This window comes from Aeromonas sp. QDB54, assembly GCF_027707385.1.
Classification (GTDB): Bacteria; Pseudomonadota; Gammaproteobacteria; order Enterobacterales; family Aeromonadaceae; genus Aeromonas; species Aeromonas hydrophila.
On the sequence record NZ_JAPCIT010000013.1, the window covers coordinates 57672 to 146797 of the forward strand.

The 89126-nt window shown below is 59.4% G+C and carries 69 protein-coding genes, 1 other RNA gene and 2 pseudogenes; 40 read left to right on the plus strand and 32 right to left on the minus strand.

The features are described from left to right. Window positions 1-123: 123 nt before the first annotated feature. The 4 genes from PG881_RS14030 to PG881_RS14045 form a co-directional block, all read right to left on the minus strand. Complete coding sequence (locus PG881_RS14030; RefSeq protein ID WP_011705855.1) at window positions 124-543, minus strand: ExbD/TolR family protein; 420 nt, start codon at window positions 541-543, stop codon at window positions 124-126. After that, complete coding sequence (locus tag PG881_RS14035) at window positions 543-1298, minus strand: MotA/TolQ/ExbB proton channel family protein (RefSeq protein ID WP_139389552.1); 756 nt, start codon at window positions 1296-1298, stop codon at window positions 543-545. Before PG881_RS14035 ends, PG881_RS14030 begins: the two co-directional genes overlap by 1 nt. A gap of 2 nt (window positions 1299-1300) precedes the next feature. Beyond that, window positions 1301-2104: an energy transducer TonB gene (locus tag PG881_RS14040; protein ID WP_270800748.1), complete on the minus strand. Its 804-nt coding sequence runs from the start codon at window positions 2102-2104 to the stop codon at window positions 1301-1303. A 251-nt stretch (window positions 2105-2355) separates the two neighbouring features. Then, window positions 2356-4224 (minus strand): potassium transporter Kup, encoded by a 1869-nt coding sequence (locus PG881_RS14045; protein ID WP_270800750.1) that lies wholly within the window; start codon window positions 4222-4224, stop codon window positions 2356-2358. Between the two features lie 464 nt (window positions 4225-4688). Between PG881_RS14045 and guaB the strand changes: the two genes are divergently transcribed. The 3 genes from guaB to PG881_RS14060 all read left to right on the plus strand — a co-directional run bounded on the left by guaB (window position 4689) and on the right by PG881_RS14060 (window position 8477). Beyond that, window positions 4689-6152 (plus strand): IMP dehydrogenase, encoded by a 1464-nt coding sequence (guaB, locus tag PG881_RS14050; protein WP_011705859.1) that lies wholly within the window; start codon window positions 4689-4691, stop codon window positions 6150-6152. An 83-nt stretch (window positions 6153-6235) separates the two neighbouring features. Continuing rightward, window positions 6236-7825 (plus strand): glutamine-hydrolyzing GMP synthase, encoded by a 1590-nt coding sequence (gene guaA, locus PG881_RS14055; RefSeq protein WP_016350936.1) that lies wholly within the window; start codon window positions 6236-6238, stop codon window positions 7823-7825. A 379-nt stretch (window positions 7826-8204) separates the two neighbouring features. Continuing rightward, complete coding sequence (locus PG881_RS14060) at window positions 8205-8477, plus strand: hypothetical protein (protein ID WP_010633780.1); 273 nt, start codon at window positions 8205-8207, stop codon at window positions 8475-8477. A gap of 157 nt (window positions 8478-8634) precedes the next feature. Here PG881_RS14060 and PG881_RS14065 read toward each other — a convergent pair whose 3' ends face one another. The 4 genes from PG881_RS14065 to PG881_RS14080 all read right to left on the minus strand — a co-directional run bounded on the left by PG881_RS14065 (window position 8635) and on the right by PG881_RS14080 (window position 14114). Then, entirely contained in the window at window positions 8635-10380 is a 1746-nt protein-coding gene (locus tag PG881_RS14065) for a hypothetical protein (protein ID WP_270800755.1), read from the minus strand. Further along, a complete protein-coding gene (locus PG881_RS14070; RefSeq protein WP_270800757.1) occupies window positions 10364-12094 on the minus strand; it encodes a hypothetical protein in 1731 nt (576 codons plus the stop codon). Before PG881_RS14070 ends, PG881_RS14065 begins: the two co-directional genes overlap by 17 nt. A 376-nt stretch (window positions 12095-12470) precedes the next feature. Beyond that, window positions 12471-13298: a bifunctional transcriptional activator/DNA repair enzyme AdaA gene (locus PG881_RS14075; RefSeq protein ID WP_270800759.1), complete on the minus strand. Its 828-nt coding sequence runs from the start codon at window positions 13296-13298 to the stop codon at window positions 12471-12473. A 51-nt stretch (window positions 13299-13349) separates the two neighbouring features. After that, entirely contained in the window at window positions 13350-14114 is a 765-nt protein-coding gene (locus PG881_RS14080) for an SDR family oxidoreductase (RefSeq protein WP_270800762.1), read from the minus strand. Between the two features lie 324 nt (window positions 14115-14438). On the opposite strand from PG881_RS14080, the gene PG881_RS14085 reads away from it, so the two are divergent. Together PG881_RS14085 and PG881_RS14090 are read left to right on the plus strand one after the other, a co-directional pair. Next, the gene (locus PG881_RS14085; protein WP_270800765.1) at window positions 14439-15788 is read left to right on the plus strand and encodes a leucine-rich repeat-containing protein kinase family protein; all 1350 of its coding nucleotides are present in this window, start codon (window positions 14439-14441) and stop codon (window positions 15786-15788) included. 215 nt (window positions 15789-16003) lie between these two features. Then, entirely contained in the window at window positions 16004-16657 is a 654-nt protein-coding gene (locus tag PG881_RS14090) for a thiopurine S-methyltransferase (protein WP_016350923.1), read from the plus strand. A gap of 308 nt (window positions 16658-16965) precedes the next feature. Here PG881_RS14090 and PG881_RS14095 read toward each other — a convergent pair whose 3' ends face one another. Next, window positions 16966-19740, minus strand: coding sequence for an insulinase family protein (locus PG881_RS14095; RefSeq protein WP_270800767.1), 2775 nt, complete (start codon window positions 19738-19740; stop codon window positions 16966-16968). A gap of 162 nt (window positions 19741-19902) precedes the next feature. On the opposite strand from PG881_RS14095, the gene sixA reads away from it, so the two are divergent. The 3 genes from sixA (at window position 19903) to PG881_RS14110 (ending at window position 21828) form a co-directional block, all read left to right on the plus strand. Then, complete coding sequence (gene sixA, locus PG881_RS14100) at window positions 19903-20370, plus strand: phosphohistidine phosphatase SixA (protein ID WP_011705868.1); 468 nt, start codon at window positions 19903-19905, stop codon at window positions 20368-20370. Between the two features lie 133 nt (window positions 20371-20503). Next, complete coding sequence (locus PG881_RS14105) at window positions 20504-20710, plus strand: DUF1107 domain-containing protein (RefSeq protein ID WP_016350921.1); 207 nt, start codon at window positions 20504-20506, stop codon at window positions 20708-20710. Between the two features lie 200 nt (window positions 20711-20910). Further along, window positions 20911-21828 carry a DMT family transporter gene (locus PG881_RS14110; protein ID WP_270800770.1) on the plus strand — a complete coding sequence of 306 codons (918 nt, stop codon included), beginning with the start codon at window positions 20911-20913 and terminating at the stop codon, window positions 21826-21828. Between the two features lie 49 nt (window positions 21829-21877). Here PG881_RS14110 and PG881_RS14115 read toward each other — a convergent pair whose 3' ends face one another. Continuing rightward, a complete protein-coding gene (locus PG881_RS14115) occupies window positions 21878-23494 on the minus strand; it encodes a peptide ABC transporter substrate-binding protein (protein WP_270800772.1) in 1617 nt (538 codons plus the stop codon). Between the two features lie 384 nt (window positions 23495-23878). Between PG881_RS14115 and fbp the strand changes: the two genes are divergently transcribed. Next, on the plus strand, window positions 23879-24913 hold the full coding sequence (gene fbp / locus PG881_RS14120) for a class 1 fructose-bisphosphatase (protein ID WP_024943968.1): 1035 nt from the start codon (window positions 23879-23881) through the stop codon (window positions 24911-24913). Window positions 24914-24998: 85 nt separating this feature from the next. Here the strand turns inward: fbp and mfd are convergent, their stop codons facing one another. Together mfd and PG881_RS14130 are read right to left on the minus strand one after the other, a co-directional pair. Beyond that, window positions 24999-28463, minus strand: a complete 3465-nt coding sequence (gene mfd / locus PG881_RS14125) for a transcription-repair coupling factor (protein ID WP_270800774.1) — start codon at window positions 28461-28463, stop codon at window positions 24999-25001. Between the two features lie 9 nt (window positions 28464-28472). Next, window positions 28473-29048 carry a hypothetical protein gene (locus PG881_RS14130; RefSeq protein ID WP_011705874.1) on the minus strand — a complete coding sequence of 192 codons (576 nt, stop codon included), beginning with the start codon at window positions 29046-29048 and terminating at the stop codon, window positions 28473-28475. 76 nt (window positions 29049-29124) lie between these two features. Here PG881_RS14130 and PG881_RS14135 point away from each other — a divergent pair, with 76 nt between their 5' ends. The 3 genes from PG881_RS14135 to lolE all read left to right on the plus strand — a co-directional run bounded on the left by PG881_RS14135 (window position 29125) and on the right by lolE (window position 32376). Beyond that, window positions 29125-30360, plus strand: coding sequence for a lipoprotein-releasing ABC transporter permease subunit (locus PG881_RS14135; RefSeq protein WP_270800776.1), 1236 nt, complete (start codon window positions 29125-29127; stop codon window positions 30358-30360). 76 nt (window positions 30361-30436) lie between these two features. Then, the gene (gene lolD / locus PG881_RS14140) at window positions 30437-31135 is read left to right on the plus strand and encodes a lipoprotein-releasing ABC transporter ATP-binding protein LolD (protein WP_020480138.1); all 699 of its coding nucleotides are present in this window, start codon (window positions 30437-30439) and stop codon (window positions 31133-31135) included. Then, the gene (gene lolE, locus PG881_RS14145) at window positions 31135-32376 is read left to right on the plus strand and encodes a lipoprotein-releasing ABC transporter permease subunit LolE (protein ID WP_270800778.1); all 1242 of its coding nucleotides are present in this window, start codon (window positions 31135-31137) and stop codon (window positions 32374-32376) included. Before lolD ends, lolE begins: the two co-directional genes overlap by 1 nt. Before the next feature lie 83 nt (window positions 32377-32459). Here the strand turns inward: lolE and yfbR are convergent, their stop codons facing one another. Both yfbR and PG881_RS14155 read right to left on the minus strand, forming a co-directional pair. Further along, window positions 32460-33050 carry a 5'-deoxynucleotidase gene (gene yfbR, locus PG881_RS14150; RefSeq protein ID WP_011705878.1) on the minus strand — a complete coding sequence of 197 codons (591 nt, stop codon included), beginning with the start codon at window positions 33048-33050 and terminating at the stop codon, window positions 32460-32462. Between the two features lie 74 nt (window positions 33051-33124). Then, window positions 33125-33559: a YccF domain-containing protein gene (locus PG881_RS14155; protein ID WP_076360631.1), complete on the minus strand. Its 435-nt coding sequence runs from the start codon at window positions 33557-33559 to the stop codon at window positions 33125-33127. Between the two features lie 428 nt (window positions 33560-33987). Here PG881_RS14155 and tig point away from each other — a divergent pair, with 428 nt between their 5' ends. The 6 genes from tig (at window position 33988) to ppiD (ending at window position 42503) form a co-directional block, all read left to right on the plus strand. Further along, the gene (gene tig, locus PG881_RS14160; RefSeq protein WP_016350912.1) at window positions 33988-35298 is read left to right on the plus strand and encodes a trigger factor; all 1311 of its coding nucleotides are present in this window, start codon (window positions 33988-33990) and stop codon (window positions 35296-35298) included. Window positions 35299-35384: 86 nt separating this feature from the next. Next, window positions 35385-36008, plus strand: a complete 624-nt coding sequence (gene clpP, locus PG881_RS14165; RefSeq protein ID WP_005301526.1) for an ATP-dependent Clp endopeptidase proteolytic subunit ClpP — start codon at window positions 35385-35387, stop codon at window positions 36006-36008. A gap of 146 nt (window positions 36009-36154) precedes the next feature. Then, window positions 36155-37429 carry an ATP-dependent protease ATP-binding subunit ClpX gene (gene clpX, locus PG881_RS14170; RefSeq protein WP_005301524.1) on the plus strand — a complete coding sequence of 425 codons (1275 nt, stop codon included), beginning with the start codon at window positions 36155-36157 and terminating at the stop codon, window positions 37427-37429. A 141-nt stretch (window positions 37430-37570) separates the two neighbouring features. After that, entirely contained in the window at window positions 37571-39925 is a 2355-nt protein-coding gene (gene lon, locus PG881_RS14175; protein WP_011705882.1) for an endopeptidase La, read from the plus strand. A 240-nt stretch (window positions 39926-40165) separates the two neighbouring features. Next, window positions 40166-40438 (plus strand): nucleoid-associated protein HU-beta, encoded by a 273-nt coding sequence (gene hupB / locus PG881_RS14180; protein WP_005315375.1) that lies wholly within the window; start codon window positions 40166-40168, stop codon window positions 40436-40438. Window positions 40439-40589: 151 nt separating this feature from the next. After that, the gene (gene ppiD / locus PG881_RS14185) at window positions 40590-42503 is read left to right on the plus strand and encodes a peptidylprolyl isomerase (protein ID WP_270800784.1); all 1914 of its coding nucleotides are present in this window, start codon (window positions 40590-40592) and stop codon (window positions 42501-42503) included. A gap of 226 nt (window positions 42504-42729) precedes the next feature. On the opposite strand, the gene PG881_RS14190 is transcribed toward ppiD, so the two are convergent. From PG881_RS14190 to PG881_RS14210, 5 genes are all read right to left on the minus strand, one after another. Further along, window positions 42730-44322: an ABC-F family ATPase gene (locus tag PG881_RS14190; RefSeq protein WP_011705884.1), complete on the minus strand. Its 1593-nt coding sequence runs from the start codon at window positions 44320-44322 to the stop codon at window positions 42730-42732. Window positions 44323-44556: 234 nt separating this feature from the next. Continuing rightward, window positions 44557-46212 carry a cation acetate symporter gene (locus PG881_RS14195; RefSeq protein WP_017408234.1) on the minus strand — a complete coding sequence of 552 codons (1656 nt, stop codon included), beginning with the start codon at window positions 46210-46212 and terminating at the stop codon, window positions 44557-44559. Then, window positions 46209-46520, minus strand: a complete 312-nt coding sequence (locus PG881_RS14200; protein WP_270800786.1) for a DUF485 domain-containing protein — start codon at window positions 46518-46520, stop codon at window positions 46209-46211. Before PG881_RS14200 ends, PG881_RS14195 begins: the two co-directional genes overlap by 4 nt. Before the next feature lie 109 nt (window positions 46521-46629). Further along, a complete protein-coding gene (locus tag PG881_RS14205) occupies window positions 46630-47256 on the minus strand; it encodes a 3'-5' exonuclease (RefSeq protein WP_270800788.1) in 627 nt (208 codons plus the stop codon). Window positions 47257-47258: 2 nt separating this feature from the next. Beyond that, window positions 47259-49046, minus strand: a complete 1788-nt coding sequence (locus PG881_RS14210; RefSeq protein ID WP_270800790.1) for a putative nucleotidyltransferase substrate binding domain-containing protein — start codon at window positions 49044-49046, stop codon at window positions 47259-47261. Window positions 49047-49222: 176 nt separating this feature from the next. Here PG881_RS14210 and PG881_RS14215 point away from each other — a divergent pair, with 176 nt between their 5' ends. Further along, on the plus strand, window positions 49223-50029 hold the full coding sequence (locus PG881_RS14215; RefSeq protein WP_270800793.1) for a crotonase/enoyl-CoA hydratase family protein: 807 nt from the start codon (window positions 49223-49225) through the stop codon (window positions 50027-50029). Between the two features lie 860 nt (window positions 50030-50889). On the opposite strand, the pseudogene PG881_RS14220 reads toward PG881_RS14215, so the two are convergent. Continuing rightward, a pseudogene (locus PG881_RS14220) lies at window positions 50890-51852 on the minus strand (replication endonuclease); the annotation flags it as partial. A 91-nt stretch (window positions 51853-51943) separates the two neighbouring features. Then, on the minus strand, window positions 51944-53443 hold the full coding sequence (locus PG881_RS14225; RefSeq protein WP_011705934.1) for an alanine/glycine:cation symporter family protein: 1500 nt from the start codon (window positions 53441-53443) through the stop codon (window positions 51944-51946). Between the two features lie 314 nt (window positions 53444-53757). On the opposite strand from PG881_RS14225, the gene PG881_RS14230 reads away from it, so the two are divergent. Beyond that, entirely contained in the window at window positions 53758-54195 is a 438-nt protein-coding gene (locus PG881_RS14230; protein ID WP_270800796.1) for a GNAT family N-acetyltransferase, read from the plus strand. Between the two features lie 18 nt (window positions 54196-54213). Next, on the plus strand, window positions 54214-55023 hold the full coding sequence (locus PG881_RS14235) for a zinc-dependent peptidase (RefSeq protein ID WP_024943952.1): 810 nt from the start codon (window positions 54214-54216) through the stop codon (window positions 55021-55023). Between the two features lie 82 nt (window positions 55024-55105). On the opposite strand, the gene PG881_RS14240 is transcribed toward PG881_RS14235, so the two are convergent. From PG881_RS14240 to PG881_RS14280, 9 genes are all read right to left on the minus strand, one after another. Further along, window positions 55106-55702, minus strand: a complete 597-nt coding sequence (locus PG881_RS14240) for an acetate uptake transporter (RefSeq protein WP_011705937.1) — start codon at window positions 55700-55702, stop codon at window positions 55106-55108. A 684-nt stretch (window positions 55703-56386) separates the two neighbouring features. Beyond that, window positions 56387-59287, minus strand: coding sequence for a DUF748 domain-containing protein (locus PG881_RS14245; RefSeq protein ID WP_270800798.1), 2901 nt, complete (start codon window positions 59285-59287; stop codon window positions 56387-56389). A 48-nt stretch (window positions 59288-59335) separates the two neighbouring features. Continuing rightward, the gene (locus tag PG881_RS14250; protein WP_270800799.1) at window positions 59336-60097 is read right to left on the minus strand and encodes a substrate-binding periplasmic protein; all 762 of its coding nucleotides are present in this window, start codon (window positions 60095-60097) and stop codon (window positions 59336-59338) included. A 37-nt stretch (window positions 60098-60134) separates the two neighbouring features. Next, the gene (locus tag PG881_RS14255; RefSeq protein ID WP_016350898.1) at window positions 60135-60557 is read right to left on the minus strand and encodes a MerR family transcriptional regulator; all 423 of its coding nucleotides are present in this window, start codon (window positions 60555-60557) and stop codon (window positions 60135-60137) included. 11 nt (window positions 60558-60568) lie between these two features. Continuing rightward, entirely contained in the window at window positions 60569-61525 is a 957-nt protein-coding gene (locus tag PG881_RS14260; protein ID WP_242798898.1) for a hydroxymethylglutaryl-CoA lyase, read from the minus strand. Continuing rightward, window positions 61522-63486 carry an acetyl/propionyl/methylcrotonyl-CoA carboxylase subunit alpha gene (locus PG881_RS14265; protein WP_270800802.1) on the minus strand — a complete coding sequence of 655 codons (1965 nt, stop codon included), beginning with the start codon at window positions 63484-63486 and terminating at the stop codon, window positions 61522-61524. Before PG881_RS14265 ends, PG881_RS14260 begins: the two co-directional genes overlap by 4 nt. A gap of 109 nt (window positions 63487-63595) precedes the next feature. After that, the gene (locus PG881_RS14270; protein WP_011705943.1) at window positions 63596-64435 is read right to left on the minus strand and encodes an enoyl-CoA hydratase-related protein; all 840 of its coding nucleotides are present in this window, start codon (window positions 64433-64435) and stop codon (window positions 63596-63598) included. 9 nt (window positions 64436-64444) lie between these two features. Continuing rightward, a complete protein-coding gene (locus tag PG881_RS14275) occupies window positions 64445-66046 on the minus strand; it encodes a carboxyl transferase domain-containing protein (RefSeq protein WP_270800803.1) in 1602 nt (533 codons plus the stop codon). Beyond that, window positions 66043-67191, minus strand: a complete 1149-nt coding sequence (locus PG881_RS14280; protein ID WP_270800804.1) for an isovaleryl-CoA dehydrogenase — start codon at window positions 67189-67191, stop codon at window positions 66043-66045. The genes PG881_RS14275 and PG881_RS14280 overlap by 4 nt, the downstream gene beginning before the upstream one ends. Before the next feature lie 244 nt (window positions 67192-67435). On the opposite strand from PG881_RS14280, the gene PG881_RS14285 reads away from it, so the two are divergent. The 19 genes from PG881_RS14285 (at window position 67436) to PG881_RS14375 (ending at window position 87834) form a co-directional block, all read left to right on the plus strand. After that, complete coding sequence (locus PG881_RS14285) at window positions 67436-68947, plus strand: CoA-acylating methylmalonate-semialdehyde dehydrogenase (protein ID WP_270800805.1); 1512 nt, start codon at window positions 67436-67438, stop codon at window positions 68945-68947. 65 nt (window positions 68948-69012) lie between these two features. After that, entirely contained in the window at window positions 69013-70170 is a 1158-nt protein-coding gene (locus tag PG881_RS14290) for an acyl-CoA dehydrogenase family protein (RefSeq protein WP_270800806.1), read from the plus strand. A gap of 138 nt (window positions 70171-70308) precedes the next feature. After that, window positions 70309-71121 carry an enoyl-CoA hydratase gene (locus tag PG881_RS14295; RefSeq protein WP_024943941.1) on the plus strand — a complete coding sequence of 271 codons (813 nt, stop codon included), beginning with the start codon at window positions 70309-70311 and terminating at the stop codon, window positions 71119-71121. Between the two features lie 59 nt (window positions 71122-71180). Continuing rightward, entirely contained in the window at window positions 71181-72284 is a 1104-nt protein-coding gene (locus PG881_RS14300) for an enoyl-CoA hydratase/isomerase family protein (protein ID WP_270800807.1), read from the plus strand. A gap of 27 nt (window positions 72285-72311) precedes the next feature. After that, window positions 72312-73232 carry a 3-hydroxyisobutyrate dehydrogenase gene (gene mmsB / locus PG881_RS14305; RefSeq protein WP_270800808.1) on the plus strand — a complete coding sequence of 307 codons (921 nt, stop codon included), beginning with the start codon at window positions 72312-72314 and terminating at the stop codon, window positions 73230-73232. A gap of 71 nt (window positions 73233-73303) precedes the next feature. After that, on the plus strand, window positions 73304-74065 hold the full coding sequence (locus tag PG881_RS14310) for an SDR family oxidoreductase (RefSeq protein ID WP_270800809.1): 762 nt from the start codon (window positions 73304-73306) through the stop codon (window positions 74063-74065). A 389-nt stretch (window positions 74066-74454) separates the two neighbouring features. Then, window positions 74455-75891 carry an arginine-ornithine antiporter gene (gene arcD / locus PG881_RS14315; protein ID WP_029300698.1) on the plus strand — a complete coding sequence of 479 codons (1437 nt, stop codon included), beginning with the start codon at window positions 74455-74457 and terminating at the stop codon, window positions 75889-75891. A gap of 90 nt (window positions 75892-75981) precedes the next feature. Next, window positions 75982-76770, plus strand: coding sequence for a sulfite exporter TauE/SafE family protein (locus PG881_RS14320; protein ID WP_011705953.1), 789 nt, complete (start codon window positions 75982-75984; stop codon window positions 76768-76770). A gap of 102 nt (window positions 76771-76872) precedes the next feature. Beyond that, window positions 76873-76969, plus strand: an RNA gene (gene ffs, locus PG881_RS14325) — signal recognition particle sRNA small type. 135 nt (window positions 76970-77104) lie between these two features. Then, entirely contained in the window at window positions 77105-77752 is a 648-nt protein-coding gene (locus tag PG881_RS14330) for a TnsA endonuclease N-terminal domain-containing protein (protein WP_113995226.1), read from the plus strand. Beyond that, on the plus strand, window positions 77745-79619 hold the full coding sequence (locus tag PG881_RS14335; protein ID WP_113995225.1) for a Mu transposase C-terminal domain-containing protein: 1875 nt from the start codon (window positions 77745-77747) through the stop codon (window positions 79617-79619). Before PG881_RS14330 ends, PG881_RS14335 begins: the two co-directional genes overlap by 8 nt. Beyond that, on the plus strand, window positions 79619-80626 hold the full coding sequence (locus tag PG881_RS14340) for a TniB family NTP-binding protein (protein ID WP_270800811.1): 1008 nt from the start codon (window positions 79619-79621) through the stop codon (window positions 80624-80626). Before PG881_RS14335 ends, PG881_RS14340 begins: the two co-directional genes overlap by 1 nt. Window positions 80627-80732: 106 nt before the next feature. Further along, on the plus strand, window positions 80733-81062 hold the full coding sequence (locus PG881_RS14345; RefSeq protein ID WP_088821970.1) for a helix-turn-helix domain-containing protein: 330 nt from the start codon (window positions 80733-80735) through the stop codon (window positions 81060-81062). A gap of 95 nt (window positions 81063-81157) precedes the next feature. Continuing rightward, window positions 81158-81445: a hypothetical protein gene (locus tag PG881_RS14350; protein WP_088821971.1), complete on the plus strand. Its 288-nt coding sequence runs from the start codon at window positions 81158-81160 to the stop codon at window positions 81443-81445. A 162-nt stretch (window positions 81446-81607) separates the two neighbouring features. Beyond that, window positions 81608-82840, plus strand: a complete 1233-nt coding sequence (locus tag PG881_RS14355; protein ID WP_113996090.1) for a TniQ family protein — start codon at window positions 81608-81610, stop codon at window positions 82838-82840. Window positions 82841-82845: 5 nt separating this feature from the next. Beyond that, the gene (locus PG881_RS14360; protein ID WP_157668944.1) at window positions 82846-84948 is read left to right on the plus strand and encodes a hypothetical protein; all 2103 of its coding nucleotides are present in this window, start codon (window positions 82846-82848) and stop codon (window positions 84946-84948) included. A gap of 4 nt (window positions 84949-84952) precedes the next feature. Beyond that, on the plus strand, window positions 84953-85996 hold the full coding sequence (gene csy3, locus PG881_RS14365) for a type I-F CRISPR-associated protein Csy3 (protein ID WP_161524853.1): 1044 nt from the start codon (window positions 84953-84955) through the stop codon (window positions 85994-85996). Then, on the plus strand, window positions 85993-86613 hold the full coding sequence (gene cas6f, locus PG881_RS14370; RefSeq protein ID WP_270800819.1) for a type I-F CRISPR-associated endoribonuclease Cas6/Csy4: 621 nt from the start codon (window positions 85993-85995) through the stop codon (window positions 86611-86613). The genes csy3 and cas6f overlap by 4 nt, the downstream gene beginning before the upstream one ends. Window positions 86614-87579: 966 nt before the next feature. Beyond that, window positions 87580-87834, plus strand: a complete 255-nt coding sequence (locus PG881_RS14375) for a helix-turn-helix domain-containing protein (protein ID WP_113995280.1) — start codon at window positions 87580-87582, stop codon at window positions 87832-87834. Between the two features lie 201 nt (window positions 87835-88035). Here the strand turns inward: PG881_RS14375 and PG881_RS14380 are convergent, their stop codons facing one another. Next, on the minus strand, window positions 88036-88713 hold the full coding sequence (locus PG881_RS14380) for an SMODS domain-containing nucleotidyltransferase (RefSeq protein ID WP_270800822.1): 678 nt from the start codon (window positions 88711-88713) through the stop codon (window positions 88036-88038). Between the two features lie 4 nt (window positions 88714-88717). After that, window positions 88718-89032, minus strand: a pseudogene (locus tag PG881_RS14385) (SLATT domain-containing protein); the annotation flags it as partial. Window positions 89033-89126: the final 94 nt, after the last annotated feature.

Genomic DNA, 89126 nt, shown 5'->3' on the forward strand with positions numbered 1-89126 from the left:
GTGATGGTGGCCAATATTGGCGCTGCATCGGCATGATGCCGACAAGGTGCCTGTGCTGGCAACTGCCTGGATGGCAACAGGGCATCCATGCCCTGTGGTACCGGCGTGTGGGTGACGGGAACGTTACGGCTCCGGCTGGCTCACGAAGGCAATCTTGTGCAGGCCGTGCTGGGAGGCCTGGGCCATCACCCTGGCGATGATGCCGTACTCCACCTTGCGATCGATGCGCAGCTGGATCTCGGGCAGCTCCCCCTCGGCCTGGCCGGCGCTCTCCATCTTGGCGAGCAGGGCGGCTTCGTCGACCTCCTGATCGTTCCAGTAGATCTTGCCGGCCCCATCGATGGCGAGATTGATGTCCTGCTTGTCTGGCTGGTTGAGCTGGCTGCTGGCCTCTGGCAGCTCCAGCTTGACCGCGTTGGTGAGCAGGGGGGCGGTGATCATGAAGACGATGAGCAGCACCAGCATGACGTCGATCATCGGGATCATGTTGATCTCGGAGAGGGGTTGATCGTCCCCCTCGTCCGACAGTTTGCCAAATGCCATCAGCCGCGCCCCTGTCTGGTTTCCCGCTCGACCAGCGGGGTGACGTTGTTGGTGGCGACCTGCTCGAAGCCGGTCACCAGCAGAGTGAACAGATCGTGGCCAAACTCCTCCAGCGCCGCGAGCCTGAGGCGATTGCGCCGCACGAAGAAGTTGTAGATGAGCACGGCCGGCAGGGCGACTGCGAGGCCGAAGCCGGTCATGATCAGCGCTTCACCCACGGGGCCGGCAACCTTGTCCAGACTGCTCTGGCCGGCGGCGCCAATGGCCAGCAGGGCGTGGTAGATGCCCCAGACGGTGCCGAACAGCCCGATGAAGGGGGCTGCCGAGCCCACCGAGGCGAGGAAGGCCAGCCCCTGCTCCAGCCGCACCCGCTCCTGGGTGATGGCACGGCGCATGGCGCGCAGCAGGTATTCATCCGGCGAGCCCAGCTTGCAGCTGACCGCACGCTCCTCGGCCCGGTTCAGTTGGGCCACGGCCGCCAGCGCGGCGCCGGTCAGCCGGCCATAGGCTTCCTGCGGCGGCAGGTGGGCCAGCTGGCGCTCCATCTCCTGCACGCTGTCGTGTTGCCAGAAATCGGTGACGAAGCGCGCGTTGAGGCGTTGTTCCCGCTGCGCGAGGTAGCCCTTGAGCAGGGCGTAGTAGCAGGTACCAAGGGACATCAATACCAGCAGGATGAAGGGGATCAGCCCCACACCGCTGTTCTGGCTGAGCAGGTGGGCGATGCCCATGCCGTTGCTTGCGATTTCAGGATCCATGTTCAAGCCCTTAATTTGAAAATGATGGTGACTTTTGCCGAGGCCTCGACGGCCACGTTGTTCTGTTTGGCAGGAATGAATTTCCAGCGGCTGACGGTCTTGCGGGCCGTCATGTCCAGCCGTCGATAGCCGCTGCTCTTGTCCACCTCCACCGAGGCGGCGGTGCCCTCGGCCGTCACCCGCACATTGAGGATGACCCGCCCCTCTTCTCCCCGTCGTCTCGACTCATAGGGGTATTGGGGCTCGGGGTTGTTGAGCCGGGCATCGCGGGCGATGGGGGCGCTGTTGCCCGCGCCGCCGCCAGCCTTGTGGGCAGGACTCTGACTGGCACTTCCGCCGCTTGCCTGTGTGGCCGTTGCCGTCGTCGCAGGGGCGGGCGCAGTGACCGGCGGTTGCGGACTGCTCACCGGCATGACCTTGGCGGGCTGCACCGGTGGGGGATTGTGTTTAAGCGGTTTGACCACCGGCTTGACGCTTTTCTTGACTGGCTTGAGCGGCGGTTTTTTGGGTGTCGGCAACGGCTTGGCCTTTTGCTGTACTTTTTGTACTTGCTGCACTTTTTGTACGTGCTGCGCTGTGGGAGCAGGGGCGGGGGCCGCCTTGGCTGACGCGTCATTGGTCGTCGCCTCGCCAACCCAGCGGGCCGACAGGGTCAGCGGCAAGGGCGGGGTGATGGGCGCAGGCTGGTGCGCATAGAGCCACCAGAAGGCGGCAAGGTGCAGGGCGATCGCGATGGCAAGGCAAACGAGACGGGCGGCGTCGGGATCGTTGGCGGGCAGTGCTGGTCTCGGGCTGCAGGAGTCCATCACTTGTCTCCCTTCCAGGTCTTCATATTCATACTCAAACGGCTAGTGTGAAGGCGCCAGAACAGGCGTCAGGCCGCTAGCATGCCTGATAATGAGAATCACAAACAACAACCATTATCAATCGCATTTTAATCGTAACGAGGCTGGTGCGCAGGAAATGAGAAGCCGGGCCGGCAAGCGGCGTTCCCGGCTGGCAACGGATTGAGCGGTGTGCGTTCGCACCGGTTTTGCCCTCCTGTTGGCTGGCAACGTCACAGCTCCAGCAATACCCCCAGCTCCACCACCCGGTTGGCGGGAATATGAAAGAAGTCGGTCGCCTTGAGGGAGTTGCGGTTCATCCAGACGAACAGACCCTCCCGCCAGCGCGCCATGCCGGGCAGGTCGGTGCTGACCAGATTCTCGTGGGAGAGGAAGAAAGAGGTCTTGGCCATGGTGACCTTCAGATCCTCCTGAGCGCAGGCCTGGAAGATCTCCTCCATGGAGGGCACCTCCTTGTAGCCAAAGTGGGCGACCACCTGCCAGAACCCCTCGCCAAGGTGGGTGAGTTCGATGCGCTCCTTGAAGGAGAGCCAGGGTTCGTCCTTGATCTGAACGGTCAGGAAAATGACCCGTTCGTGCAGGATCTTGTTGTGTTTGAGGTTGTGCAGCATGGCGTGGGGCACCACCTGCACCGACTTGGAGAGAAACACGGCGGTGCCGGGGACCTGAAGCGGCGGGTGCGCCTGCATGTTGTCAACAAACCCCTTCAGCGCCAGTGATTTGTGCTCCAGCTTGTCGAGCACTAGCTCCCGTCCGCGCTTCCAGGTGGTCATCACTATGATGGCCAGCAGCGCAAACAGGATGGGGAGCCAGCCACCGGCCAGAAACTTGGTGGTATTGGCGGTAAAGAAGGTGACATCGACCAGCAGCAGCGGTGCGCACACCAACGCAATCAGCCAGCGCGACCACTGCCAGCGGCGGGCGGCCACCACCATCAGCAGCAGGGTGGTGAGTGCCATGGTACCGGTCACCGCGATGCCGTAGGCGGCGGCCAGATTGCTTGAACTCTGGAACCAGAGGATGACGATGACGATGCCTCCCAGCAGCAACCAGTTCACCAGCGGCAGGTAGATCTGGCCTATCTCGTGCTCCGAGGTGTGGCGGATCTCCTGGCGCGGCAGGTAGCCGAGCAAAATGGCCTGGCGCACCACCGAGTAAGTGCCCGAGATCACCGCCTGGGAGGCGATGACGGTGGCCAGGGTGGCGAGGATCAGCAAGGGAAAGGCCAGCCAGGAGGGGGCAAGCAGGTAGAAGGGGTTTTCGATGGCGGCAGGATTGCGCAGCAGCAGGGCTCCCTGACCAAAGTAGTTGAGCAGCAGGGCGGGCATCACCAGGGATCCCCAGGCCAGCTGGATGGCGCCACGGCCAAAGTGGCCCATGTCGGCGTAGAGCGCCTCCGTCCCGGTGACGCAGAGCACGACGGCCCCCAGGGTGATGAAGGCGATACCCGGTCGGCTAACCATGAAATCGAGGGCGTAGAGCGGGTTGACGGCCTGCAGGATGGCGGGGTTTTGCGCGATCTCATAGGCCCCGAGCGCCGCCAGCACCCCGAACCAGAGCAGCATGATGGGGCCGAACAGGCGACCGATGCCGGCGGTGCCGTAATGCTGGGCCCCGAACAGGATCACCAGCACAGTGAGGGTGATGGGCAGCACGAACGGCGCCAGCTCCGGGGTGATCACCTGCAACCCTTCGACCGCCGAGAGCACCGAGATGGCGGGGGTGATCACCGCATCCCCGATGAACAGCCCCACGCCGACCAGACCGAGCAGCATGAGCAGGGCGCGTGGCTTGGCCGGAAGGCGGCGGGAGGCCAGCGAAGCGAGGGTGAGGATCCCCCCTTCTCCCTTGTCGTCGGCCCGGAGCACCAGCAGCACATATTTGAATGAGACCACGATCATGATGGTCCAGAAGAAGAGGGAAACGATGGAGAGGATCCCCTCCGGGGTGGGCTGCAGACCCAGGTGTCCGGCGAAGCTCTCCTTGAGGGCATAGAGCGGGCTGGTGCCAAGATCGCCATAGACGACCCCCAGTGCTGCCAGGGTAATGGCCATGCGCCCTTGCTGGTGTCCGTGGCTCATCATGAAATTCCATTTCAATTCAGACTGTTAATCATGATACGCAGGCTCAGGCACAAAGGAAACCCGCGCCACGAAAAGGCCCTTTTGTTGGGCGTGCGGTTGGGGTGACACACCCCGGATGTTGCTCTGCCCGATTCAGTGTTTGAGGGGGACGGCCAAGCGCGCATGAGCTTGTTGTCGGGTGTGCTCGACCAGAGTCAAACGGTCTGCAACGGGGGAGGGGAAGCGGGGCTGCCTGAAAAAATGAAACGGGAACTTTTTTGCATAAAACCGCAATGAGACAACTCTTTTGTCCTCAAAAGGCTGTTTTTCGACTGAAAATGTTGGTTTTTTAGCGGCTTGGCGGCTGAAAAGGCCAAAACGCCATAAAAAATTCAAAAAACTTCTTTACCAGTGACCAATGCGTGAGTAAACTTTGTCGGCAATATTTTACACCCCCACTTCCTCAACGGTGAGATATTGCCATGCTCAGGATTGCCAAAGAAGCGTTAACCTTCGACGATGTACTGTTGGTTCCCGCCCACTCCGAAGTTCTTCCCAATACTGCCGATCTGCGTACCAAGCTGACCTCTGCCATCAGCCTGAATATCCCCATGATTTCCGCTGCCATGGACACAGTGACCGAAGCCCGTCTGGCTATCGCACTGGCCCAGGAAGGCGGTATCGGCTTTATCCACAAGAACATGTCCATCGAGCAGCAGGCTGCCGAAGTGCGCAAGGTCAAGAAGTACGAGAGCGGCGTGGTCACTGACCCCGTCACCGTACGCCCCGACATGACCATCGCCCAGATCAAAGAGCTGAGCCACAAGAACGGTTTCGCCGGTTATCCGGTGGTGACCGAGGGCAATCAGCTGGTGGGCATCATCACCGGTCGTGATGTGCGCTTCGTGATCGATCTCTCCCAGACTGTCGAACAGATCATGACCCAGAAGGATCGTCTGGTCACCGTGCGTGAAGGCGCCCCCCGCGAAGAGGTGGTTGGCCTGATGCAGAAGCACCGTATCGAGAAGGTGCTGGTGGTCAACGCTGACTTCAAACTCAAGGGCATGATCACCGTCAAAGACTTCCAGAAAGCCGAGCGCAAGCCGAACGCCTGTAAAGATGACAAGGGTCGTCTGCGGGTCGGTGCTGCCGTCGGTGCTGGTGCCGGCAACGAAGAGCGCGTCGCCGCCCTGGTGGAAGCCGGTGTGGACGTGCTGCTGATTGACTCCTCCCACGGCCACTCCCAGGGCGTGCTGGATCGCATCAAGGCGACCCGCGAAGCCTATCCTGATCTGCAGATCATCGGCGGCAACGTCGCCACCGCCGCCGGTGCCAAGGCGCTGGCCGCTGCCGGCGTCAACGCCGTCAAGGTCGGTATCGGCCCGGGCTCCATCTGTACTACCCGTATCGTGACTGGCGTGGGCGTGCCCCAGATCACCGCTATCTCCGACGCCGTCGACGCGCTGGAAGGCACCGGCATCCCGGTGATTGCCGATGGCGGTATCCGCTTCTCCGGTGACGTGGCCAAGGCCATCGCCGCTGGCGCCAGCTGCGTCATGGTCGGCTCCATGTTTGCCGGTACCGAAGAGGCGCCGGGTGAGATCGAGCTCTATCAGGGTCGCTCCTTCAAATCCTACCGTGGCATGGGGTCCCTCGGCGCCATGTCCAAGGGCTCCAGCGACCGCTACTTCCAGACCGACAACGCCGCTGACAAGCTGGTGCCGGAAGGGATCGAAGGCCGCGTGCCGTACAAGGGCCGCCTCAAAGAAATCATCCACCAGCAGATGGGCGGCCTGCGCTCCTCCATGGGGTTGACCGGCAGCGCCACCATCGACGACATGCGCACCAAGGCCGAATTCGTGCGCATCTCGGGCGCCGGGATGAAAGAGTCCCACGTTCACGACGTGACCATTACCAAAGAAGCCCCCAACTATCGGATGGGCTGATAAAACGGGGCTGCGGCCCCGTTTCTCCACCGCTTTTTTATCCCGTGCTTTTTGTGACAACAGCAGCCTGATGCAGGAATAAAATGACTAAAGACATTCACCAGCACCGTATCCTTATCCTCGACTTCGGTTCCCAGTACACCCAGCTGATCGCCCGCCGCGTGCGCGAAATCGGCGTCTACTGCGAACTGTGGGCCTGGGATGTGACCGAAGAGCAGATCCGCGAATTCAATCCGAGCGGCATCATCCTCTCCGGCGGCCCCGAGTCCGTCACCGAAGCGGGCAGCCCGCGCGCCCCCGAGTACGTGTTCAACGCCGGCGTGCCGGTGTTCGGCATCTGCTACGGCATGCAAACCATGGCCGAGCAGCTGGGTGGCAAGGTGCAATCCTCCACCGAGCGTGAATTCGGCTACGCCAAGGTGGAAGTGCTGGGCAACTCTGGCAAGACCAGTGCCCTCTTGCGCAACATCGAAGATGCCATCGCCGACAACGGCAATGCGCTGCTGGATGTGTGGATGAGCCATGGTGACAAGGTCACCACCATCCCGGCCGACTTCACCACCATCGCCCAGACCGCCACCTGCCCGCACGCCGCCATGGCCAACGAAGCCAAGCGTTTCTACGGTGTGCAGTTCCACCCGGAAGTGACCCACACCCGTCAGGGTGCCCGCATGCTGGAGCACTTCGTCAAAGACATCTGTGGCTGCGAATGCCTGTGGACCCCGGCCACCATCATCGACGACGCCGTTGCCCGCATCCGCGAGCAGGTGGGTGACGACGAGGTGATCCTGGGCCTCTCCGGCGGGGTGGACTCCTCCGTGGTTGCCATGCTGGTGCACCGTGCCATCGGCGATCGCTTGACCTGTGTCTTCGTTGACAACGGTCTGCTGCGCCTGAACGAAGGTCAGCAGGTGATGGAGATGTTTGGCGATCACTTTGGTCTGAACATCGTCAAGGTCGACGCCGAAGAGCGCTTCCTCTCCGCCCTGGCCGGTGAAGATGAGCCGGAAGCCAAGCGCAAAATCATCGGCCGCGTGTTCGTCGAAGTGTTCGACGATGAAGCGAAAAAGCTGAAAAACGCCCGCTGGCTGGCACAAGGCACCATCTACCCGGACGTCATCGAATCTGCCGCCAGCAAGACCGGCAAGGCCCACGTCATCAAGTCTCACCACAACGTCGGCGGCCTGCCGGAAGAGATGAAGATGGGTCTGGTGGAACCGCTGCGCGAGTTGTTCAAAGACGAAGTGCGCCGCGTTGGCCTCGAGCTGGGTCTGCCCTACGACATGCTCTACCGTCACCCGTTCCCGGGCCCGGGTCTGGGCGTGCGGGTGCTTGGCGAAGTGAAGAAAGAGTACTGCGATCTGCTGCGCAAGGCCGATGCCGTCTTTATCGAAGAGCTGCGCAAAGCCGACCTCTACAACCAGGTCAGCCAGGCGTTCGCCGTGTTCCTGCCGGTGCGCTCCGTCGGCGTGATGGGCGATGGCCGCAAATATGACTGGGTCATTGCGCTGCGCGCCGTCGAGACCATCGACTTCATGACCGCCCACTGGGCCCACCTGCCGTACGATTTCCTGGGTCACGTGTCGAACCGCATCATCAACGAGATCAACGGTATCTCCCGCGTGGTGTACGACGTCTCCGGCAAGCCGCCCGCAACCATCGAATGGGAATAAGCGGCGCACGCCCTTTCACTCTTCAAGCATAAAAATGTAAAAAAGACGCTCTTGTGGCGTCTTTTCTTTTTCCAATCGTTTGCGCCTCACTTTTCCCCTCGCTAGCCGCTTTCTTGCCCCCCTGCCTCTGTCATATCTGACAGGGGGTGTTTTATGGATCTCGCACTAGGCTCAGCCATGCCAATTGAGACCGGCGCTGTGAGGTGGCGGTCGTGGCAGCAGGGGAGGGTGACGACAGCAACGCTTTCATGTGCACTGTCGGCACCGGACATACCGATATCTGGTGTGGCCCCCGGTGGAGTCCGGACACCACTTGAATAAACGGGGCGGAACCCGAACAGCCAAACGAGTAGGGACAAGAGATCACGGAGGGTTTGTTATGTCAGAACAAGCAGTGTTGTTGGGCGGATGGACTGCCTACCACAAACTGAGCGCCAAAGATCAGGCCGTATTCAACCAGGCGCTGGAAGGATTCGTCGGGGTGCAGTACACACCCTTTGAAGTCTCCACCCAGGTCGTCGCCGGCACCAACTACCGTTTCAAATGCAAAACCACGGTGCCGTTGCCCAACCCGATCCACGGGGAAGCCGTGGTGCAGATCTTCCAATCCCTGGATGGCTCGGCCCATATCACTTCCATCACCCCGATCTGATAGGGTTGTGGGTAAGACAGGGAGGGGCATAGTCTCCAACCTGTTTGCTCCAAATCCTGAAAATAAGAAAGACGCCTTAGGGCGTCTTTCTTATTTTATTTTAGGAAATATTTCCCTCAAAGCTCAGACTAATAGAATACATAGTCTACCTATTGATTTATTCTATCTGAGATATTAGGCGACCTAATTCTGGTTGTTGAGGTGGTAAAGAATCTAATAGCCAATCTTCAATGTAATGGAAAGGAACTGGGTAACGGAAGCAACGGCAAGCTGTTAGTAATAATGGTGCTTTATTTTTAGTTACAGCGGACATTTTTCTAAAAGAATCAGCATACTTACACTCTTGTGCTATATGCTTTAGTGCTGTGTTTCCATTCGTTGGAAAGTTAGTTGATGCAGACCCATGTGTATCAATATTCGAGCACATATGTTGCTCACTGTATTGGTTTGGATACCAATACTGTAGCGTGCAATGCTTTAATTCATCAGTGGTAAACTGTTCCAGCTCTTTACTTATTGAGTCTAATTTATACAGAGTACTAAATACGATTAGTAATGGATATAAAATACTAGCCTCCGTAGCTCTTTTCTTATAGGTTTGATCAGACTTATCTTTTTTTCTGTGTTCAAGAAGTTTGTCATAAGAGTTATATATTATTGGGTACATACCATTACTCTTAAAAGAGAATATGCACCAGCGAACAATCTCTGATAACCAATTTTGCACAAACTCATCATGTTCGGAGTTGTTTGAAAGTAATATTAAAGCGAGACCTATATCAATAGCTTGTGAGTCTTTATATGGTGATAATAGTATCGGATTATTAATGATTAGTTGTTTGATTGATCTTGTTATTGTTTGAAGGCGAGAGCGTAATGTTTCCTGTTCTTCACTCTCTCCATCGATTGGGGTTTTATCATAGCTCTTGGATAATGAGTCTAAAATCCAAAGGCCTTTGACAGATAAACGTCCTAACACATCAAATAGTTTAATGTTCACATCAATCGAACAAGGTGACTGCACTGCATGGGAGAGTGCATATTTAAACTCAACATTTGGAATTAAACAACGATCTACATAACAATTAGTGATCTGTTGATAGGTATCTAACATGCTATCAAATGCTGTTGAGACTTTATTTCTTCCAGTATAGTAATCCTTAGCTTTATCCCAAGATAAGAGTAATGCTCGCTCCGACGAGATATATGCAGCCTCCAAGTTTTCACTATCTCGACACCATGAGAAAAGAACCCATAAGCAAGTGTTTATTCGTATGATGCATGATACTGTCGAATCTGCATCAACCGCGTTTAACAGAATACTATCAAGCAAAATTGAGAAGTGCTTGTTCGAACTATCCGGTTCTTCAAGTAATGCTAGAGACTTCCTCAATAATGCTTGGTTAGCACTCGGTAAAAGCTCTTCTTTTAGTAAGTAGCTTTGTATTAATTCTGAGAGTTTATCACCATTCCATTCTTCAAAAGAAATATTGCTTTGAGTATTTCTTTTTTCATAACCAGATACCTCTTGCCTAATACCTGAGTTGACATCACCACCAAAGCACAAGCAAATTACTATTTTTTTATCTCTATGTTGAGGTGGTATACGACTAGGTATAAATGAGTCTTGAATTTCATCTAATGAAGGCCTCAGAGCTTGATCTGTATTCCCATTCCAAGTTTCACGAGTGAGGTTGCCAGATTTCACTGAGTATAAATATACCTTTTCTTCATCATGGTTTATTCGTCCTACAGCAGCAATGTCGACTCCATACTCTTTAACTCCACGTGTTGGAGAAATGAAAACATTTAGCCCCATGCTGCTCAGTAAATCTGGTAGCACAGCATCTAATTCAGCGCGTTCTTTTAATGAAGCTAAATATTGCTTAAGAATCAATTTCATTTTTCATTCTCTCACAACGGAAAACTCGTAAAGAATAATCCAAGGATTCAGGATCTAAAATATTTAATGTTGGCATCTCAGCCGAATGAGAGAAGGAATGCATTTGCATTTCCTGTCGTGAAGATTGCCCGTCCATCTGATGAATATAATAAATTGAACTGTTGCCATATAGTAACCTTTGCGTCGTCGCAACCATCCTAATAAAAGAATGCTCTGATGCTTCCTCTTGGGCTCTCTGCATGTCTTTATAAAAGTCCTTCCAATAGGAATTTATATTATCGCTAGGAGCTGTTAGTTCCTTCAATTTAGATGCTTTTGATATATTGGAATGATGAATTTCAAGCTTATCAAGTAAGCACTGACATATACTCTCTTGATCACCTTTATCTATGTATGCTTGGAAGAGATTTTTAAGGTCACCCGGGTAACTTAAAAGTAGAGGATTATATAGAATTTGTTCTAGTTTTTCACGTGTAGCTTTCGAAGCTGCCTCGAAAATGGATAGTATGAAACTTGCGGTTGCTATAGGTCTTGTAAACAGCCAACCGACAGCCTTACGACTAGCAAATATTTTCTTCTCTTCATTGTCTAGCAATGTCATGTCTGCATGTAGCTCAATGTCCTTGCCTGTGACATCATGGAGTAAAATTGAAATATTGTGGCAAAGGGATTCTTCTCCATACAAGAACCATTTTGTGATGATATGGTTGCGAAACTTTGTATATTTACCTAATAATTCGTTGGAAAAATAGCTCAGCGATCGAAGCTCTACACCGCATGATAAAATCGACTCCAATAATTCTATAGAAATGCTATAAGACTCTTTATTTACCAAGTTAACCAATAAATAGTCAATGTCATTTATTATATGACTGTGTTCTGGGGGCATTTTGTATAGTTGTTTAATTAGTAGTTTTTGAATACTTTCAGGGATATTTATTGATTGGAAGGCAATAGTGTTGGAAATTGCATATAGAATATTTGGTGATGCTCCGTCAACAAACGAAGCTAACAGCCTCTGTATATGTGGCCAATACGATGGAAAAGTGTGTCCAAAGTGAAGTGTTGACCTTAATATTGATGCTCGACAGGTATCGTCATGCTCATTGATAGCACTACTATTTATTATGTCCCAGATAATGCTAGCCTGGTTTTCCGTGATGCTTAGTCTTCCTAGTACATTATATGCCTGATTCCTTACCACTTCATTACTGTTAGCAATCAAACTTTTGACAACCTTTATCGATTCAGCTATCTGCCCTGAGTCATAAGCCATAATCGCGTAAAAAATAAAAGGGCTATAAGAATCAATTTTAGTTTGTTTTAGGATGAAATCTAAGCTGTCTCTGGGGCGGCTATTATCAACACGACAAAAGCATCCAAATGCCCCGTAGACTATATTGCCACCAGCCAATTCTGTTAGCTTGATTAAACAATGTAAAACATCTTCAACTTTTGCATCTAGTGAAGGTAGTGTAGTTTCAAGCACACCCATAATGGCATAAAGATTGTTTTTGTAAGGTGTGTCATTAACTGCTTCTAATATTTTTAAGAGGTCGATTTCACCGGTGTTGTGAAGTTCAGATAGAGCCTCTGTCAAGAATATACATTCTGATTCTATCTGTTGTCTGTATAACTCGTTAATCAGAGTAAGTAGGTTTTCTACATTTCCTCTTGCATTTAGCAATGTACATTTGGTTTCTTCTAACGACATTATACCGCACCTCACTACACCACTATTAAATAAGTAGTTACTTTGTAATATATGTTAGAGAAGGTCAAATGGAAATTTCTCTGTTTTAGAGGTAGTTCGGTATACTTTTTGACTTTTTATATTTTTCAAAAAACCACGCTGCAAACGGTGCAATGCGCTTCGCTTATTGCACCGTACGGAGCTTCGTCAGTCCGATGGGGTAGTGTTGCTAAGCGCCACACCTCGCCAAAGCAACAAAAGGGGCGATCTGCGCCCCGATTCTTTTAATGCACCCGCTTTATATCACTGCCCGCTCGTTCGGCGTGATCTGATAGTCTGCTGACTCACCACCAACAGTTCTGTTTCTCCCCCATCAGGCGAGCAGAAAAGGCCAGGTTCACTCATACCTCGCCGCTTCCCAGGCGTGTATCGCCTGTTTGCGGGTCTCGCCCCAGTGATAGCCGCCGAGCTTGCCGTTTTGCTGAATGACTCTGTGGCAGGGGATCATCAAGGCGACCGGGTTGGCGCCCACCGCCAGCCCCACGGCGCGGGCGGCCTTGGGATTGCCGACGGCGCTTGCCACCTGGGCGTAGCTCACCACCTTGGCGGGCGGGATCTGCAGCAGCGCCCGCCAGACGCTGATCTGAAAGTTGGTGCCGCTCACGTGCAAGGAGATGGGGCGATCCGGCGTCTTGCTGCCATCGAACATGGTGTGGATGACCCCCTGGGTGCGTGATGGCGCCTCCCTAAGTTCTGCCTCTGGCCAGTTGTGGGCGAGGGCGGTCAGCGGCGCCTGTGGGGCCTGGTCATCGAGAAACGAGAATTTGCATACCCCCCGCGGGGTCAGGGCGACGAACGCCTGGCCGAAGGGGGTGTCGTGCACCCCGTGATCGATAACCAGCCCGGCCCCGCGCTGTTTGTACTCGCCCGGTGTCACCGCTTCGAGCTGCACGAAGTGATCATAGAGCCGCGAGCCGCTGCTCAGGCCCAGGGTATCAGCCACCTCCAGCAGCGGGCGTGACTCCTGCAGCAGTGCCTTGGCCCGCTCCAGGGTCAGCACCTGCAGATAGCGTTTGGGCGTCACTCCGGCCCAGCGGCTGAACAGCCGCTGGAAGTGAAAGGGGCTTAAGTGAACGTGCGCCGCTATCTCGTCCAGGGTGGGCTGGCGCGCCACCTGGCTGGCGATAAAACGGATGGCATCGGCGATGCGGGCGTAATCAGACATAAGGCGCTCTCACGATAGGTTTGCAGCCGTAGGATCTTGGGTGCGACAAGGTCATGTGCGACAAATAGATACCCCACCATCGGCCAGCAGGGCAATGCCGGTGGTAAAGCTGGATGCATCGGACGCGAGATAAAGGGCCGAACGGGCGATCCCCTCCGGTTGGGCCAGCCGTTTGAGGGCATGCATATTCTGCACAAAGGCGAGGCTCTCCGGCGTATCGGTAAAGGCCCGTCCCATGGGGGTGTCGGTGCCCCCCGGCAGCAGGGCGTTGACCCGCACTCCTTGAGCCCCATATTCGGCAGCCAGCACCTGAGTCAGGCCAATCAGGCCGGCTTTGCTCGCGGCATAGGCAGCCATGCCGGGCAGCCCCAGAGTATGGCCGACGAAGGTGGAGGTAAAGATCAGTGAGCCGCCCCCGCGTGCCTGCATGGCGGGGATCTGGTACTTGGCCCCCACAAAGGCGCTGGTGAGGTTGGTATCCAGGGTCTCCTGCCACTGTGCCAGTTCAAGCGCCGGCACGCTGCCCGGTGTCCCCGTGATGCCGGCGTTGTTGAAGGCGATATCGAGTCCGCCGAAACGGGTCAGCGCGAGATCCACCAGGGCGCGGGCATAGGTTTCGCTTTTCACATCTCCCGCCAGGCTCACCGCCTGGCCCCCCTCATGGCGGATCTCCTCCACCAGCAGATCCAGCTCGGGCTGGCGGCGGGCGCCGACGACGACGCTGGCCCCCTCCCGGGCAAACAGGATGGCGCTGGCGCGGCCGATGCCGGAGCTGGCGCCGGTGATGATGGCGACCTTGTTGGACAGTAATGACATGGCAGTTCCCTCGCAGGTGTGTCGTGTACCAGCTAAGTGGCGCACGGGGTTGGCAGTGGGTTGAAACCTCAACGGGTTCAACTCCACGCTGGTTCGGCCCCACTATGGCAACCGGCCCTCGCTGACACGACCCGGATCTTGCTCTCTTTGCCCCCATATCACGGCACCGTGCGCTGGTGCAGAGCCTCGCGGCAACAAAACAGGGGATCTTCAGCCGTCATTTTCTATAATGCCCCCTCTTTTTTTGACTGCCGGTTTGATTGCTGGGCCAACCACCGGCAGCGCCGCTGGCCGCGAGCCGGCCACCCCGATAGAGACGATGTCATGCATACCCTGGAACAGCTGCGCGCAGGTGAACTCTGCGGCGCCCGCCACCTCAAACTCGCCGAAAACCTGACGGAGTTCCCGCCCGAGATCCTGGCTCTCAGGGAGACGCTGGAGGTGCTGGATCTCACCGGCAACCAGTTGAGTCGGCTGCCTGACGAGCTGGCCGAGTTCAGCAAGCTGCGCATCATTTTCTGCTCCGAGAACCGCTTTACCGAGCTGCCCGAGGTGCTGGGGCGCTGCCCGGCACTTACCATGGTGGGCTTCAAGGCCAACCAGATCGCCACTGTGCCTGCCACGTCGCTGCCGGCGGGGCTGCGCTGGTTGATCCTGACCGACAACGCGGTGGAGCAGCTGCCCGATGAGCTGGGTCAGTGCGGCGCCCTGCAAAAGCTGATGCTCTCGGGCAATCGCCTGCGCGAGCTGCCGGCAACCCTCTCCAACTGCCAGCGTCTGGAGCTGGTGCGTATCGCCGCCAACCGGCTCGAGGCGCTGCCGGATTGGCTGGTGAGGCTGCCGCGTCTTGCCTGGCTGGCGTATGCAGGCAACCCCTTCAGCGACAAGCAGGAGCAGCGGCTGGGTCAGTGCGCCTCGGTGGCCGATATCCCGTGGGATTCACTTAAGGTGGGCGAGCTGCTGGGGCAGGGGGCATCCGGCGTCATCCATCGCGCCGAGCTGGCCACGCCGACGGGGCCGCGGGCGGTGGCGGTCAAGTGCTTCAAGGGGGCCGTGACCAGTGATGGGCTGCCCCGCTGCGAGCTGGCGGTGTCGCTGGCGGCTGGCCGTCATCCCCATTTGGTCGGGGTCGAGGGGCGGGTGGGCGATCACCCCTCCGGCATTCCGGCGCTGGTGATGGCGCTGATAGACCCTGACTTTATCAACCTGGCGGGGCCGCCGAGCCTGGACTCCTGCACTCGCGATATCTACCCGGCCGATACCCGCTTTACCCCGGCTGCGCTGCTGGCCATGGTGCAGGGAGTGGCGAGCGCCGCGCTGCATCTGCACGGGCGCGGCATCCTGCACGGCGATCTCTACGCCCACAACATGCTGCACTCCTCACAAGGGGAAGGCCGGCTGCTGCTCGGGGATTTCGGCGCCGCCTCCTGTTATGAGCGAACCGACGGTGAGCTGGCCGGCTTGCTGGAGCGACTGGAAGTGAGAGCCTTCGGCTGTCTGCTGGAAGAGCTGCTGGCCCGCTGCGTCCCCCGTGATGACCGGCTGGATGCCCTGCATGCGCTAGTGGATGACTGTCTTGCCGAGGTGGTGGCGGTGCGTCCCGGCTTTGCCGAGATTGCCGCAAGGCTTGCTGCGGTGGCGCCGGTCATCTGCGCCGAGCCAGTTTTGCTCTGATCCGGCTCGCCCTGCCGTCGCGGTAGTAGCAGGCGCAAAGCAGGCGAAAAAGAGCAGGAGTGGATGACAAAAAGATGTCAAAAGGGGGCCTTCGGGCCCTTTTTTGTTTTGTTCCGCTTTTTTGGGCAAAAGTTGCGGCTGCCGCCTTGTTGGTGCTTGCGTGCAGCGGGCTAAGTTGTGATATTGAGGCATCTTTACATGACAGGGGTGACTGGATGGAAGCGGCTTTTTGGCATCAGCGTTGGGAAGAGAACCGGATCGGCTTTCATCAGGCGGATTTCAATCGCTGGCTGCAATCCTGGTGGTCGGCCCAGCAGCAGGGCGAGCCCGTGCTGGTGCCCCTGTGCGGCAAGTCCCGCGACATGCTCTGGCTGAGCGGGCAGGGCCATCCGGTCGACGGGTTCGAGCTCTCGTCCGTCGCCATCAACAGCTTTTTCAGCGAGAACAAGCTGAGCGACACTGTGAGTGCCGAGGGGCCCTATCAGTGCCATCAGCACGACAGCCTGCGCATCTATGAGGGGGATTTTTTCGCCGCCCCCGAACTTGGCCGCCGCTATCGGCTGGCCTACGACAGGGCGGCTCTCATCGCGCTGCCGACCGCCATGCGCCGTCAATATGCCGAGCTGATGAGCCGGCTTATCGAGGCGGGTGGTCAGATCCTGCTGGTGACTCTGGAATATCAGCCGGAGCAGCAGCGCCAGCCGCCGTTCTCGGTGGGGGAGATGGAGGTGCGCACCCTGTTCGAGCGCCACTTCCAGGTTGAGGTGCTGGGGCGAGCGGCCGAGCTTGATCACCCCAGGGTGCTGTCGGGCCAGCTCTCCTACTTCGACGAGGTGGCCTACCGGCTGGTGCGCCGTCCAGAGGCTTGACCAAAAGCGTGAGCCGAGGCGATAAAATTCGCCATAAAGCTGCAGCTGGTTGACTCTTTATTACCTCCTTTGACATAGATCAACGTGACAAGGGAGGGGAGTGCCTAAGATGAGCCTGTTTCTCAATCACTGTTGTCATCGGCAGGCGCGCTCTGGTTTGGGACTGCCCGCCGACCATCAACTCAGTGTCTGATTTTCACGCTCATGTTCACTTTTGGCGGCTCTGGTCGCAATTGATTATGGTTTTTCCAGCCGACCCCACGGGGTCGGCTTTTTATTGGCTGCAAGAAGGGGAACAGGAGGCCTGATCAGGCCTCGAAGGTGACGGCATTGAGTCGGAACGAACGCGGGTCGTCTATGAACTGGCCGGTGATGCGCTCGTCGTGCTCGTGGCCCTGGCCATAGCTGCAGAGGATCAGCCGATCCGACGTTCTCGATCTCAGCTGGGTGATAAAGCGCACCAGATCGGCGCGGCTCAGGTTGCCCACCTCTTCGCACACCCTTTCGCGCTGATCAAAGCCCAGATCCTTGTTGCCGATGCTGACCCACAGCCGCTGGCCCCGACTGCGCAGGTTGGCATCCCGCTCGCTCAGCTGAGCCTGCAGGCCCGCCTTGCTGTCCTGCCACTGGCGGGCGGTGAGTTCGAGCATGGCCAGCGGAAACAGGTCGATGAACTCCTCCACCGCATCCAGCAGGATCTGCGGCCCGGCCACCGGCGACTGAATGTAGAAGATGAGACCGGGATGGCGGTTGAGGGGCAGGTTGCCGGCCCCCACCACGTAGCCGAGCTGCTGGCGGGTGCGCAGCTCGTGAAAGAAGGTGGAGGACATGATGTGGTTGGCCAGGGTGAAGCAGGCCAGATCCCGCGCCCGGGTGGTGTGCGACTGGTAGTAGACCAGCAGGGCCGAGTCTTCATGCTCGCAGCCCTGTTCGCGAATGAGGGTGCCCCTGTCCTGAATGGAGATGAGCGGGCGACGGGTTTCGGCACTGGGCTGGCTGTTGACGCCGAGGTGGCGCTCCAGCAGGGCGGCGAGCTCGAGGGCCTCGGCGGCGGTCCAGTCGCCGTGCACCAGGGTCTCTACGTGCACCTCGGCAAAGAGGCTCGCCACGAAGGCGGGCATCTCGTTCAGCTCGACGCTGCGCAGGTGGCGCAACAACTGCTCGAACGGCGGGTTGTTGGGCTGCAGCAGGCTGGTGAGCTGGTTGAACAGCTGGGAGATGGGGCGCGCCTTGGACTGGTTATCCCAGTTGCGAATGAGCTGCTCTTTGATCTCGCTAAAGCGGGCCGGATCCGGGTAACCCAAGGTGCGGTTGCCGAGGATCATGTCGAGCAGCAGTGGCTGCTTGTCGGCAAAGCCGCTCAGGTTGATGGTAAAGCCGCCCTGGTGGGCATAGATCTGGTAACCGAGCCCCGCCAGCTCCGCCGGGTAGGTGAGGGCGTTGAGGTGGTCGGTGAGCAGTTCCACCGCGAGGCGTGCCATAGCGATGTGGCGCGGGCTCTTGACCGCGTGCTCGCTGTCGATGGAGATGTAGAGGTTGCCCTTGGGCACGCTGAACTGATGCTCGTGCAGGTGCCAGAGCCGAAAGCCGGGCCGATCGATGAGACAGGCGGGCATGTCGGCGATGAGCTCGGGCGTGCGCACGTCGAGCCGGTTGCTGATGAAGGGGTTGGGCAGCGGCAGGGCCAGCGCCGGATCCGGTTCGCTCTGCTGCCAGCGGATCTTCTCCGCCTCGGTGATGGTGGTCACGCTGTAGGGGGTCTGATACCAGCGGGCCAGCCGGTCCGTGCCGAGCTCCGGCGCCGTGATGGTCAGGCGCAGGTTGTGGGGGGTGAGCTTGGCGAGCAGGCGACGAATGAGCGGCTCGTCGTATGCGCGCATCATGTAGTCGCCGTAGAGCAGGTCATCGGGAGCATAGCTGAACAGGTTCAACACCAGCCCGGAGACGGTGTCGAGCGCCCGGCCCCGCTCCTGGAAGCGGAAGGCGGACTCAAGCACGGTGCGTTTCTCTTCATAACGCCAGGTTTCCACCCCGCCGCGCTCGATGAGCTTCAAGTAGCCGAACAGGGCCGCCACTATCTCGTTGACGTGCTCGAGCCCGAGCGGGGTCAGCCCGAAGTTGACGCCAAAATCCTTGAAGTTGGCGCCGCTGATGCCACCGCCGGCGGAGAGCTGGTTGACCCAGCCCTTCGCTTTCAGCAGAGAGAGCAGGCTGCCATCCCCTTCGTAGCCGATGAGGTGGCTCAGGAAGGTGAGGGGCTTCTTGTCGTAATACTCATCCACGTTGGGCAACGGGAAGGTGAGCGCGAGTTTGCGGGTCTCCTTGACCGGGTTGATCTGGATGCGAATGCCCAGATCATCGAGCCGGTAGAGGGGCATCTCGAGGGTCGGCGTTCCCAAATTGCGATTCAAAATGGGAGCGAAAAAGCGATCGCACCAGCCGAGCTGAGTCTCGATAGTGGCTGGCGAGATCATCACCAGCGCCATGCGATCCGCACTGTAGTGGGTTTCGTAAAACCGGATGAGGTCGGAGCGCAGATCCCGGCCGGGCAGGTCGGCCAGGGTATCCAGGTTGCCCACCGAGAATTTGGCGAAGGGGTGAGCGGGATTGACCGTCTCCTTATGCACCTGGTAGCTGCGGCGCACGTCGTCCTGCAGCTTGAGGCGGTATTCGGAGTCGACCGCGTTGCGCTCCTTGTCTACCCACTCGGGATCGAAGGTGGGGCAGATGAAGAACTGGGAGAAGCGATCCAGCCCGGCCTCGAAGAAGCCGTTGTCGATCTCGAAGAAGAAGTTGGTGAACTCGGTACCGGTCCAGGCGTTGTTGCTGCCGCCATGACGGCTCATAAATTGCTGGTATTCACCAGGTTTGGGATAGGTGCAGGTGCCAAGGAACAGCATATGCTCAAGGAAATGAGCCATCCCCTGCCGGTCCGCCGGATCGTCGAAGTGGCCGGTGTTGACGGCCAGGGAGGCGGCAGACTTGTCGGTGTCGGGATCGCAGATCAACAAGACCCTGAGCCGGTTTGCCAGCTCCAGATAGTGGTACTGCCGATGGTCGTTGGGACTGGCATATGGGCTCATTGGCGCGTGACTCTTGTTGGATTTATTTGAATTTAAACATGATTATCGACCCCGCTACCCGGTGAGGCAAACCCTTTTCTGAGAGGTAGCGCAATTGTTTCCCCCGGCATGGCGGGGTAAGATCCCCCCGCTATCAAAACAGGCCCGTTGGGCGAGGTTGTAATGAAAATCTACATCATGCGTCATGGCCAGGCTGGCATGAATGCGAAAACAGATGAACAGCGTCCACTGACCGAGCAGGGAATCGAAGAGTCCATCCACATGGCCCGCTGGCTGGCCCCTCAGCTTGGCGACAAGCTGGATCGGGTGATCCACAGCAACTATCTGCGCGCCAAACAAACCTGGCAGAGCATATGCAGTGAATTACCCAAGGCAGGGGCCGTCGAAGAGAGTGGTGACATCACCCCCTATGGCGATCCGGCCTTCGTGGCAAGTTACCTCACCGCGCTGGCGGCCAAGCACGACAGCATTCTGATGGTGAGCCACCTGCCGCTGGTGGGATATCTGGTGCAGAGCCTCTGTCCGGCAGCCGGTGCCCCCATGTTTGCCACCTCAGGTCTGGCCTGTATCGAGTGGCAAGATGGCAAGGGGGTCTTGCTCTGGTTGGAAGGACCACATACAATACGCTAAAAGTTAATAAAAAGTTATAGATTGGTTTTTTGGGGAAGAGAGTTGCGATTTTTCCGGATTTTTATACAGAATTTACGGAATTATTTCGCAGAAGCTGCTGTCATACGGATACAACTGCAAGAGGTTGCAAACGATGAGAGTGTTCAAGAAGTACCTGCCGCTGATGGTGGCAAAACATGTCAAAACCTTCTTCAAGGGGCGGATTTACATCCACGGCAGAGGACGCTTTGACTTCCAGTCCGGCCTGCTGATGATGCCCACGTCGGCGGACATTCCCCACCGCCAGACCGTGGTCGAGGTCAACGAGTTGATCTCGAGACTGCACATGGATGCGGCGTGATTGCTTCGTCACCTCGCTGATCCGCGTCATGCCCGCCACCGTGCGGGCATGACTGTTTTTGGGCTCCCTCCGGCCTCTTCAGCGCTGTTCGAACCCCTTTATGTCAGCCAATTCTGCCTTGGCGGCACGGCGCTTGCTAATCCTGTTGACCCCCCTATACTGCCGCCAGAAATACCCGCTGCTTTTTTCTGGATATAGTGATGCCACTTGCCTTCTTGTTTCCCTTCTCCTGCATGGCCATCTGGGCCGGCAACGCCATCGTCAGCAAACTGGCGGTGGGGGTGCTCTCGCCGGCGGCGCTGGCCTGGTCGCGCTGGATGGTGGCCGCCATCATCTTGACGCCGTTCCTTGCGCACCGAGCCTGGCGGGATCGCGCCAAGCTGCGCGCCGGCTTCTATCAGCTGGCGGCGTTGGCCCTGCTTGGCATGGTGCTCAACCAGACCTTCGGCTATTACGCGGCGCAGACCCTGGGGGCCACCGAGATTGGCCTGATGATGGGGCTCACCCCCTTGATGACGGTGCTGCTCAGCATCTGGTTGCTGCACGAGCGCCCTACCTGGGGGGCGCTGCTTGGCGGCGTCATCTCCATCCTGGGGCTGGCGATTTTGCTGGGGCAGGGGGATCCCGCCCGTCTCTTTACCCAGGGCATCCACATCGGCTCCGTCTACATGCTGCTGTCGGCGGGCACCTATGCGCTTTACAGCGTGTTGCTCAAGAAGTGGGATCTGGGGCTCGACAACTGGTCCATGCTCTACGGCCAGGTGCTCTGCAGCCTGCTGTTTCTCACCCCGTTCTACCTGCTGGTGGACGGGCAATGGCCGGACGGCCGGGCACTCTGGCTGATCCTCTATGCGGGGATCCCGACCTCGGCCCTGTCGCCCTGGCTGTGGATGCAGGGCATCGCTCTGCTCGGGGCAAGCCGCACCGCCATCTTCATGAACCTGCTGCCGGTGATGACCGCCGCTCTGGCCATCAGCTGGCTCGGCGAGAAATTGACCAGTTATCATCTGATCGGCGGCGGCATGACCCTGTTTGGGGTGCTGCTGGCCCAGTTGCTGGTGCAGCCTGTGGTGCTGCGCCGGCGCAGGGTGGCGTTGGCCGCCTGCCGGGACGAGTGAGAAAAAAGACCGCCGAAAGGCGGTCTTTTTGTCTGCGGGGTAGCGAACCTTATTGCGCGGTCAGATAGAGGTCTTTCGAGTAGACCAGATCCTGCGGGTTCTGATAGGGGTAGCCCTTGATGTTGGGTTTGAGCAGGCGGGACTTGACGTAGAAATAGACCGGGGCGATGGGCGCTTCTGCATCGATCAGGGCCTCGGCCTGCTGATAGAGCTGGTTGCGTTCGGCCGGATCCCTGGCGTCATGGGCCTTGGCCAGCAGGGCGTCATACTGCTTGTTGAACCACTTGCCGCTGTTGGCGCTGCTGCTGGAGGTCATGATGTCGAGGAAGGTGGAGGCATCGTTGTAATCCCCGTTCCAGGCGTAGCGGCTGACCCCGAAGTCCCCTTCGTTGAGGGCCGACACCATGGTCTTCCACTCCATGTTGTTGAGCTTGGCCTGCACCCCCAGGTTGTGCTTCCACATGGAGGAGATGGCCAAGGCTATCTTCTTGTGCCCCTCATTGGTGTTGTAGAGGATGTCCACAGCCAGCGGCTTGCCAGGGCCATAACCCGCTTCGGCGAGCAGCGCCTTGGCCTGCTTGATCCGCTCCTCCTTGCTCATCTGCTCGCTGGCCGGTCGCTTGAGCTCGAAGCCGTCCACTATGGGAGGCGTCAGGCTGAAGGCGGAGATCTGACCCTGCCCCAGGAGCTTCTCGGTGATGGTGTCCCGGTCGATGGCCAGGGAGAGCGCCTTGCGCACCTTGGGATTGTCGAACGGTTTGCGCTGGGTGTTGAACACGTAGTAGTAGGTGGCCAGGGTCGGCACGCTCACCAGCTCCTGCGGGCTCTGCTGCTTGAGCTGCTTGTACTGCTCGAGCGGATAGCTGGTGTAGTGCAGCTCGCCGGCGCGATAGCGGTTGTAGGCGGCGGTGTCGGAGACGATCTCCAGATAGAACACCTTGTTCAACACCGTATGCTGGTTGTCCCAGTAATGGGGGTTGCGCTCGGAGATGAGACGCTCGTTGGGGGTCCACTCCTTGAGCACGAAGGCCCCGTTGGAGACGATGTTGCCCGGCTTGACCCACTCATGACCGAACTTCTCGATGGTTGCCCTCGGCGCCGGGAAGGTGGTGTAGTGGGAGAGGGTCTTCAGGAAGAAGGGCACCGGGTTTTTCAAGGTGATCTGCAGGGTATGGGCATCGAGCGCCTTTATGCCCAGCGTATCCGGGCTCTGTTTGCCCTGAATGACCTCGGCGGCATTGGTGACGCCGGTCAGCTCGATGAACCAGGCGTAGTTGGAGGCATTCTTGGGATCCGCTGCCCGCTGCCAGCCATAGACGTAATCTGCCGCCGTCACCGGCTCGCCGTTGGACCATTTGGCATCGGGTCTGAGCTTGAAGGTGTAGACGGTGCCCGTGGGGTCGAGCTGGTAACCCAGGGCGCCGGCAGGCTGCAGCTTGCCGTCCCCGTCCAGGGTGTAGAGTCCCTCGAACAGATCGTTGACGATTTCGCTGCCCGCGCTCTCTTCCACCATCTGGGGGTCGATGGAGGCGGGTTCGGTACCTATGTTGCGGATGAAGGTTTGCTGTTCTGCCGGCAGCAACTTGGTACCGGCCGGCACCTGGGCTGCCAGGGCGGGGAGTGCGAACAGGGCGGCAACCGTGCCGGCAATGAGTGTCCTTTTCATTGAATATCCTTATGTTTTTTTGCTTCCAAAGCCGGGCCAGTGTGCGGGATTGATGGCGAGATCTCAAGAGGCAGACAGGTCTCCCATGGCATGGGTCCCAGATAGGGGGCATGGCGGGGATCTTGCCACCCTCATGGCGACATCTTCGTGAATTTTTGCCACGAATTAACATCGGAAAAGTTACCGATTGAAACCAGATTGAGGGCTGTTTCGGGCGAAAAAGGTGGGGGAGATGTGCATTTATTCAGCGGCTTAATTCGCTGCAAAAACAAAAAACAGGCGTTACATTAGGTTACAAAACAAGGCTGCCGAGGATCGGCACTTTTTTTGTCTATGCGTGCAAACGTTTTCAAAGCCAACGGAAACGATCTTAAAGGAACAATAATGCGAAACATGATCACCATGGGCGAGTTCATCGTCAAAAAGCAGGCGGATTACCCCACCGCGACCGGCGAGCTGACCTCGCTGCTCAGCTCCATCCGCCTGGCCGCCAAGGTGGTGAACCGGGAGATCAACAAGGCGGGGCTGGCGGACATCATCGGCTCCATGGGCGCTGAAAACGTGCAGGGCGAGGTGCAGCAGAAACTGGACGTCTACGCCAACGAGCGCTTCAAGGCGGCGCTGGAAGCCCGTGGCGAAGTGTGCGGCATGGCCTCCGAAGAGGAGGAGGATTTCGTCTCCTTCGATTCCGAGCTCTCTCGTCACTCCAAGTACGTGGTATTGATCGACCCCCTCGATGGCTCCTCCAACATCGACGTCAACGTCTCCGTCGGCACCATCTTCTCCATCTACCGCCGGGTCAGCAAGCCGGGCGCCGGCGTCACTCTGGAAGACTTCCTGCAGCCGGGCAACCGCCAGGTGGCGGCCGGTTACGTGGTCTACGGCTCCTCGACCATGCTGGTCTACACCACCGGCTTTGGCGTCAACGGCTTTACCTACGACCCCTCCATCGGCTGCTTCTGCCTCTCCCACGAGAACATCCGCATTCCGGAGGAGGGCAAGATCTACTCCATCAACGAGGGCAACTACATCAAGTTCCCGGACGGGGTGAAGAAGTACCTCAAATATTGCCAGGAGCGGGACGAGGCGACCCACCGTCCTTACACCTCACGCTACATCGGCTCGCTGGTCTCCGATTTTCACCGCAACCTGCTCAAGGGCGGCATCTACATCTATCCGTCCGGCACCAACTCGCCGAACGGCAAGCTGCGCCTGCTCTATGAGTGCAACCCCATGGCGTTCCTGGTGGAGCAGGCCGGTGGCAAGGCGTCAGACGGCTTTGGCCGCATCATGGACATCCAGCCCACCGCGCTGCACCAGCGTACCCCTTATTTCGTGGGTTCCACCAAGATGGTGGATCGGGCCGAGGCCTTCATGCGGGAGTTCTCCGCGCACGAGAACCCGGCCAATCAGGCATGACGGCCAGCGTCACGGGATAAAAAACGGGAGCCATCAAGGCTCCCGTTTTAGTTGGGCGAGCGGCTGGCCGTCCCATCACCGCCCCTCAGGGGCTGGCGTGGCTGGCGAGATCCGCCAGCAGGCCGTCCACCAGCTTGAGGCGCATGGCCCTGTCCTGGGTCGGCACCTGGAAGCGCAGCCGGGTCGGCCCGTCCATCTTGTAGATGCGCGGCTGCTCGGAGAGCAGCTTGACCAGATAGGCTGGGTTGACTTTGGTTTCCTGGGTAAAGTCCAGATAGCCGCCGCGCTCGCTCATCTCCACCCGGCGAATGCCCAGCGCCGTGGCGCGCTGGCGGAAGGCGGCCAGCTCCAGCAGGGTTTTGGTCGGCTCCGGCAACAGGCCGAAACGGTCGATCAGCTCCACTTTCAGTTCGCGCAGCTCCTGCTCGTCCGCCGCGCTGGCGATCCGTTTGTACATGGAGAGCCGCATGTTGACGTCCGGAATATAGTCGTCCGGCAACAGCGCCGGCAGGCGCAGCTCCACCTCGGTGTGCTGGCTCATGAGCTGTTCCAGCGACGGCTCCTTGCCCGATTTCAGCGCCTCGACCGCCTGCTCCAGCATCTCCATATAGAGGGTGAAGCCGACCGATTCAATCTGGCCGCTCTGATCGTCACCGAGCAGTTCGCCGGCGCCGCGGATCTCCAGATCGTGGGTGGCCAGTGCAAAGCCGGCGCCGAGATCTTCAAGGGACGCAATGGCCTCCAGCCGCTTGGCCGCATCCTTGGTCATCAGTTTGGGATGGGGGGTGAGCAGGTAGGCATAGGCCTGGTGGTGGGAGCGACCGACCCGGCCCCGCAGCTGGTGCAGCTGGGCCAGACCGAGATGATCCGCCCGATCCATGATGATGGTGTTGGCGCTCGGCACATCGATGCCGGTCTCGATGATGGTGGTGCAGACCAGCAGGTTGAAGCGCTGGTGGTAGAAGTCCGACATCACCCGCTCGAGCTCGCGCTCGCGCATCTGACCGTGAGCGATGCCGATGCGCGCCTCCGGCACCAGCTCGGCAAGATCCGCCGCGCACTTCTCGATGCTCTCCACGTCGTTGTGCAGGTAGTAGACCTGGCCGCCGCGCTTCAATTCCCGCAGCACCGCCTCGCGGGTGACCGCCGGCTCCTGCTGGCGCACGAAGGTCTTGATGGCCAGCCGCTTGGCGGGCGGGGTGGCGATGATGGAGAGATCCCGCATGCCCGACATCGCCATGTTGAGGGTACGCGGAATGGGGGTGGCGGTGAGGGTGAGGATGTCCACATCGGCCCGCAGCGCCTTGATCTTCTCCTTCTGGCGCACCCCGAAGCGATGCTCCTCGTCGACGATGAGCAGCCCCAGATCCTTGAAGGTGAGCTCGGCGCCGAGCAGCTTGTGGGTGCCGATGATGATGTCGACCTTGCCTTCGGCGAGCTCTTTCATCACGGCGGTCTGCTCCTTGGCGGAGCGGAAGCGGCTCAGTACCTCGACCCGCACCGGCCAGTTGGCGAAGCGGTCGCGGAAGTTGTCGTAGTGCTGCTGGGCGAGCAATGTGGTGGGCACCAGCACGGCCACCTGCTTGCCGCCGTGCACTGCCACAAACGCCGCCCGCATCGCCACTTCGGTCTTGCCGAAGCCCACGTCGCCGCACACCAGCCGATCCATGCTCTTGGCCTGGCACATGTCGCCGAGCACCGCATTGATGGCGTTGAGCTGATCATCGGTCTCCTCGAACGGGAAGCCGGCGGCAAACTGGCGATAGGCCTCGCGGTCATGTTTGAAGGCAAAACCGTGACGGGCCGCCCGCATGGCATAGACATCCAGCAGCTCGGCTGCCACGTCGCGCACCTTTTCGGCCGCCTTGCGCCGGGCCTTGACCCAGGCCTCGCCGCCGAGCTTGTGGCTGGGCGGGTTGTCCGAGCCGGTATAACGGCTGATCAGGTGCAAACTGGTGACCGGCACGAACAACTTGTCGCCGCCGGCGTATTCCAGGGTCAGAAACTCGGTGGGTAGGCCGCCGGCATCGATGGTTTCCAGCCCCAGATAGCGGCCGACCCCGTGATCCAGGTGCACCACCGGCTGACCCTGGGTCAGCTCGCCGAGGTTTCGGATCACCGCATCCGAGCTCAGGTTCTTGCTCTTCTCCCGTTGCCGTTTGCTGCGGATCTTGCCGCCCAGCAGTTCGGTCTCGGTGATGAGCGCGAGCTCCTCTTGCCCCGGCTCTCGCAGCAAGAAGCCGCGCTCAAGCGGTGCCACCAGCAGGCCGTGACGGGCCTTGCTGGTAATGAAGGCGTCGAGTGACGCGAACTCCTTGGGCTGCAGCGCGATGCGGGCCAGCAGATCGCCCAGCACTTCGCGCCGCCCCTCGGACTCCACCGCAAACAGGGTGCGGCCGGCAAAACCTTGCAGGAACTGGTTGAGGGCCAGCAGCGGCTGCTCCTTGCTGTGATCGAGCTGCAGCTCGGGCAGCGCCGAGATGGGCAGGTCGTGCTGGCCAGCATCACCGGCGGTGGGGGCCTCCTGCAGCCGCACGGCCGCGTACTGGCCGAGCGCCGCAAACAGCTGCTCCACCGGCAGATAGATCTGCTGGGGTGGCAGCAGGGGACGGGTATTGTCCCAGCGCCTGTCCTCGTAGCGTTGAGCGATGTCGTTCCAGAAGCGCTGGGCGGCGGGGTAGATCTCCCCCACGGTCAGCAGCAGGGTGTTGTCCGGCAGGTGGTCAAACAGGTTGGCGGTCTGCTGGAAGAAGAGCGGCAGATAGTACTCGATGCCGGCCGGCCAGCGCCCCTTGCTCACCTCCTGATAGACGGAGCCCTCGGCGCGGGAGATCTCGAACTGCTCGCGATACTGGCCGCGAAACAGCTCGATGGCCCCCTCGTCGGTGGGAAACTCCCTGGCCGGCAACAGACTGACGCTCTTGACCGGCTCGCTGGAGCGCTGGGTCTCGGGATCGAAGGGGCGGATGGAGTCCACCTCGTCGTCGAAGAAGTCGATGCGATAGGGGCTGCTGCTGCCCATGGGGAAGAGATCGAGCAGGGAGCCGCGGGCGGCAAATTCGCCGTGCTCCAGCACCTGCTCCACCGCCACATAGCCCGCCTCGGCGAGGCGCGCGCGCAGCTGCTGCAGATTGAGGCGCTGACCGCTTTTCACCATCAGGCTGTATTTGTCGAGATAGACCCGGGGCGCCGTGCGCAGCATCAGGGTGGAGATGGGCACGATCAGCACGCCGCTGCTCATCTGCGGCAGCTTGTAGAGGGTCTCGAGCCGCTGGGAGATGATGTCCTGATGGGGGGAGAAGGTGTCGTAGGGCAGGGTCTCCCAGTCCGGGAACAGCAGCACCGGACAGCCGGTGTCGGCCAACAGGTATTGCAGTTCCTGTTCGAGGCGCAGGGCGCTCGGGGTATCGGCGGTCACCAGCAGGACGGGGCGATGCGCTTCCTGGGTGAGGCGGGCGGCCATCAGCGAGAGGCTGCTGCCTGTCAGCTGGCCGAGCGTTAACTTTTGGCCCGCCTTGGCGGGCAAGGCGGGAAGCTTCATTGGCATCATTCGATTCTTTTAACGTTGACGGTCTTGCGCACGAAGTTTGAGTTGTTTGGACTGGATATGCAGGCTGGCACGTACCAGCAGTTCGCGGTCATCCTCGCGGATCCGCACATAGTCGAGCATCACGTGGGTGCCGTGCTCGCTCGGTTCCAGCTGCTTGACCTGGCCGTAGCAGTAGATGGCGGAGGCCTCTTCGCGCAGGAAGATCTTGAGCCGCACTATCTGGTGCAGGTGCGGCACCTCGCCGTGGCCCTGGCGCGGATGCAGGTAGGTCAGCTGGCCGGCGCCAAAGCGCAGGGTGTGGAAGCGATGTTCCGGATGATCCTGCACCGACAGCACATAGCCCATGATCATGTCGATCTTGCGCGACTGCTGGTTGATGATCTCCACCAGATCGTGCATCGAATCGTTCTGATTGCGGATCAGGCGGCTGGTCACCATGTCGATGGAGGTAATGGCGGAGGCGATGCGAAACGGTTCGGGCAGCTCGGCCTCCAGTGCCTCCAGCGAGGGCAGATGAAAGTCACCGGGCATGGGGATCACATTGACCGGTGTGGCATGGGTGACACTGAAGAACTGTTCCTGCATGGAGGCTATCCCTTGTTGTCATAGACGGTTTCCCTTTATTATCCGGTATCTTATTTTGTTGGCAATGTAGATATCCTTGAAGACTGGACTTTTTCAGCCACTGTCGCTGGCCATCGGCCTGCGTTATGCAGGCTCGCGACGCAGCAATCGCTTCGTTTCATTTATCTCCCTGTTTTCCACTTTTGGCATCGCCATCGGGGTCGCCGCCCTGATGGTGGTCATCTCGGTGATGAACGGTTTTGAAGGGCAGCTCAAGGGCCGCATCCTGGGGGTGATCCCCCATGTGGTGGTGACCAGCCCGGCGGGGCGCATCGATGCCGCGCCGCAGGACCTGCCCGACCTGGCCAGGCTGCCGCACGTGATTGCCCATGCCCCCATGCTCGACAGCGAAGGCATGCTGCAAAGCCCCGGTCAGCTTACCGGCGTCAGCGTGCAGGGCATCGATCCCGCCCAGTGGCCCAAGGACGACATCCTGCACGCCCAGATGCAGATGGGGCGTCTGGACAGCCTGCAGGCCGGCGAATACCACATAGTGCTGGGGCAGGGGGTGGCCAATCGCCTCAAGGTCTCCATGGGCGACCAGGTCCGTCTGATCCTGACCGAAGGCACTCGCTTCACCCCGTTTGGCCGGGTGCCGGCCCAGCGCCTCTTTACCGTCTCCGGCATCTTCGGGGTCGGTGCCGATGTGGACAGTCAGGTCGCCCTGATTGCGCTGGGGGATGCCCAGCGCATGCTGCGGTTGCCTGCGGATCAGGTGGGCGGCATCCGCCTCTGGCTGGATGACCCCTTCGCCGCCGACGAGGTGGTGAAGACGGCGCTGCCGGACGGGCTGGAGTGGCAGGACTGGCGCCGCGAGCGCGGCGAGCTGTTCCAGGCGGTGGCCATGGAAAAACGGATGATGGGGCTGATGCTGGTGCTGATCATCGCAGTCGCCACCTTCAACATCCTCTCCGCCCTGGTGATGGTGGTGACCGACAAGGAAGGGGAGGTGGCCATCCTGCGCACCATGGGCATGAGCGAGGCGGGCATCGTCAAGATCTTCATGGTGCTGGGGGCCTCCAGCGGGGTCATCGGCGCCCTGTTCGGCGGTCTGGCGGGACTGGCGCTCTCCATGGGGCTCAACCCCTTGCTCGATGCGGTGGGGCTCAACCTCTACATGACGGCCGGCGGCTCGGGCTTGCCGGTCATCGTCGAACCCGCCCAGGTCGTGACCATTTTGCTGGGCGCCGTGCTGCTCAGCTTCAGCGCCACCCTCTACCCGGCGGCCCGTGCGGCCCGGGTCAAACCGGCCGAGGCGCTGCGTTATGAATAATTCATCTTCTGTTGTTACTGGTGCCGGTGTTGCTGCCGGCGCCAGCGTTGTTACAGGTGCAAGTGGAGCCTCCTTTATGAATCAATCCGTCTCCTGCGAGCCGCTGCTGCGCTGTCAGGCCCTCAACCATGTCTATAAAGAGGGCGATCTGGAGACCCAGGTACTCAAGGGCATCGATCTTAGCGTGGCGCCCGGCGAGATGCTGGCGGTGGTGGGCAGCTCGGGCTCCGGCAAGACTACCCTGCTGCACCTGATGGGGGCGCTCGACAACCCCTCCAGCGGCGCCGTGCTGTTCAAGGGGCAGGACATCCATCGCTGGGACAGCCGTACCCAGGCGAAGTTTCGCAATCAGGAGCTGGGTTTTGTTTACCAGTTCCACCACCTGCTCTCCGAATTCACCGCGCTGGAAAATGCCGCCATGCCGCTGCTGATCGCCGGTGAGTCGGTGAAGAGCGCGACCGACAAGGCGAGCCGGATGCTGGGGCGGGTAGGGCTCTCCCACCGTCTCAACCACCGACCGTCCGAGCTCTCCGGTGGCGAGCGCCAGCGGGTGGCCATCGCCCGTGCCCTGGTCAACGAACCCAGCCTGGTGCTGGCAGACGAGCCCACCGGCAACCTGGATCACGCCAGTGCCACCGCCGTCTATGAACTGCTCTGCGAGCTCAACCGCGAGCTCGGCACCGCGTTCGTGGTGGTGACCCACGATCTCAGCCTGGCAGCCAAGCTCCATCGCCGGGTGACCCTGGTGAGCGGCGTGATGGCGGAGGTCGCCTGATGTTCAAACCGCTGCCCCTGTTTCTGGGCCTGCGTTACAGCCGCTCCCGCCGTCGCAACGGCTTCATCGCCTTTATCTCCGCCTCTTCTCTCATCGGTATCGCCCTCGGGGTGATGGCGCTGATCCTGGGGCTCTCTGCCATGAACGGCTTTGAGCGGGAGCTTAAAAACAGGGTGCTCTCCGTGGTGCCCCACGGCGAGCTGATGGGGATGGAGGCACCGCTCCCCAACTGGCCCAAGCTGCGGGACTACCTGCTGGCCCAGCCCGGGGTGGAGGCTGCCGCCCCGGTGATCCGGCTCGACGGCCTGCTGGAGCACGGCAGTGCCCTCAAGGGACTGCAGGTGCGCGCCGTGCTGCCGGAGCTGGAAGCCAATCTGTCCGATGCGGGCAACTACATGACGGGGCGCGGTCTGCGCGAGCTGGAAGCCGGCGAGCACGGCCTCATCCTCGGCAAGACCATCGCCGACAAGCTGGGGGTCAAGATAGGGGATATTGTCACCCTGCTGCTACCTCAGGGCGGCGATGCCGCCGGCATCAAGAACCCGAAGCGCGAGTCTCTCACCGTGGTGGGGCTGCTCGAGATTGGTGGCCAGCTGGACGGTGTGCTCGGCTTCATGCATCTGGCGGATGCCCAGGCCATTACCGGCATGGGCAGTGCGGTAGAGGGCTTCAGCCTCAAGGTGAACGACGTGCTCAAGGCGCAGTCCATCACGGTGGCGGCCGCCCAGAAGTTCCCGCACTACGTCTACATCAGCAGCTGGATGAGCCGGCAGGGCTACCTCTATCAGGACATCCAGATGGTGCGTACCGTGATGTACGTGGTGATGCTGATGGTGGTGGCGGTGGCCTGTTTCAACATCGTCTCCACCCTGGTGATGGCGGTGAACGAGAAGCGCAGCGAGATCGCCATCTTGAAGACCATGGGGGCGAGCCCGGGCCAGATCCGGCTCACCTTCGTCATTCAGGGGATGGTGAACGGGGTGGCGGGCGCCTTGCTCGGCGCCCTGCTGGGCGGCCTGCTCTCCAGCAAGCTGACCCAGATCCTGGGGGGCATCGAGAAGCTCATTGGCCACCGTTTCCTCAACCCGGACATCTACTTCATCGACTTCCTGCCGACCGAGCTGCACATGCAGGACTTGCTCATCGTGACCGGCGCCGCCATCCTGATGAGCCTGCTGGCCACCCTCTACCCCGCCTGGCGGGCAAGCGGGCTGGTGCCGTCGCGCGAGCTGGGGCACTGATAGGCGGCATCTTGCTGCTGATAAAAACGAAGGGCCCGCCGGTGCAAACCGGCGGGCCCTGCTGTTTGGGGGATCTGGCTGGTTTAGTGGGCGTTGAGTTCATCCAGCGGCAGCGAGAAGCTCGCCACGAAGATGTCGATGAAGTAGCGCATCTCGTCGCTCATCCGGGCCGCCAGCATCTGCTCGAGGCGCTTGCGCGCCGGCTCGAACTCCCGGTTGCCGGCATTGATCTCTTCCAGGCACTTGGTATAGGCGCAGAGGGTGTCGGCATCCTTCACCAGTCTGGCCAGCTCGCCATCCTGGGCTGCTGAATCGAGCAGCGGGCGAAAATCCTCGACCAGCTCCGGCGGTAACATGCCCAGCAGGCGCTGCTCGGCGGCCAGCTCAATCTTCTTGTATTCGCGGGCAATCTCGGGATTGAAGTACTTGACCGGGGTGGGCAGATCGCCGGTCAGCACTTCGCTGCTGTCGTGGTAGAGGGCCATGACGGCGGCGCGATCGGCATCCACGCTGCCACCAAAGAGCCGGTTTTTGATGAGGCCGAGGGCGTGGGCCACCATGGCTACCTGCAAACTGTGCTCGGCGATGTTTTCGGGCTGGATGTTGCGCATCAGCGGCCAGCGGTAGATGAGCTTCATGCGGGCGAGATTGGCGAAGAAGTGGCTGGGCAGCATGGATGACCTCGAAGAGTGGCAATGAAAAAGGGCAGACCCTAGTCTGCCCTTTTTTACGGCTGGCGGCATCGCCTTCAGCGAATATAACGACCGGATTCGGCCTCCTGATTGGTGACGATCATCTGGCCGATGGGGGCCAGGCTGATGAGCGCCAGCTTGAGGTGTTGGATGCCGAACGGGATGCCGACGATGGTGACGAAGCAGGCCAGCGCCGAGGCGATGTGGCCGATGGCCAGCCAGATCCCGATCAGCACGAACCAGATGATGTTGCCAATCAGCCCCATGGTGCCGGTACCCATGTCGCTCAGACCGGTCATGGTCTTGCGGTTGACCGCCTGCTTGCCGAACGGGAAGAAGGTGAAGGTGCCGATGACGAAGCAGGCGCGTCCCCAGGGGATCCCGATGAGGGAGATAAAACAGATCAGCCCGGCCAACCACCAGGCCAGCCCCATGAAGACGCCTCCCAGTACGAACCAGAGCAGATTGAACAATAAGCGGAAAAAGGCCATGTCGGTGACTCCAGACTTATCAAGATGGCTGCCACCATAACGAGCGATGGTCATGGACGCAATGGTTGAAGGGGCGGGGTGGACAATTTGGGTCGCAGGGGGCGAAAAGAGACCTCGATGGAGAGATATGAGGTGAAAAAGTAGGCTCTTGCACGAAAAAAGGTGAGCAAGTGCAAATTCTTGCGGCTTGTGTGCTTGAAGTCGGCCCCGCTATTCCCCATATAAGGGGCAGTTTGGCGGGAATTGTGCCATCCCCTGCCCGGTTGGGGGACGTGTGGCTCGACTCGATCAAAGTGCGCCGCTATAATGTCGCGTCATATTTTCTCATCACAAAGACAGTCGTTGTCTTTATAAACAGGAAGACTCCGGGCTTTGCCCAGGGGCAATAAAGGGTCAGCACGCAGTGCTGAGTTGAACGAGGTAGAAGAATGCAAGTTTCTGTAGAGACAACCCAGGGTCTGGAACGCCGTCTTACCATCACCGTACCGGCCGCTACCGTTGACGCCGCCGTGCGCAAAGAATTGAACGGCCTGGCCAAAACCCGTCGCATCGACGGTTTCCGTCCTGGCAAGGCTCCGGTTGCCATCATCAAGAAGATGTTCGGCGCCATGGCTCATGCTCGCGTTGCTGACGAAATGATGCAGAGCAACTTCATCAAGGCCATCATCGAAAACAAACTGAGCCCGGCCGGTGCCCCGACCATGGATCCGAAAGAGATCCAGGAAGGTCAGGACTTCGAATTCACCGCGACCTTCGAAGTGTACCCCGAGTTTGAAGTGGCTGGCCTCGAGACCATCAAGGTCGAGAAGCCGGTTGCTACCGTGAAGGATGAAGATCTGGCCAACATGATCGACACCCTGCGCAAGCAGCACGCTACCTGGAGTGAAGTGGACGCCGCCGCTGCCGATGGCATGCGTGTGACCATGGACTTCGTCGGTTCCATCGACGGTGAAGAGTTCGACGGCGGCAAGGCCGAAGGCTTCAACCTGGTACTGGGTGCCGGTCGCATGATCCCGGGCTTCGAAGACGCCATCATGGGCAAGAAAGCAGGCGACGAGTTCACCATCGACGTGACCTTCCCGGCTGACTACCACGCTGAAAACCTGAAAGGCAAAGCTGCCAAGTTCGCTTCCAAGCTGAACAAGGTTGAAGAGCAGATCCTGCCTGAGCTGACCGAAGAGTTCGTCAAGCGTTTCGGCATCGAAAGCGGCAACGTTGAAGAGCTGAAAGCCGAAGTGCGCAAGAACATGGAGCGCGAACTGGCTCAAGCCCTGAAAAACAGCGTGAAAGAGCAGGTTCTGAACGGTCTGGTTGAAGCCAACCAGATCGATCTGCCGAAGGCTGCTGTTGCTCAGGAAATCGATGCCCTGCGTCAGCAGGCACTGCAGCGTTTCGGCGGCTTCCAGGGCGGCAACGCTCCTGAACTGCCGGCCGAGCTGTTCCAGGGCCAGGCCGAGCGTCGTGTACGCGTAGGTCTGCTGCTGGGCGACGTGATCCGTACCAACGAGATCAAGGCTGATGAAGCGCGCGTCAACAGCATTATCGAATCCATGGCCACTGCCTACGAAGATCCGAAGGAAGTGATCGAGTACTACCAGAAGAACGAACAGATGCTGAACGGCGTTCGCAACCTGGCAGTCGAAGATCAAGCCATCGACCTGATCCTGTCCAAGGCTCAGGTGACCGAGAAGGAAGTTGCATTTGACGAAGTGATCAACAAGTCCGGTGCCGCTGCCTAAGAACATTTGACTTAAGGTCAAGACTGTTAAGTATAATGGCTCGTGTGATCTCCACTCGGGCCATTTTATTTTAGGGACAATGCCTTATGTACAAGAACTATAACGATGTGACTGAATCCCCACGCAATGCGCTCATCCCGATGGTGGTAGAGCAAACCGCGAAAGGGGAGCGTTCCTACGACATCTATTCTCGTCTGCTGAAGGAGCGGGTGATCTTCCTGACCGGTCAGGTTGAAGATCACATGGCGAATCTGGTGGTGGCTCAGCTGCTGTTCCTAGAATCTGAAAATCCGGATCAGGACATCAGCATCTACATCAACTCTCCGGGTGGGGCCGTCACGGCCGGTATGTCCATTTATGACACCATGCAGTTCATCAAGCCGGACGTCAGCACGGTGTGCATGGGGCAGGCCTGCTCCATGGGTGCCTTCCTGCTGGCCGGTGGTGCCAAGGGCAAGCGTTTCTGCCTGCCCAATGCCCGCGTGATGATCCACCAGCCGCTGGGCGGTTTCCAGGGCCAGGCATCTGATATCCAGATCCATGCCCAGGAGATCCTGAAGATCAAGAATACCCTGAACGAGCGCCTGGCCTTCCATACCGGTCAGGACATGGCCACCATCGAGCGTGACACCGACCGTGACAACTTCATGTCGGCCGAGCAGGCCGTGGCTTATGGCCTGGTTGACGGTGTCCTGAGCCGCCGCGGCTGAGCCACGAGCTAGCCCGTATCATCGTCGAGGGCATCATCTTGTTTGATGATGCCCTCAATCGGCAGATCAGGCATGGGCAGGGTGTTCCGGACTGTTGTAAACTCAACAGGACAATCCATCCTCTATTGATAAAACGAGGTTGCTGAATGACAGAAAAACGCAAGGGTGAGGGTGATAAGCTGCTCTACTGCTCTTTTTGCGGCAAAAGCCAGCATGAAGTGCGCAAGCTGATCGCTGGCCCTTCCGTCTACATATGTGATGAGTGTGTCGAGCTGTGCAACGACATCATCCGCGAAGAGATCCGCGAGATCTCGCCTAAGCGCGATGGTAGCGAGCTGCCGACCCCTCATGAAATCCGCGCTCATCTGGATGACTATGTGATCGGGCAGGAGTACGCCAAGAAGGTGCTGGCGGTAGCCGTCTACAACCACTACAAGCGGCTGCGCAGCGGCAGCGAGTCCGGTGGTGTGGAGCTGGGCAAATCCAACATCCTGCTGATCGGTCCGACCGGCAGCGGCAAGACCCTGCTGGCGGAAACCCTGGCTCGTCTGCTGGACGTTCCCTTCACCATGGCCGATGCCACCACCCTGACCGAAGCCGGTTATGTGGGCGAGGACGTGGAGAACATCATCCAGAAGCTGCTGCAAAAGTGCGACTACGACGTAGAGAAGGCCCAGCGTGGCATCGTCTACATCGACGAGATCGACAAGATTTCCCGCAAGTCGGACAACCCCTCCATCACCCGCGACGTGTCCGGGGAAGGGGTGCAGCAGGCCCTGCTCAAGCTGATCGAAGGGACCATCGCTTCCGTGCCGCCGCAAGGTGGTCGCAAGCACCCGCAACAGGAGTTCTTGCAGGTTGATACCTCCAAGATCCTGTTCATCTGCGGCGGTGCCTTTGCCGGTCTGGACAAGGTGATCGAGCAGCGCTCCGTCAAGGGCACCGGCATCGGTTTTGGTGCCGAGGTCAAGTCCAAGAGCGCCAAGGCGACATTGAGCGAGAGCTTTGCCAAGGTGGAGCCGGAAGATCTGATCAAATACGGTCTGATCCCCGAGTTCATCGGTCGTCTGCCGGTGGTAGCGACCCTGACCGAGCTGGACGAGGCAGCCCTCATCCAGATCCTGAAAGAGCCGAAGAACGCGCTGACCAAGCAGTATGCCGCGCTGTTCGATCTGGAAGGGGTGGAACTGGAGTTCCGTGACGACGCGTTGAACGCCATTGCCCGCAAGGCGATGGAGCGTAAAACCGGCGCCCGCGGTCTGCGTTCCATCGTGGAAGCCGTGCTGCTCGATACCATGTATGACCTGCCGTCGCTGGACGGTGTCAGCAAGGTGGTGATCGACGAAACCGTGATCAAAGGGGACTCCGCGCCCTTGATGATCTACGAAAATCCCGAGACCCAGGCCGCCGCATCAGAGTAAATGTCTGATTTTTAATCAAATGAAAGGGGCTTTTTGCCCCTTTCATGCTTTTTGCGGTTTCGGCGATTGAATCTCATCTAAGCGCCCCCATATACTCAGCCAAGCGCTTTGCCAACGGTATAACAAGCCGAGAGGACATATATGAACCTAGAGCGTTCAGAACGCATCGAGATTCCCGTCCTGCCTCTTCGTGACGTGGTGGTTTACCCCCACATGGTCATTCCACTCTTTGTGGGGCGGGAAAAATCCATTCGCTGTCTGGAAGCGGCCATGGAGCAGGACAAGAAAGTTCTGCTGGTGGCCCAGAAGGATGCGTCAACCGATGAGCCGACGGTGGAGGAGATCTTCTCCGTCGGGACAGTGGCCAATATTCTACAGATGCTCAAGCTGCCCGATGGCACCGTCAAGGTGCTGGTGGAAGGGGGCCAGCGTGCCCGTCTTGAGCGGATGATCGACGACCGGGACTTCTTCGTTGGCGAGGCGCAGTACATCGCCTCCAAGGCGATTGAGGAGAAGGACCAGGATGTGCTGGTGCGCTCCGCCATCGGTCAGTTCGAAGGCTATATCAAGCTCAACAAGAAGATCCCGCCCGAGGTGCTCACCTCGATATCGGCGATCGACGATGCGGCGCGCCTGGCCGATACCATGGCTGCCCACATGCCGCTCAAGCTCGAAGACAAGCAGAAGGTGCTGGAAATCGCCTCCGTGTCCGAGCGCATCGAGTTTCTGATGGCCATGATGGAGTCGGAGATTGACCTGCTGCAGGTCGAGAAACGCATCCGCTCCCGGGTCAAGAAGCAGATGGAGAAGAGCCAGCGCGAGTACTACCTCAACGAGCAGATGAAGGCCATCCAGAAAGAGCTGGGTGAGCTGGAAGACAGTCCGGATGAATTCGAAGCCCTCAATCGCAAGATTGAAGAGGCCGGCATGCCGGAAGATGCCCGTGAGAAGGCGCAGGCCGAGCTGGCCAAGTTGAAGATGATGTCGCCCATGTCGGCCGAGGCCACCGTGGTGCGCAGCTACGTCGACTGGATGGTACAGGTGCCGTGGAAGGCGCGCTCCAAGGTCAAGAAAGACCTGGGCAAGGCGCAAGAGGTGCTGGATGCCGATCACTATGGCCTGGAGAAGGTCAAGGATCGCATTCTCGAGTATCTGGCGGTGCAGGCGCGCGTCAACAAGCTCAAGGGCCCCATCCTCTGTCTGGTAGGGCCTCCCGGCGTGGGCAAGACCTCGCTCGGTCAGTCCATCGCCAAGGCGACCGGTCGCAAATACGTGCGCATGGCGCTGGGCGGGGTGCGTGACGAGGCGGAGATCCGCGGTCACCGCCGTACCTACATCGGCTCCATGCCCGGCAAGCTCATCCAGAAGATGGCGAAAGTCGGGGTGAAGAACCCGCTGTTCCTGCTCGATGAAATCGACAAGATGAGCTCGGACATGCGTGGCGATCCCGCCTCAGCCCTGCTGGAAGTGCTGGATCCCGAGCAGAACAACAGCTTCAACGATCACTATCTGGAAGTGGATTATGACCTGTCGGACGTGATGTTCGTGGCCACCTCCAACTCCATGAACATCCCGGGTCCGCTGCTGGACCGGATGGAAGTGATCCGCCTCTCCGGGTATACCGAAGATGAGAAGCTCAACATCGCCAAGCAGCATCTGGTCTCCAAGCAGATCCAGCGCAACGGCCTGAAAGAGTCCGAGATCACCATCGAGGATTCCGCTCTGGTCGGGGTGATCCGCTACTACACCCGCGAGGCGGGGGTGCGTAGCCTGGAGCGCGAGATCTCCAAGATTTGTCGCAAAGCGGTCAAGCGCATCCTGCTGGACAAGAGCATCAAGCATGTTCAAGTCAATCAGGCCAACCTCAAGGAGTTCCTCGGGGTGCAGCGCTTTGACTACGGCAAGGCCACCGACCAGAACCAGGTGGGTCAAGTGTGTGGTCTGGCGTGGACCGAAGTGGGGGGCGATCTGCTCACCATCGAGACCACCAACATGCCGGGCAAGGGCAAGCTCACCTACACAGGTTCCCTGGGTGACGTGATGCAGGAGTCCATCCAGGCCGCCATGACGGTGGTTCGGGCCCGTGCCGAGAAGCTGCGCATCAATGCCGACTTCTACGAGAAGCGCGATATCCACGTGCACGTACCGGAAGGGGCGACCCCGAAAGACGGTCCGAGCGCCGGTATCGCCATGTGTACCGCCCTGGTCTCCAGCTTGACCGGTAATCCGGTTCGTGCTGATGTGGCCATGACGGGGGAGATCACCCTGCGCGGCGAAGTGCTGCCGATTGGCGGTCTCAAAGAGAAGCTGCTGGCCGCCCATCGCGGTGGCATCAAGCGGGTGCTGATCCCGAAAGAGAACGAGCGTGACCTCGAGGAGATCCCGGACAACGTCAAACAAGACCTTGAAATCTATCCGGTTCGCTGGATTGACGAGGTGCTGGAACTGGCGTTGCAGGACAATCCACAAGGGTTTGAGCGCGTTTCTGTCGTGTAAATGTTGATGCGCCGCAAATTTGGCGCATTCGGGGGGTGGTTAAGGCTTGCATGCGCCGGATAACGGAAGTAGCCTTGACCACCGATCGGGTACTCATGATGAGTCGCAATGCGTGATGTGGCGCGGGTTTGCGCTAGATTGTCACTTGCAACTGATCAGGAGGCTTGCTATAAAACCTCCACTTGTTGTGGCCAGGGAAATCGGCGCCGCAGCGATGTTCGATAAAAGGGGAATATAAGAGTGAATAAATCTCAACTGATTGACAAGATTGCAGACGGTGCTGATATCTCCAAAGCCGCTGCTGGCCGTGCGCTGGATGCTTTCATTGACGCCGTAGGTGAAGCCCTGAAAGAGGGTGACCAGGTTGCTCTGGTAGGTTTCGGTACTTTCGCCGTGCGCGAGCGTGCTGCCCGTTCTGGCCGTAACCCGCAAACTGGCGCGACCATCGAAATCGCCGCTGGTAAAGTTCCTGCCTTCAAAGCCGGTAAGGCCCTGAAAGACGCTGTCAACTAAGCCGGGCGCTGATATCACATCGGCCACCGTCCTTGGTCACAGACCAGACAAGTGAGAGGGCTCTCCCTCATACTGATTGACCAAGGCGCATCGCAATCGGTGCGCCTTTTCATTATTTACGCCCATCGAGTTCGGGAGCATAAGTACAAACATGATGTTGGATAAACTACGCGAAGGGGCGCAGGGCAAGGTAGCCAAGGTTATCTTGGGCCTGATCATCCTCTCCTTTGCCTTGGCCGGTGTAGGTAGCTACCTCAACGGCCCGGCTCGTACCGCCCCCGCCACCGTCAACGGCAATGACATCAGCTCCGCTGCGCTGGAAAATGCCTATCGCAACGAGCGGGCCCGCATGGAATCCCAAATGGGGGAGTCTTTCAGCCAGTTGGCCGCCAATCCTGACTACATGAAGCAGTTCCGCCGTGGCGTGCTGGACCGTCTGATCGATCAGGCTCTGTTCGACAGCAAGGCTCGTGAACTGGGTCTGCGCGTCAGCGATGAGCAGATCAAGCAGGCCATCGTCGCCATGCCCGAGTTTGCCGAAGATGGCAAGTTCAACAACGATCGCTATCTGCAGCTGATCCGCCGCGCTGGCATGACCCCGGAGATGTTTCGTGACTCCCTGCGCCAGGACATGGTTCGCCAGCAACTGATGGGCGCCCTGCTGGGCACCGAATTTGCACTCAAGGGCGAAGCCGAGCAACTGGACAAGCTCTACAACCAGACTCGCGATCTGCGTCTGGTGCGTCTGGCCGCATCTGCCTATCTGGGGGACGTGAAAGTCTCCGATGAAGAGGTGGAGCAGTACTACAAGGCCAACAGCAGCCACTTCATGAATGATGAGCAGGTCAAGGTTGACTACCTGCTGCTGGACGCCGCCACCCTTGGCAAAGACGTCAAGGTGAGCGAGCAGGATGCCCAGGATTACTACGATCAGCACCAGGATCTGTTCCAGCGTGCCGAGCGTCGTCATGTGGCTCATATCCTGATCCCGTTCGGCAAGGACGAGAAAGCCGCCGAGCAGAAGGCCGAGGCCGTGCTGGCCAAAGCCAAGGCCGGTGACAATTTCGCCGCGCTGGCCAAGGCCGACTCCTCCGATACCTTCTCCGCCAAAAAAGGCGGCGAGCTGGACTGGTTCGAGAAAGGGGTGATGGATCCGGCGTTCGAGAAGGCCGCGTTTGCACTGACCAAGGCCGGCGATCTCTCCACCGTGGTGAAGAGCCCGTTCGGTTTCCACGTCATCAAGCTGCTGGGGGTTGAACCGGCCCAGACCAAGCCGTTTGCCGATGTGAAAGCAGAGACCATCAGCCGTCTGCAGGCGGACAAGGCCAAGGAGCTGTTCTTTGCCGAGCAGCAGAAGATGGCCGACAGCAGCTTCGAGAACCCGGATTCGCTGGACTTGACCGCCGACACCATGGGTCTCAAGGTGCAGTCCACCGGTTACTTCAGCCAGGCTGATGCACCGGCACCGCTGAACGATCCCAAGGCACTCTCCGCCGCCTTCTCCGAGCAGCTGCGCGATGACAACACCAACTCCGACGTGATCGAGCTGGCGGATGGCAAGGCGCTGGTCATGCACATCACCGGTCACCAGCCGAAAGCGGCCAAACCGCTGGCGGAGGTGAAAGACCAGGTGATTGCAGCCATCAAGCACGACAAGGCCAGTGAAGTGGCCCGTGGCAAGGCGCAGGGTCTGCTGGACAAGCTCAAGGCTGGCGAGAATATCCAGGCCGAGCTGACCGCGCTGGGTCTGAAGGTGGAGAATCATGACGGGGTAGCCCGCTTCGCTCAGGATCTGGATCAGAACCTGGTGGCGCAGGCCTTCCGCATGCCTCATCCGATTGACGGCAAGCCGAGCGTCGAGCTGGTGACCGAAGCCAATGGCGACCGCGTGGTGGTGGCCCTGGACAAGGTGACTGTCGCCAAGGAGCCGTCCGGCATGGCCAAGCTGCTGCAAGGCCAGCTGGGTCAGGGCAAGGCTCAGGTAAGCTACAAGTCTCTCATCGACGAGCTGCGCAAGTCTGCCAAGATCGAGTACTTCACCGATGTGGAAGCCACGGTCGAATAAGTCGAACCGATCCCAATCCATGTGAAAACGGCCCCTTGATGGGGCCGTTTCTTTATCTGCGAGGCGCCGTTCGGTCTCCTTGCTGGAGGGATGACAATCCAGTCCTGGCAGGGGGAAGGGCATATGGCGCACGGGATGTTCCGCATCGTCCAGCAGAATCACAGGCATAAAAAAACCGGCACTGAGGTGCCGGTTTTCATTGACGGGATATGCGAGCAGGAGGGGGTTATACCACGCCCTGGGTGCGCAGGTAATCCTCGTAGGTGCCGCCGAAGTCGCGGATGCCATCTTCAGTCAGCTCCAGGATGCGGGTCGCCAGGGAGGAGACGAACTCACGGTCGTGGGAGACGAAGATCAGGGTGCCCTTGTACATCTCCAGCGCCAGGTTCAAGGATTCGATGGATTCCATGTCCAGGTGGTTGGTCGGCTCATCCATGATCAGGATGTTGGGGCGCTGCATCATCAGCTTGCCAAACAGCATGCGGCCCTGCTCACCACCTGACAGCACCTTGACCGGCTTCTTGATGTCGTCCTGGGAGAACAGCAGACGGCCCAGTACGGAGCGTACCGCCTGCTCGTCTTCGTTCTCCTGTTTCCACTGGGCCATCCAGTCGAACACGTTGAGATCAGTGTCGAAGTCCTCGGCGTGATCCTGGGCGTAGTAACCGATCTGGGCGTTTTCGGACCACTTGATGGTGCCGGTGTCCGGTGCCAGCGCGCCTACCAGGGTTTTGATCAGGGTGGATTTACCGATACCGTTGGTACCCAGAATGGCGACCTTCTCACCCACTTCCAGCATCATGTTGAGGCCCTTGAACAGCGGGGCCTCGCCATAGCCTTTGGAGACGCCTTCGATCTCCAGGATGTTGCGGTAGAGCTTCTTCTCCTGCTCGAAGCGGATGAAGGGGTTCTGCCGGCTGGAGACCTTCACTTCCTCAATCTTGATCTTGTCGATCTGCTTGAGGCGGGAGGTGGCCTGGCTGGACTTGGAGGCGTTGGCGCTGAAACGCGACACGAAGGATTGCAGATCGGCGATCTGGGCCTTCTTCTTGGCGTTGTCGGCCAGCAGGCGCTCACGGGCCTGGGTGGCGGCCGTCATGTACTCGTCGTAGTTGCCTGGGTAGACGCGCAGCTCGCCGTAGTCCAGATCCGCCATGTGGGTGCAGACGGAGTTCAGGAAGTGACGGTCGTGAGAGATGATGATCATGGTGCTTTCACGATCGTTGAGCACCTGTTCCAGCCAGCGAATGGTGTTGATGTCCAGGTTGTTGGTCGGTTCGTCCAGCAACAGAATGTCGGGGTTGGAGAACAGCGCCTGTGCCAGCAGCACCCGCAGTTTCCAGCCCGGTGCTACTTCGCTCATCGGGCCGTTGTGCTGCTCGATGGGAATGCCGGCACCCAGCAGCAGCTCGCCTGCGCGGGATTCGGCGGTATAGCCGTCATACTCGGCGACCAGACCTTCCAGCTCGGCGGCCTTCATGTAGTCATCGTCGGTCGCTTCCAGGTTGGCGTAGATGGCATCGCGCTCGGCGATGGCGGCCCACAGCTCGGTGTGACCCATCATGACCACGTCCAGTACGCGCATCTCTTCGTAGGCGAACTGATCCTGACGCAGCTTACCGATGCGTTCGTTGACGTCCAGGCTCACATTACCGCCAGTGGGCTCCAGATCGCCGCCGAGGATCTTCATAAAGGTGGACTTGCCACAGCCGTTGGCACCGATAAGGCCGTAGCGGTTGCCGCCGCCAAACTTGACGCTGATGTTCTCAAACAGCGGCTTGGCGCCGAACTGCATGGTGATGTTGTTACTCGAAAGCACTGGAATGTCCCGGTTGATCTGTCAAATGGCGCGTATTATGGCACAGATCCCCCGAAAGTTTTAGCAAGAACTGTGATCCGGGCCTATTGCAGAGGGGATAGAGAGGGTGGTGCTGTGCGCTCGCGCCCCCGGCGGCGATGGCCGCGTCGATCCGATTGCAACGGGCGCTGACTACTGCCTGTCGGTATAAAAAAAGCCGGCCCTGGGGCCGGCTTGCAACCGTCAATCGAAGGTTCAGTGGGAGCTGGCGCTGGCTGCCCCCAGTCCGGTCTGGGAGCGGACGAACTGCGGGAAGAATTTGGCGTGCTCGTCGAGCGCATTTTGCGACTTGTCGGTGACCGAGAACAGCCAGATCCCGACGAAGGCCACCGCCATGGAGAAGAGGGCGGGGTACTCGTAGGGGAAGATGGCCTGAGCATGGCCCAGCACCTTCACCCACACGGTCGGGCCCAGGATCATCAGGCTGACCGCGCTCACCAGCCCCAGCCAGCCGCCGTAGACGGCGCCGCGAGTGGTCAGGCGAGACCAGAACATGGAGAGGAACAGTACCGGGAAGTTGCAGCTGGCGGCGATGGAGAAGGCCAGCCCCACCATGAAAGCGATGTTCTGCTTCTCGAACAGGATGCCCAGCCCGATGGCCACCACCCCCAGCACCACAGTGGTGTACTTGGAGACGCGCAACTCGTCGGCTTCGTTGGCCTTGCCCTTCTTGATGACGCTGGCATAGAGATCGTGGGAGACCGCAGAGGCACCGGCCAGGGTCAGCCCGGCCACCACCGCCAGTATAGTGGCAAACGCCACGGCGGAGATGAAGCCGAGGAACAGGCTGCCGCCCACTGCATCGGCCAGGTGGATGGCGGCCATGTTGGTGCCGCCCAGCAGGGCACCGGTGGCGTCCTTGAAGTCCGGGTTGGTGCTGACCAGCAGGATGGCGCCAAAGCCGATGATGAAGGTCAGGATGTAGAAGTAGCCGATAAAGCCGGTGGCATAGAACACGCTTTTGCGCGCTTCCTTGGCGTCACTCACGGTGAAGAAGCGCATCAGGATGTGGGGCAGGCCGGCGGTACCGAACATCAGGGCCAGACCCAGCGAGATGGCGGAGATGGGATCGGCGACCAGGCCGCCCGGGCTCATGATGGCGATGCCCTTCTCATGCACCTTGACTGCTTCACTGAACAGGGTGCCGATGTCGAAGTTGACCGACTTCATCACCATGATGGCCATGAAGCTGGCACCGGAGAGCAGCATCACCGCCTTGATGATCTGCACCCAGGTGGTGGCCAGCATGCCGCCGAACAGCACGTAGAGCACCATCAGAATGCCGACCAGCACCACGGCCACATGGTATTGCAGGCCGAACAGCAGCTCGATCAGCTTGCCGGCGCCCACCATCTGGGCGATCAGGTAGAGGGCGACCACCACCAGCGAGCCGCTGGCGGAGAGGGTGCGCACCTCGGTCTGCTTGAGGCGGTAGGAGGCCACGTCGGCAAAGGTGTACTTGCCGAGGTTGCGCAGCCGCTCCGCGATCAGGAACAGGATGATGGGCCAGCCCACCAGAAAGCCGATGGAGTAAATCAGGCCATCGTAGCCGGAGGTGTAGACCAGCGCGGAGATGCCGAGGAAAGAGGCGGCGGACATGTAGTCACCGGCGATGGCTAGGCCATTCTGGAAGCCGGTGATGCGCCCGCCGGCGGCGTAGTAGTCGGAGGCCGAGCGGTTGCGCTTGGAGGCCCAGTAGGTGATGAACAGGGTGGCCGCCACGAAGATCACGAACATCACGATGGCCGAGATATTGAGCGGTTGGCGATGCACCTCGCCGGTCAGCGCATCGGCTGCCAGCAGGGGGGAGGAGGCCAGCGTGGCCAGCAACAGCAGAGACTTGCCTTTCATGATTGGGCTCCCTTGAGGATCTTCTGGTTCAGTTCGTCAAACTCGCCGTTGGCCCGAAACACATAGATGCCGGTCAACACGAAGGAGGAAAGGATCAACCCCACGCCGACCGGGATGCCGCGGGTAATGGTGGAGCCTTCGCTCAAAGGGGTGCCCAGCCAGCCGGGGGCGAAGGCGATGAGCATGATGAAGGCCAGATAGAGCCCCAGCATCAGGATGGAGAGGGACCAGGCAAAGCGCTGGCGCTTGGCGACCAGCTCCTGGAAGGTGGGATCTTGCTGGATCCGAAGATACGGTTGCTGTTCCATTGCAGTGCTCCATGACATTGAGTGTCGGCGGTGAATGAAGGGAGGTCCCTACCGAGCAGCAGGGCTGCTCATGTAAGCAAAATGTGAATCAAATGTTATTTGTGGACAATTAGACTTTGGGATAAGCCAGTAGCCCGCCCCGGGTGAGGCGCAAGAAGATGAGGGCGGCGGTGATGGCGTCACTTAGGGCGTCGTGGGCGGGCAGGGCCGGCAGGCCCAGGTGGCTGCTGATGGCGGCCAGATGCAGGTCGATGGCGGCATCGGGGTAGCGGCGATAGAGGTGATCGTGGTATAGCCGGCTCACCTCTATCCCTCGCTGTGCCAGGGTCAGCCCCCAACATCGCTGGCAGGCGAGGTTGAGGATCCGCAGGTCGTAGGCGATGTGATACCCCACCAGTTCGCGCGGGCCGATAAAGGCCAGAAGCAGGCGCAGCGCGGCCTCCAGCGTCATGCCCTGTTGCAGATCCTGATGGCGCAGGCCGTGGATCACCACCGAATGTTCGCTCAGGCTGGCCGGCGCTTGCACCCGGATGGACAGCGCCTCGCCGGTCAGCACCCGGTTGCCCTGGATGCGCACCGCGCCGATGGCGACGATCTCGGCCTGGGCGGGATCCAGGCTGGTGGTCTCGAAGTCGAGGGCCACCCACTCGTCGGCGGGTGGGTCGGCATAGAGCGGGGCAAACGCCGGGTCTTGAACGCGGCGGCCATGCCAATGACGGCGCAGGCGGCTCAACATGGCTACTGCCTCAGACGAAAGTGCAAGGTGAGCCACTGCTGGAACTTCTTCACCTGATGCAGCGCCTGGCGCAGCAGATCCCGCTCACCGTGGCTAAGGTCATTGACCTGCACCCGGCTCTCCCCCTCCTTGAGTTGGCTGCGCAGCCGCAAGCGGACGAACAACCGGAACGCCTCCGCCAGATTGTCGCCAAAACCGGTACTGAGCCGCCCGGCCGCCACCAGCGCCTCGATCCGTGCCAGGGTAGAGGTCTCCAGAATGGCGGCTTCCAACGCCAGCATGCGAATGCCGTGTACCAGCGGGAAGAGGCCGCCACGTTTCAGATCCAGTCCCTCTGGCGCCCGCTCCAGGCGGCCAAACAAGGTGAGCGGCGCATGGAAGGCCACCGCCGGTCGCACCATCTCCGCCAGCAGATCTCCCCGCTCGGCCAGCTGATCGCGCAACTTGCGGGCAAGAGGGGGGAGCAGACCGCGATCCCCGGCGATGGGGTGGGCGTCGGCCAGGGTAGCGAGCCAGAGCAGGTCTGCTTCACTGGCCTCGACGCAGGCCCGCTCGATCTCCTGCAGCCAGAGCGCCAGCGGCTTCACCCAGGCCGGATTGTTGACCATCACCCGGCCGGGGCAGGGTGGGTAGCCGAGCCGGGCCAGCAGATCGCTGAAGGCGGCCAAATCGGCCTGCCGGGTCGGCCAGTGCAGGTCGGCGGGCAGGATCAGGGCATTGTCCTGATCGGTTTTGAGGATCTGCTCGCCGCGCCCCTCCGAGCCCAGCATCAGCAGGCAGACCCGCTCCTGCACCGCAGGCGGGATCACCAGGGCAAAGGCCTTGGCGATCAGCTGCTCGTTGATGGTGGCGATGAGCTTCATCAAAAAGGCGGTGTGGATCCCCTGGCCGAACAGGGAGCGGGTCAGCTGTTGCTGCTCCCGGGCGACCGCTTCCAGCGCCGGCAGGGTGTCGGCGCGGGCGATGCGCAGGGTCAGCACATGGGAGTGGGTGGAGAAGAGACCGAGCACCTGGGTCAGGTGCAGGATCCCCGCCACCTCCTGCCCCTGCCAGACCACCAGCCGCTTGATGCGATGACGGGTCATCAGCAGCAGGGCGTCGAACAGATAGCTGTCCAGTGGCAGGCCGATGAGCGGGGTCGGATCCAGTACCGCCAGCGGCGTCGTCAGTGGCAGTCCCTTGAGCGTCAGGGCGTGCAGCAGGGTTTTGCGGGTCGCCAGACTCAGGCTGCCATCCGTGGCCGGGTAGAGCAGGCAGTCGGTGCCCTTGGCCACCATGGCCTCGGTGGCAGCCAAGAGCGACAGGCGGCTGTCGACGATGAGCGGCGGCTGCAGATGACCGGGCTCGATGCGGGTCAGGATGAACTCCGCCAGATTCTTCTGTCCCAGCTGGGCGCGCTGCTCCTGCTGTTGTTGCCGCTGTGCCAGGCTGGCGGTGAAGTAGCGGGCGAAGGCGGGATTGCCCTCGCACAGCTCGATGAAGGTGGCTCTGGGGATCAGCTGGCAGAGCAGATCTTCCAGCGCACTGAACTGGTGGCGGCAGTGGCCGTCGAACTGGGCGCGCACATCGAACAGATCCCCCTCGCCATAGTCGCCAAACTGGTGATGGGGGCTCGACTCCTCCACCGCCCCCTTGAGGACGAGATAGAGGCCGGGGGGCGCATCACCTGCCTTGAGCACTGGCTGGCCGGCGCGAAAGTAGCAGATGGAGAGGTGCTGCTCGAGCCGTTGGCGCTCCTCTGCGCTCAAGCAGTCAAACGGCGGGCGGGCAAAGTTGAACAGGCTGGTCATGGCAATCCTTGGCCGGTGGCGTCAAGCCAGTCTGACAAAGCGGCGCCTGACCAGCCAGCCGACTTTAGTCGCACGCGCCGTGGCAGTGGGAAACCGGGCTCCTCGCTGTACCTGGCGATAACACTCTGATAACGTGGTGGTATGACCAGTGTGAGCTCAGGAGAGGACAGGGGAAAATGGAAAAACCAAGGGTCAAATGCGAGGTCCGGGACGGCATCGCCGAGGTGATGCTGGCACGGGGCGACAAGCTCAATGCGTTGGACAGGGCCATGTTCAGCGCCATCGACGAGGTACTCGACCAGCTGCGCCAGCACAAGGGGCTGCGGGCGGTGATCCTGCACGGGGAGGGGCGGGCTTTTTGTGCCGGGCTGGATGTGAAATCCATGCTGAAGCAGCCGGTGGCGGCGCTCGAGATTTTAAAACGCGAGGCGGATGAAGCCACCAACCTGGCCCAGCGGGTGGCTTATGGCTGGCATCAGTTGCCGGTGCCGGTGATCGCCGTGACCCAGGGGGTCTGCTTTGGCGGTGGGTTGCAGATTGCGCTCGGCGCCGACTTTCGCTTCAGCACCCCTGATTGCCGCTTCTCGGTGATGGAGATCAAGTGGGGCATCATCCCCGACATGAGCGGCAGCGTCAACATGCGCAACCTGATGGGGGTGGATACCGCCATGGAGCTGGCCATGAGCGGACGCGAGCTGCCGGCGCCGGAGGCCAAGTCCCTCGGGCTGGTGAGCCGGGTCTGCGACGACCCGCTGGCCCAGGCGCGGGAGTTCGCGAGAACCCTCATCACCAAGTCACCGGACGCGCTGGCGGGGATCAAGCAACTCTACAACCAGGCCTGGGCCCGCAGCGACGAGGCGATGCTCAAAGAAGAGACCCGGCTGCAAAAGCAGATCCTGGGTCGGCCGAATCAGTGGCGCGCCACCCTCAACAGCCTGTTTCGCTGGCGCCTGCCGTTCGGGCCGCGCCGCAATGCGCTCTGACAGGCAGGGATAAACAAGAAATGGTATCGATCTGGTGCCAAGGCTATTGAGGGCCCCCAGCATCTGATCAAACGGTTCTGGTTTCCTTTCCTTATCCGCGGGTTGGGCTCATCGGTGATGCCGAGGCCCAGCAGGTAGGTGTGCCCCAGGTAGGCGAATTGCTCGATCGGCTCGATGGAGCAGAACGGATACTGGCCGTTCTGGTTGTAAGTAGATGAGATCCCGATTTGGGCAGAGGATGGTGAACCGCTTGTGCTGGTCATCGACCTCAGCGGTTTTGAGCGCTTGCAGGGGGGCCGTAGTTGGACCCGCGATTGTGATCGGTCTAGATGACGGCAGTGTAATAGGTCGGATCCTAGGCCTCAGAGTTTTCTGTGGCAAGACAGGCTGTTGATTTGAGTAGTAAAGGGGGCAATGCGGGTTTATTGCAAAGTGTGTGGCCAGCGAGGCCGCATTACCAAGGGAAGGTGCGAATAAGTCACCAAACATAAAAATGCGCCTTTGTAAGTATTTGAATTTAATAAACTAATTTTTTCAGTTTCGTTGTGGAGGGTGCTTATTCGCACCCTCCCTAGGACACGTGAGATTTCTTGTATTAGTGACATTTGCAAATCCTACTTGTGGTGCTGAACAGTAATTAGATGGACGGAGGTATTAATCCGTTAATATAGCCTTCTGTATAGCCCCACCACGCCCTCATAACTAATAGTAAAAAACCTCTTTTAGAACATGATATTACCAGTGTATCTCATATGTCTAGGTGTATTCGTTTGGCTTCTTTTGGCGTTACCTCTGCCGCTGAGTAAAAACACAACCAAGGAGTGGCGACGAAAAACACCACCAAGCATTCGGTGTGTTGTTCATACCCACTCACCGCTGTAGTCATCCTGTTGCCACTCCTGTGTGTCCAGCCCCTCCAATACCCGCCACATTTCTGACTGATAGGGCTGTGGCAGCATCTCAATCCATTGGTGTGTCCCTGCATGGCCTTGTGCCTGGTACACCTTGCCGCATAGCTCAACCAGCATCGGCCAGTCCGGATCGCCTTCCGGCACCGCGTATTCATCCGGCTGGTCCTGTTCGGCAGGCCACACTCCTTCTGGCTGCCAATCCGGTTCTCTTGGGAGCGATCGACTCGACTGCACCTGTCCGTTCTCCAACCAGAGGGTGAAGCCGTCCACAGTGACGTTGGAACCCGCCCTCAATCGGTCAATGGAGAAGGATGATAACCCCCATTGTTCCTTCATGATCTGGTCTGCGAAGGCATCAGGATCTGGCCGCGTACAGTTATTGTCAGAGCTCCAAGGTGCCGGGCTGTCGCCCGTCTTAACCCCAACTTCCCTCGCTGCAGCCTCGGCGGCTTTCCTGGCTTCATGGGTGCCGGCAGGCACGACTTCCCACCCTTGCAGGCGGGTCTTGATGCCCAGGCGAGCGGAGGTAATGCCCATCAGGCGTTCGCCATGGCTGTTGGCCTGCTCCTCGATAAGGTGGGCCAGCTTGATGGGGGGTCGGCACGGGTGGCCAGTGCGCCGCCCATGGCGTGCGGGTAGCAGCGAAAGATGCCGTTATCCGCGGCAAAGCGGGCCGCCTCAAAGCGCGGGTCTTGCAGCACTGGCTTGGGCGGGCCAACCATATCGGCATGCTTCTTGGCGTTGCTGATGCGGGGCAGCTCGCGCCAGACCCCCGACCGGTGTGCCGCCGATCTGCTGGAAGGTGCGAATGCCCCACCAACTGGCCCAGGCCACGGCATGCAGGGCGCCCTCATCGGCGGCAGTGCCAGCCTCTTCGTCATCGTCCAGGTAGGCGCCGTCGATGCTTTTGGCTCTCAACTAATTGAGTTGATACAACTTATTGAAATTAAAGAAACAAAAATGGCAGCCGAGGCTGCCATTTTTGTTGGGGAGTGGTGCGCGATCAGGAGATCTTGCGATCCTGGTCCGGTTCGAAGGGGTGACCGGATTTTTCCTGCTCCAGGTTGTCTTCGGAGCGATGACCGGCCCAGTAGTCGGCGTTCTTGATGCCGAGTTTCTCCGGGTGGAACACCGGATCCAGCCCCTTGGCTTGCTGCGCTTCATAGTCGCGCAGGCAGGCAAAGGCGGTCTTTTGCAGCAGCAGGATGGCGATGATGTTGAGCCAGGCCATCAGCCCGACGCCTATGTCACCCATGCCCCAGGCGAGCTCGGCGGTTTTCACTGTGCCATAGACGGTGGAGGCCATCAGAGTCAATTTCAGCACGAAGGTCAGCCAGGGACGGTTCACCTTGCGGTTGATGTAGGCGATGTTGGTTTCTGCGATGTAGTAGTAGGCGACGATGGTGGTGAAGGCGAAGAAGAACAGCGCGATGGCCACGAACATGCTGCCAAAGCCAGGCATCATGCTCTCCATGGCGGTCTGCACGTAGCCCGGGCCTGCAGCCACGCCGGCGATGCCGGTGTAGAGGGCGGCGCCGTCCGGTCCCTGCACGTTGTAGAGGCCGGTGATGAGCAGCATGAAGCCGGTGGCGGAGCAGACGAACAGGGTGTCGATATAGACCGAGAACGCCTGCACCAGGCCCTGTTTGGCCGGGTGACTTACTGCGGCGGCAGAGGAGGCGTGCGGCCCGGTACCCTGACCCGCTTCATTGGAGTAGACCCCGCGCTTGACCCCCCACATGATGGCCAGACCCAGAATGGCGCCAAAGCCGGCATCAAAGCCGAAGGCACTCTTCCAGATCAGCAGGATCACGCCGGGCAGGGCGTGGATGTTGAGGGCGATGATGACGCAGGCGACGATGATGTAGCCGAGCGCCATGAAGGGCACCACGGTACTGGCGAAGTTGGCGATGCGCTTGACGCCGCCGAAGATGATGAAGCCGAGCAGCAGTGCCAGACCGGCGGCGGTGACGTTCGGATCGATATCAAACGCGGTCTGCAGGCTGGCGCCGATGGAGTTGGCCTGCACCCCCGGCAGCAGCACGCCGCAGGCAAAGATGGTGGCGATGGCGAACGTCCAGGCGTACCACTTCATGCCGAGCCCTTTCTCGATGTAGAAGGCCGGGCCGCCGCGGTATTCGCCGTTGATCTTCTCCTTGTAGACCTGGCCCAGGGTGGACTCCACGAAGGCGGAGCTGGAGCCGAGGAAGGCCACCATCCACATCCAGAACATGGCACCCGGGCCGCCGAAGGTGATGGCGGTGGCGACGCCGGCGATGTTGCCGGTACCTACCCGGCCGGCCAGGGTCATGGCCAGCGCCTGGAAGGAGGAGACACCCGCATCCGTGCTCTTGCCATCAAACATCAGCCGGATCATCTCCTTGATGTGACGCAGTTGCAGGAAGCGGCTGCGCAGGGAGAAGTAGAGGCCTACCCCCAGACACAGATAGATGAGCGCCGGGCTCCAAATCACACCATTGATGGCATTGACGATCTCATTCATGTACAACAACTCCTTTGTTGTGCTGTCTTGTTGGCGGGGTCTGTGCCCCGCTCCCTCAAATTGGTGGTGACCCTGGGGTCACTCGTTATGGTGTGGGACGGGTCGGTGGATGTTTCCACTGGCCAGTCCGCGGGTTTTAACATATCGATTTGTGCTGGGGCTTCCCAGCGAAATATGTTGTTATCTTGTTAATTTGTGAATTGACATTAACAAATGGCCGGTGCAACTGGACAGAATGCGGTGCCGGCCCGGTATCATCTCCTCTTTCATCGGCGTTCTGCGGCGGGAGAAGGAGAGCAAAATCAAGGCCAAGGATGAAGATGGAGCAAGAAATAGCGATGATCCGCCCGGTGTGTGCCGAGGATACGGCCGCCATGGCCGACCTGTTCGGCCAGCTGGGTTACCCGGTCAGCCCGCAGGTGCTGGGCGAGCGCTGGCTGGTGCAAGATCCGGCCCGCGAGGTGCTGGTGGCCTGCCTGGGGGAGGAGATAGCAGGCGTGCTGGTGTGGCACTGGCTGAGCCCGCTGCACGTTGCACCAGCGTGGGGCCTGATCTCGGCGCTGGTTGTCGATGAGGGTGCAAGGGGACGCGGCGTCGGCGCCGCCCTGCTGGTGGCGGCAGAGGAGCGGGCGCGAGCGCTGGGTTGCAGCCAGCTGGAGCTCTCCAGCAGCCTCAAGCGGGAAGGGGCCCATCGCTTCTATCTGGCGCAAGGATATGTCGAGCGTCCGAAACGGTTTGTGAAAACAGTCTGATCAGCAAGAGGAGTCTGCGTGTTCTGGTCCCGCTTACGAAGTGTGTTTGGTGGTGCGTCCCGGCAAGATGACAATGGGCCTGGCGCGCTGGAGTGGCAGCAAGCCTTGGCTGCGGTGCCCATTTTGCAGGGTTTTTCCCGGGAGGAGGAGCAGACCCTGATCGGGCTGGCACAGCAGCTGCTGGCCCGCAAGACCCTGACCCAGCTCGGGGTGTCACTCACTTCCCGTCAGCAGGCGGTGCTGGCCCTGCAGGCGGCGCTGCCGATTTTGCATCTGGGGCTCGACTGGTATCGGGGTTTTCACGAGATCATCCTGATCCCCGAGCCGGTGGTGCGCCGCCAGCAGGTGCAGGACGAGTTCGGATTGGTGAGTGAAGTCGAAGAGGAGAACGCCGGCGAATCCTGGCCACAGGGGCCGCTGGTGCTGGCCTGGAGCGAGCTGCAGCAGGACGGGGACTGGGACGGCTTCAATCTGGTGATCCACGAGCTGACCCACAAGCTCGATATGCTGGGGGGGGAGGCCGACGGGGCGCCGCCACTGCCGGCGGGCATGGATCCGCGCCAGTGGAGCGGTGCGCTGCAGGCGGCATTCGATGCCATGCAGGGGCAGCTGGATCGCCACGAGCCTACTGCCATCGATCCTTACGCTGCCTCGCACCCGGCCGAATTTTTTGCGGTGTGCAGCGAGTGCTTTTTTACTGATCCGCTGCGCCTGCGCGACACCTATCCGGCGGTGTACCAGCAATTCACCCGCTTCTTCGGCCAGCAACCGGCCGCGCGTTTTCCTGCCACCCGGCTGCTGGCGGGGGAGCCCGAGTATCACGGCTAGCCGGGCGATCCTGGCAAATCGCGCCCAACAAAAAGGCACCCCGCGGGGTGCCTTTTTCGTGACAGCTGTGTCGGCCGGGTGCTTAGGCAGCGGCTTTGAGCTGAACGGCGGCGGCTTTCTTGTGATCGCCGATGGGCATCACGGTGCGGCCGAACTGCTCGTTGATCACGGTGGCCATGGCCAGGTAGATGGCGCTGGCGCCGCAGATGATGCCTTCGAAACCGGCGATGGTGCCGATCAGGGTGCTGCCGGTGAAGTCACGGGCGGCCAGCAGGAAGAACAGCACGGTCAGGGAGGCGAACACGAACTGCTTCACGCGCGGGTAGTTGACGGTCCCGATCAGCATGAACAGGGTGAACATGCCCCACATCAGCAGGTACCAGCCCATGTAGGCGTGCGGGGTGGCTTCGGCCAGACCCATGGTCGGCATCACCAGCAGGAACACCAGGCTCCACCAGAAGGTGCCGTAGGAGATGAAGGCAGTCACACCGAAGGTGTTGCCGCGCTTGTACTCCATGATACCGGCGATGATCTGGGCCAGACCGCCATAGCACAGGCCCATGGCCAGGATCATGGCGCTGATGGGGAAGAAACCTGCGTTATGGATGTTCAGCAGAATGGTGGTCATACCGAAACCCATCAGACCCAGAGGGGCAGGGTTGGCCAATTTTTCGCTCACGTGGCGTTCTCCAAAAATAGAGGTGGGGGTTGATAAAAGACGCGCGATTTTAGGCAGGCTCTGGGCGCTGGGCAAGGGGGGGAATGGTCGAAACGGTAAAAAAATAACGGGATTTTTTACCCAACTGACCATTCGTGCTATCCAGGTAGATGGCAGGTGAATGAATGGTACGGACAAGGTTGATAAATTGTATTGAGCAGCACGATTCTGAAAGTTTCATACAATTCGGGCGGATGGGCTGAGCAGTGCCGTCAACGGGATGCCCATTGCCAAGCCCGAGTACGTTTGAGGCATAAAAAATGCCCTCATATGCCATCAGACAAGAGGTGTTCATTGCTTGGTTAAGGCAAACGGCCAAGCTGTCTGCTCGCAGCATCGACAAGGTTGAGCAGGGGCCTTTGTGTCGGACTTGTTAGGTGCCGGACTTGTTAGCTGAGACGGTTGAGGGCTTAAACGACCGAAGGCTAGGGGGCTGGGTGAGAAAATCCTGGCCCGATAAGTGGCTGTGTCATCACGCAGGCGTGGCCGTGTGGTGGCTGAATTGCCGAGAGAGCCAGTGGCTGGCTGCTGCAAGGGTAAAGCAAGACTGCGGCGAGATGATGGATTTGGCGATGGGCGCCAGGAGGAGACGAGCGGGCAGGATGAAAGGCATGGCATCCCCCTCATCCTGCTGATGCCACCGGCTCAATCGTCCAGCGTCAGCACCACCTTGGCCTCCTTGTCGGCCTCCTTGACCTGGCTGTCCAGCACGAACAGCCGCTCCGGCGCTATCCCCTGGCGGTCCACCAGAAACTCCTTGGTGTTCTGGGCGCGGCGCATGGCCAGATTGCGCAGGGACTTGGCGGTGATGAGCTGCTGATCCCGCAGCAGGAGCACCGCCTGGGCGCGCAGGGCCGGGCTCTCTTCATCGAGCTTCAGCCGATCGGCCAGATCCCCGAGATCTTCGTTGAAACGGGCCTCATAAGCTTGTGCCAGGGCCGATTGCATGGCGGGGTCCTGCTCCAGCAGCTCGAGGTCCACCGGGCCGCCGGTGATCTTGGCCAGCGCTCGCTCCAGCTTCTGGCGCTGCAGGATGGGTCGCTCCTCGTTGAAGTTGACCTTGCCGCGGATATTCATGCTGAGCTTGGGCCTATCCTTGAGGGCTTGCGCCAGTTTGGCCAGTTTCTCCTGCTGGGTGGGGGTGAGATCCGGCTCACCGGGCAGGAAGGGCAGCTCATCGAGATCCTCGCTGCCGCCCGCCAGGGAGGCGAGCAGCGAGAAGGGGGAGGTGACGGCCTTGCGCAGGGTGTTGCCGAGCACGTCCCAGAAGATGTTGCCGAGGCTGAAGTCCGGCTGATCCAGGTTGCCCTTCACCTTCAGGTTCATCTGGATGACGCCGTTGGCATCGCTCAGCAGGGCGACCGCCAGTCCCAGCGGCAGATCCTTGGCCTGCTCGCTCTTGACCTTTTCCCCCAGCTGCAGCTTCTTGATGGTGATGTCGTTGTCCCCCTCCAGCCGATTGCCCTGCAACTGGTAGTTGAGCTTCATGGAGAGCTGGCCCTTGTCGATGGCATAGCCGGCGTAGGTGCTGGAGTAGGGGGTGAAGGTGGTGAGCTCCAGGTTGTTGAAGGTGACGGCCACGTCCAGCACCGGCTGCTCGATCAGCAGATTGGTGCCGCCGCGGATGGTCACCGGGGCGTAGCGGTCCACCTTGCCGTTGAAGGCCAGCTCGGAGCGCTGGCCTGGGATGTTGCTGATGTGGCGGCTCTGACCGCTGAGGGCCGCGATGTCCACCACGAATTCCGGGCTCAGGCTGCGATCGGCAAAGCGCAGGTTGCCCTGCTCGGTGCGCACCTGGGCGATGCTGACGCGGGGGGCCGGCCCGCTGCTGGCGGGCTTGGCCGTGGCGGGTTGCGGCAGCAGCAGTTGCTGCACGTTGGTGACCCTGTCCTCGTTGATCTCGATGCGGGCGAAGGGTTTGCGCAGCAGGATGTCGTCGATCTTTACCTGCTGGCTGATGCCGTCGTAGTGCAGGCCGCTCAGCTGCAACTGCTCAATTTGCAGCAGGCGCTGGTTGTCGGCCCGATCCAGCACGTTGAGCCGTTCGATATCGAGCCCGCCACTCAACTCCAGCTTGCTCAATGCCCCCTTGGCATCGGTGGCCAGCGCCAGCTTGGTGCGGCTGGCAAGCTGGCCGTCGCGCACGCTGATGCGCAGCAGATCCTGCAGATAGGGCTGGGCCCAGCTGAGCGGCAGGCCCTGTTGCCTGATCTCGCCGTTGAGGCTGAAGGGGGTGAGGGCGAGGTTGCCGTCAAAGTCCAGTTTCGCCTGATTGTTGAGCACCCCGCTCAAGGTCAGCGGACTGCTCTGTCCGCTCTGGCTGCCCAGCGGACCCAGCGCCAGCGTCAGTGCGGAGAGCTCGCGCAGCAGCGGTTTGCAGCTGCTCGATTCGGTCAGCTTGAGCTGGCCCTGCTCGATGTGAGTCTGCTTGAGGCTCCAGCGCCAGGGTTGGTCCGGCGCCGCCGGTTTGGCGGCTTTACTGGTGTTGACCGGCGGCTGGGGGAGCAGCATGGTGGCCAGATCCAGCTGCTGGTTGGCATCGAGCACCGCGCTGACGGCCGGCGCCTTGAGCGCCAGCTGGTCGATCTGCAGCGCCTGCTTGTTGCCGTCGAGTGCGATGCCGGTCAGCGCCAGCTGCTTGAAGCGGGCAAATTCGCCGCCCTTGCGACGCTGGAGCTGCCAGTCATTGAGGGTCAGCTTGCCCTTGGAGAGTTGCCAGCTCAGCCCCAGCTTGCCCTCGGCTATCTGGTAGGTCAGCTCAGCGTTGGCCTCGCCCTTGGCCAGCTTGACGTCGAGATAAGGGGCCCAGAGCGGGGCGAAGGGGGCGAGCGCCAGCTTGCCGAGGCTGATCTTACCCTTGCCGGCGCCGCTCATGATGTCGAACTCACCGCTCGCCTTGAGCGGGCTCTGCTGGTTGAGGGTGGCGGCAAGCGCGAAGGGGTTGGCGCGGCCAGGGACGGTGGAGAAGGTCGGCAGTTGCAGGTCGAGCCCGCTCAGGGTCAGGCTGGGCACCCAGCCGGGGCTGCTCTGCTTGCGGCTGTCCTGATAGATGATGTGACCCTGCTCTGCCGCCAGTTGGTTGATCTGTACCAGCAGGGGGGCCTCGTTGCTGGTGGCGGGCACATCATTTTGCACGAGCAGGCTGGCCAGCGCCTCGGTCAAATTGAAGCGAACGGTTTTGCCTTGATCCGCCAGTCGCACCAGGTTGACGGTTGGCTTGACGAGGCGCGCCTCGTCGAGGATCAGGGCGCGCTGGCGCCAGCTTTCCCCTAGCAAGGGGGTGAGCTGCAGGCGTTCAAAGGCGACGAGGGGCTGCTGCTGGTCATCGAACAGGGTGGTGGGGCCGATGGCGAGGGAGGGGTGGCGCAGGCCGACGTCGATCTCCCCCAGGCTCAGGTGCAGGCCGTAGTGTTTGGCCAGCCAGCTCGGCAGGTGGCGCTGGGTCAGCGTGGGGGCTTGCCATAACAGAATAAGCAGGGAGAGCAGCAGGGCGGCGCAGAGGTAGAGGGCGTAGCGCAGCAGACGGGCACGCAGAGGCTTGGGCATGAGGGTCTCCAATTGATGCGCATAGGGTAACAAACTTTCAGGGCATGATCATGGTGCCACTTGATGCTGTACGCCGTACTTTGTCCAAAGACTTGCCAATTTCCCGCTCTCTTTCAGCCGGGCCAGCCACTGCTCCAGCTGCTGTACCGAGATCCCGGCGTCCGGGCTGAGCAGGGCGCGCAGCTCATACTGCTGATCCCACCGGTTGGAGCGCAGCAGCTGGTCGGCCTGCTCGGGGTACTCCTTGTCGAACTGGTTGAGGTAGGAGAGGTTGAGGATGGCCACCTCGCCGCGCCCCTTGAACAGCCCCTGCAGGGCGCTGATGTTGTCCTTGACCAGGGTGATATTGAAACGCTGCTTCAGGATGCTCGCGCTGGCGTCGAAATCGGCGATGCCGTAGTGATAGCCGCTGACCCCGATCAGCTGGCGCTCGGCCAGGTTGTCAAAGAAGGATTGATCCCGCCCCGGTGCCTTGAGGGCGACATAGCGCTCACCGCCCAGCAGCAGCGGACGGCTGATGCGCACCTGATCGGCATTCCAGTCCCAGCGGATATCCTCGAATAGCATCAGCGAGAAGCGGCCGAGGGCCAGCGCCTTGTAGCGGTGGGGGGCCGAGGTGGGCACGAACACGAAGTGCACATCCTGCTGGATGTCGTTGAGCAGGGCGATGAGATCCAGGGTCAGCCCGCGATAGTGGCCGCTGTCGTCCTTGACGACGAAGGGGGCATAGGGGTAACCACCGACCCGGATCAGCGGGTGGCCCCATGCCGTACAGCAGAGCAGCAGCAACAACCAGCACCAGCGTTTCATGGGGTCTCCCAGCAGGCAGAGATGATCCCAGATTCGGTTAATCTGCGCTGGTTTTCAAGCTGTTAAGGGAATTAACACAGCGCTGCTCGGCCGCCTCCAGCTCGGCCATCACCATCTGGATATCCTCCAGCTGCTGGCGCAGGGAGTGACGCTTGGCCTCGATGAGCTGGATCATGGAGTTGAGCTGGGTCTTGCTGGAGCGGTCGGTGTCATACATGTCGAACAGCTCGCGGATCTCCGCCAGGCTGAAACCGAGGCGCTTGCCGCGCAGGGTCAGCTTGAGCCGGATCTTGTCCTTGTGGCTGTAGATGCGGGTCTGCCCCTCCCGGGTCGGGGTAATGAGCCCCTCGTCCTCGTAGTAGCGGATGGTGCGCGGCGTGATGTCGAACTCGTGGGCCAGCTCGGAGATGCTGTAGGTCACCTCCTTGCCGGCGAGCCCGTGGGCGAGGGTGTTGGACATGGCGGGGTTCCTTATTGCGGGGATGACTGGCACAGCCGGGTGCGCAGCCGCTCGGCATTGGCGTGCAGGGCCCGGCCGACCCGCGAGCCGTTGGGGCGGCCGAGCTGCTCGCTGACCCACTGGCCGGTGGCAGCCAGCTGGTCGAGGTCGACGCCGGTGCTCATGCCAAGGCCGTGCAGCAGGTAGACCACCTCCTCCGAGGCGACGTTGCCGGAGGCGCCGGGGGCATAGGGGCAGCCGCCGAGCCCGGCCACCGAGCTGTCGATGGTGCGGATGCCGCGCTCCAGCGCTGGCAGCAGGTTGGCCAGCCCCTGGCCATAGGTGTCGTGAAAATGGACTGCGAGCCGGCCGGCCGGGATCTCGTGCAGCACCGCATCCAGCATGGGGGCGACCGTGCCCGGGGTGCCGACGCCGATGGTGTCGCCGAGCGATATCTCGTGGCAGCCCAGATCCAGCAGCCGCTCGGCCATGGCGGCGACCCGCTTGGGCCGGGTGGGGCCATCGAACGGGCAGGCGATGACAGTGGAGAGGTAGCCGCGCACCTTGATGCCGAGGCTGCGCGCCTCCTGCACCAGCGGGGCGAAACGTACCAGCGACTCCTCCACACTGATGCCGATGTTGGCCTGAGTAAAGCCGTCGGAGCAGGCGGTGAAGAGGCCTATCTCGTCGGCGCGGGCGGCAATGGCGGCCTGCAGACCCTGCAGATTGGGCACCAGGGCGCCATAGCGGGTCGGCCCCCTGCGCGGCAGGGCGTTGAACAGTGCGGCGGAATCCGCCATCTGCGGCACCTTCCTGGGCGACACGAAAGCGCCGACCTCGATGCGCTGCAGCCCGCACTCGGCCAGGCGGGCGATGAGCTCCAGCCGCTGCACCAGCGAGAGGGTGGCGGCCTCATTTTGCAGGCCGTCCCGCGGCCCCATCTCCACCAGGCTGACCTTGTCGTCCCGGCTCTCCTGTGCTCGGCTCATGAGCGTTCCTCCTGCGCGGTATGCTGCTCGGCAAAGCGCACCAGCAGGGCGCCCTGACTCACCTGTTCGCCCTGGCGGCACTGCAGCGCCTCGATCACCCCATCCCGGTCGGCCTTGAGGACGTGCTCCATCTTCATCGCCTCCAGCACCAGCAGGGGTTGTCCCTTGCTGACCGGCTGGCCGGCCTCGACCTGCAACGCCACGACGATGCCGTGCATGGGGGCCAGGATGCCGGGGGCATCGCCTGCCTCGTGATCATGGTGCAGCTGATGATGCTGATCATCGGCCGAAAAGCGGATGCGCCTGCCCGCCAGTTGCAGCAGATAGTCGCCCTCGCCGAGGGTGTGCAGCGGGTAGCGCTGCCAGCTGCCGGCCTGCTGCAGGCGGATCTGATCCGCCCCGAGCTCGAACGGGATCTGCTCGCCCTGCCAGAGCAGGCTGCCTGCCCGCTCGGCGAGGGTCAGCACGCGGGCCTCCTCGCCGATGCGCACCGCTGCGCTAAAGCTGCGGGTGGGGCCCAGCCGAAAGCCTGCGGCCTGCTGCCAGGGGGAGGCGCCGTGCTCGCGACTGGCGAGCCAGAGGGCGGCGAGCGGCCAGGCGAGCGCCGGAACGGGCAGGGTGTCGGTGGGAATGGGCCACTGGGTGTGGTGGCCCATGGCCAAGACGTCAGGCTCTTCGCACAGGCGCAGCAAGAGCGGGCCGTTGTGCACCAAGGGGCCGAGTTCCAGCGCCGCCAGCGCGTCGGCCAGGCTGGCAAAGGCTTCGCTGCGGCTCGCTGCGTGGGCGATCAGCTTGGCGATCATGGGGTCGTAATAGGGGCTCACCGCATCGCCGGCACTGACGCCGGTGTCGATGCGCACACCAGCCGGCCAGTGAAGCCAATTGATGGGGCCGCTGGCGGGCAGAAAACCGGCCGCCACGTCCTCGGCGTAGAGGCGCGCCTCCACCGCATGGCCGCGCAGCACCACTTCCTCCTGGGTGAGCGGCAGCGGCTTGCCTTCGGCCACCGCCAGCTGCCAGGCCACCAGATCCTGGCCGGTGACGGCCTCGGTGACCGGGTGCTCCACCTGCAGCCGGGTGTTCATCTCCATGAAGAAGAACTCCTCCCCGCACAGCAGAAACTCGATGGTGCCGGCTCCCCGATATTTGATGGCCCGGGCGGCGGCGACGGCGGCCTCGCCCATGGCGCGGCGCAGCGCCGGTGCGATGTCGGGGGCGGGGGCCTCCTCGATCACCTTCTGGTGACGGCGCTGCAACGAGCAGTCCCGGTCCCCCAGATAGATGGCGTTGCCAAGGGTATCGGCAAACACCTGCACCTCCACGTGGCGGGCGCGGGCGAGATAGCGCTCCAGCAGCACGTGGTCGTCACCGAAGGCAGAACTTGCCTCCCGCTTGACCGCCGCCAGGGCCTCGTCAAAGTCGGCCAGCTGATCGACCCGGCGCATCCCCTTGCCACCGCCGCCGCTGGCCGCCTTGATAAGGAGCGGAAAGCCCACCTGGCTCGTCTGATCGCGCAAAAAGTCGGGGTGCTGATCCGCGCCGTGATAACCGGGCAGCACCGGCACGCCGGCTGTCTGCATCAGCGCCTTGGCGCCCGACTTGTCGCCCATGGCGAGAATGGCGGCGCCGCTTGGCCCGATGAAACGCAAGCCCCGCTGCTCGCAGGCGGTGGCAAAATCGCTGTTTTCGGACAGGAAACCGTAACCCGGGTGGATGGCGTCGGCGTTCGCCTGCTGGGCGATGCGCAGCACCTTGCCGGTGTCGAGGTAGCTCTCCCGGGCGGGGGCCGGCCCCAGATGCCAGGCTTCGTCGGCTTCCCGCACATGCATGGCGCGGGCGTCGGCGTCCGAGTAGAGGGCGATGGTGTGAATGCCGAGGCGCCGGGCTGTCTTGATGATGCGCACGGCGATTTCGCCGCGATTGGCGATCAGCAGGCGCTTAATTGGAGTGTGATGGGTCATGCTGACTCCCTGTTGTTCAAGGCGCACAAGTGCGAAGCGTGTTGATCCACACGCCAGTTATATTGAGCACAGTTGGCGATCAGCAGGCGCTTGATGGGGTGGTATTGAGTCATGCTTCGTCCTTGAAACGGGGGCGCCAGGCGGGGGGGCGTTTGTCGAAGAAGGCTTGCATCCCCTCCTGGGCTTCAAGACCGACCCGTACCCGGGCGATGGTCTCGACGGTTTTCTCTTCGTGCAGGCTGGCGCCGTGGCTCTCGAGGGCGGCCAGCAGCCGCTTGGTCTCTTTCATCGCTTCCGGCCCGTTGCGGCACAGGCGCAGGGCCTGCGCGCGTCCTTCGGCCAGCAGCTGATCCGGCGGGCAGCGTCGGTGTGCCACGTTGAGCCGGCAGGCGGTCACTGCATCGAACGGTTCGGCACAGAGCATCAGGGCGCGGGCCTGGCGCATCCCCATGGCGCGCACCACGTAGGGGCTGATCACCGCGGGCACCAGCCCGAGACTCACCTCGGAGAGGCAGAAGCGGGCGTCATCGGCGGCCAGCACCAGATCGCAGGCGCAGATGAGGCCCAGCGCTCCGCCGTAGGCGGCGCCCTGTACCAGCGCCACCGTGGGGAAGGGGAGCTCGTCCAGGGTTTGCATCAGCCGGGCCAGCACCCGGGCGTCTTCCCGGTTGTGCTCGAAATCGGCATGAGCCAGGTTGCGCATCCAGTTGAGGTCGGCGCCGGCGCAAAAATGCTTGCCTTCGGCCCGCAGCAGCAAGGCGTGGGGGCGATCGGCGAGGGCCTGGCCGTGGGTGTGGGCCAGCTCGTCGAGGCAGTCGAGCAGCCCCAGCATGAGGTCGGCGTCGAAGGCGTTGTGGCGGGCCGGGCGGTCGAGCACCAGCTCGGCCAGCGGGCCGTGTCGCTCCAGCCGAAAACCGGGCTGGAGAGCGTGACTGAGTGGATCGGACATGTGAACTCCTTACATCCGGAAGATGCCGTACTGTTCCGGGCCGGTCTCGGCCCCCTGACAGGCCGCCAGCGCCAGCGCCAGCACGGTGCGGCTCTGGGCCGGGTCGATGACGCCGTCATCCCACAGGCGAGCGCTGGCGTAGTAGGGGTGACCCTGGCGCTCATACTGCTCGATCACCGGGGCGCGGATGGTGGCAGCTTCCTGCTCGCTCAGGCTCTTGCCCTCGGCTGCCAGTTTGTCCCGACGTACCTGCACCAGCACCCCGGCCGCCTGCTCGCCGCCCATGACGGAGATGCGGCTGTTGGGCCAGCTAAAGAGAAAATCGGGTTCATAGGCGCGGCCGCACATGCCGTAGTTGCCGGCACCGAAGCTGCCGCCGACGATCAGGGTGATCTTGGGTACCCGGCTGCAGGCCACGGCGGTGACCAGCTTGGCGCCGTGCTTGGCGATCCCTTCGCGCTCGGCTTGGCTTCCCACCATAAAGCCGGTGATGTTTTGCAAAAAGATCAGCGGGATGGCGCGCCGGTTGCAAAGCTGGATGAAGTGGGCCCCCTTCTGGGCGCTGTCGCTGTGCAGCACGCTATTGTTGGCGAGGATCCCCACCGGCATGCCGCAGATGCGGGCAAAGCCGGTCACCAGTGTGGTGCCGAACAGCGCCTTGAATTCGTCAAAGTCCGAGCCATCCACCAACCTGGCGATCAGCTCCCGTGCGTCATAGGGGCGCTTGAGGCCGGTGCCCACCAGACCGTAGAGATCCTCGATGGGGTAGCAGGGGGGCTCATAACCGGGGCTGGTCTCTACCGGTTCGCTCCCCAGGTGGGTCACCAGGGTGCGGGCGATGGCCAGGGCGTGGCCATCGTCGCGGGCCATGTGATCCGCCACTCCGGAGTGGGCGCAGTGCACCTCGGCGCCGCCCAGCGCCTCGGCGCTGATCTCCTCGCCGGTGGCGGCCTTGACCAGCGGCGGCCCCGCCAGAAAGATGGTGGCCTGCTCCCTGACCATGATCGACTCGTCCGCCATGGCGGGCACATAGGCGCCTCCGGCGGTACAGAGGCCCATCACCACCGCCAGCTGGGGGATGTTCTGGGCCGACATGCGGGCCTGGTTGTAGAAGATGCGGCCAAAGTGATCCCGGTCGGGGAACACCTCGTCCTGCATCGGCAGGAAGGCACCGCCGGAATCCACCAGATAGAGGCAGGGGAGGCGCAGCCGCTCGGCGATGGCCTGGGCGCGCAGGTGTTTTTTCACCGTGAGCGGGTAGTAGGTGCCGCCCTTCACGGTGGCATCATTTACCACCAGCATGCACAGGCGCCCAGAGACCCGGCCGATGCCGGTGATGATGCCGGCGGCGGGCACCGGCTCGTCATAGACCTGCCAGCCGGCCAGCGCCGACAGTTCGAGAAACGGGGAACCCGGGTCCAGCAGCTGGTTGATGCGCTCGCGGGGCAGCAGCTTGCCACGGGCCTGATGGCGGGCGTTGTTGGCAGCGCCCCCGCCCAAGGCTATCTCCTCCAGACGGGCATTGAGATCGTCGACCAGTGCCTGCATGGCGGCCAGATTGGCCGCATATTCCGGACTCGCCGTGTCGAGGCGGGAGTGGATCCTGCTCATGCGTTATCTCCCATCAGCTCGCGGCCGATGAGCCAGCGGCGGATCTCCGAGGTGCCGGCGCCTATCTCGTAGAGCTTGGCGTCCCGCAGCAGGCGGCCGGTGGGGTATTCGTTGATGTAGCCGTTGCCGCCGAGCAGCTGGATGGCATCAAGCGCCATCTGGGTGGCATTTTCGGCGGCAAACAGGATGGCAGCGGCGCAATCCTTGCGGCTGGTGCGGCCCTGATCGCAGGCGCTCGCCACCGAGTAGACCAGCGCCCGGCTGCTGGCGAGGCGGGTATACATGTCGGCGAGCTTGCCCTGCACCAGCTGGAACTCACCGATGGGCTGGCCAAACTGCTTGCGCTCGCGCACATAGGGCAGCACCACATCCATGCAGGCCTGCATGATGCCAAGGGGGCCGGCCGCCAGCACCACCCGCTCGTAATCCAGCCCGCTCATCAGCACCTTGACCCCGCCATGCAAGGGGCCCAGCAGGTTTTCTTGCGGCACCCGGCAGTTATCGAACACCAGCTCGCAGGTGCTGGAGCCGCGCATACCGAGCTTGTCGAGTTTCTGGGCGGTGGAGAAACCGGGGGTCCCCGCCTCGACGATAAAGGCGGAAATCCCTTTGGGACCGGCGGCGGGATCGGTCTTGGCATAGATGACGAAGGTGTCGGCATCGGGCCCGTTGGTGATCCACATCTTGTTGCCATTGAGCACGAAATGATCTCCCTCACGCACCGCGCTGAGGCGCATGCTGACAACATCTGAACCGGCTCCCGGCTCGCTCATGGCCAGCGCCCCCACATGCTCGCCGCTCACCAGCGGGGGCAGGTAGCGCGCTTTTTGCTCCGCCGTGCCGTGGCGGTGGATCTGGTTGATGCAGAGATTGGAGTGGGCGCCGTAGGAGAGGCCGACCGAGGCGCTGGCGCGGCTCACCTGCTCCATCACCAGCACATGGGCCAGATAGCCGAGGTTCACCCCGTCATACTCCTCTGCCACCGTGATGCCGTGCAGACCCAGCTCCCCCATGCGGGGCCAGAGATCGCGGGGGAAGACGTTGCTCTGATCGATGTCGCCAGCGCGCGGCGCGATCACTTTCTGGCAGAAGGCCTCGACCTGCTCGGTCAGGGCGCACAGGGTCTCGTCCATCACTGCATGCATCCTTGCTCTCCTCATATGAAGGGGGTGACAGCTTGGCGGCCGAGCGGAAACAGGGGCCAAACTGGTCAGTCCATTTGTGATCTAAGTTTACGTTAGCGTAAACGTAAATTGATTGTTAGTCTAAGGTAAATTTGTTGCGCCATGACGGCAAGGGCGATTGCCCGGTCGTGATGGTCCCCGTCACAGGAGTGCCCATGGTCCGTTCGCAAGCGGCCCATGATGTGCCAGCAAGGAGAGAGTGCCCATGAACAACCATCAGACCCGGTTCGGTGACGTGCCGCTGCACATCGGCGGGGAGGCGTACCCTTCCGCGAGCGAGCAGTGGATCGAGGTGACCGATCCGGCGGATCAGAGCCTGCTGGCGCGGGTGCCGAAGGCCACCTCGGCGGAAATTGAACTGGCGGTGCGCACCGCTCACGACGCCTATCTGCTGTGGCGCGATGTGCCGGCCTCCGAGCGAGCCCGGGTGATGTTCAACTACCAGCATCTCTTGAAGACGCATCACGACGAGCTGGCGGCCCTGCTGGCCCAGGAGACCGGCAAGAATCTGGCGGATGCCAAAGGGGATGTGTGGCGCGGCATCGAGGTGGTGGAGCAGGCCTGCGCCATCGCCAGCCAGACCCTGGGGGAGACCATGGGTAACGTGGCGCGGCGGGTCGACGGTCACTCCTGGGTGCAGCCGCTCGGAGTCTGCCTTGGCATCACTCCCTTCAACTTTCCGGCCATGATCCCGCTCTGGATGTTCCCGCTGGCGGTGGCCTGCGGCAACGGCTTCGTGCTCAAGCCATCCGAGCAGGATCCGCTCACCCCCATGCGGCTGGCCGAGCTGTTTGCCGAGGCGGGAGCCCCCAGGGGCATTCTGTCGGTGGTGCACGGCGGCGCCGAGCAAGTGGATGCGCTGCTGGCCCATCCCGACATCAAGGCGGTCAGCTTCGTCGGCTCGGCCCGGGTTGGCGGTCACGTCTATCGCAGCGCCACTTCCCGGCTCAAGCGGGCCCAGTGTTTTGTCGGTGCCAAGAACCACATGGTGATCATGCCGGATGCCAACAAGGCGCAGGTGCTGAGCAACCTGGTGGGGGCCGGGGTCGGCGCCGCCGGTCAGCGCTGCATGGCCATCAGCGTGGCGGTGTTCGTGGGCAGTGCCCGGGAGTGGATCCCCGAGCTCGCCGCCGAGTTCGCCAAGGTGAAGCCCGGCGTCTGGCACGATCCTCAAGCGGCCTACGGCCCGCTTATCAGCCCGGAGGCAAAAGTCAGGGTGGAGGGGCTCATCGAGGCGGGGATCGCCGAGGGAGCAGACTGCCTGCTGGACGGCCGTTTTTGCGATGTGCCCGGCTACCCGGTGGGCAACTGGGTGGGGCCGACCCTGTTTCGCGGGGTGACCCCAGAGATGCGCATCTACCAGGAGGAGATCTTCGGGCCCGTGCTGGCCTGTCTCGAGGTGGCGAGCCTCGATGAGGCGCTCGCCCTCATCAACGACAACCCCTACGGCAACGGTACCTCCATCTTCACCGGCTGTGGCGCGGCTGCCCGCAAGTTTCGTCACGAGGTGGCGGTGGGCCAGGTGGGGATCAACGTGCCCATCCCGGTGCCGCTGCCGTTCTTCTCGTTCACCGGCTGGCGCGGCTCCTTCTACGGGGATCTGCACGCCTACGGCAAGCAGGCGGTGCGTTTTTACACCGAGACCAAGACGGTCACCGAACGCTGGTTCGACGAAGACATTCCCAGCGGCCCCAACATGACCATTCAGCTGCGCTGATGGCAGGTTGCCCGGACGCACCCACTGACAGAAACGGATCGAACAAGTACAAGGAAGCGAACAAGATGGATTTTACGTTGACCCCGGATCAGCAGGCCTATGTGGAGGCCGCCAGCGCTTTTGCCGAGGAGGCGCTCAAGCCTCACGCCGCGCGCTGGGACAAGGAGCATGAGTTCCCCATCCCTACCATCAAGCAGGCGGCGGCGCTTGGCTTTTGTGGCCTCTACACCCCGGAGCAGTACGGCGGCCTCGGCCTGCCGAGGCTCGATGCCAGCCTCATCTTCGAGCGCCTCGCCATGGGCTGCACCTCCACCACCGCCTATCTGACCATCCACAACATGGTGAGCTGGATGCTGGGCAGCTGGCTGCCTCCCGAGGTGGCCGAGGAGTGGGTGCCAAGGCTTGCCGGCGGCGAGCTGCTGGGCTCCTACTGCCTCACCGAGCCGGGTGCCGGATCCGATGCCGCGGCCCTCAAGACCCGCGCGGTGCGCGATGGCGAGGATTACCTCCTCGACGGCAGCAAGGTGTTCATCTCGGGCGCCGGCAGCACCGACGTGCTGGTGGTGATGGCCCGCACCGGTGGCGAGGGGGCGAAGGGGATCTCCGCCTTCATGGTACCGGCCGAGACGCCCGGCGTGAGTTATGGCAAGGCGGAGGAGAAGATGGGCTGGAACAGCCAGCCGACCCGGGAGGTGAACTTCAGCGCCGTGCGCATTCCCGCCCGTTACCGGCTGGGGCAGGAGGGGGAAGGGTTCAAGTTCGCCATGCTGGCGCTCGATGGCGGGCGCATCAATATCGCCACCTGCTCGGTCGGCACTGCCCAGCAGGCCCTCGACGATGCCCTGGCCCATGTGCAGCAGCGCCAGCAATTTGGCCACCCGATCAGCGAATTTCAGAGCGTGCAGTTTCGCCTGGCCGACATGGCCACCGAACTCGCCGCCGCCCGGCTGCTGGTACGCCAGGCGGCGGCCAGGCTCGATGCGGGGGCGCCGGACAAGAGCGCCTGGTGCGCCATGGCCAAGCGTTTTGCCACCGACGTGGGGCACCGCGTCTGCGACGACGCCCTGCAACTCTTTGGCGGCTATGGTTATATTCGCGAGTACCCGCTCGAGCGCTACCTGCGCGATACCCGGGTCCACCGCATTCTGGAAGGGACGAATGAAGTGATGCGGCTCATCATCGCCCGCCGCCTGTTGGCGGAGCCCGGGCTGGCGCTGGAGTAGCAGGAGGGCCGCCGTGCCCGGCAGCCCGCTCTGACGACGCGGTTGGCGTGGCTCGTCGTCAGGCTTTGTGAGCCAGCCGCAGGTCGGCTCCATTCAACCCTGTCATCATGGGGCAGGTTTTTTGACAAGGACAACGCAATGACAAGGATCAGGCTCGAATATCACGGTCACGTGGCTTACATCACCCTCGACCATCCTCCCGCCAACACCTGGACCCTCGCCAGCCTGCAGGCCTTCTTGCAGATGATGGTGGAGCTCGACAGCCGCCCCGACGTGGTGGCGCTGGTGATCCGCGGGGCCGGGGACAAATTCTTCTGTGCCGGCGCCGATCTCAACATGTTTGCCGACGGCAACCTGGAGCACGCCCGCGAAGTGGCCGAGGCCTTTGGCCGCGCCTTCGAGGCGCTGGCCCGCTTTCACGGGGTCAGCATCGCCGCCATCAATGGCTACGCCATGGGGGGCGGCCTCGAGGTAGCGCTGGCCTGTGACATCCGCATCGCCGAGCAGCAGGCCAAGCTGGGCCTGCCGGAGGCCTCGGTGGGCTTGCTGCCCTGCGCCGGCGGTACCCAGCGCCTGACCGAACTGGTGGGGCCGGGCTGGGCCAAGCGGATGATCCTCTGCGGCGAAAAGGTGAGCGCCACCCTGGCCTACGAGATGGGGCTGGTGGAAGAGGTGGTGAAGGAGGGCCACGCCTGGGAGGCGGCGCACCAGATGGCCCAGCTGGTGGAGCGCCAGAGCCCGAGTGCCCTGCGCGCCTGCAAGACCCTCATCAATCAGGGGCGCAGCAGCCATCGGGACGCGGCACTGCCGCTCGAGCGCAGCCTGTTTCTCACCCTGTTTGACGATGCCAACCAGCGCGAAGGGGTGGCCGCCTTCCTCGAGAAGCGAGCCCCGCGCTGGCACTACGACCAATCCAAGCCGGTAAAGAGTGAGGGAGTGAAGGATGAATGAGGTAATGATGGCGGCCCGCCATGTCGCAGGGGCTGATACCCTGTCTGCGGGGGCTCGCCATGAGTGAGCCTGTGCGCATCGAGACCCACCCCACGGCGGATGGCCGCCACATCGGCATGCTGACCCTAGACAGCCCCGCTTCCCTCAACGCCCTGAGCCTTGAGATGATCCAGTTGCTGCAGGCGGCGCTGACTCGCTGGGAGCAGGATCCGGCCATCGTCTGCGTGCTGCTGCAGGGGGCCGGCGAGAAGGCGTTTTGCGCCGGTGGCGACATCCGCTCCTTCTACTACCGCAAACAAGAGGCGAGCGAGTCGGCACTGTTTGGCTATGCCCGCGACTTCTTCGAGCAGGAGTACCGGCTCGATCACCACATCCACTGCTACAGCAAGCCCCTCATCTGTGTGGCGGACGGCATCTGCATGGGCGGCGGCATCGGTCTCTTTGCCGGAGCTGGTTTTAGAGTGGTCACCGAAAAAAGCCTGTTCGCCATGCCGGAGGTGACCATAGGTCTCTATCCGGATGTGGGGGCCAGCTGGTTTTTGAGCCGCATGCCGGGGCGGCTCGGGCTCTGGCTCGGCCTCACCGGGGCCCGCTTCAACGGGGCGGATGCCATCGGCCTGGGTATGGCGGATCACGCCATGGCGAGCCGCGAGCGGGCGGAGCTGCCGGCGCGCCTCGCCGCCCTCGACTGGTCTGACTCTGCCGATACTGGCGAGCAGATCGAGGGGCTGCTCGCCGGTTTGCAGCGATCCCTTGGCCAGACGCTGCCGGCCCCCGTGCTCTTGCCCCACCAGGAACGCATCGATGCGCTGTTGGCCGGCCGCTCCCTGCAAGGGGTGTTGGCACGCTTCGAGGGCGCCGAGCTGGACGAACCGGCGCTGGCCCTGGCGCGGGAGACCTGCCAGAGCGGCAGCCCCATCAGCCGCGCCATCCTCTGGCGCCAGTTCTGGCAGGCTCGACGTCAGTCGCTGGCCGAGGTGTTTGCCGACGAGCTGGCCCTCTCGGTCAACTGCGTGCTCAAAGGGGATTTCGTGGAAGGGGTGCGGGCGCTGCTCATCGACAAGGACAAATCACCCCGCTGGCAGGGCCCGCAGGCGGGCGAGGCCTGGCTGGATGACTTCTATCGCTGGCCCGAGGGGAGCAACCCCCTGCGTCCCTGCTGACGGGCGATCACATACAAGGAACAGACCATGACAAGGATTGGATTTATCGGGCTTGGCAACATGGGGGGCCCCATGGCCGCCAACCTGGCCAGGGCGGGGCACACAGTGCAGGTGTTTGATCTGGTGGCCGACAGCCTGACCCGGGCCATCGAGGCCGGCTGCATCGCCGCCGGCGATGCCCGCGAGGCGGTGAGCGGCTGCGAGCTGGTGATCAGCATGCTGCCGGCGGGCGAGCATGTGCGCAGCCTCTGGCTGGGCGAGAGCGCCGGTGAGCGGGGCGGGCAGGATCTGCTGGCGGCCCTGCCGCTCGGCGCCCTGGTCATCGACTGCTCCACCATCGATGTGGCCTCGGCCCGCCAGGTGGGGGCGGCGGCGCAGGCGCGCGGCATCCGTTTTCTCGATGCCCCCGTCTCGGGAGGCGTGGCCGGCGCGGCGGCGGGCACGCTCACCTTCATCGTCGGTGGCGAACAAGTGGATTTTGAGGCGGCCAAACCCGTGCTCGCCTGCATGGGGCAGAACCTGTTTCACGCCGGGGCGCTCGGCGCCGGCCAGATCGCCAAAATGTGCAACAACATGCTGCTCGCCATCCACATGGCGGGCACTGCCGAGGCGCTGGCGCTCGGGGTCAAGGAGGGGCTGGATCCGGGGGTGCTCTCCACCATCATGGGCAAGAGCTCGGGCAACAACTGGAGTCTCGAGCGCTACAACCCCTGGCCCGGGGTGATGGAAAACGTACCGGCGTCGCGCAACTATCAGGGGGGCTTCATGACCCGGTTGATGGTCAAAGACTTAGGATTGGCCATGGCGCTGGCCGAGCATGCCCACAGCGCCGTGCCGATGGGGGCCCTGGCCCGCAACCTCTTCAACCTGCACGCCACCAAGGGGCAGGGTGCTCGGGATTTTTCCAGCATCGTCGAACTTTATCTGGACAAGACAGAGCCGGGTTAAGGGCCGCTATCTACCTTTTTACCCGATAGTCTTTGACTCGACAGTTACCGGCCATCTCACCAGGAGCATTTATGGATATCACACAGAAAGTCATCGCCATCACGGGGGCGGGCAGGGGGCTGGGCCGCGCCATCGCCCTGAGTCTGGCGGAGCAGGGGGCGCAACTTGCGCTCATCGACGTCAACCGCACCGATCTGGAGGTGACCGAGGCGGAAGTGCGCAGCCGTGATGGCCAGTGCGCCCTGTTCGTCTGCAACGTGGCGAGCGAGCCGGAGGTCGAGGCGACCTTCGCCGCCATCCAGGGACAGTTCGGTGCCCTGCACGGCCTCATCAACTGCGCCGGCATTCTGCGCGACGGCATGCTGATCAAGGTGAAGGAGGGGGCGCTGACGGAGAAGATGAGCCTGGCCCAGTGGCAAAGCGTCATCGACGTCAACCTCACCGGCACCTTCCTGTGCGGGCGCGAAGGGGCGGCGCTGATGGCCACCGGCGGGGAGGGGGGCGTCATCATCAACATCTCCTCCATCGCCCGCGCCGGCAACATCGGCCAGAGCAACTATGCCGCCAGCAAGGCGGGGGTGGCCTCGCTGGTGGTCACCTGGGGGAAGGAGCTGGCCCGCCACGGCATTCGGGTGATGGGCATCGCTCCCGGGGTGTTTGCCACCGACATGACGGCGGTGATGAAGCCGGAGGCGATGGCCCGCATGCAGCAGGCCATCCCGGTGGGTACCCTCGGGCAGGCAGCGCAGCTGGCCCAGACGGTGCATTTTATTCTCGCCAATGACTATCTGTCTGGGCGGATGATCGAGCTGGACGGCGGCTTGCGCCTCTGAATATCGGCGCTCTGTTGCAGATGCTCCTGGCCCTCGGCGCAGGGGCATTTTTATTGAAACGTTTGTCAGCAGCCGGATTTGTCGACCTCGGCTGCAAGCTGCATTCTCATGCAGGTCTGATCCGTAAAAACGGGGCTCAGGTCATGGAAAAATGTGAAATATCAACGGGTCTTTCTTAATTTGAACCAGCTCACAGGCCCCCGGGGTCAGTGCTGTAAAATTGCGCGCGGTCAAGACGGTGCATGATTGACGGTACGAGGGATTGCGGTCGGAATAGTCATGCAATATAGTTGCCGCCTTTTTCACGGGGTACGGATTTCTAGCCCCTCCCATATTGCGCGCAGTATGAATACGGACGCTCTGCCGCCGCCTAATTAAACAGGATTGAGATGGACAAGAAACTGGGGCTTGGTGCCCTCATCTCGCTGGTGATCGGCTCCATGGTCGGTGCCGGAGTCTTCAGTCTGCCGCAAAACATTGCCGCTCATGCCAGTGCCGGGGCCGTCGCGCTGGGATGGGCCATCACCGGTATCGGCATGATCTGCCTCGCGCTGGTATATCAGAACCTCTCCATGCGTCGCCCGGATCTCGATGGCGGTATCTTCAGCTATGCCAAGGCCGGTTTCGGCGATTTCATCGGCTTCAACGCCGCCTGGGGCTACTGGCTCTGTCAGCTGCTGGCCAACGTCTCCTACGCCATCGTGGTGTTCAGTGCGCTGAGCTACTTCTTCGACACGCCGGACAAGGTCATCTTCGGTGACGGCAACACGCCGGTGGCCATCACGCTCGCCTCCCTGCTCATCTGGTCTGTGCATGCCCTGGTGCTGCGTGGCATTCAGGTAGCGGCGCTGGTGAACATCGTCACCACCATCGCCAAGATGGTGCCGCTCATCGTGTTCTGCGTGGCCATCCTGCTCGCCTTCAACATGGAGACCTTCACCCTGGATATCTGGGGTCAGGGCACCCCTGAACTGGGTTCGGTGATGGATCAGGTCAAGTCCACCATGAAGGTGACGCTCTGGGTCTTCATCGGCATCGAGGGGGCCGTGGTGGTCTCCGCCCGTGCCCGTCATCGCAAGGACGTGGGCCGTGCCACCGTGCTGGCGCTGCTGGGTGCCCTGGCGCTCTACGTGATGGTGACCCTGTTCTCGCTGGGGGTCATGAACCAGCCGCAACTGGCGGCCCTCAAGAACCCCTCCACCGCCATGATCCTGGAAGCTGTGGTCGGCCCCTGGGGCGCCTGGCTCATCAACATCGGCCTGGTGATCTCGGTGATGGGAGCCTTGCTGAGCTGGACCGTGCTGGCGGCGGAAGTGCCCTACATCGCGGGTAAGACCGGCGTGTTCCCTGGCTGGTTTGCCAAGGAGAACAAGAACGGCTCGCCGCAGGTGTCGCTCTGGTGCTCCACCTGCCTGGTGCAGACCTTCCTCATCATCATCTACTTCCAGAGCAGCACCTATCTGGCGCTGGTCAACATTGCCACCTCGGCGGCGCTGGTGCCCTACGTCTTCTCCGGCGCCTACGGGCTGAAGCTGGCGCTGAAAGGGGAGACCTACGCAGGCCAGCCCCATCAGCGCAAGCGCGACCTGTTCCTGGCGCTGGTGGCCACCGGCTACGGCTGCTGGCTGGTCTATGCCGCCGGGGTTGAGTACCTGCTGCTGGTGGCACTGCTCTACAGCCCCGGCATCTTCATCTACTGGAAGGCGCGCCAGCACCACGGGCTGCGCGGCCTCAACCGGCTGGAGCAGGGGATGACGGCGGCCCTGCTCGGTTGCGCGGTGCTGGCCTTCTACAAGGTGATGGACGGTACCATTCCCTTGAGTTAACCGGCACAATAAAGAGATGGCCCAAGGGCCATCTCTTTTTTTATGTGCAGCGCTCCATTTGTTCGCTGCACCGCCTCGGAAGGAATTTTTATGCTGTTTATGGGTTATCTGCTGCTGGGGGCGTTCGCCGGCATGCTGGCGGGATTGTTCGGCATCGGCGGCGGTCTCATCATAGTGCCCGTGCTGGTGCTGAGCTTTCACGCCCAGGGCGTTGCGCCCGACATCATTACCCATCTGGCACTGGGCACCTCGCTGCCCACCATGATCTTCACCGGCTTCAGCTCGCTGCGTGCCCACCAGGAGGCCGGTGCGGTCGACTGGGTGATGATCCGCCGGCTCGGCGCCGGCATGCTGGTCGGAGCCTGGCTCGGCGGCATGACCGCCAACCTGCTCAGTGCCAGCACCCTCAACATCATCATCGGCTGCTTCGCCTGGACCATGGCGCTGCAGATGGGGCTCAACCTCAAGCCCAAGGCGGAGCGTCATCTGCCGGGAGCGCTCGGCACCGGCATCGCTGGCACCGTCATCGGCTGGATGTCGGCCTTGTTCGGCATCGGTGGCGGCTCGCTGACCGTGCCTTATCTGAGCTGGAACAGCGTACCGATGCGCAACGCCGTGGCGGCCTCCGCCGCTTGCAGCATGCCCATCGCCCTGGCGGGCAGCCTCAGCTACCTCTACGCCGGCTGGAACAATCCAGACCTGCCAGAGTGGAGCCTGGGGTTCATCTACCTGCCGGCGCTGCTCGGCATCGTGCTCACCAGTACCCAGTTTGCCCGGGTGGGGGCCAAGCTGGCGCACCGGCTCTCTCCCCAGCGGCTCAAGCAGGCATTCGCCCTGCTGATGCTGCTGGTGGGCGCCAAATTCATGCTGTTTAGCTGAACCCTTGGCCAGATTGTTGAAAAATAAGGCGAACAGCATGAGCGAGGGCAGAAAGCCGTTGCATTGAGAGGCCAGTTTGCCTATTCTCCTAGCCGGTGGTCCTATTGGTCCTCTCGCATTGATAACCCGTCGACCTGGTCAGGACCGGAAGGTAGCAGCCAAGGCGGGGGACTCGAGTGCCGGGATGTGGCTGGTAGGGCCACCACTTGTTTCTGCAATTCATGTCGTCTAAACCATAAGTTGACATATCTAAAGCATAAGTTGACATGATCTTGCATCATAAGCTGACATAGCCTAAACCTGTAGTAAAGTAACAACAGGTTGGTGGTGTGTTATGTACCGTCGGCATCTCAAGCACTCCCGCGTAAAAAACCTCTTCAAGTTTGTCAGCGCTAAAATGAACACTGTATTTACAGTGGAATCGGCTTTGGAGTTCGATACCTGCTTTCATCTTGAGTACTCTCCTTCTGTCAAATTTTATGAGGCCCAGCCAGAAGGCTTCTATTACGAATTCGCTGGAAGGCAATGTCCCTATACTCCAGATTTTCGTTTAGTCGACCAGAATGACAGTGTCAGTTTTCTTGAAATAAAACCTTCAGATAAAGTCGCTGATCCTGATTTTCTCCATCGATTTCCGCTTAAGCAGCAGAGAGCCATTGAGCTTTCCTCCCCGTTAAAGCTCGTTACAGAAAAGCAGATCAGAATTGACCCTATTCTGGGAAATTTGAAATTGTTGCATCGTTACTCCGGCTTTCAGAGCTTTACTCCCCTGCACATGCAGCTTCTTGGGCTAGTGCAGAAGCTTGGTCGTGTATCATTGTTACGGTTATCTGATTCTATAGATGCGCCACCAGAAGAAGTCCTGGCATCAGCCTTGTCATTGATTGCCAGAGGGATCATGCAGAGTGATCTGACGGTACAGAAAATTGGTATTTCCAGTTTTGTGTGGGCTGGCGGTCATTCAGGCATTGACCATGGATAAGCATAATGGTGGATTGTTTGAGGATGAGTTCGTCATTCCTCAACCGTCGACCTCCACTTCCCCCATTGACGCCATTCAAGCTGTTTTACCTGCTACAGTGGATAGTTTTCCTTATGTTCTCAAGGTAGAGGCTCTGCATCGGCGCGACTATATTCTTTGGGTTGAAAAAAATTTGGCAGGAGGCTGGACAGAGAAAAACCTGACGCCATTGCTTGCTGACGCGGCCTTAGTCTTACCGCCTCCCACCCCTAATTGGCGAACACTTGCGCGTTGGAGAAAGATCTATATCCAGCATGGTAGGAAGCTGGTTTCTCTTATTCCTAAACACCAAGCGAAAGGTAACGCTCGAAGTCGGCTTCCACCTAGTGATGAGCTGTTTTTTGAGCAAGCTGTCCATCGTTATCTGGTGGGAGAGCAACCTTCAATCGCATCCGCATTTCAACTCTACAGCGATTCTATTCGAATAGAGAATCTCGGTGTTGTCGAAAACTCTATAAAAACTATATCTTATATGGCTTTTTATAACAGAATAAAAAAGCTGCCAGCTTATCAAGTCATGAAAAGTCGAAATGGTTCATATATAGCCGATGTTGAATTTAAGGCCATCGCTAGTCATAAACCGCCTAGCCGGATTATGGAGAGGGTAGAAATAGACCATACACCATTGGATCTACTTTTACTCGATGATGATTTATTAGTTCCCTTAGGGCGTCCTAGTTTGACATTGCTAATTGATGCTTATAGCCATTGTGTTGTAGGTTTTAATCTGAATTTCAATCAGCCTAGTTATGAATCTGTTCGTAACGCATTGCTCAGTAGCATTTCTAAAAAAGACTATGTAAAAAATAAATATCCATCGATTGAACATGAATGGCCATGCTATGGCAAACCAGAGACTTTGGTTGTTGATAATGGAGTTGAGTTTTGGAGTGCTAGCCTTGCACAGTCTTGTTTGGAACTTGGGATCAATATCCAATACAACCCAGTCAGAAAGCCATGGCTGAAACCTATGATCGAACGGATGTTTGGCATCATTAATCGCAAGCTTCTGGAGCCGATCCCTGGTAAAACCTTTTCAAATATTCAGGAAAAAGGAGATTACGACCCTCAGAAAGATGCAGTCATGCGCTTTTCCACCTTCCTAGAGATTTTTCATCATTGGGTCATCGATGTCTACCATTATGAGCCAGATAGTAGATATCGCTATATTCCAATTATATCTTGGCAACATGGAAACAAAGATGCACCTCCGGCACCTATCATCGGTGATGATCTGACGAAGCTTGAAGTAATCCTGAGCCTCAGCTTGCATTGTACGCACAGGCGAGGCGGCATTCAGCGCTATCATCTCCGCTACGATTCAGATGAGCTGGCTTCTTACCGTATGAATTATCCTGACCAGACAAGGGGAAAACGGAAAGTCCTCGTAAAACTCAACCCAAGGGATATATCTTATGTATATGTTTTTCTTGAGGACCTTGGCAGTTACATCCGTGTCCCATGTATTGACCCTATAGGTTATACAAAAGGCTTGAGCCTACAGGAACATCAAATTAATGTGAAATTACACCGAGATTTCATTAATGAACAAATGGATGTTGTCAGCTTATCCAAAGCACGAATCTATCTAAATGATAGAATAAAAAATGAATTAATTGAGGTCAGGCAGAATATTAGGCAGAGAAATGTCAAAGGAGTCAACAAAATTGCGAAATATCGTAATGTTGGCAGCCATGCAGAAACCAGTATTGTTCACGAACTCAATCATCCGGCCACAAATGAAGTGATTTCGAAAATGGAGAGCGCAAGTCAGCCAGAACACTGTGATGATTGGGATAATTTCACTTCTGGCTTGGAGCCCTACTGATGGATCTATCCTGTCATGATGCAGATAAGCTCAGGTCGTTTATCGAGTGTTATGTCGAGACCCCATTACTGCGGGCAATCCAAGAGGATTTTGATCGTCTTCGCTTTAACAAACAGTTTGCTGGTGAACCACAATGTATGCTGCTAACGGGTGATACCGGAACGGGTAAATCTTCCCTAATCCGTCATTATGCAGCCAAACATCCAGAGCAAGTCAGACATGGCTTTATTCATAAACCACTGCTCGTCAGCAGGATCCCCAGTAGACCGACTTTGGAATCTACCATGGTTGAGCTACTAAAGGATCTTGGTCAATTTGGTAGTTCGGACCGAATCCACAAGAGTTCTGCTGAAAGTCTGACCGAGGCATTGATTAAGTGTCTGAAACGCTGCGAGACAGAATTGATCATTATCGATGAGTTTCAGGAGCTCATCGAAAACAAGACCCGTGAAAAACGCAATCAGATTGCCAATCGGCTCAAATACATCAGCGAAACAGCCAAAATCCCGATTGTGCTAGTTGGTATGCCGTGGGCTACCAAAATCGCTGAAGAGCCACAATGGTCTTCGAGGCTATTGATACGCAGATCCATTCCATATTTCAAATTGTCGGATGATAGAGAAAATTTTATTCGCCTTATTATGGGATTAGCCAATCGTATGCCTTTTGATACTCAGGCCAGGCTGGAGACCAAGCATACAATTTACGCACTGTTCGCTGCCTGTTACGGTAGCCTACGTGCACTTAAACAGCTGCTGGATGAGTCAGTCAAACAGGCACTGGCTGCTCATGCCGAGACGCTGAAACATGAGCACATTGCAGTGGCATACGCGCTGTTTTATCCCGACCAAGTGAATCCGTTTTTGCAACCGATTGATGAGATCAAGGCTTGTGAAGTGAAACAATACTCGCGTTATGAAATTGATGCAGCAGGCAAAGAAGAGGTTCTAAACCCGCTGCAATTCACCGATAAGATCCCTATCAGTCAGTTACTAAAAAAGCGATAACGTGAAAATTTCCGCTGAGCATTAAAAACTAAGTATTGCTTAGTACACTTGTTCGTATAAGACTAAGAGAATCTTAGCTACCTGATCCTCAGCTAGCAGAGACCCCATGACAAACCCATTACCCATCAGACTCAAAGCAGCAAGAAAGGCGACGGGTCTGACTCAACAGCAGTTGGGGATACGATTAGGTATGGAACAGAGCACAGCTAGCGCCAGGATGAACCAGTACGAGAAGGGGAAACATGCCCCAGACTACCAGACCATGCAACGCATTGCTCAGGAGTTGGGTTATCCGGTGGCCTACTTCTACTGTGATGACGAACTGCTTGCTGAATTGATCTGCATGATGGCAAAGCTGTCAGAGGAGAAACAACGAGAGTTGCTACAGCAGTTGTCTGTCACCGAATATGCGGAATCACGAGATTCTGCGGAGTGACTCGGCCCTGTCGTTTGGTCGGCGAGCCTCCGTTTCGCCCATCAGCCATTCCTATGCTGGGATCGTATAGACAACACTGAGGTTAAGGAGTGCACATGCTGGTGAAAGCGGTGGTTCCAACCGAGCAGGTGGTAGATGTACGCTGCGATATCTGTGGCGAGAGCACGATGATGGCGGGGGAGCAGAACCATGCCACCTTGTCTGCCAACTGGGGGTATGGTTCCCGGCATGACGGGGAGCGGTATGAAGTGCATCTCTGCGAGAGCTGCTTCTTTGAAACCCTTGCGAATTTGCGCCAGTCCCATCGGCAAAACAATATGTTTGCGGATGATTACGAGCCAGCAGATCCCGAGCACTTTGGCCGAGTTGATAACTTGTTCTAGAAACATCGGCGTAATGTCTCCAAGGAGTAGACTGTAAGTGCCACGGGTAGAGGGAAGAGAGTCGGGGTGTGCTGCTGAGCTAAAAGTGTGTCTGCTCGAATGGTGATACCAAGGATATGTGCTACACCTAAAAACTAAGCAATATTTAGTTTTGGTGATCTTATGCATCTTCTTGTTCGACCTGAACCCTTCGCTGACGAGGCATTGGAGAGCTATTTTTTACGCTTGTCCCAAGAAAATGGTTTTGAGCGCTATCGCATCTTCAGCGGCTCAGTTCAGGACTGGCTTCACACGACGGATCATGCGGCAGCCGGGGCATTTCCATTGGAGCTATCAAGGCTCAACATTTTTCATGCAAGCCGATCTAGTGGTTTACGGGTCAGGGCCTTGCAACTTGTGGATAGATTGACTGACGGAGCTCCATTTCGTTTACTCCAGTTGGCACTATGCCATTCGGCCATCAGTTTTGGTAATCACTACAAAGCTGTACACAGGTCGGGCGTCGATATCCCGCTCAGTTTCATTCGGGTTCATCAAATCCCCTGTTGTCCAGATTGTTTGCGCGAGTCAGCGTATGTGCGTCAATGCTGGCACTTCAAACCCTATGTTGGATGCCATCGTCATGGTGGGAGATTGATTTATAGTTGCCCAGCCTGTGGTGAATCCCTTAATTACCTGGCCAGCGAATCGATAAATCATTGCCAGTGTGGCTTTGATTTACGTACAGCATCAACGGTCCCGGCCCAGCCCGATGAAATCCAATTGTCGGCATTGGCCTATGGTTGTTCATTTGAATCGTCCAATCCGCTGTTAGCCATAGGCTCCCTGAGTGCGCGATTTGGAGCTCTGTATTGGTATCAGCAGCGTTACCTCAGTGATCATGAGGCAGTGCGTGACGACAGGGCCCTTACAAAAGCCATCGGCCACTTTACTGCATGGCCTGACGCTTTCTGGCGGGAGTTACAGCAGATGGTGGATGATGCATTGGTCAGGCAAACCAAGCCGCTGAATCATACCAATTTTGTGGATGTTTTCGGGAGCGTAGTGGCTGATTGCCGTCAGATCCCAATGCGCAATACGGGGCAGAATTTTATACTCAAAAATCTGATCGGTTTTTTGACCGACTTGGTCGCCCGCCATCCTCAGTGCAGGGTCGCAAATGTAGGAGATCTTCTGCTCTCAGCAGTAGACGCCGCAACGTTGTTATCCACCTCTGTTGAGCAGGTTCGCCGTTTACACCATGAGGGATTTTTGCCGCTGTCTATCAGACCGGCTAGCCGAAATACGGTATCGCCTCATCGGGCAGTGTTTCACCTCCGACACGTAGTCGAGTTACGCCAGGCGCGTATGCAGTCCCATCATGATCACAGTTCAACCTATCTACCTGCATGGTGACGATAATGCATATCGAGGAGCTATTGGACATTGAGGATCATGGTGAGCGCGACAGACAGTTAAGACGCTATCTTGCTCCCTATTCTGCGGAGATAGGTGTCGATGGTGCAGAGAAAATGGCATTGGTTGTGCTGCTGAATCTGACGCTCAAACGCGATAGGGTAGAAAGTCTGTGTGATGAGGGTCTCGCCAGGCAACTTTTGAGCGATGAGGGGCACATCACGAATTGCCTACATACGGTTCGCTGGCTGCACACTCACAATCTGAAATATCCTGATGCTCGGGTCAGTGGTGAGCGGCTCATAATAAATGCACCACCGCTGATCCCGGGTGTTATCAGCAGCGCAGGTTTACCCATGAGAATGGGCTGGGCCCATGATAGTTCTGATATAAACCTTGCCAAGCTTTTTGGCACTTCGTTTCGATACCGCGATGACAGCACTAATCTGGCATTACAGCTAGTAGCCAGGAGTAAGACGTGGGAGCAGGCGTTGATAGGGTTAGGGTTGACGCAACAGCAACTTGATATCTGGTGCCAGTTGTTAGCGAGTAATTTGGAGAACAACACGTTCCCGACTGTAGTGAGTCCCTTTTCAAAACAGGTGCGTTTTCTGTACCAGGGTAATTACTGCGTAGTCACACCCGTCGTCAGCCATGCACTGCTTGCCCAGCTACAAAATGTGGTTCATGAAAAGAAATTGCAGTGTACCTATATACATCATGATCATCCGGCCAGCGTAGGGAGTCTGGTCGGTGCCCTTGGTGGCAAGGTAGCTGTACTCGATTACCCTCCGCCAGTTAGTCCGGACAAAGCCCGCAGTTTCTCACAGGCCCGCAAACATCGGCTGGCAAATGGCCAGAGTCTGTTTGATCGCTCGGTTTTCAATGACCATGTGTTTATTGATGCGCTGAAGCATGTGATATCTAGGCCAGGGTTGACCCGAAAACAGCAGCGGCAATTGCGGCTATCGGCCCTTCGCTACCTGCGGCGCCAATTGGCGATATGGTTAGGACCAATAATAGAGTGGCGGGATGAGATAGTGAGCAGTGGGCGTGGGGAGCCTGGTAACCTGCCATCAGGGGGGTTGGAGCTGGAGCTCATCACCCAGCCCAAAAAAATGCTACCTGAGCTCATGCTACAAGTGGCAGGCAGATTTCATCTTGAACTGCAAAACCATTCAGCAGGTAGGCGCTTTGCGTTTCATCCCGCGTTGATGGCACCGATTAAAAGTCAGATTTTATGGTTGCTCAGGCAGTTAGCGGACGATGAGGAAAAGGATGAGCCACACCCTCCAACATCTTGTTACTACCTGCATTTGTCAGGCTTAACCGTTTACGATGCCTCAGCTCTGGCAAATCCCTATCTGTGCGGTATTCCGTCGCTCTCAGCGTTGGCTGGATTTTGTCATGACTATGAACGTCGATTGCAGTCATTGATCGGCCAATCGGTTTATTTTCGAGGGCTGGCTTGGTACCTAGGTCGTTACAGCCTGGTGACTGGGAAGCATCTACCTGAGCCTAGCAAATCGGCGGATCCTAAGTCTGTTTCAGCCATCCGTCGTCCCGGCCTACTTGATGGGAGATACTGTGATTTGGGCATGGACTTGATTATCGAGGTACATATCCCAACTGGTGGATCCTTGCCATTCACAACTTGCCTTGATTTGCTGCGAGTGGCGCTGCCTGCTCGCTTCGCAGGAGGGTGTTTACATCCACCATCGCTGTATGAAGAGTACAACTGGTGCACTGTTTACCAAGATAAAAGTACGCTGTTTACCGTGTTATCTCGATTGCCACGATATGGGTGTTGGATATACCCGTCTGATGCCGATCTACGCAGTTTTGAGGAACTCAGTGAAGCATTAGCACTAGACCGTCGATTACGTCCGGTTGCGACTGGTTTTGTCTTTCTTGAAGAACCCGTTGAGCGGGCTGGAAGTATCGAAGGCCAGCATGTCTACGCAGAATCTGCAATTGGTACGGCACTCTGTATCAACCCCGTTGAAATGAGGCTAGCAGGCAAAAAACGGTTCTTTGGCGCTGGCTTTTGGCAGTTGAATGATGCGAAGGGGGCTATCCTGATGAATGGTTCAGCAAACACGGGGTAAATGCATGGAACTGTGCACTCATCTCAGCTATAGCCGCTCGCTATCTCCCGGCAAGGCGGTGTTTTTCTACAAAACAGCAGAATCTGATTTTGTACCGCTGCGGATCGAAGTGGCAAAGATTAGCGGGCAAAAATGTGGCTACACGGAGGGGTTTGACGCCAATTTAAAGCCGAAAAATATTGAGCGATATGAACTGGCATACAGCAACCCCCAAACGATCGAAGCGTGTTATGTTCCCCCGAACGTTGATGAGCTGTATTGCCGTTTTTCGCTCAGGGTAGAGGCCAATTCAATGCGGCCGTATGTTTGCTCCAACCCTGATGTTTTGCGCGTGATGATCGGGCTGGCGCAGGCCTACCAGCGACTCGGTGGATACAATGAATTGGCCCGCCGCTACAGCGCTAACGTGCTGAGGGGAATCTGGTTGTGGCGCAATCAATATACCCAAGGAACCAAAATCGAGATCAAAACTTCGCTGGGTTCCACATACAATATCCCAGATGCTCGTAGGCTGAGTTGGTCGGGCGATTGGCCAGAATTGGAACAAAAACAACTAGAGCAGTTGACTAGCGAGATGGCGAAAGCTTTGAGTCAGCCCGATATTTTCTGGTTTGCCGATGTAACAGCCTCCCTGAAAACGGGTTTTTGCCAAGAAATCTTCCCCAGTCAAAAATTTACCGAACGACCAGATGATCACAGCGTGGCAAGCCGCCAGCTAGCTACTGTCGAATGTAGCGATGGTCAGCTAGCGGCCTGTATCAATCCGCAGAAAATTGGTGCTGCACTGCAAAAAATTGATGATTGGTGGGCAAATGACGCAGACCTGCCGTTGCGAGTACATGAGTATGGAGCCAATCACGAGGCGCTAACAGCATTGCGTCATCCTGCAACCGGCCAGGATTTTTATCACTTGCTAACAAAAGCAGAGCAGTTTGTCACCGTTCTGGAGTCGTCTGAAGGGGGTGGGGTTGAGCTACCTGGAGAAGTTCACTATTTGATGGCTGTCTTAGTGAAAGGTGGATTGTTTCAGAAAGGGAAGGGGAGATGACCGAAAACCGTTATTTTTTTGCTATCCGTTACCTATCTGATGATGTTGATTGTGGCCTGTTGGCAGGCCGTTGTATATCAATACTCCATGGTTTTCGCCAAGCCCATCCTGGTATCCAGATCGGTGTAGCCTTCCCAGAGTGGAGTGATAGAGATCTCGGTCGTTCTATCGCCTTCGTCAGTACGAACAAATCCTTGTTGGAACGGTTTAGAGAGCGGTCCTATTTTCAAGTGATGCAGGCGGATAATTTTTTTGCGCTCAGTCTTGTGCTGGAGGTGCCAGATACCTGCCAGAATGTCAGGTTTATTCGTAACCAGAATCTGGCAAAACTGTTTGTAGGAGAGCGGAGGCGACGACTAGCCAGAGCTAAACGTCGGGCAAAGGCACGAGGCGAAGCATTCCAACCCCATATGCCAGACGAGACTAAGGTGGTTGGGGTTTTTCATTCAGTTTTTATGCAAAGTGCCAGCAGTGGACAAAGTTACATTCTGCACATTCAGAAGCATCGGTACGAGCGAAGCGAAGGCCGCGGGTATAGCAGTTATGGACTGGCATCCAATGATCTCTACACGGGATACGTTCCAGACCTGGGAACGATTTTTTCAACCCTTTTTTAGAATGGTCTATCCTTAGCAAGGTAAAACAAGCAGTTAGAGAAACCGCAGAATGATGGTCAAATTACAGCGATGCTATTTTTCCCTTTTCATTCAAAGTATTACGTTTGCATGCGCACAGTGAACTGCCGTATAGGCAGCCAAGAAAACAAAACGCCGACAGGCCTGTTCATCCAGGCTGTGAACTGCCGTATAGGCAGCCAAGATTAGGACTGGAAGAAATCATCCAAGTTGGGGACTATATTCTGCCGTAGAGGCAGATATTATTATGTAGCCCAGCCTTATGGCTGGGCGTTTTAATTTTGGGGAAGGAGTAAAAGTTATCAAATATGCAGAGCAATAGCTGAAACTGGTACAGTTTTCCGAGGCCCCGTAGTTACTCAATGAGGGTCTAAATTCATTGGGTCAAAGTGATTCTTGGTTGGCGATTCTGTAAGTTTTGATTTCTTAAGTTTTTGTCTCTCTAGAAACAGGTAGAGGGAGGCTATACCGAACAAAGTCATAAACGCGTAAAATAAGGCAAGAATGACAATGCTATTCATGTGTACCCTCGGCATTTAGTTGCTATCACCGAACAGTTCAAGACTGGTACAAAGTGATTTTCTAGGTTCAGTTCATTCTTCTTCACTTTGAGTCATTTGGCAATACTGCTATACTGTCCTTGCAGCCCTAGATTCAGTCCTCTCCCAGCAACCATACTGGTGATGACACTAGGTTCGTTCTAGCCCTGTTATGCAGGGCTACCTCAATTTAACGACAAACCCGCCACTAGGCGGGTTTGTCGTTTCAATGTGAGAGAGATTGCTGTTGCTCTGTACCTAGTGGGTCAATTTTTAGTCGGCATTGATAGTTCGATAAAATACCTCCTTTAGCGTGTAAAGAGTGATTACCTGCCAAAGCGTGTAATTATTGAAATACCTGTTATAGCGTGTACATTGAGAGGGTGTCAGCAATCGGGTATGTCGAATCATGAAAGTAACCAGCGCTAAGCAACTAAGCGCCTATCTCAAGGATGCTAGGTGTTTGCAAAAACAGTCTCAGGGCAAAGTGGCCGACAAGGTCGGTATCAGGCAAGACACTGTCTCCAGTTTTGAGCTCAATCCCGAGTCAACCAAGCTGGGTACCTTGTTTAAGATCCTCGCAGCACTGGAGTTATCCCTCGATATCAAACCCCGCACCGATCCACCAGAGAGCCCTTCGTCAGGCTGGAAAGGGGAGTGGTAAGCCTGTGGGTGTACATGAATGGATACCATGTGAGCTCCTTTACCAAGACAACTATCGGTGCCCGCCAATTCCAATACGATGAAAGGCATGTATTCCTCCTCAAAGTCGGAACAGCTTTTTGATTTCGTTCTCTGCCGTCACCGGCATCTCATCCTTTTCATACTGACGAACATTGGCCACGATGGTTTTCGCGCGCGTGATTTAGTTGTTCACCCTCTGAGGGTATGAGGGGCTCGTATTCAGATTGTCGATGACTGCGAAGAAATAATCCTTCTGGTTTGTCTGAAACCAGAAGCTCAGGCCGCAGACCCATTTCTCCATTTCGAAGGAGGAGCGAAACGGAAAACCTGCGGTCGCATTCCAGTACTTGAACAGCCGAATGGACGGCTTGATCAGCGATTTGTTCTCTTTGTTCTTTGTCTCAAGCGTTGCATTGAAATCATTCGGGTTGGTCGTCATCCAGCCGCCATAGCCATCCGGAATCTGCAACTCGCCAAGCCACGTCATTGTAGCGGGCACGAGGTCGAACTTGATGTGGTTCAGTTCCAAGACGATTGTTGGACTGGACTGGCGGATCTCCGAAGAGTGGTAGTACTTTTCAACGAAAGCCTTTAGCCGGTTCAGATAGGTCTGTGGCGTGGCGTTGTTCTCGCTGAACACGATCATGTAATCGATATCCGAACGCTCGTCCATAGAGCGCGGTAAAATGGTCCCCCGCGTCGATGAGCCGAAGCGGAAGTGCTGTTTGAACACACCGTTGGCGAAATGCTGACCAATTCGAGTTTGCAGCGTAGAAATCGAGGTCGTGATAGACGACTGCTCGGTAGCAGACAGCACAGCACTGCTGGCTGTGTCCGTCAGAAAACTCAATACCGACATTCTGTCATTTCTCCTTGTCCACTTTGTGGGTAGCTTCGCCTTCCTCGATGCCTTTGCGTGCAGCGACAAATGCGCGCCGTGGAATACTCGGGCTCTTCTGGTTCAGCTCATTGCGTGCAGAGGAGAGAGCCTTCAATCTCTCAGGAAACTCTCCCAGCCGATCGATCTCAAGTAGTTCGATCTCACGAAAAAAACGGGCTTCATTCCGAAGAGCCAAAAATTGTCCGGCAGCTGCCCGATGCATTGCTGCGCGCTCGTTGGGCTTGAGAAAGGTCATCAACCCCGTCAGTAGCGACGCCAGCAAGGTGAAAGCACTGGCCCACTCAGGTTGGCTTTTGGATTTGACCCCATAGGTCCAGACACTTTTTCCCGCTTAGGGTTGTGATACCCGACTGCGCAGAAATTCCCGTGGT

Bases quoted from the DNA above. Each gene is read 5' to 3' on its own strand.
- arcD (WP_029300698.1), top strand. From the start codon at position 74,455: ATGGACAAGAAACTGGGGCTTGGTGCCCTCATCTCGCTGGTGATCGGC.
- PG881_RS14275 (WP_270800803.1), bottom strand. From the start codon at position 66,046: ATGAGCAGGATCCACTCCCGCCTCGACACGGCGAGTCCGGAATATGCG.
- lolE (WP_270800778.1), top strand. From the start codon at position 31,135: ATGTTCAAACCGCTGCCCCTGTTTCTGGGCCTGCGTTACAGCCGCTCC.
- guaB (WP_011705859.1), top strand. From the start codon at position 4,689: ATGCTCAGGATTGCCAAAGAAGCGTTAACCTTCGACGATGTACTGTTG.
- PG881_RS14260 (WP_242798898.1), bottom strand. From the start codon at position 61,525: ATGAGCCGAGCACAGGAGAGCCGGGACGACAAGGTCAGCCTGGTGGAG.
- clpX (WP_005301524.1), top strand. From the start codon at position 36,155: ATGACAGAAAAACGCAAGGGTGAGGGTGATAAGCTGCTCTACTGCTCT.
- mmsB (WP_270800808.1), top strand. From the start codon at position 72,312: ATGACAAGGATTGGATTTATCGGGCTTGGCAACATGGGGGGCCCCATG.
- PG881_RS14060 (WP_010633780.1), top strand. From the start codon at position 8,205: ATGTCAGAACAAGCAGTGTTGTTGGGCGGATGGACTGCCTACCACAAA.
- PG881_RS14345 (WP_088821970.1), top strand. From the start codon at position 80,733: ATGACAAACCCATTACCCATCAGACTCAAAGCAGCAAGAAAGGCGACG.
- PG881_RS14380 (WP_270800822.1), bottom strand. From the start codon at position 88,713: ATGTCGGTATTGAGTTTTCTGACGGACACAGCCAGCAGTGCTGTGCTG.
- PG881_RS14255 (WP_016350898.1), bottom strand. From the start codon at position 60,557: ATGTCCAACACCCTCGCCCACGGGCTCGCCGGCAAGGAGGTGACCTAC.
- PG881_RS14130 (WP_011705874.1), bottom strand. From the start codon at position 29,048: ATGCAGGAACAGTTCTTCAGTGTCACCCATGCCACACCGGTCAATGTG.
- guaA (WP_016350936.1), top strand. From the start codon at position 6,236: ATGACTAAAGACATTCACCAGCACCGTATCCTTATCCTCGACTTCGGT.
- PG881_RS14155 (WP_076360631.1), bottom strand. From the start codon at position 33,559: ATGGCCTTTTTCCGCTTATTGTTCAATCTGCTCTGGTTCGTACTGGGA.
- PG881_RS14295 (WP_024943941.1), top strand. From the start codon at position 70,309: ATGACAAGGATCAGGCTCGAATATCACGGTCACGTGGCTTACATCACC.
- PG881_RS14250 (WP_270800799.1), bottom strand. From the start codon at position 60,097: ATGAAACGCTGGTGCTGGTTGTTGCTGCTGCTCTGCTGTACGGCATGG.
- PG881_RS14195 (WP_017408234.1), bottom strand. From the start codon at position 46,212: ATGAAAGGCAAGTCTCTGCTGTTGCTGGCCACGCTGGCCTCCTCCCCC.
- PG881_RS14285 (WP_270800805.1), top strand. From the start codon at position 67,436: ATGAACAACCATCAGACCCGGTTCGGTGACGTGCCGCTGCACATCGGC.
- PG881_RS14200 (WP_270800786.1), bottom strand. From the start codon at position 46,520: ATGGAACAGCAACCGTATCTTCGGATCCAGCAAGATCCCACCTTCCAG.
- lon (WP_011705882.1), top strand. From the start codon at position 37,571: ATGAACCTAGAGCGTTCAGAACGCATCGAGATTCCCGTCCTGCCTCTT.
- csy3 (WP_161524853.1), top strand. From the start codon at position 84,953: ATGGAACTGTGCACTCATCTCAGCTATAGCCGCTCGCTATCTCCCGGC.
- PG881_RS14115 (WP_270800772.1), bottom strand. From the start codon at position 23,494: ATGAAAAGGACACTCATTGCCGGCACGGTTGCCGCCCTGTTCGCACTC.
- yfbR (WP_011705878.1), bottom strand. From the start codon at position 33,050: ATGCTGCCCAGCCACTTCTTCGCCAATCTCGCCCGCATGAAGCTCATC.
- PG881_RS14045 (WP_270800750.1), bottom strand. From the start codon at position 4,224: ATGAGCCACGGACACCAGCAAGGGCGCATGGCCATTACCCTGGCAGCA.
- PG881_RS14330 (WP_113995226.1), top strand. From the start codon at position 77,105: ATGTACCGTCGGCATCTCAAGCACTCCCGCGTAAAAAACCTCTTCAAG.
- PG881_RS14065 (WP_270800755.1), bottom strand. From the start codon at position 10,380: ATGAAATTGATTCTTAAGCAATATTTAGCTTCATTAAAAGAACGCGCT.
- PG881_RS14085 (WP_270800765.1), top strand. From the start codon at position 14,439: ATGCATACCCTGGAACAGCTGCGCGCAGGTGAACTCTGCGGCGCCCGC.
- clpP (WP_005301526.1), top strand. From the start codon at position 35,385: ATGTACAAGAACTATAACGATGTGACTGAATCCCCACGCAATGCGCTC.
- PG881_RS14290 (WP_270800806.1), top strand. From the start codon at position 69,013: ATGGATTTTACGTTGACCCCGGATCAGCAGGCCTATGTGGAGGCCGCC.
- PG881_RS14375 (WP_113995280.1), top strand. From the start codon at position 87,580: ATGAAAGTAACCAGCGCTAAGCAACTAAGCGCCTATCTCAAGGATGCT.
- PG881_RS14300 (WP_270800807.1), top strand. From the start codon at position 71,181: ATGAGTGAGCCTGTGCGCATCGAGACCCACCCCACGGCGGATGGCCGC.
- PG881_RS14210 (WP_270800790.1), bottom strand. From the start codon at position 49,046: ATGACCAGCCTGTTCAACTTTGCCCGCCCGCCGTTTGACTGCTTGAGC.
- PG881_RS14310 (WP_270800809.1), top strand. From the start codon at position 73,304: ATGGATATCACACAGAAAGTCATCGCCATCACGGGGGCGGGCAGGGGG.
- PG881_RS14070 (WP_270800757.1), bottom strand. From the start codon at position 12,094: ATGTCGTTAGAAGAAACCAAATGTACATTGCTAAATGCAAGAGGAAAT.
- PG881_RS14265 (WP_270800802.1), bottom strand. From the start codon at position 63,486: ATGACCCATCACACTCCAATTAAGCGCCTGCTGATCGCCAATCGCGGC.
- ppiD (WP_270800784.1), top strand. From the start codon at position 40,590: ATGATGTTGGATAAACTACGCGAAGGGGCGCAGGGCAAGGTAGCCAAG.
- PG881_RS14355 (WP_113996090.1), top strand. From the start codon at position 81,608: ATGCATCTTCTTGTTCGACCTGAACCCTTCGCTGACGAGGCATTGGAG.
- PG881_RS14245 (WP_270800798.1), bottom strand. From the start codon at position 59,287: ATGCCCAAGCCTCTGCGTGCCCGTCTGCTGCGCTACGCCCTCTACCTC.
- PG881_RS14225 (WP_011705934.1), bottom strand. From the start codon at position 53,443: ATGAATGAGATCGTCAATGCCATCAATGGTGTGATTTGGAGCCCGGCG.
- PG881_RS14090 (WP_016350923.1), top strand. From the start codon at position 16,004: ATGGAAGCGGCTTTTTGGCATCAGCGTTGGGAAGAGAACCGGATCGGC.
- cas6f (WP_270800819.1), top strand. From the start codon at position 85,993: ATGACCGAAAACCGTTATTTTTTTGCTATCCGTTACCTATCTGATGAT.
- PG881_RS14040 (WP_270800748.1), bottom strand. From the start codon at position 2,104: ATGGACTCCTGCAGCCCGAGACCAGCACTGCCCGCCAACGATCCCGAC.
- PG881_RS14030 (WP_011705855.1), bottom strand. From the start codon at position 543: ATGGCATTTGGCAAACTGTCGGACGAGGGGGACGATCAACCCCTCTCC.
- lolD (WP_020480138.1), top strand. From the start codon at position 30,437: ATGAATCAATCCGTCTCCTGCGAGCCGCTGCTGCGCTGTCAGGCCCTC.
- PG881_RS14075 (WP_270800759.1), bottom strand. From the start codon at position 13,298: ATGTCTGATTACGCCCGCATCGCCGATGCCATCCGTTTTATCGCCAGC.
- PG881_RS14215 (WP_270800793.1), top strand. From the start codon at position 49,223: ATGGAAAAACCAAGGGTCAAATGCGAGGTCCGGGACGGCATCGCCGAG.
- PG881_RS14095 (WP_270800767.1), bottom strand. From the start codon at position 19,740: ATGAGCCCATATGCCAGTCCCAACGACCATCGGCAGTACCACTATCTG.
- PG881_RS14360 (WP_157668944.1), top strand. From the start codon at position 82,846: ATGCATATCGAGGAGCTATTGGACATTGAGGATCATGGTGAGCGCGAC.
- PG881_RS14110 (WP_270800770.1), top strand. From the start codon at position 20,911: ATGCCACTTGCCTTCTTGTTTCCCTTCTCCTGCATGGCCATCTGGGCC.
- PG881_RS14205 (WP_270800788.1), bottom strand. From the start codon at position 47,256: ATGTTGAGCCGCCTGCGCCGTCATTGGCATGGCCGCCGCGTTCAAGAC.
- PG881_RS14280 (WP_270800804.1), bottom strand. From the start codon at position 67,191: ATGCATGCAGTGATGGACGAGACCCTGTGCGCCCTGACCGAGCAGGTC.
- PG881_RS14320 (WP_011705953.1), top strand. From the start codon at position 75,982: ATGCTGTTTATGGGTTATCTGCTGCTGGGGGCGTTCGCCGGCATGCTG.
- PG881_RS14350 (WP_088821971.1), top strand. From the start codon at position 81,158: ATGCTGGTGAAAGCGGTGGTTCCAACCGAGCAGGTGGTAGATGTACGC.
- PG881_RS14035 (WP_139389552.1), bottom strand. From the start codon at position 1,298: ATGGATCCTGAAATCGCAAGCAACGGCATGGGCATCGCCCACCTGCTC.
- sixA (WP_011705868.1), top strand. From the start codon at position 19,903: ATGAAAATCTACATCATGCGTCATGGCCAGGCTGGCATGAATGCGAAA.
- PG881_RS14230 (WP_270800796.1), top strand. From the start codon at position 53,758: ATGAAGATGGAGCAAGAAATAGCGATGATCCGCCCGGTGTGTGCCGAG.
- tig (WP_016350912.1), top strand. From the start codon at position 33,988: ATGCAAGTTTCTGTAGAGACAACCCAGGGTCTGGAACGCCGTCTTACC.
- PG881_RS14270 (WP_011705943.1), bottom strand. From the start codon at position 64,435: ATGTCCGATCCACTCAGTCACGCTCTCCAGCCCGGTTTTCGGCTGGAG.
- PG881_RS14340 (WP_270800811.1), top strand. From the start codon at position 79,619: ATGGATCTATCCTGTCATGATGCAGATAAGCTCAGGTCGTTTATCGAG.
- PG881_RS14335 (WP_113995225.1), top strand. From the start codon at position 77,745: ATGGATAAGCATAATGGTGGATTGTTTGAGGATGAGTTCGTCATTCCT.
- mfd (WP_270800774.1), bottom strand. From the start codon at position 28,463: ATGATGCCAATGAAGCTTCCCGCCTTGCCCGCCAAGGCGGGCCAAAAG.
- PG881_RS14080 (WP_270800762.1), bottom strand. From the start codon at position 14,114: ATGTCATTACTGTCCAACAAGGTCGCCATCATCACCGGCGCCAGCTCC.
- PG881_RS14105 (WP_016350921.1), top strand. From the start codon at position 20,504: ATGAGAGTGTTCAAGAAGTACCTGCCGCTGATGGTGGCAAAACATGTC.
- fbp (WP_024943968.1), top strand. From the start codon at position 23,879: ATGCGAAACATGATCACCATGGGCGAGTTCATCGTCAAAAAGCAGGCG.